At 67.5% G+C, this 111,126-nt stretch carries 108 protein-coding genes, 3 tRNA genes and 1 other RNA gene (2 of these 112 cut by a window edge); 53 read left to right on the forward strand and 59 right to left on the reverse strand.

Annotation, left to right across the window (positions count from 1 at the left end):
- The 3 genes from PWS46_RS11035 to PWS46_RS11045 all read right to left on the reverse strand — a co-directional run.
- Positions 1 to 286, reverse strand: the beginning of a protein-coding gene (locus PWS46_RS11035) for a branched-chain amino acid ABC transporter permease (protein ID WP_434614949.1). It extends 662 nt beyond the left edge of the window; 286 of the gene's 948 nt are visible here — the first part of the coding sequence; the start codon lies at positions 284 to 286; the stop codon falls past the left edge of the window.
- Between the two features lie 14 nt (positions 287 to 300).
- Entirely contained in the window at positions 301 to 1,176 is an 876-nt protein-coding gene (locus PWS46_RS11040; RefSeq protein ID WP_434614952.1) for a branched-chain amino acid ABC transporter permease, read from the reverse strand.
- 189 nt (positions 1,177 to 1,365) lie between these two features.
- Positions 1,366 to 2,532 (reverse strand): ABC transporter substrate-binding protein, encoded by a 1,167-nt coding sequence (locus tag PWS46_RS11045; RefSeq protein ID WP_434614954.1) that lies wholly within the window; start codon positions 2,530 to 2,532, stop codon positions 1,366 to 1,368.
- A gap of 458 nt (positions 2,533 to 2,990) precedes the next feature.
- On the opposite strand from PWS46_RS11045, the gene paaX reads away from it, so the two are divergent.
- From paaX to PWS46_RS11075, 6 genes are all read left to right on the forward strand, one after another.
- Positions 2,991 to 3,935 (forward strand): phenylacetic acid degradation operon negative regulatory protein PaaX, encoded by a 945-nt coding sequence (paaX, locus tag PWS46_RS11050; RefSeq protein ID WP_434614957.1) that lies wholly within the window; start codon positions 2,991 to 2,993, stop codon positions 3,933 to 3,935.
- Between the two features lie 129 nt (positions 3,936 to 4,064).
- A complete protein-coding gene (locus tag PWS46_RS11055) occupies positions 4,065 to 4,550 on the forward strand; it encodes a BLUF domain-containing protein (protein ID WP_434614959.1) in 486 nt (161 codons plus the stop codon).
- 250 nt (positions 4,551 to 4,800) lie between these two features.
- Entirely contained in the window at positions 4,801 to 5,829 is a 1,029-nt protein-coding gene (locus tag PWS46_RS11060; RefSeq protein ID WP_434614961.1) for a hypothetical protein, read from the forward strand.
- A 182-nt stretch (positions 5,830 to 6,011) separates the two neighbouring features.
- Positions 6,012 to 7,070, forward strand: coding sequence for a 2Fe-2S iron-sulfur cluster-binding protein (locus tag PWS46_RS11065; RefSeq protein WP_434614963.1), 1,059 nt, complete (start codon positions 6,012 to 6,014; stop codon positions 7,068 to 7,070).
- 145 nt (positions 7,071 to 7,215) lie between these two features.
- Complete coding sequence (locus PWS46_RS11070; protein WP_434614965.1) at positions 7,216 to 7,497, forward strand: type II toxin-antitoxin system RelE/ParE family toxin; 282 nt, start codon at positions 7,216 to 7,218, stop codon at positions 7,495 to 7,497.
- A gap of 26 nt (positions 7,498 to 7,523) precedes the next feature.
- Positions 7,524 to 7,823 carry a HigA family addiction module antitoxin gene (locus PWS46_RS11075; RefSeq protein WP_434614968.1) on the forward strand — a complete coding sequence of 100 codons (300 nt, stop codon included), beginning with the start codon at positions 7,524 to 7,526 and terminating at the stop codon, positions 7,821 to 7,823.
- Between the two features lie 7 nt (positions 7,824 to 7,830).
- On the opposite strand, the gene PWS46_RS11080 is transcribed toward PWS46_RS11075, so the two are convergent.
- Complete coding sequence (locus PWS46_RS11080) at positions 7,831 to 8,847, reverse strand: fumarylacetoacetate hydrolase family protein (RefSeq protein WP_434614972.1); 1,017 nt, start codon at positions 8,845 to 8,847, stop codon at positions 7,831 to 7,833.
- Between the two features lie 64 nt (positions 8,848 to 8,911).
- The gene (locus PWS46_RS11085) at positions 8,912 to 10,036 is read right to left on the reverse strand and encodes a homogentisate 1,2-dioxygenase (protein ID WP_434614974.1); all 1,125 of its coding nucleotides are present in this window, start codon (positions 10,034 to 10,036) and stop codon (positions 8,912 to 8,914) included.
- Positions 10,037 to 10,193: 157 nt separating this feature from the next.
- Here PWS46_RS11085 and PWS46_RS11090 point away from each other — a divergent pair, with 157 nt between their 5' ends.
- Positions 10,194 to 10,739 (forward strand): MarR family winged helix-turn-helix transcriptional regulator, encoded by a 546-nt coding sequence (locus tag PWS46_RS11090; protein ID WP_434614977.1) that lies wholly within the window; start codon positions 10,194 to 10,196, stop codon positions 10,737 to 10,739.
- Between the two features lie 15 nt (positions 10,740 to 10,754).
- Here PWS46_RS11090 and PWS46_RS11095 read toward each other — a convergent pair whose 3' ends face one another.
- Positions 10,755 to 11,381: a transferase hexapeptide repeat family protein gene (locus PWS46_RS11095; protein WP_434614980.1), complete on the reverse strand. Its 627-nt coding sequence runs from the start codon at positions 11,379 to 11,381 to the stop codon at positions 10,755 to 10,757.
- 277 nt (positions 11,382 to 11,658) lie between these two features.
- Here PWS46_RS11095 and PWS46_RS11100 point away from each other — a divergent pair, with 277 nt between their 5' ends.
- The 3 genes from PWS46_RS11100 to PWS46_RS11110 all read left to right on the forward strand — a co-directional run bounded on the left by PWS46_RS11100 (position 11,659) and on the right by PWS46_RS11110 (position 15,163).
- Entirely contained in the window at positions 11,659 to 13,314 is a 1,656-nt protein-coding gene (locus PWS46_RS11100) for an FAD-dependent oxidoreductase (protein ID WP_434614982.1), read from the forward strand.
- A 26-nt stretch (positions 13,315 to 13,340) separates the two neighbouring features.
- Positions 13,341 to 13,538 carry a DUF2783 domain-containing protein gene (locus PWS46_RS11105; RefSeq protein ID WP_434614985.1) on the forward strand — a complete coding sequence of 66 codons (198 nt, stop codon included), beginning with the start codon at positions 13,341 to 13,343 and terminating at the stop codon, positions 13,536 to 13,538.
- Positions 13,539 to 13,789: 251 nt separating this feature from the next.
- On the forward strand, positions 13,790 to 15,163 hold the full coding sequence (locus tag PWS46_RS11110; protein WP_434614987.1) for a CocE/NonD family hydrolase: 1,374 nt from the start codon (positions 13,790 to 13,792) through the stop codon (positions 15,161 to 15,163).
- Between the two features lie 195 nt (positions 15,164 to 15,358).
- Here PWS46_RS11110 and infC read toward each other — a convergent pair whose 3' ends face one another.
- The 5 genes from infC to PWS46_RS11135 form a co-directional block, all read right to left on the reverse strand.
- Positions 15,359 to 15,886 (reverse strand): translation initiation factor IF-3, encoded by a 528-nt coding sequence (gene infC / locus PWS46_RS11115; RefSeq protein ID WP_085090744.1) that lies wholly within the window; start codon positions 15,884 to 15,886, stop codon positions 15,359 to 15,361.
- A gap of 83 nt (positions 15,887 to 15,969) precedes the next feature.
- Complete coding sequence (gene thrS, locus PWS46_RS11120; RefSeq protein WP_434614990.1) at positions 15,970 to 17,934, reverse strand: threonine--tRNA ligase; 1,965 nt, start codon at positions 17,932 to 17,934, stop codon at positions 15,970 to 15,972.
- 285 nt (positions 17,935 to 18,219) lie between these two features.
- Entirely contained in the window at positions 18,220 to 19,476 is a 1,257-nt protein-coding gene (locus tag PWS46_RS11125; protein WP_434614992.1) for an EAL domain-containing protein, read from the reverse strand.
- 144 nt (positions 19,477 to 19,620) lie between these two features.
- Positions 19,621 to 20,694, reverse strand: a complete 1,074-nt coding sequence (locus tag PWS46_RS11130; protein ID WP_434614995.1) for a quinone-dependent dihydroorotate dehydrogenase — start codon at positions 20,692 to 20,694, stop codon at positions 19,621 to 19,623.
- Entirely contained in the window at positions 20,691 to 21,065 is a 375-nt protein-coding gene (locus PWS46_RS11135; RefSeq protein ID WP_434614997.1) for a DUF952 domain-containing protein, read from the reverse strand. The genes PWS46_RS11130 and PWS46_RS11135 overlap by 4 nt, the downstream gene beginning before the upstream one ends.
- A 332-nt stretch (positions 21,066 to 21,397) precedes the next feature.
- On the opposite strand from PWS46_RS11135, the gene PWS46_RS11140 reads away from it, so the two are divergent.
- Positions 21,398 to 21,616, forward strand: a complete 219-nt coding sequence (locus tag PWS46_RS11140) for a hypothetical protein (RefSeq protein ID WP_434615000.1) — start codon at positions 21,398 to 21,400, stop codon at positions 21,614 to 21,616.
- 45 nt (positions 21,617 to 21,661) lie between these two features.
- Here PWS46_RS11140 and PWS46_RS11145 read toward each other — a convergent pair whose 3' ends face one another.
- From PWS46_RS11145 to PWS46_RS11190, 10 genes are all read right to left on the reverse strand, one after another.
- Complete coding sequence (locus PWS46_RS11145) at positions 21,662 to 21,982, reverse strand: hypothetical protein (protein WP_295832432.1); 321 nt, start codon at positions 21,980 to 21,982, stop codon at positions 21,662 to 21,664.
- 229 nt (positions 21,983 to 22,211) lie between these two features.
- Positions 22,212 to 23,738: a phage terminase large subunit gene (gene terL / locus PWS46_RS11150; RefSeq protein ID WP_434615003.1), complete on the reverse strand. Its 1,527-nt coding sequence runs from the start codon at positions 23,736 to 23,738 to the stop codon at positions 22,212 to 22,214.
- Entirely contained in the window at positions 23,735 to 25,765 is a 2,031-nt protein-coding gene (locus PWS46_RS11155; protein ID WP_434615006.1) for a glycosyl hydrolase family 28-related protein, read from the reverse strand. The genes terL and PWS46_RS11155 overlap by 4 nt, the downstream gene beginning before the upstream one ends.
- Positions 25,766 to 25,990: 225 nt before the next feature.
- Positions 25,991 to 26,797: a hypothetical protein gene (locus tag PWS46_RS11160; RefSeq protein WP_434615009.1), complete on the reverse strand. Its 807-nt coding sequence runs from the start codon at positions 26,795 to 26,797 to the stop codon at positions 25,991 to 25,993.
- Positions 26,797 to 28,692, reverse strand: coding sequence for a hypothetical protein (locus PWS46_RS11165; RefSeq protein WP_434615012.1), 1,896 nt, complete (start codon positions 28,690 to 28,692; stop codon positions 26,797 to 26,799). The genes PWS46_RS11160 and PWS46_RS11165 overlap by 1 nt, the downstream gene beginning before the upstream one ends.
- 13 nt (positions 28,693 to 28,705) lie before the next feature.
- Positions 28,706 to 29,275 (reverse strand): hypothetical protein, encoded by a 570-nt coding sequence (locus PWS46_RS11170; protein WP_434615015.1) that lies wholly within the window; start codon positions 29,273 to 29,275, stop codon positions 28,706 to 28,708.
- 78 nt (positions 29,276 to 29,353) lie between these two features.
- The gene (locus PWS46_RS11175; RefSeq protein ID WP_434615018.1) at positions 29,354 to 29,626 is read right to left on the reverse strand and encodes a hypothetical protein; all 273 of its coding nucleotides are present in this window, start codon (positions 29,624 to 29,626) and stop codon (positions 29,354 to 29,356) included.
- 59 nt (positions 29,627 to 29,685) lie between these two features.
- The gene (locus PWS46_RS11180; RefSeq protein ID WP_434615021.1) at positions 29,686 to 30,504 is read right to left on the reverse strand and encodes a phage capsid protein; all 819 of its coding nucleotides are present in this window, start codon (positions 30,502 to 30,504) and stop codon (positions 29,686 to 29,688) included.
- A gap of 290 nt (positions 30,505 to 30,794) precedes the next feature.
- Positions 30,795 to 31,019: a hypothetical protein gene (locus PWS46_RS11185; protein ID WP_085090275.1), complete on the reverse strand. Its 225-nt coding sequence runs from the start codon at positions 31,017 to 31,019 to the stop codon at positions 30,795 to 30,797.
- Positions 31,016 to 31,462 (reverse strand): Fur family transcriptional regulator, encoded by a 447-nt coding sequence (locus PWS46_RS11190; protein ID WP_149197905.1) that lies wholly within the window; start codon positions 31,460 to 31,462, stop codon positions 31,016 to 31,018. Before PWS46_RS11190 ends, PWS46_RS11185 begins: the two co-directional genes overlap by 4 nt.
- A 141-nt stretch (positions 31,463 to 31,603) precedes the next feature.
- Here PWS46_RS11190 and PWS46_RS11195 point away from each other — a divergent pair, with 141 nt between their 5' ends.
- Together PWS46_RS11195 and PWS46_RS11200 are read left to right on the forward strand one after the other, a co-directional pair.
- Complete coding sequence (locus tag PWS46_RS11195) at positions 31,604 to 32,167, forward strand: superoxide dismutase family protein (RefSeq protein WP_434615024.1); 564 nt, start codon at positions 31,604 to 31,606, stop codon at positions 32,165 to 32,167.
- Positions 32,168 to 32,487: 320 nt separating this feature from the next.
- On the forward strand, positions 32,488 to 33,993 hold the full coding sequence (locus PWS46_RS11200) for a DEAD/DEAH box helicase (RefSeq protein ID WP_434615027.1): 1,506 nt from the start codon (positions 32,488 to 32,490) through the stop codon (positions 33,991 to 33,993).
- A gap of 74 nt (positions 33,994 to 34,067) precedes the next feature.
- Here the strand turns inward: PWS46_RS11200 and gstA are convergent, their stop codons facing one another.
- The 7 genes from gstA to PWS46_RS11235 all read right to left on the reverse strand — a co-directional run bounded on the left by gstA (position 34,068) and on the right by PWS46_RS11235 (position 41,022).
- Positions 34,068 to 34,682: a glutathione transferase GstA gene (gene gstA, locus PWS46_RS11205; RefSeq protein ID WP_434615030.1), complete on the reverse strand. Its 615-nt coding sequence runs from the start codon at positions 34,680 to 34,682 to the stop codon at positions 34,068 to 34,070.
- 95 nt (positions 34,683 to 34,777) lie between these two features.
- Entirely contained in the window at positions 34,778 to 35,602 is an 825-nt protein-coding gene (locus PWS46_RS11210; protein ID WP_434615033.1) for an acyl-ACP desaturase, read from the reverse strand.
- Positions 35,603 to 35,875: 273 nt separating this feature from the next.
- Positions 35,876 to 36,292: a F0F1 ATP synthase subunit epsilon gene (locus PWS46_RS11215; protein ID WP_149197902.1), complete on the reverse strand. Its 417-nt coding sequence runs from the start codon at positions 36,290 to 36,292 to the stop codon at positions 35,876 to 35,878.
- A gap of 145 nt (positions 36,293 to 36,437) precedes the next feature.
- Positions 36,438 to 37,859, reverse strand: a complete 1,422-nt coding sequence (atpD, locus tag PWS46_RS11220; protein WP_252138135.1) for a F0F1 ATP synthase subunit beta — start codon at positions 37,857 to 37,859, stop codon at positions 36,438 to 36,440.
- Positions 37,860 to 37,946: 87 nt separating this feature from the next.
- Positions 37,947 to 38,834, reverse strand: a complete 888-nt coding sequence (locus PWS46_RS11225; protein ID WP_434615037.1) for a F0F1 ATP synthase subunit gamma — start codon at positions 38,832 to 38,834, stop codon at positions 37,947 to 37,949.
- Between the two features lie 89 nt (positions 38,835 to 38,923).
- On the reverse strand, positions 38,924 to 40,453 hold the full coding sequence (gene atpA, locus PWS46_RS11230) for a F0F1 ATP synthase subunit alpha (RefSeq protein WP_434615040.1): 1,530 nt from the start codon (positions 40,451 to 40,453) through the stop codon (positions 38,924 to 38,926).
- Complete coding sequence (locus PWS46_RS11235; RefSeq protein WP_295838745.1) at positions 40,453 to 41,022, reverse strand: F0F1 ATP synthase subunit delta; 570 nt, start codon at positions 41,020 to 41,022, stop codon at positions 40,453 to 40,455. The genes atpA and PWS46_RS11235 overlap by 1 nt, the downstream gene beginning before the upstream one ends.
- Before the next feature lie 385 nt (positions 41,023 to 41,407).
- Here PWS46_RS11235 and PWS46_RS11240 point away from each other — a divergent pair, with 385 nt between their 5' ends.
- Positions 41,408 to 41,791 (forward strand): hypothetical protein, encoded by a 384-nt coding sequence (locus tag PWS46_RS11240; RefSeq protein WP_434615044.1) that lies wholly within the window; start codon positions 41,408 to 41,410, stop codon positions 41,789 to 41,791.
- 111 nt (positions 41,792 to 41,902) lie between these two features.
- On the opposite strand, the gene PWS46_RS11245 is transcribed toward PWS46_RS11240, so the two are convergent.
- The gene (locus PWS46_RS11245) at positions 41,903 to 42,418 is read right to left on the reverse strand and encodes a cache domain-containing protein (RefSeq protein ID WP_434615046.1); all 516 of its coding nucleotides are present in this window, start codon (positions 42,416 to 42,418) and stop codon (positions 41,903 to 41,905) included.
- A gap of 187 nt (positions 42,419 to 42,605) precedes the next feature.
- Positions 42,606 to 44,924, reverse strand: a complete 2,319-nt coding sequence (locus PWS46_RS11250; protein WP_434615049.1) for a primosomal protein N' — start codon at positions 44,922 to 44,924, stop codon at positions 42,606 to 42,608.
- Positions 44,925 to 45,029: 105 nt separating this feature from the next.
- Between PWS46_RS11250 and fsa the strand changes: the two genes are divergently transcribed.
- The 4 genes from fsa (at position 45,030) to PWS46_RS11270 (ending at position 49,864) form a co-directional block, all read left to right on the forward strand.
- Complete coding sequence (gene fsa, locus PWS46_RS11255; protein ID WP_085090287.1) at positions 45,030 to 45,686, forward strand: fructose-6-phosphate aldolase; 657 nt, start codon at positions 45,030 to 45,032, stop codon at positions 45,684 to 45,686.
- Between the two features lie 17 nt (positions 45,687 to 45,703).
- Entirely contained in the window at positions 45,704 to 46,426 is a 723-nt protein-coding gene (locus PWS46_RS11260; RefSeq protein WP_149268122.1) for a DUF484 family protein, read from the forward strand.
- Positions 46,423 to 47,373, forward strand: coding sequence for a tyrosine recombinase XerC (locus tag PWS46_RS11265; RefSeq protein ID WP_434615053.1), 951 nt, complete (start codon positions 46,423 to 46,425; stop codon positions 47,371 to 47,373). The genes PWS46_RS11260 and PWS46_RS11265 overlap by 4 nt, the downstream gene beginning before the upstream one ends.
- A 343-nt stretch (positions 47,374 to 47,716) precedes the next feature.
- The gene (locus PWS46_RS11270; RefSeq protein ID WP_434615056.1) at positions 47,717 to 49,864 is read left to right on the forward strand and encodes a methyl-accepting chemotaxis protein; all 2,148 of its coding nucleotides are present in this window, start codon (positions 47,717 to 47,719) and stop codon (positions 49,862 to 49,864) included.
- Between the two features lie 87 nt (positions 49,865 to 49,951).
- Here the strand turns inward: PWS46_RS11270 and lpdA are convergent, their stop codons facing one another.
- On the reverse strand, positions 49,952 to 51,349 hold the full coding sequence (gene lpdA / locus PWS46_RS11275; RefSeq protein ID WP_434615059.1) for a dihydrolipoyl dehydrogenase: 1,398 nt from the start codon (positions 51,347 to 51,349) through the stop codon (positions 49,952 to 49,954).
- A 159-nt stretch (positions 51,350 to 51,508) separates the two neighbouring features.
- The gene (locus PWS46_RS11280; protein WP_434615062.1) at positions 51,509 to 52,096 is read right to left on the reverse strand and encodes a Uma2 family endonuclease; all 588 of its coding nucleotides are present in this window, start codon (positions 52,094 to 52,096) and stop codon (positions 51,509 to 51,511) included.
- Positions 52,097 to 52,271: 175 nt separating this feature from the next.
- Here PWS46_RS11280 and PWS46_RS11285 point away from each other — a divergent pair, with 175 nt between their 5' ends.
- Complete coding sequence (locus PWS46_RS11285; RefSeq protein ID WP_042443141.1) at positions 52,272 to 52,430, forward strand: entericidin A/B family lipoprotein; 159 nt, start codon at positions 52,272 to 52,274, stop codon at positions 52,428 to 52,430.
- Positions 52,431 to 52,613: 183 nt separating this feature from the next.
- Here the strand turns inward: PWS46_RS11285 and PWS46_RS11290 are convergent, their stop codons facing one another.
- From PWS46_RS11290 to rfaE1, 3 genes are all read right to left on the reverse strand, one after another.
- Positions 52,614 to 52,982 carry a DUF6481 family protein gene (locus PWS46_RS11290; RefSeq protein ID WP_434615066.1) on the reverse strand — a complete coding sequence of 123 codons (369 nt, stop codon included), beginning with the start codon at positions 52,980 to 52,982 and terminating at the stop codon, positions 52,614 to 52,616.
- Positions 52,983 to 53,132: 150 nt separating this feature from the next.
- Entirely contained in the window at positions 53,133 to 53,342 is a 210-nt protein-coding gene (locus PWS46_RS11295) for a cold-shock protein (protein ID WP_109052004.1), read from the reverse strand.
- 197 nt (positions 53,343 to 53,539) lie between these two features.
- Positions 53,540 to 54,985: a D-glycero-beta-D-manno-heptose-7-phosphate kinase gene (rfaE1, locus tag PWS46_RS11300; protein ID WP_434615070.1), complete on the reverse strand. Its 1,446-nt coding sequence runs from the start codon at positions 54,983 to 54,985 to the stop codon at positions 53,540 to 53,542.
- Between the two features lie 130 nt (positions 54,986 to 55,115).
- On the opposite strand from rfaE1, the gene PWS46_RS11305 reads away from it, so the two are divergent.
- The 3 genes from PWS46_RS11305 to PWS46_RS11315 all read left to right on the forward strand — a co-directional run bounded on the left by PWS46_RS11305 (position 55,116) and on the right by PWS46_RS11315 (position 57,792).
- Entirely contained in the window at positions 55,116 to 56,609 is a 1,494-nt protein-coding gene (locus PWS46_RS11305; RefSeq protein WP_434615073.1) for a sensor histidine kinase, read from the forward strand.
- A 119-nt stretch (positions 56,610 to 56,728) separates the two neighbouring features.
- A complete protein-coding gene (locus tag PWS46_RS11310; protein ID WP_085090296.1) occupies positions 56,729 to 56,917 on the forward strand; it encodes a hypothetical protein in 189 nt (62 codons plus the stop codon).
- A gap of 80 nt (positions 56,918 to 56,997) precedes the next feature.
- Positions 56,998 to 57,792: a methyltransferase domain-containing protein gene (locus PWS46_RS11315; protein WP_434615077.1), complete on the forward strand. Its 795-nt coding sequence runs from the start codon at positions 56,998 to 57,000 to the stop codon at positions 57,790 to 57,792.
- Positions 57,793 to 57,835: 43 nt separating this feature from the next.
- Here the strand turns inward: PWS46_RS11315 and PWS46_RS11320 are convergent, their stop codons facing one another.
- Positions 57,836 to 58,459: a ParA family protein gene (locus tag PWS46_RS11320; protein ID WP_085090297.1), complete on the reverse strand. Its 624-nt coding sequence runs from the start codon at positions 58,457 to 58,459 to the stop codon at positions 57,836 to 57,838.
- 11 nt (positions 58,460 to 58,470) lie between these two features.
- Positions 58,471 to 60,075 carry a CHAD domain-containing protein gene (locus tag PWS46_RS11325; RefSeq protein WP_434615080.1) on the reverse strand — a complete coding sequence of 535 codons (1,605 nt, stop codon included), beginning with the start codon at positions 60,073 to 60,075 and terminating at the stop codon, positions 58,471 to 58,473.
- Between the two features lie 299 nt (positions 60,076 to 60,374).
- Between PWS46_RS11325 and PWS46_RS11330 the strand changes: the two genes are divergently transcribed.
- The 7 genes from PWS46_RS11330 (at position 60,375) to PWS46_RS11360 (ending at position 68,101) form a co-directional block, all read left to right on the forward strand.
- Positions 60,375 to 61,568: a phosphoglycerate kinase gene (locus tag PWS46_RS11330; RefSeq protein WP_434615083.1), complete on the forward strand. Its 1,194-nt coding sequence runs from the start codon at positions 60,375 to 60,377 to the stop codon at positions 61,566 to 61,568.
- Between the two features lie 200 nt (positions 61,569 to 61,768).
- A complete protein-coding gene (locus tag PWS46_RS11335; protein WP_434615086.1) occupies positions 61,769 to 62,155 on the forward strand; it encodes a hypothetical protein in 387 nt (128 codons plus the stop codon).
- Positions 62,156 to 62,340: 185 nt separating this feature from the next.
- An RNA gene (gene ffs, locus PWS46_RS11340) (signal recognition particle sRNA small type) lies at positions 62,341 to 62,438 on the forward strand.
- A gap of 104 nt (positions 62,439 to 62,542) precedes the next feature.
- Positions 62,543 to 64,441 carry a DNA polymerase III subunit gamma/tau gene (locus PWS46_RS11345; protein ID WP_434615089.1) on the forward strand — a complete coding sequence of 633 codons (1,899 nt, stop codon included), beginning with the start codon at positions 62,543 to 62,545 and terminating at the stop codon, positions 64,439 to 64,441.
- 3 nt (positions 64,442 to 64,444) lie between these two features.
- The gene (locus PWS46_RS11350) at positions 64,445 to 64,768 is read left to right on the forward strand and encodes a YbaB/EbfC family nucleoid-associated protein (RefSeq protein WP_434615092.1); all 324 of its coding nucleotides are present in this window, start codon (positions 64,445 to 64,447) and stop codon (positions 64,766 to 64,768) included.
- Positions 64,769 to 64,979: 211 nt separating this feature from the next.
- Positions 64,980 to 65,573, forward strand: a complete 594-nt coding sequence (gene recR, locus PWS46_RS11355; RefSeq protein WP_085090302.1) for a recombination mediator RecR — start codon at positions 64,980 to 64,982, stop codon at positions 65,571 to 65,573.
- 362 nt (positions 65,574 to 65,935) lie between these two features.
- Positions 65,936 to 68,101, forward strand: coding sequence for an FAD-dependent oxidoreductase (locus PWS46_RS11360; protein ID WP_434615095.1), 2,166 nt, complete (start codon positions 65,936 to 65,938; stop codon positions 68,099 to 68,101).
- 3 nt (positions 68,102 to 68,104) lie between these two features.
- On the opposite strand, the gene gluQRS is transcribed toward PWS46_RS11360, so the two are convergent.
- On the reverse strand, positions 68,105 to 68,950 hold the full coding sequence (gene gluQRS / locus PWS46_RS11365; RefSeq protein ID WP_434615098.1) for a tRNA glutamyl-Q(34) synthetase GluQRS: 846 nt from the start codon (positions 68,948 to 68,950) through the stop codon (positions 68,105 to 68,107).
- 77 nt (positions 68,951 to 69,027) lie between these two features.
- A complete protein-coding gene (locus tag PWS46_RS11370) occupies positions 69,028 to 69,195 on the reverse strand; it encodes a hypothetical protein (RefSeq protein ID WP_014248815.1) in 168 nt (55 codons plus the stop codon).
- A 418-nt stretch (positions 69,196 to 69,613) separates the two neighbouring features.
- Here PWS46_RS11370 and PWS46_RS11375 point away from each other — a divergent pair, with 418 nt between their 5' ends.
- A complete protein-coding gene (locus tag PWS46_RS11375; protein ID WP_042688610.1) occupies positions 69,614 to 70,177 on the forward strand; it encodes an HNH endonuclease in 564 nt (187 codons plus the stop codon).
- A gap of 57 nt (positions 70,178 to 70,234) precedes the next feature.
- On the opposite strand, the gene PWS46_RS11380 is transcribed toward PWS46_RS11375, so the two are convergent.
- Entirely contained in the window at positions 70,235 to 70,831 is a 597-nt protein-coding gene (locus tag PWS46_RS11380) for a demethoxyubiquinone hydroxylase family protein (protein ID WP_434615103.1), read from the reverse strand.
- A complete protein-coding gene (locus tag PWS46_RS11385) occupies positions 70,828 to 71,364 on the reverse strand; it encodes a disulfide bond formation protein B (protein WP_434619977.1) in 537 nt (178 codons plus the stop codon). The genes PWS46_RS11380 and PWS46_RS11385 overlap by 4 nt, the downstream gene beginning before the upstream one ends.
- A gap of 214 nt (positions 71,365 to 71,578) precedes the next feature.
- Here PWS46_RS11385 and PWS46_RS11390 point away from each other — a divergent pair.
- Positions 71,579 to 71,663 (forward strand) — tRNA-Leu (locus tag PWS46_RS11390).
- Between the two features lie 48 nt (positions 71,664 to 71,711).
- On the opposite strand, the gene PWS46_RS11395 is transcribed toward PWS46_RS11390, so the two are convergent.
- Entirely contained in the window at positions 71,712 to 72,065 is a 354-nt protein-coding gene (locus tag PWS46_RS11395) for a carboxymuconolactone decarboxylase family protein (protein ID WP_149268137.1), read from the reverse strand.
- Positions 72,066 to 72,213: 148 nt separating this feature from the next.
- Here PWS46_RS11395 and PWS46_RS11400 point away from each other — a divergent pair, with 148 nt between their 5' ends.
- The 3 genes from PWS46_RS11400 to PWS46_RS11410 all read left to right on the forward strand — a co-directional run bounded on the left by PWS46_RS11400 (position 72,214) and on the right by PWS46_RS11410 (position 73,076).
- The gene (locus PWS46_RS11400) at positions 72,214 to 72,597 is read left to right on the forward strand and encodes a rhodanese-like domain-containing protein (protein WP_434615106.1); all 384 of its coding nucleotides are present in this window, start codon (positions 72,214 to 72,216) and stop codon (positions 72,595 to 72,597) included.
- 90 nt (positions 72,598 to 72,687) lie between these two features.
- Positions 72,688 to 72,894 carry a hypothetical protein gene (locus PWS46_RS11405; RefSeq protein WP_434615109.1) on the forward strand — a complete coding sequence of 69 codons (207 nt, stop codon included), beginning with the start codon at positions 72,688 to 72,690 and terminating at the stop codon, positions 72,892 to 72,894.
- Positions 72,891 to 73,076 (forward strand): hypothetical protein, encoded by a 186-nt coding sequence (locus PWS46_RS11410; RefSeq protein ID WP_434615112.1) that lies wholly within the window; start codon positions 72,891 to 72,893, stop codon positions 73,074 to 73,076. Before PWS46_RS11405 ends, PWS46_RS11410 begins: the two co-directional genes overlap by 4 nt.
- A gap of 108 nt (positions 73,077 to 73,184) precedes the next feature.
- Here the strand turns inward: PWS46_RS11410 and PWS46_RS11415 are convergent.
- Positions 73,185 to 73,269: transfer RNA gene (locus PWS46_RS11415), tRNA-Leu, on the reverse strand.
- Between the two features lie 255 nt (positions 73,270 to 73,524).
- Here PWS46_RS11415 and PWS46_RS11420 point away from each other — a divergent pair.
- Positions 73,525 to 73,698, forward strand: coding sequence for a hypothetical protein (locus PWS46_RS11420; RefSeq protein WP_434615115.1), 174 nt, complete (start codon positions 73,525 to 73,527; stop codon positions 73,696 to 73,698).
- A 21-nt stretch (positions 73,699 to 73,719) separates the two neighbouring features.
- Here the strand turns inward: PWS46_RS11420 and PWS46_RS11425 are convergent, their stop codons facing one another.
- Positions 73,720 to 73,965, reverse strand: coding sequence for a hypothetical protein (locus PWS46_RS11425; RefSeq protein WP_085090313.1), 246 nt, complete (start codon positions 73,963 to 73,965; stop codon positions 73,720 to 73,722).
- Between the two features lie 105 nt (positions 73,966 to 74,070).
- The gene (locus PWS46_RS11430) at positions 74,071 to 74,856 is read right to left on the reverse strand and encodes a competence/damage-inducible protein A (RefSeq protein WP_434615118.1); all 786 of its coding nucleotides are present in this window, start codon (positions 74,854 to 74,856) and stop codon (positions 74,071 to 74,073) included.
- A gap of 66 nt (positions 74,857 to 74,922) precedes the next feature.
- On the opposite strand from PWS46_RS11430, the gene sfsA reads away from it, so the two are divergent.
- Entirely contained in the window at positions 74,923 to 75,660 is a 738-nt protein-coding gene (gene sfsA / locus PWS46_RS11435; protein WP_434619980.1) for a DNA/RNA nuclease SfsA, read from the forward strand.
- A gap of 56 nt (positions 75,661 to 75,716) precedes the next feature.
- Positions 75,717 to 76,526, forward strand: coding sequence for a type I methionyl aminopeptidase (gene map / locus PWS46_RS11440; protein ID WP_434615121.1), 810 nt, complete (start codon positions 75,717 to 75,719; stop codon positions 76,524 to 76,526).
- A gap of 145 nt (positions 76,527 to 76,671) precedes the next feature.
- Here map and PWS46_RS11445 read toward each other — a convergent pair whose 3' ends face one another.
- From PWS46_RS11445 to PWS46_RS11475, 7 genes are all read right to left on the reverse strand, one after another.
- Complete coding sequence (locus PWS46_RS11445; protein WP_434615124.1) at positions 76,672 to 77,517, reverse strand: HAD hydrolase-like protein; 846 nt, start codon at positions 77,515 to 77,517, stop codon at positions 76,672 to 76,674.
- An 81-nt stretch (positions 77,518 to 77,598) separates the two neighbouring features.
- Complete coding sequence (locus PWS46_RS11450) at positions 77,599 to 78,345, reverse strand: hypothetical protein (protein ID WP_434615127.1); 747 nt, start codon at positions 78,343 to 78,345, stop codon at positions 77,599 to 77,601.
- 138 nt (positions 78,346 to 78,483) lie between these two features.
- Positions 78,484 to 78,558 (reverse strand) — tRNA-Thr (locus PWS46_RS11455).
- 103 nt (positions 78,559 to 78,661) lie between these two features.
- A complete protein-coding gene (recQ, locus tag PWS46_RS11460) occupies positions 78,662 to 80,578 on the reverse strand; it encodes a DNA helicase RecQ (RefSeq protein ID WP_434615130.1) in 1,917 nt (638 codons plus the stop codon).
- A gap of 411 nt (positions 80,579 to 80,989) precedes the next feature.
- Positions 80,990 to 81,433 (reverse strand): (deoxy)nucleoside triphosphate pyrophosphohydrolase, encoded by a 444-nt coding sequence (locus PWS46_RS11465; protein ID WP_063633716.1) that lies wholly within the window; start codon positions 81,431 to 81,433, stop codon positions 80,990 to 80,992.
- A 20-nt stretch (positions 81,434 to 81,453) separates the two neighbouring features.
- A complete protein-coding gene (argJ, locus tag PWS46_RS11470; protein ID WP_434615133.1) occupies positions 81,454 to 82,692 on the reverse strand; it encodes a bifunctional glutamate N-acetyltransferase/amino-acid acetyltransferase ArgJ in 1,239 nt (412 codons plus the stop codon).
- Positions 82,693 to 82,885: 193 nt separating this feature from the next.
- Positions 82,886 to 83,851 (reverse strand): peptidylprolyl isomerase, encoded by a 966-nt coding sequence (locus tag PWS46_RS11475; RefSeq protein ID WP_434615136.1) that lies wholly within the window; start codon positions 83,849 to 83,851, stop codon positions 82,886 to 82,888.
- A gap of 479 nt (positions 83,852 to 84,330) precedes the next feature.
- Here PWS46_RS11475 and secA point away from each other — a divergent pair, with 479 nt between their 5' ends.
- The 3 genes from secA (at position 84,331) to PWS46_RS11490 (ending at position 90,599) form a co-directional block, all read left to right on the forward strand.
- Positions 84,331 to 87,066, forward strand: a complete 2,736-nt coding sequence (gene secA, locus PWS46_RS11480; RefSeq protein WP_434615139.1) for a preprotein translocase subunit SecA — start codon at positions 84,331 to 84,333, stop codon at positions 87,064 to 87,066.
- Positions 87,067 to 87,258: 192 nt separating this feature from the next.
- Positions 87,259 to 87,726: a large conductance mechanosensitive channel protein MscL gene (gene mscL, locus PWS46_RS11485; RefSeq protein ID WP_434615142.1), complete on the forward strand. Its 468-nt coding sequence runs from the start codon at positions 87,259 to 87,261 to the stop codon at positions 87,724 to 87,726.
- A gap of 227 nt (positions 87,727 to 87,953) precedes the next feature.
- Positions 87,954 to 90,599, forward strand: coding sequence for an EAL domain-containing protein (locus PWS46_RS11490; RefSeq protein ID WP_434615145.1), 2,646 nt, complete (start codon positions 87,954 to 87,956; stop codon positions 90,597 to 90,599).
- A gap of 6 nt (positions 90,600 to 90,605) precedes the next feature.
- Here PWS46_RS11490 and PWS46_RS11495 read toward each other — a convergent pair whose 3' ends face one another.
- The 3 genes from PWS46_RS11495 to PWS46_RS11505 are packed head-to-tail and all read right to left on the reverse strand — an operon-like array spanning position 90,606 to position 91,789.
- Positions 90,606 to 91,079, reverse strand: coding sequence for an SRPBCC family protein (locus PWS46_RS11495; protein ID WP_434615148.1), 474 nt, complete (start codon positions 91,077 to 91,079; stop codon positions 90,606 to 90,608).
- Positions 91,076 to 91,414, reverse strand: a complete 339-nt coding sequence (locus PWS46_RS11500; RefSeq protein ID WP_149197864.1) for an ArsR/SmtB family transcription factor — start codon at positions 91,412 to 91,414, stop codon at positions 91,076 to 91,078. Before PWS46_RS11500 ends, PWS46_RS11495 begins: the two co-directional genes overlap by 4 nt.
- 51 nt (positions 91,415 to 91,465) lie before the next feature.
- A complete protein-coding gene (locus tag PWS46_RS11505) occupies positions 91,466 to 91,789 on the reverse strand; it encodes a DMT family transporter (protein WP_434615151.1) in 324 nt (107 codons plus the stop codon).
- Positions 91,790 to 92,006: 217 nt separating this feature from the next.
- Here PWS46_RS11505 and PWS46_RS11510 point away from each other — a divergent pair, with 217 nt between their 5' ends.
- From PWS46_RS11510 to PWS46_RS11520, 3 genes are all read left to right on the forward strand, one after another.
- Entirely contained in the window at positions 92,007 to 93,575 is a 1,569-nt protein-coding gene (locus PWS46_RS11510) for a lysine--tRNA ligase (protein WP_085090328.1), read from the forward strand.
- A 480-nt stretch (positions 93,576 to 94,055) separates the two neighbouring features.
- Entirely contained in the window at positions 94,056 to 94,979 is a 924-nt protein-coding gene (locus PWS46_RS11515; RefSeq protein ID WP_434615154.1) for a hypothetical protein, read from the forward strand.
- A gap of 147 nt (positions 94,980 to 95,126) precedes the next feature.
- Positions 95,127 to 96,335, forward strand: a complete 1,209-nt coding sequence (locus PWS46_RS11520; RefSeq protein ID WP_434615157.1) for a DUF2336 domain-containing protein — start codon at positions 95,127 to 95,129, stop codon at positions 96,333 to 96,335.
- 199 nt (positions 96,336 to 96,534) lie between these two features.
- Here PWS46_RS11520 and PWS46_RS11525 read toward each other — a convergent pair whose 3' ends face one another.
- Positions 96,535 to 97,029: a hypothetical protein gene (locus tag PWS46_RS11525; RefSeq protein ID WP_434615160.1), complete on the reverse strand. Its 495-nt coding sequence runs from the start codon at positions 97,027 to 97,029 to the stop codon at positions 96,535 to 96,537.
- A 270-nt stretch (positions 97,030 to 97,299) separates the two neighbouring features.
- On the opposite strand from PWS46_RS11525, the gene mdh reads away from it, so the two are divergent.
- The 8 genes from mdh (at position 97,300) to frc (ending at position 108,185) form a co-directional block, all read left to right on the forward strand.
- Entirely contained in the window at positions 97,300 to 98,268 is a 969-nt protein-coding gene (mdh, locus tag PWS46_RS11530; protein ID WP_109155085.1) for a malate dehydrogenase, read from the forward strand.
- Positions 98,269 to 98,400: 132 nt separating this feature from the next.
- Positions 98,401 to 99,597 (forward strand): ADP-forming succinate--CoA ligase subunit beta, encoded by a 1,197-nt coding sequence (gene sucC / locus PWS46_RS11535; protein WP_434615164.1) that lies wholly within the window; start codon positions 98,401 to 98,403, stop codon positions 99,595 to 99,597.
- 1 nt (position 99,598) lies between these two features.
- Entirely contained in the window at positions 99,599 to 100,474 is an 876-nt protein-coding gene (sucD, locus tag PWS46_RS11540; protein ID WP_014246680.1) for a succinate--CoA ligase subunit alpha, read from the forward strand.
- 292 nt (positions 100,475 to 100,766) lie between these two features.
- On the forward strand, positions 100,767 to 103,718 hold the full coding sequence (locus tag PWS46_RS11545) for a 2-oxoglutarate dehydrogenase E1 component (protein WP_434615167.1): 2,952 nt from the start codon (positions 100,767 to 100,769) through the stop codon (positions 103,716 to 103,718).
- 41 nt (positions 103,719 to 103,759) lie between these two features.
- Positions 103,760 to 105,004 carry a 2-oxoglutarate dehydrogenase complex dihydrolipoyllysine-residue succinyltransferase gene (gene odhB, locus PWS46_RS11550; RefSeq protein ID WP_434615170.1) on the forward strand — a complete coding sequence of 415 codons (1,245 nt, stop codon included), beginning with the start codon at positions 103,760 to 103,762 and terminating at the stop codon, positions 105,002 to 105,004.
- Between the two features lie 241 nt (positions 105,005 to 105,245).
- Positions 105,246 to 106,001, forward strand: a complete 756-nt coding sequence (locus PWS46_RS11555; RefSeq protein ID WP_434615173.1) for a DUF1194 domain-containing protein — start codon at positions 105,246 to 105,248, stop codon at positions 105,999 to 106,001.
- A gap of 343 nt (positions 106,002 to 106,344) precedes the next feature.
- The gene (locus PWS46_RS11560; RefSeq protein WP_434615176.1) at positions 106,345 to 106,797 is read left to right on the forward strand and encodes a PAS domain-containing protein; all 453 of its coding nucleotides are present in this window, start codon (positions 106,345 to 106,347) and stop codon (positions 106,795 to 106,797) included.
- A 137-nt stretch (positions 106,798 to 106,934) separates the two neighbouring features.
- On the forward strand, positions 106,935 to 108,185 hold the full coding sequence (gene frc, locus PWS46_RS11565) for a formyl-CoA transferase (RefSeq protein WP_434615179.1): 1,251 nt from the start codon (positions 106,935 to 106,937) through the stop codon (positions 108,183 to 108,185).
- 212 nt (positions 108,186 to 108,397) lie between these two features.
- On the opposite strand, the gene PWS46_RS11570 is transcribed toward frc, so the two are convergent.
- Together PWS46_RS11570 and PWS46_RS11575 are read right to left on the reverse strand one after the other, a co-directional pair.
- Complete coding sequence (locus tag PWS46_RS11570; protein ID WP_434615182.1) at positions 108,398 to 108,544, reverse strand: hypothetical protein; 147 nt, start codon at positions 108,542 to 108,544, stop codon at positions 108,398 to 108,400.
- 231 nt (positions 108,545 to 108,775) lie between these two features.
- Entirely contained in the window at positions 108,776 to 109,192 is a 417-nt protein-coding gene (locus tag PWS46_RS11575) for an HRDC domain-containing protein (protein ID WP_434615185.1), read from the reverse strand.
- A 182-nt stretch (positions 109,193 to 109,374) separates the two neighbouring features.
- On the opposite strand from PWS46_RS11575, the gene PWS46_RS11580 reads away from it, so the two are divergent.
- Together PWS46_RS11580 and PWS46_RS11585 are read left to right on the forward strand one after the other, a co-directional pair.
- Positions 109,375 to 110,382: a hypothetical protein gene (locus PWS46_RS11580; RefSeq protein ID WP_434615187.1), complete on the forward strand. Its 1,008-nt coding sequence runs from the start codon at positions 109,375 to 109,377 to the stop codon at positions 110,380 to 110,382.
- A gap of 112 nt (positions 110,383 to 110,494) precedes the next feature.
- On the forward strand, positions 110,495 to 110,707 hold the full coding sequence (locus PWS46_RS11585) for a hypothetical protein (protein WP_434615190.1): 213 nt from the start codon (positions 110,495 to 110,497) through the stop codon (positions 110,705 to 110,707).
- A gap of 56 nt (positions 110,708 to 110,763) precedes the next feature.
- Here PWS46_RS11585 and PWS46_RS11590 read toward each other — a convergent pair whose 3' ends face one another.
- On the reverse strand, positions 110,764 to 111,126 hold the 3' portion of the coding sequence (locus tag PWS46_RS11590; RefSeq protein ID WP_434615193.1) for a ferritin-like domain-containing protein. It continues 111 nt past the right edge of the window; only the last 363 of its 474 coding nucleotides appear in the window; the start codon falls outside the window, past its right edge; its stop codon occupies positions 110,764 to 110,766.

The following is a 111,126-nucleotide window of genomic DNA, read 5'->3' on the forward strand; positions in this document are numbered from 1 at the left end:
CGACCACCACGGCGCCGGTCAGCAGCGCCAGCACCGGCGGCCAGCCATAGACGCCGACCAGCACGCCCGAGGCGTAGGCGCCGATGCCGAAGAAGCCGGCATGGCCCAGGCTGATCTGCCCGGCATAGCCGATCAGCAGGTTCAGCCCGACGCAGACCACGGCGTTGAAGCCGGCCAGGATGGCGATGTCGAGATAGAAGTTGTTGGGCAGGAAGGCCGGCAGGACCGCGATCACCGCGCCCATGACCAGCAGCCCGGTCAGCCGCCCGTGGAGAAGTGCGTTCATCGGCTTGAAGGTCCTTATACGCGTTCGGTGCCGCGCTTGCCGAACAGCCCGTTCGGCATGAAGAGCAGGACGGCGAGGATGATGACGAAGGCGATGGCATCTTTGTAAGCCGACGAGATGTAGCCGGCGCCCAGCGCCTCGGCGACGCCGACGATCACGCCGCCGACCACCGCGCCCGGCCCGTTCCCCAGGCCGCCCAGCACCGCGGCGGTGAAGCCCTTCAGCCCCAGCATGATGCCCATCTCGGTGTAGGAGAAGGTGATGGGGGCGACCACCGCGCCGCCGATTGCACCCAGCGCCGCCGACAGCGCGAAGGAGGCGAGCACCACCCGCTTCACGTCGATGCCGACCAGCTGTGCGGCCAGCCGGTTGTGCGAGGTGGCGAGGATCGCCTTGCCGGTCAAGGTCCGGTTGAAGAACAGGCCGATGGCGACGATCAGCACCGCGGCGGTGCCCACCACCCACAGCGACTGCGGCTGCATCGAGGCGCCCAGGACCTGGATCGGCGTCTCGCCGGAAAAGGCGTCCAGCCGCTTGAAGTCCTTGCCCCAGACCAGTTCGGCGACGCCGCGCAGGAAGATCGAGGCGCCGATGGTGATGATGATCAGGGTGACGGTGGAGGCGTTGCGCGCCCTCTCCACCGCGAATTTCGCCACCAGCACACCGACCAGCATGGCGCCGCCGCAGCCGATCAGGATCGCCAGCGGCAGCGGCACGCCCGACGCGGTCAGGGTGGCCGACGCCATGCCGCCGATCATGATGAATTCGCCCTGGGCGAAGTTGATGACGTGGCTGGCGTTGTAGATGATCGAAAAGCCGAGCCCCGCCAGCGCATAGATCGCGCCGATGGTCAGCCCCGACAGCATGTATTGCAGCAGTTCCGCGAACATCGTTGGGTTCCAAAACTCCCTCTCCCGCCCCGGGAGAGGGAAGGGGCCCATGCGCAGCCTGGGAAGGGTGAGGGTGCGGCAAGGATCAGGAATCCATGTTTGGATCACCCCTCACCCTCCCCGCCTACGGCGGGTCCCCTCCCTCTCCCGGGGCGGGAGAGGGACGCTGCGCCCGTCAGAGAGCTGGGTTCACTTCACCAGCGACCAGTCGCCCTGCTTGACCTCCACCATGTGGAAGGCGTCCAGCGTCAGGCCCATGTGGTCCTTCGGGCTCATGGTCACGGTGCCGCCGGTGCCGACATAGCCCTTGGTCTGCTCGATGGCGTCGCGCAGCTTGGCCTTGTCGGTGCCGCCGGCGCGCTTCACCGCGTCCAGCGCGATCATCAGCCCGTCATAGGCATGGCCGGCGAAGGTCGAGACCTCCGAATTGAAGCTGTCCTCGTAGACCTTGGTGAACTCGGTCACGACCTTCTTCTGCGGATCGCTGTCGGGCAGCTGGGCGGCGACGACCAGACCGGCGGCCGGCAGGCGGACACCCTCGGCGGCGCCGCCGGCCAGACGGATGTATTCCTTCGACGCGACGCCGTGCGACTGGTAGAGCGGCAGCGAGATGCCGAGCTGGCGGTAGTTCTTGGTCACCACCGCCGGACCCTGGCCCAGGCCGAACACCAGAACCGCCTGGGCGGACGCGGTGTTCTTGATCTTGGTCAGCTGCGCGGTGACGTCGGTGTCCTTGGCGCCATAGGTCTCGTCGGCGACCAGTTCGATCCCGCGCTCCTTGGCGACCTCCATGGTCTGCTGGCGGCCGGACTTGCCGAAGCCGGAATCCTCAGACAGCAGGGCCAGCTTGGTCAGGCCGCGCTTCTTCATGTCCTCCATCACCTTTTCCGCGGCCATGCGGTCGGTGTGGGGGGTCTTGAACACCCACTTCTTCACCGGATCGACGATGACCACCGCGCCGGCCAGCGAGATGAAGGGCACGCCGGCCCGCTCCACCAGCGGCACCGCCGCCATGGTCGCCGCGGTCGTGGTGCCGCCGACGATCACGTCGACGCCGTCGCTCTCGATCAGGCGCTTGGTGAAGGAGGCCGCCTTGTCGGCCGCGCCGCCGTCGTCATAGACGGTCAGCTGAACCTGACGGCCGTCGACGCCGCCCGCCTTGTTGATGCGGTCGGCATACAGCTCCAGCACCTTCTTCTCCGGATCGCCGAGGAAGGAGGCCGGGCCGGTGGCCGAGATGATGGCGCCGACCTTGATCGGGTCGGCGGCCTGCGCCGCCCCGGACAGCAGGCCGGACGCCGCCGTCATGGCGGTCATGGCAGTGAAGGCGATGGTGGCAAGCAGGCTTTTGCGCATGATGTCCTCCCGAGTGCTGCCCACCTTGTCACCGGATCGGGCGACGGCCCGGTCCCGATGCGGCGGGATGATTTGCTTCACATAATGTTTCAAACGAAATCTTTTCGAAAGAAAAATTTCGGCAGGCCGAACCTCAATCCAACCACAATCGAAGTACGGATGTTGCCGCCCGCCTCCCCTTCCCTTTGCGATCCCTCCGCCGCGCGGGCCGGGAATCGTCATTTCGTTTTATGACACAAATTTACTTTGCGAGACCAACCTAGTGTATCACATTAATGATTGTCAAACGGAAAGTCCGGATTGCCTCCTATCGGCCGCCGCCCCTGTCTCCACCCCGGCCGCCCGCGCTGTCGTGGCACTGGCCCAACCGGCACCGGGTTTCGTATACAACTCCGTCGTGCCGTCTTTTTCCGCTCCGCCCGCATCACAAGCCGCACCCATAAGGACGCCCCACCCGCATGGCCCGCCCGCGCCGCCCCGAAGACCTTGCCGCCCAGTTGACCGAAGCCATCGCGCCGCGGGCGAAGTCGCTGATCATCACCGTCTATGGCGACGCGGTGCTGCCGCATGGCGGATCGCTGTGGCTGGGCAGCCTGATCGAGCTGATGGGGCTGTTCGGGATGAGCGAGCGGATCGTCCGCACCTCGGTCTTTCGTCTGGGCAAGGACGACTGGCTGACCAACACCCAGATCGGCCGGCGCAGCTTCTACCGCGTCACCGACAGCGGGAAGGAGCGCTTCGCCGCGGCGGAACGGCGGATCTACGCGCCGCTGGCCCGCGAATGGGATCGCGGCTGGGACCTGCTGATGGTGCCGCCCAACGCACTGGACGCCGAGACGCGCGACGCCCTGCGGCGGGAGCTGACCTGGCAGGGCTTCGGCGCCGCGTCGGCCACCGTCTACGCCCATCCCAACTGCGACGAGGCGGCGATGCACCGCTCGCTGGCCGAGTTGGGAGTCGCCGACAGGATCGTCCACATGAAGGCCAGCCTGGACCGGGCGGAAGGGTTCGGCGCGCTGCGCGATCTGGTGCGCGGCTGCTGGGACATCGACCAGCTCGAACACGACTATGCGGCGTTCCTGGATCACTTCCGTCCGGTCTGGGCGGCGATCGACGCCGCCGAGGCGCCGGACCCCGCCGCCTGCTTCGTCCTGCGCACGCTGATGATCCACGACTTCCGCCGCATCCTGCTGCGCGACCCGATGCTGCCGCCCGACCTGCTGCCGGCGGACTGGCCGGGTCAGGAATCGCGGATGCTGACCCGCAACCTCTACCGCCGCCTCGCCGGCCCGTCGGAATCCTTCCTGATGCAGGCGGCGACCACCGCCAACGGGCCGCTGCCCGATGCCCAGCCCGCCTTCCACGGCCGGTTCGGCGGTTTGGAGACCATACCGGTGGGCTGACCAGCGATCTGCGACAATGGGCACCCGCGCGGGCCGGTCCCTTGGCCTAAAGTTCATACATAAAATGCAATCTATCGCGGTAAACTGGGATCGCAGCCGTCCGATCCAACCGTTCCCGGGACACCGCCCATGCTGACCATCGTCTACCGCAGCGAGGCCGTCGACCGGCTGCCCTACAGCGCCCTTGCCGACATCTGCCTGTTCAGCGCCCGCAAGAACCGCGAGTTGGGTGTTACCGGTTTCCTGGTGGAGTTCGAGGGCATCTTCCTGCAGGTGCTGGAAGGCGCGCCGGATGTGGTGGAGACGCTTTTCGCCCACATCGCCGCCGACACGCGCCACACCAAGGTCGAGCTGCTGCTGCGTGAAACCACGGTCGGGCAACCCAATTTCGGCTTCTGGGCGATGAATTTCGGCCCGCTCGACACGCCGACCTTCTGGCAGGCGGTCTTCGGGTCTCCGGTCAGGATCGAGGAGTTCCGCCGCCGCTCGCACGATGCCGATTTCGCGCTGGACGTCCTGGCGCGGGCCTACATGCACGCCTGCATCGTCGCCGACGTCGATCCGGCGGCACGCGAACTCGTGCGCGGCAACATCCCCCTCTTCGAAGCGGCCTGACCCCCGGCGGGGTCCAGCCTTTCGATACCGCATTGTCGGAAAAGGTCAGCTTTACGAACGAATTGATCTGGATCAATTCGGCGCATTCGCATGCATTGTTTATAAGAATCAGGTAGTTAACCCCATTTTCCGGGCCGAATGATGTGATACAGATGTCGTTGATGATTTCGAAATTCTGTGTCATATAAAGACCACAGGGCGCCGATGGTAATGTGAGCGCCCGCGGAATGCCCCCGGAGGAAACGCCCCCATGTCCAAGGACTACACCCCCATCGCCAACACGATGGAGTTGCCCCCCGCCACGCCGCAGCCGAACGTCTATCCGCTGTCCTGGGTGTCGCAGACCAAGAAGCTGGAAGAGGTCTACGCCGCCGCCCAGCGCGAGAACTGGGACCCCGCCAAGCTTCCCTGGGACAGCTTCGACGTGTCGCGCTACAGCTGGGAAGAGCGGGAGGCCATCGCCTATTGGTGGACCATCCTGTCGGTGTTCGACGCCTCGGCCCCGCCGGTCTTCGCCCATGCCCTGATCAAGACCTACGAGGTGCATGAGGAGGACCCCGTCCGCCGCTGCTTCTTCTCCGTCACCCGCGACGAGCAGAACCACGAGCAGATGTGCGGTCTGGCCATCACCAAGCTGCTGGAGGCCACCAGCCCGCTGACCTACGAGCCGAAGACCGATCTCGGCCGCCGGCTGCAGAAGAACGCGCACTGGCTGTACTACAATGGCGGGCGCTATTGGGACGGCTACAAGAAGGCGGTTCCGAAATACTCGCTGGCCGTGCTGTTCAGCTCCTTCCTGATGGGCGAGATCGCGGCGGCGACCATCTTCCACCAGATGGCGGCCGGCTGCAGCGAGCCGGTGTTCAAGGAGGCCTTCCGCAACATCGGCCGCGACGAGGGCCGCCACATGGCGATCTGCATGTCGGTGATGGAGCGCGACTATCCCCATCTGGCGGTGGAGGACCGGTCGATCATCACCAAGCAGATCCGCGCCGGCTACCTGTTCCTGTCCGCCGTCCTGTTCGAGCCGCCGCCCCAGTTCTGGGACCTGCCCGACGACTTCATCGCCACCCAGCGCGAGGCCGAGGCCATCGCCCGCAACGCCGGCTTCCACATCCCGGATTACGAGGCGAAGAAGGAGAACTGGCGCAACGCCATGCTGAACCTGAAGGGCGTGCTGGACCGGTACAACATTCCGTTCCCGGCGATCCCGGAGGTCGGCATCACCGGCGAGGAAGTCCGGGACGTCGACATGGACGAGATCATTCCGGTGTTCTGAGGCGCCGGCCCTATTGCCCCCACCCTAACCCTCCCCCGCTTCGCAGGGGAGGGAACTCCGCCGCCCTTGCACTTAACTCCCTCCCCTGCGTCGGACCGGCCTCTGGCCGGCCGAGAGCGGGGGAGGGTCGGGGTGGGGGCAAGTGTCTTTCCGCAAATCCTCCCCGCCCAAGGATCCCCCCGGTGAGCCGCATCCGCCTCCACCCCTCGGGCCGCACGGTCGAGTGCCGTGACGGCGAGACCGTCCTGTCGGCGCTGGAACAGGCCGGCTACGCCCTACCCAACAACTGCCGCGCCGGCGCCTGCGGCGAATGCAAGGTCAAGGTCCTCAGCGGCCAGTTCGACCAGGGCATGGTGCTGGACATGGCGCTGTCCCAGCCCGAACGGAAGGACGGCTATGGCCTGATGTGCATGGCCAAGCCGATCTCCGACGAGCTGGTGATCGAATACGGCACCGCCGACGCCCAGCCCAAGCTGTTCCCACCGCGCGAGAATGTGCTGTTCATCGTCACCGACCGCATCCCGCGCACGCCGCGCATCGTGGAGCTGCGCCTGCGCCCGCTGGGCCAGCCGCTGCGCTACTGGCCGGGCCAGTATGTGATGCTGGGCGATGCCGCCGCCGGTGCGCCGCCGCGCTGCTATTCCATCGCCAACGCGCCCCGTCCGGACGGCGAGATCGTGCTGCAGGTGACCCGAGTCGACGGCGGTCCGACCAGCGGCTGGATCCACGACACGCTGACCGTCGGCAGCATGGTCAAGCTGTCCGGCCCCTACGGCACCTTCATCGGCGACCCGTCGGTGGACAGCCCGGTTCTGTGCATGGCCGCCGGCTCCGGCCTCGCCCCCATCCTGGCGCTGACCGACGCGGCGCTGCGCCGTGGCTACCGTCCGCCGGTGACGCTGTTGTTCTCCGCCTGCACCCAGGCCGATGTGTATGAGCTGGGGCTGCTCAGCTACTGGCAGGCCAAATACCGCAACTTCAAGGTCAAGGTGACCCTGACGCGCGAGGAGGCCGCCGGCCATCTGAAGGGCCGCATCCCCGTCATCCTGCCCGACCTGTTCCCCGACCTGTCCGGCCACGCCATCTTCACCGCCGGCAGCCCCGCCTTCGTCGAGTCCTGCGTCGCCGCCGCCCGCGCGCTGGGCGCCAGGGACGACCAGATCCACAGCGAAGGCTACGTCTCCCAGCACATCCCCGAAGCCCCGCCACCGGAACGCCTGCTGGCCGGCGCGCTGGGGTGAAGTGAATCACGACGACGATGAAACGCCCGGATCGCACTGGTCCGGGCGTTTATTCATTTTGCGGCCATCATTGCATGGCGGAGCACTTGACGCTGTACGTACAGCGTATCAAAATGAGGCAGCATGAAGTCGATTGGCGGGCACCATGGCGATCCGTTCGTATCGTGACAGAACGACCGCCGATCTTCACGAAGGATTTGTCGTTCCCCGCTGGAAGAACATCGAACGGGCTGCACGGCGCAAACTCGCCATATTGGATGCGGCACCGTCCCTGAATGCTTTGCGGGTGCCGCCTGGCAATCATTTGGAAGAGTTGAAGGGCAACCGCAAAGGTCAGCACTCGATCCGTATCAACGATCAATGGCGATTATGCTTCGTCTGGCGCGACGGCGACGCCCACGACGTTGAAATCTGCGACTACCACTGACCGGCTTTCCCGATGGAGACCGTCCGATGACAGAACAACTCCCCCCCATCACCCCCGGCGAAATCCTTTTGGAAGAATTCATGGTTCCGCACGGGTTGAGCGCAAACCGGCTGGCCCGCGACCTCGACGTCCCGGCCAACCGGATCAGCGAAATCGTGGCCGGCCGCCGGTCGGTATCGGCAGACACGGCCCTGCGGCTCGGCACCTATTTCGGCATCGAGCCGGAGTTCTGGATGAACCTGCAATCGCAATATGATCTGCGTGTCGCCCGCCGGACGGGAGAGGCGGCGATCAAGGAACGTGTGCGCCCACTGAACGCCGCCTGACCTCCCCTCAAGCCCCCTCGTACCGCACCACCTGCTGGTCGATGGCGCCGAACACGCTGGCTCCGTCCTTGTCGAACAGCTCGATCCGCACGCGGTCGCCGAAGCGCATGAAGGGGGTTTTCGGCGCGCCGTGCTCGATGGACTCGATCATCCGCAGCTCGGCGAGGCAGGAATAGCCGACGCCGCCGGCCGCGACCGGCTTGCCGGGGCCGCCGTCCAGCTTGTTCGACACGGTGCCCGAACCGATGATGCTGCCGGCCGCCAGATGGCGGGTCTTGGCGGCGTGCGCGATCAGCGTCGGGAAGTCGAAGGTCATGTCGACCCCGGCATCCGGCTTGCCGAAAGCCTCGCCGTTCAGCGTCGTCACCAGCGGCCGGTGCAGCTTGCCGCCGTCCCAGGCGTCGCCAAGCTCGTCCGGCGTCACCGCGACGGGGGAGAAGCTGGAGGCCGGCTTGGACTGGAAGAAACCGAAGCCCTTGCCCAGCTCCGCCGGGATCAGGTTGCGCAAGGACACGTCGTTGACCAGCATCAGCAGCCGGATGTGGCCGCTCGCCGCCTCGGCCGAAACGCCCATCGGCACGTCGCCGGTGATGACGGCGATCTCCGCCTCGAAGTCGATGCCCCAGGCCTCGGTCGCCGCCGGGATCGGGTCGGTCGGCGCCAGGAAGCTGTCGGAACAGCCCTGATACATCAGCGGATCGGTCCAGAAGCTGGGCGGCATCTCCGCCCCGCGCGCCTTGCGGACCAGTTCCACATGGTTGACATAGGCCGATCCGTCCGCCCACTGGTAAGCGCGCGGCAGCGGCGAGGCCGCTTCGGCCGGGTCGAAGGGCCGGCCGGCCGCCGGATCGGCGTTCAGCGCGCGATAGGCCTCCTCCAGCTTCAGCGCCAGCGCCGTCCAGTCGTCCAGCGCCGCCTGCAGCGTGCGGGCGATCTCCGGCACCGGGGTGGCGCGGGTCAGGTCGCGCGACACCACGACCAGGGTGCCGTCGCGTCCGCCCGCCTTCAAACTTGCCAGCTTCATTCGTCTCTTCCCTTCCTGAAATTTCAGCGTACGGCAGCCTTGACCCTTGTTTCCGGGTGGGCGCTCATTTCGCCTTCCAGCTGTCGGCGTAGCCGCCCCATTCGACGCCTTCCATCGCCTGATAGACGTCCAGCGGATCGCGGGTGTCGATCATCACCGCGACCTCGTCGGTCTCCTTGCGCTCGAACTTCTGCGCCACCTCGTAGGCCTTCGGATGCGGCCCGTGCGGGAAACCCGAGGGGTGGTAGGTGACCATGCCCGGATGGATGTTGTCGCGCGAGAAGAACTGGCCGCGGTGATAGAACAGCACCTCGTCGAAATCCTCGTTGGAGTGATAATAGGGCAGCTTCAGCGCCTCCGGGTCCGATTCGATGGGCCGCGGCACGAAGGTGCAGATGATGAAGCGTCCCGCGATCCAGGTGCTGTGCGCCGAGGGCGGCAGGTGATAGCGGTGGCTCATCAGCGGCCGGATGTCGCGCCAGTTCAGCCGCACCGGGGCCAGGTCGCCATGCCAGCCCACCGCATCCAGCGGGTTGAACGGATAGGTCATGGCGCAGATCTGCCCGCGCTTCCTGACCCGGACCAGCGTCTCGCGCTCGTTCTTCTGCGCCTGGAAGGCATCGTCCAGCGCCGGGACGTCCAGCACCGCCGGATCGAAGATGGCGTGGGTGCCGACCAGCCCCTTGTGCGGCAGCTTGTAGGCGTCGTTGGTGGCCTCCACCATCAGCACCATCACCGCCTCGTCAGTCTCCAGCCGCCAGCAGGTGTTGCGCGGCAGCACGACATAGTCGCCCTCATGCACCTCCAGATGGCCGTAGTCGCAGAAGAGGTGGCCGCCGCCCTGGTGGAAGAACAGCAGGTCGTCGCCGTCGGCGTTGCGGACCAGATGGTCCATCTTGCCCTTGAAGCGCCACAGCCGCACCTGGGTCGCCCCGTTGCCCATCAGGGCCGGCGCCTCCAGCGGGCAGCCGGGCATGGTATCGACATGGTTCAGGTCGAAGGCGCGCGGGCGCAGCGGGCCGTCGAAGCTGGTCCAGCCGGTCGGCGGGTGGGCATGGTGCATCTGGGTCGCCGGGCCGAAGAAGCCCTCGCGCCCCATCTCGCGCTCGTAGGTGCCGGCGGGGAGCCGGACATGGGCCTGACGCGACGCGGTGCCTTCGACCTTCGGAAACGAAATCCAGTTCTTCATGGCGCTTCCCCCTGACTGCCGCTGGCCCCGTCCGCGACGGCAACCGGCAGGCTTGTTCCGTTGCCGCCATTTTAGTTTCGTTTGAAACTGTTGCAAGAGCCAAATTCCGGCGCAGGATGGGATCCTCCGCGATTCCTCCTACAGACGACGACAGCCGATGCCGCCCGCCCGCCGCTCCAGCACCGCATCTTCGAAATCCGCTGCCGCGCCGGCCGACATCCCGGCGCTGCACCTGACGCGCTTCCTGCCCTACCGGCTGTCGGTGCTGGCGAATACCGTCAGCCACACGCTGGCCAAGCTGTACGAGAAGCGGTTCGGCATCACGATCCCGGAATGGCGGATCATCGCCGTGCTGGGCGGCGGCGAGACGATGAGCGCGGGAGAGATCGCGCAGCGCACCGCGATGGACAAGGTGCAGGTCAGCCGCGCCATCAGCCGCATGCTCGACTCGGCGCTGATCCTGCGCGAATCGGGGGACACCGACCGGCGCAAGGCCCTGCTGACCCTGACGCCCAAGGCCCTGGCGATCTATGCGGAGATCGTGCCGATGGCCCTGACCTACGAGGAAGAGGTCACCGACGCCCTGTCGATCGACGAGCGGGCGCAGCTCGACACCCTGCTGTCGAAGCTGCAGGCCCGCGCCGACCAGCTCGCCACCCGCCCGGCGCCGGTGGGCGCGCAGACGGAGCCGGTGGAGGAGTAGAGGGAGGAGGCCCCCTCAGCCTCCCTTCACCTTGTGCAGCGGCTGGCTTGTCCCGGCATCGACGCGACCGCGGCCGGGCTCCTCCGCCTCCAGGGGGGCGCAGGCGACCATGGTGGCGAGCGAGCGGCGGGCGAGGCGCTGGTATTCCTCCGTGCCTTCCGACTTCCACGCGACCTCGTCCGGCCGCAGCTCGCGCATCACCTTGGCCGGCAGGCCGGCGACCAGCGTGCGCGGCGGCACGACGAAGCCGGCCTTGACGAAGGCCATGGCGGCGACGATCGACTCCTCGCCGATCTCCGCCCCGTCCATCACCACCACATTCATCCCGACCAGCGCGTTGCGGCGGACGATGCAGCCGTGCAGCACGGCGCCATGGCCGACATGCCCGTCCTCCTCGACGATGGCGTCATGGCCGGGGAAGGCGTGGATCGTGCAGTTGTCCTGCACGTTGCTGCCCCGCTGCAGCACGATCCGGCCGAAATCGCCGCGCAGGCTGGCGCAGGGGCCGACATAGCACCCAGGCCCCACCACCACGTCGCCGATCAGCACGGCGGAGGGATGGACGAAGGCGGTCGGGTCGATGACCGGGATCACGCCGTCGATGGCGTAGACGGTCGGGCGCGGTAAGGTGGGGTTGGGCATTGTCGGGCGTTCCTCGGTGTCTCTGTCTGGGCTGTCTTTGGCCGGTCTTTTGCCGCGAGGCTACACCGCCGCACGCTGTACGCGATACTGATTTTCCGTCATAGTGAGCATGTCTGTATCGCTTCCCCCGCGGCTCCGCCGATGATGAAGCGAAGGCTTGATTGGTATCAAATGAAACTGTATCGTTGGCAACAATAACAAATCACCGCAAAGCCGGCTGCTCCGCGGCCGGGCCGCCAACGCGTCCTGTCATGGTTTCCGGGGGAGGAAACGCCCAATGCACGCGACTTTCAGCTATCCGAAATACAGCTTTGTCCCGTCGGAGGAACAGCGCACCGGCACCGTCCGGCGCCATCCGGTGGTGGTCATCGGCGCCGGCCCGGTCGGGCTGACCGCCGCGCTCGACTTCGCGCGCAAGGGCGTGCCGGTGGTGGTGCTCGACGCCGAGGACACCGTCAGCGTCGGCAGCCGCGCCGTCTGCTATGCCAAGCGCGCGCTGGAGGTGTGGGACCGGCTGGGCGTCGGCCAGCGCATGATCGACAAGGGCGTCGTGTGGAAGATCGGCAAGGTCTTCAACGGCGACCGCATGGTCTACCAGTTCGACCTGCTGCCGGAGCCGGACCACAAGATCCCCGCCTTCATCAACCTCCAGCAATATTACCTGGAGGATTTCCTGGTCACCGAAGCGCGGAAGCACGACCTGATCGACCTGCGCTGGCTCTCCCGCGTCATCTCCGCCAAGCAGGAGGCCGATCATGTCGTGCTTCAGGTCGAGACCCCCGACGGCGTCCATGCGGTGGAGGCCGATTGGGTCATCGCCTGCGACGGCGCCAAGTCGTCGGTGCGCAAGATGCTGGGGCTGGAATTCCAGGGCGAGGTGTTCAAGGACCGCTTCCTGATCGCCGACGTGGTGATGAAGGCCGATTTCCCGGCGGAACGCTGGTTCTGGTTCGACCCGCCCTTCCACCGCAAGCAGTCGGCCCTGCTGCACATGCAGCCCGACAATGTCTGGCGCCTGGACTTCCAGCTGGGTTGGGACGCCGATCCGGAGGAGGAGAAGAAGCCGGAGCGCGTCATCCCCCGCGTCCAGGCGATGCTGGGCGCCGACACGCCGTTCGAACTGGAATGGGTGTCAGTCTACACCTTCCAGTGCCGCCGGCTGGAGCGCTTCCGCCACGGCCGCATCCTGTTCGCCGGCGATTCGGCCCATCAGGTCTCGCCCTTCGGTGCCCGCGGCGCCAACAGCGGCGTGCCCGACGCCGACAATCTGGTGTGGAAGCTGGCGCTGGTGCTGGACGGCAAGGCGCCGGAGTCGCTGCTGGACAGCTACAGCGACGAACGGGTGGCGGCGGCCAGGGAGAACATCCTGAACTCCACCCGCTCCACCGACTTCATCACACCGAAGAGCGAGATGAGCCGCGTCTTCCGCGACGCCGTGCTGGAACTGGCGGTCGACCAGCCCTTCGCCCGCTCGCTGGTCAATTCCGGCCGGCTGTCCACCCCCACCACCTACACCGACAGCCCGCTGAACACGCCGGACAGCGATACCTTCGCCGGCCGGATGGTGCCCGGAGCACCCGCCACCGACGCGCCGGTGGAACGCGACGGCCATGCCGGCTGGCTGATGGAGGCGCTGGACGGCCGCTTCACCGTGCTCTACGCCGCGGGTGACGGGCCGGTTCCGGCCGAGGTGGCGGAGGCGCTGGACGGCCTCGCCGCCGGGCCGCTGCCGCTGGTCTGGCACGCGGTGACCGAGCGGCGCCGCGGCATCGCCGGCGAACTGGTGGACAGCGCCGGCCGCCTGCGCGAGCGCTACGACCTGACGCCGGGCAGCGTCTATCTGATCCGCCCGGACCAGCACATCGCCGCCCGCTGGCGCCGCTTCGACGCCGCCTCCCTGTCCGCCGCGCTCAACCGCGCCACCGGCCGCTGATCCCCCGATTTTCCGGAGTTGCCCCCATGGCCAAACTGATGACCGAGCAGCGTTTCGCCAGCCCGGACGACGTGTACCAACTGCTGATCGACAGCCACCGCGACCTGACTCCCGACCAGAGCACCCGCCTGAACGCCAAGCTGATCCTGCTGCTCGCCAACCATATCGGCGACGCTGAGGTTCTGGCCGACGCGCTGCGCGTGGCGCGGCAAGGGGTGGAGTAGGACAGCGTTGCCCCCTCCCTGCCCATGCTGACGCATGGGCCCCTTCCCTCCCCCGCCCTCGGCCGGCCAAAGGCCGGTCCGATCGCGGTAGAGGGAGTTGCGCGCAAGAGCGGCAGCAGTCCCCTCTCCCACCGAAGGTGGGGGAGGGTTAGGGAGGGGGCAATCGCAAGCGTGCACCTCCCTCCTGACGCCAAGCCAAAGTTGGCGTACAACAGCGCAGCCCCCCTTCCATCGCGAAGACTGCGCCGACCATGATCCTGCGCCGCCTGCTCCCCTTGCTGTTCATGCTGCTGTGCTGCGGCCCCGCCCTGGCGGAGGGGCTGACGCAGACGGCGCTGTCGATCCCCGCGCGCTTCCCCGACGGCAGCTCCGCCACGCTGGAGGCGATGCTGCTGCGGCCGGACGGCCCCGGCCCCTACCCCATCGTCCTGCTGAGCCACGGCACGCCGCGCAACCCGGCGGACCGGGCGCAGATGACGCCGTTGCGCTACCTGCCGGAAGCCCGTGAATTCGCGCGGCGCGGCTGGGCCGTGGTGGCGGTGATGCGGCGCGGCTATGGCGGATCGGACGGCCCATACAGCGAGACGACCGGCGCCTGCAGCAACCCCGACTACCTGCATTCCGCCCGCCAGAGCGCCGAGGACCTGCGTCAGGCCATCCGCTATGTCACGGCGCAACCCTTCGCCGACGCCAGCCGCATCGTCGCTGTCGGCGTCTCGGCCGGCGGACTTGCCAGCATCGCGCTCAGCGCCGACCCGCCGCCGGGACTGAAGGCCGCCATCAGCTTCGCCGGCGGCCGCGGCTCCGTCGCCGACAACGAGGTCTGCCAGGAGAACCGGCTGGTCGCCGCCTTCGGTACGCTGGGGCGCAGTTCGCGCGTTCCCACCCTGTGGATCTATGCCGAGAACGATCTGTTCTTCGGCCCCGACCTCGCCCGGCGCCTGTGGGAGGCCTATACTCATGAGGGCGGACGGGCGGAGTTCATCGCCGCCCCCGCCAACGGCAAAGACGGACACTCCTTCTTCAGCGCCGCCATCCCGCAATGGACGCCGATGGTCGACCGGTTCCTGGCGAAGAATGGGCTGGTGCTGCGCGACATGCCGATGGCGCTGACGCTGCCGGCGCTTCTCCCGCCGCCGGAGCTGTCCGCCGCCAACCGCGCCAAGTTCCCCGCCTATGTCGAGGCCGGCGGCAACAAGGCCTTCGCCGTGTCGCCCGACGGCGCCTATGGCTGGAAGTCCGGCATGCGCAGCCTGGACGAGGCGCAGAAGGGCGCGCTGGAGAATTGCGCGTCGCACACCCAGAAGGGCTGCCGCATCGCCTATCTCAACGACCGCCCGGCCGGCGCTGGCGCCGATGCCGCCGCCCCGGCGGAGGCGCCGCGCGGCACCCGCGTCAGCCTGGAGCCGCCGAAGGAGTTGTCGGCCTCCGGCCGCGACAAGTTCGGCGCCTATGTCGCGGCTTCCGGGCGCAAGGCCTTCGCGGTGTCTCAGGACGGCGCCTTCGGCTGGAAGGCCGGCATGCCCAGCGAGGATGCCGCCCGCCGCGCCGCGCTCGACAACTGCGCGAAATACACCCGCCACACCTGCTATGTCGTGATCGTCGACGACCGGCCGCTGCGGTGAGGAAGTTGAGGAGCCGGTTGCCCCCTCCCCGACCCTCCCCCGCTTTGCGGGAGAGGGAGTATGTCGAAGCGGCGGAGTTCCCTCTCCCGCGAAGCGGGGGAGGGTTAGGGAGGGGGCAAGGCACTGCCGCATTCAGCAAAGAAAAAAGGCCCGTCCGGCATCCCGGACGGGCCTTTTCCGCAACCTCGCCCCGCATCAGCGCGGAGCCAGCACCATGACCATCTGGCGGCCTTCGAGCTTCGGCATCTGCTCGACCTTCGCCAGCGCCTCCAGCTCGTCGCGGACGCGGACCAGCACATTCATACCCAGATCCTGGTGCGCCATTTCACGGCCGCGGAAGCGCAGGGTCACCTTGACCTTGTCACCTTCCTCGAGGAACCGGCGCGCCGAGCGCATCTTCACGTCATAGTCGTTGTCATCGATGTTCGGCCGGAGCTTGATCTCCTTGACCTCGATGATCTTCTGCTTCTTGCGGGCCTCGTTCGCCTTCTTCTGCGCCTCGTACTTGAACTTGCCATAGTCGAGGATTTTGCAGACAGGCGGTTCCGCCTGGGGAGCGATCTCGACCAGGTCAAGACCGGCATCCTCAGCGGCCAGCAAAGCATCACGCAACGACACCACCCCGATCATCTCGCCGTCTGCACCGACGAGACGAACGGAACGAGCCGAGATCTCCCGGTTAACCCGCGGGCCTTCGCGGGTCGGGGCGGCTTCGGACGGAATCCTGGCTATGGACGCTTCTCCATGGTCTTAAACCACGCGGAAGCCGGCCATCCAGAGGAGGGCCGGCGGCGTCGCGCAGTCGGTTAAAACGGCGAATCGGTCACGGTTTCGCCGGCAGGCGATCTCGCTTCCTCAACCAGTTTATTCACCGCCGCGTCGAGGGCAAGAATTTCCTGATCCTTGCCGCCCAGCACGCGGAGCGCGACCGTCCGTTCGTCCGCTTCCCGCTTTCCGACAACCAGCATCAGCGGCACCTTCTGCAGGCTGTGCTCGCGGACCTTCAGGTTGATCTTCTCGTTGCGGGTGTCGAGTTCGACGCGCAGGCCCTTGCGCTTCAACAGCTTGGCCACTTCCTCGGCATAGCCGTCGGCCTCGCTGGTGATGGTGGCGACGGTGACCTGCACCGGCGACAGCCACAGCGGGAACTTGCCGGCGTAATGCTCGATCAGCATGCCGATGAATCGCTCCATCGACCCCAGGATCGCCCGGTGCAGCATGATCGGCCGATGGCGGGCGCCATCCTCGCCGATGTAGCTGGCATCGAGTCGTTCCGGCAGGTTCGGATCGTACTGCAGCGTGCCGCACTGCCAGGTCCGGCCGATGGCGTCGGTCAGGTGGAATTCCACCTTCGGGCCGTAGAAGGCGCCCTCGCCCGGCAGTTCCTCATACTCCAGCCCGGCGTCGCGCAGCGCCTGGGCCAGCGCCCCTTCGGCGCGGTCCCACAGCTCGTCGGCGCCGGTGCGGACATCCGGACGCAGCGCCAGCTTCACCGAGATCTTGTCGAAGCCCAGGTCCTTGTAGACGCCGAGCTGCAGCTTGAAATACTCGGCCGCCTCGCTCTGAACCTGATCCTCGGTGCAGAAGATGTGGGCGTCGTCCTGGGTGAAGGCGCGGACGCGCATGATGCCGTGCAGCGCGCCCGACGGCTCGTTGCGGTGGCAGGCGCCGAACTCCGCCATGCGGATCGGCAGGTCGCGGTAGGAGCGCAGGCCGTGGCGGAAGATCTGGACATGGCCGGGGCAGTTCATCGGCTTGATGCCCAGCAGCTTCTCGCCGCCGTCGGCCTCCACCTTGAACATGTTGTCGCCATACATGTCCCAGTGGCCCGACGCCTTGAACAGCGAGCTGTCGATCAGCTGCGGCGTCTTGACCTCGACATAGCCGGCGGCCTTCAGCTTGGTGCGGATGTAGGTTTCCAGCGTCTGGTAGAGCGTCCAGCCCTTCGGATGCCAGAAGACCGAGCCGACCGCCTCTTCCTGCACATGGAACAGGTCCAGTTCCTTGCCCAGCTTGCGGTGGTCGCGCTTCTCCGCCTCCTCGATCTGGTGCAGGTAGGCCTTCAGCTCCTTCTCGTCGCGCCAGGCGGTGCCGTAGATGCGCTGGAGCATGGGGTTGCGGCTGTCGCCGCGCCAATAGGCGCCGGCCACCTTCATCAGCTTGAAGCCCTGCCCGACCTTGCCCGTGGTCATGGCGTGCGGCCCGCGGCACAGATCCAGCCAGTCGCCCTGGCGGTAGATCGACACCGGCTCGGCCTGCGGGATCGCCTCGATCAGCTCGGCCTTGTAATGCTCGCCGAGCTTCTTGAAGTAGGCGACCGCCTCGTCGCGGTCCCAGACCTCGCGCACGATCGGGATGTCGGCCCCGACGATCTCGCGCATCTTCGCCTCGATCTTCTCCAGATCCTCGGGCGTGAACGGCTCGTCACGCGCGAAGTCATAGTAGAAGCCGGTGGCGATCGACGGACCGATCGTGACCTGCGTGCCGGGATAGAGCTTCTGCACCGCATCGGCCAGCACATGGGCGGCGTCGTGGCGGATGACCTCGAGAGCGTCGGCGTGGTTGCGCGTGACGATCTCGATCTTGGCGTTGGTGGTAACGGTGGTGGTGAGGTCCTTCACCGTGCCGTCGATCTTGACGGCAAGCGCATCTTTGGCCAGGCGCGAACCGATGGACTGGGCAATCTCAAGCCCCGTCACCGGCCGGTCGAACTCCCGCACGCTGCCGTCGGGCAGCGTGATGGCGATGTTGGACGTCACCGAAGTCACCATTTCACTAGTGTTGGTCTCACCCGCATCGGGTGCCCGGACTTGGCCGGGAACGCGAAATTTCCATCGCCGCGTGGGGGAATGTCAAGCGCGGTGGCGGAAATCAAGGGGAAAGGACCGGTACGGTGAGACTTCCCTGCACCGCAAGATGTTGCTGCGCAGGCCCCCTCCCCAACCCTCCCCCGCGTTCCGCGGGAGAGGGGGCCTTATGCGAATCGGCGGCAGTCCCCTCCACCGCCGGAGGCGGGGGAGGGTTAGGGAGGGGGCAAACCGCTTCGCCTCATTCACTCACTCCGGCTTCCGGCTCAGCCTCGGTTCGCCGAACAGGTAGCCCTGGCCGAAGTCAAAGCCGGTGTCGAGCACCTCGACCAGTTGGTTTTCCGTCTCGATCTTCTCGACGATCAGGTCGATGCCCTCGGCGGCGCAGCGGTGGCGCAGCTCGCGGATGCGCGCGGCATTGGCGGGGTCGAGCACCAGGGCGCGGTCCAGCTTGATGCAGCGGAACTCGTGGCGCAGCAGCCGGTCCAGGTCGATGGCGAGGTCCGTCACCTGATCCATCGAGAAGCGGAAGCCCAGCCGCGCCAGCTGCGACAGGATGCCCATCGTCACCGCCCCGCCGACGCGCAGGTCGTGCTGGCTCAACTCGAACACCAGCTTCGGCACCAGGGCGTGGTTCTGCGCCATCATGTTCAGGAACTGGCGCATGAACTCCGCGTCGGCCAGTGTCGCGGCGGAGATGTTGGCGAAGAAGCCGATGGCGTGCTGGCGCCGCTCCGTCTCGCGGATCAGCTGGACGCAGCGGACCAGCAGCAGGTTGTCGATGGTGGCGATCAGCCCCTCGCGCTCGGCGATGTCCAAATAGCGGTCGGGCATGATCTGCTGCCCGTCGGCGGCCCGCACCCGAGAGAACACCTCGTAGAAGCGGTGCTTGCGCTGGGGCAGGCTGACGATGGGCTGGAGATAGACGTCGATGCGGTCGGCCTTCAGCGCATCGCGCACCGCCTCCAGCACCGCGGCGTCGTCCATCGGCACCGGCGCCGGGGCGGCCTGAGACGTAGCGGACGGTGCGGGACGGCGCTCGGCGCTGGCGGCCGGCGGCCGGGGGGCGCGCCGTTCGGTCAGGCGGGCGACCAGCGACTGCAGAAGCCTCACCTCCTGCATCACCGCGTCGTAACGGGTGCCAGACTCGGGCTGGGTGCCGGGATCGGCGGCGAGCCGCTGCTCCAGCAGATGGGCCAGCTCCTCCACCCGGTCGTTCAGGCGGGCGATGCGGCGGGCGGCCTTGCGTTCTCGCTCCAGCCGCGTCACCACCTCATGGACCAGGGCGCCGGCCAGCACCACCAGCGCGCCGGCCAGCCACGCCACCAGCGGGTCGGCTTCCGGGCGCAGCGCCCACAGCGCCGCACCGGCCGAAACCCCGGCGATCAGATAGGCCAGCGCATAGACGAGGTGCGTCAGCAGGGTCATCGCGGGAACCAGGATGAAGGGAACGGCCGCGGATGAGGCGGCGGTTCCGGGGCGGAGGTCGGCGGTCAGGGCCTTCACGGGTGCGCAGCCTCCGGCAGGAGTATGACACTGAACCGCGCGGGCGTCCCAACCCTGGGACCCACTGTCGGGACACCCGCTTGACGATCCGTTAATGCTACGCCCCTGCTCGCCGCATCCTGCGCGGCCTCACGTGGAGATCCCTCAGCGGTGATCCGCCCCCACCGCCTCGGCGACGGAGCGGAAGCCGTCGCGGCGCAGCAGTTCCGCCAGTTCGCGGCGGATGCGGTGGACCACCGCCGGCCCGGCATAGACCATCGCCGAATAGAGCTGCACCAGCGACGCGCCGGCACGGATCTTGGCATAGGCGTGCTCGCCCGTCGCCACGCCGCCCACCCCGACGATCGGCAGCTTGCCGCCGGTCAGCGCGTAGATCTCGCGCAGGACGGAGGTCGAGGGCTCGAACAGCGGTGCGCCGGACAGGCCGCCGGCCTCGCTGCGCATCGCCGCCGGGATGGTGTCGGGCCGGGCGATGGTGGTGTTGGAGACGATCAGCCCGTCGATGCCGGACTCCAGCGCCACCGCGGCGATGTCGCTCTTGTCCTCCACCGTCAGGTCGGGGGCGATCTTCAGCAGCAGCGGCGGGTTGCGGCTCAGGCCGCAGGATGCCCGCGCCTCCAGCACCCGCTCCAGCAGGGCGCGCAGCGGGTCGCGGCCCTGCAGCGCGCGCAGCCCCGGCGTGTTGGGGGAGGAGACGTTGACGACCAGATAATCGGCCAGCGGCGCCAGACGGCGCACGCCGATCACGTAATCGTCGGCGGCGTCGGCCGTGTCCTTGTTCTTGCCCAGGTTGGCGCCGACGATGCCGGGCGCACGCTTGGCCTTCTCGCGGCGCTGCTCCAGCCGCCCGGCAAAGGCCTCCAGCCCCTCGTTGTTGAAGCCCATGCGGTTGATGACCGCGCGCTGCTCCACCAGCCTGAACAGGCGGGGGCGCGGGTTGCCGGGCTGGGGCCGCGGGGTGACGCTGCCGGGTTCGACGAAGCCGAAGCCCTGGTTCAGCATGGCGTCGACCACCTCGGCATTCTTGTCGAAGCCGGCGGCCAGCCCGACCGGGTTGGTGAAGTCCAGCCCCCAGACGCGGGTGTGCAGAGCCGGTTCGTTCCTGCCGCGGGCCGGCGGGACCAGCCCGCTCTTCAGCATTTTGATGGTCAGGCCATGCGCGGTCTCAGGGTCGAAGCGGAACAGCAGCGGCCCGGCAAGCGGATAGAGGTCGATCACGGAACGAGGTCCTGAAGGGTGAAGGGAAAGCCGGCCGGGAAGACATGGCGCCCGTCCGGCCCCAGCGGCAGCGGATCGACGCGCAGCACGGCATCCACCGGCAGCGGCCCGTAGAGATGCGGGAACAGCTGTCCGCCGCGCGACGGCTCCCAGCGCAGGGCGTCGCCCAGCCGGCCGGCGTCCACCGTCAGCAGCAGCAGGCCGTCCTGGCCGGCGCGGTGCTTGGCGGCGCTCTCCACCACCTGCGCGGCGGTCGAGAAATGGATGAAGCCGTCCTGGACATCCTGGGACGAGCCGGGATAGCGGCCAGCCGGGCGGGCGGCGTCCCACTCGTCCGCGCGGCACATGTGATGGATGATGCGGTCGGTCATGAGGGTGGGACACTAACGCAACACGCGGCCACCGGCCAGAGACCTCGAAGCCGCAGCTTCGCCGCGCCTTTGACGCGCACCGCTCTGCTCACCGCAGCACAACGCAAGATCGACTCCCCGAATGCAATTCCGCACGCTTCGCGCGTTGCATTTTGCAAAGCACACTCGAAACTATTCGGCATTTTGCGGGTATTTTTGAAATTCGACGGCGCCCGTCTCCGCCGGATCGGCCGCTTCGCCCCCTCAACCTCCGCGATTCCCTGACTTCAGGCCGTTCGCAGCGGTTGGCATCGCTTTTGCTGTGACGGTCCCAAGTCAACGGAGGAACCGCCATGAACGCGATTGCCATGACCCTGATTAAGAAGAGCCAGCCCTGCGACGCCGATCTGGGCGCCTCGATCACCGCCATGGGCGCGCTGTGCGAACCGGGTCAGACCGCGGTCCCGCTGAAGCCGAGCGCCACCATGCTGGCCGCCGGCGCGCGGGCCGGCGGCGTGTCGGTCGAGGTCGCCTGGAAGATCTACCAGGCGATGATCCACCACGCCGACTGAGCCGGCCCGCCCGGTCAAGATCCCGGTCCAGATCAAGGCCCCCGGTCAGCGCCGCCCGCCCTCGAACGGCATGAAGCCCGAATCGAGCTTGGTCTCGATCCGCAGCAGATGGTCGGTCAGGCGCTGTTCGACGTCCTTGAGCGTCGCGAAGGAGACATAGGTCTTCGCGACCTCCAGCTTGTATGCGGCAAGGCTCTCGCGCACCTGCGCCTGGGCCTCCTCGGCGCGGGTCCGCAGATCGTCCAGCGCGCTGTCGGCATCCTTGCGCACCCGCGCGATCAGCCAGAACAGCCCGCCCATCGCCGGCAACTCGACGGCGGTGATCCACCAGGCGAGATCCAGTCCTCCGGTCAGGGCATCATGCATCGGGGTCTCCTGTCGTAAGGTGGGGAAGATGGAAAGGGCCGCTCTGTCGAAGGCATGCAATCGAAGCCAAATCCGCACCTGATTGGCCGTCATCCCCGCGAAGGCGGGGATCCAGTCGTCCGATCCAAGCGGCTGTTTCGGCTGGATTCCCGCCTTCGCGGGAATGACCGTCGCGAGTGCGGAGCAACGGCTCCGGTAGATGCGGTCGTGCCGGTCCCGACTGCCACCTTCAAAGCTCCCAATCCGCCTCCACCATCACCGCGCCCGCACCGCGCCAGTCGGCGCGGCGCTCTGCCGGGGCGGTGCTGCGGTCGAAGCGGTAGGGTTCGGCGCCCAGGCAGCCGGCCACCGCGTCCAGCCCGTCGTCGGGACCGCGATAGCGGCCGTCGGGGCGCCAGTCGCGCATCTCGCGGATCAGCGGCGTTTGCCAGACCTGCCGATGGGCCAGCAGGCGTCGGTCGGCCAGCAGCGCGTCGAAGGCTTCCAAGATGCGCCGGACCTTGGGAGTGCGGCTGTTCTGCTCGACCACCCCGGCGGCCAGCCGATCGTTGCGCAGCCGTTTGCGCAGCAGTCCGGGCAGGAAACGGCCAAGGCCGTTGATCTCGATGTGGACCGCCGGCAAATGGTTGTCGGCCAGGAAGCGGGAGACCAGCCGGCATTGCTGGTCGGCCTCCGTCTCCTCCGCCTTGGGATCGACGGCCAGATACAGCACCCGGTGCAGGTAGAAGCGCTCGTTCTCCCCGGCGAAGACCGCGGCGACCACGCTGCCGTCGCCACCCCGGCTCCTGCCGCCCCCCTCCCCCGCCGGCCGGGCGAAGGCCGGGTCCCACCAGCAGGTGGCTGACACCAGCTTCACCCCGTCCAGAGTCAGCACCGCGCGGCCCAGCGCCTCGCGATACTCCAGCTCCGCGTCGTAGCGGCCGAGATTGTCGACATTCAGCACCCCGTCGGTGATGCTGACCGGGCGCAGCAGCATCTGGCTGGTGAATTTGTTGGGGCCGGTGGATTTGCGGATGCGGGCGACATGCGCCTCGCCGAAGCGCTCCTTCCAGGTGTAGCTGCGGCGGCCCTGCTCATCCTCGGTGTAGACCGGCAGGACCAGCCGCTCGAACCCGTCCAGGAAGGGCGGACTGCCGTCGTCGGTCTCCTCGGCATAGAGGCTGTCCTGCGCATGGGGCGTGCCGACATAGAGCTGCGTCCCACCCGGCACCAGCACATACTCCAGCTCCGACAGACGCTCGCGCAATGCTGCGCGCTTCACCGCGGTGTCGGCGTTGCGCGGCACCTCGACATCGTCGCAGATCACCACGTCGGCGCGGCTGCCGGTGATGTTGCCGCCGATGCCCGCCGCCGCCATCGACGGGTCGCGCAGTTCCATCGGCCGTACCACGGTGAAGCGGTCGGCCGCCCATTGGTCGCGCACCGATGTCGGCGGTTTCAGATGGCTGCAATCGGGATGGCGTTCCAGGATGCGCTTGACGTTGCGCACCATCTTCATCGCCAGCTTCAGGTCGGCGGCCAGCACCAGCAGCCGGCGGTTGGGGTCGCGCAGCAGCAGCCAGGCCGCGAACAGCCCGACCAGCGTCGACTTGCCCGAGCCGCGGAAGGCCATCAGCAGCATGCGCCGGTTCGGCCCGGCCATATGCTCCTCCAGCCAGCCGGCCATCCGCGCATGATGGGCGGGCGTCTTCAGCTCCACCATGGCGTTCCAGCCCTGGACGAAGGCGCAGAAGCCGTCCTCGTCCTTCCCCGTCATGGATTCCGCCCCAGGATGTGCCAGCCGGCGCCGTTCGACATCACCGTCACCGCATGACCCTGCGCGGTCAGCGCGATGGCCTCGCTGTCCGGCCCGCCACCGCCGGCCTGGGTGACGGTGACGCGGTTGCCGCCGGTGTCGGACTTCTTGACGGTGACCGTCCGCCCGACCGCATGCGGGGCCGACGGCACCGGCAACCGCACCTCCACCGCCCCGCTCCAGGCGCTGACCAGATAGAGCTGCTGGTTCAGATCCGGCTCGAACAGGCCGGGAGCCTCGTGATAGTGGGCATTGCCGGGCTGGCTGTTGCCGGCGACGATCCACCAGCCGGCGCCGTTCGACACCAGCGTGACGAAATCGTACCGGTTGCCGAGCGACAGCGTCCGCCCGTCCGGTCCCGGCCCGCCGATCTCCGTCACCGTCAGTGGATTGACCGACGCATCGGTGCGCTTGATCGTCACCGCATGGCCGTTGGCGTCCCCGGCCTCGGGTAGCCGCAACTCCACGGCCCCGCCATAGGCGCTGACCAGATAGACCGAACTGCTCAGGTCCAGCGCCACCACCCCGCCCGCGGCCGGCTCCACATACTCGGTGTCATAGCGCAGCGCTTCGACCACCAGTTCGGTGACGCGGCTGCGCTGAAGCCGGTTCTTCTCCGGATAGCCGGCATTGACCGCCGTATATTGCCCGCCCGACCGGTCGAGGATCGCCGGCCCGGCGGCGGCGGAGAACAGGTTGACGACCGCCGTCTCGACCGACCCGGCATCGATTTGCAAGTTCGGCAACGCCCCCAGAGACTCGGCGTAGAAATTCACGATCAGCGTCTTGTCGGTGACGGCGCCGACGCGGAAACAGGCTTCCGCCTCCGGCCACAGATTGGCCTCGCAGTCGAAGAAGGCGTTGTTGAAGCGCCCCTGCTCGACGAAGAATCCGCAGCCGCTCATCGGCGCCGACAGCGAATAGACCCGCACGGCGTGGAAGCGGTTGGCGTTCGGCGTGTCGCCAGCCCCCGTCCGCGTCAGCCACACCCCATGGCGCGACGGCCGCGCCACCAGCACGCGGGCGATGTTGTTCCAATAGCAGGGCAGGTTCGGGTCGATGTAGCCGTCGAAGACCAGCCCCACCTCCGGCTCCCAGATCGTCAGGTCGGTCAGGCTGTTCTGCACGCAAGGCCCGTCGCGCCCGAACAGCCGCACCCCCACCTTTCCCTGTTCCAGCCGCAAGCCCGACAGGGTGGCGTAGCCGTCCGGCAGATGGATCAGGTCGAAGCCGTTGGACGCGCCGCGGATCACCGACGCCTGCCCCACCCCGTACAGCGTCCGCCCATGGCCGAGCGTCAGCGTGTTGGCGATGCGGTAGGTCCCCGGCGGCACGAACACCGCGCGGGCCGAGGTCAGCGCCGCCTGCAGGGCCAGCGTGTCGTCGACCAGCCCGTCGCCCACCGCGCCGAAATCCTTCACCGATACGAGGTCGGCCAGCTTGTCGCGCACCGGCCGGGCGGTGGCCCCGGCCCCCGGCGGCACATAGGTCGCCAGCGCCTCCTCGTCCACCGGCGGGCGGATCGTGGGGTTGCCGGCGCTGTCGAAGGCCAGCAGCTTGCCCAGGCGCAGTTCCCGCTCCGGCAGCAGCGGCGAGGCCGGCAGGTCGCTGTCGCCAAAGCGCAGCATCAGTTCCTGGTCGCCCGCCACCTGCTGGAGCATCGCCGTCAGCCGGTCCAGTTCGCCATTGAGGGCCGAGGCCGGCAGCGGCCCGCTCTCGCCGAAATCGCTGCGCCGTTCGATGGGAAGCCGGCGGCGCAGCAGCACCAGTGTTCCCTCCGCCGGCGCCGTTGCGAAGGTCACCGCCCCGCCGGCGCTGGCACCGGCCCCGCCGACGGCGTAACCGGTGCTCTGCAGCGCGGCGCCCAGGAAGACCTGCAGATCCTCGTCGGTGAAGATCGGGAACGGGTAGGTGAAGACCCGCTGCATGCCGTCGGCGAGATACTGCACGCGCGGGGTCCCGCGCGGGATGAGAAGCGACGTGGACATCGGGAACTCCAAAAGAAAAACGCCCTCTCCCTGGGCGGGCTACGGCATTCCCACGTCTCCAGACGTTGGTAGGTTTCTGCAGGCCCGGAAATTCTGCGTCATCCCCGCGAAGGCGGGGATCCAGGAAACTCCGCAATCAAGCGGCTGAAACGACTGGATTCCCGCCTTCGCGGGAATGACGGCCGAAAGAATGCCGGAGTTGGAGAGAGAGGAGGGAGCCGTTCCTCAAAAGAACTTGCTCATGTATTCCAGCCGCTGACGGTCGGCGAGTTGCGACAACTCCAGCAGGTTGCGGCGCTTGGCCTCGTCCAGGCTCTGCTGGATGGCGGCGCGCTTCAGCTGGTCGGTGGCCTGGGCGTCCTTGCGCTCGGTCTCGCTGGAGTTGGTCAACCCCAGCAGGATCGCCTCGCCGGAGCCGTCCTGCGCGGTCACCCCGCGCGCCCCCAGCCCGGCGCGGGTCTTGCTGACCGCCTGCCGCAATGCCGCCAGCCGCCGCTGTTCGGCGGCATCCGCCGCGGCGGTCAGTTGTGCCAGCTGGGTCTGCGCGTCGGTTTCCTTGGCGCGCACCGCCTCCTCCTGGCTGGCGCGCAGCTGGGCCAGCGTCTGTTCCTGGGACCCGCGGTAATCGTCCATCTCCTTGGCCCGCGCCGCCGCCGCGGCGGCAGCGGCGGCCTCATCCTTCTGGCGCTGCAACTCCTCCTCCCGTTGCCGCAACTCGGCGTCGTGGCTCCACTGGCGGGCCTGCGCCTCCGCCTCCAGTTGGGCCTGTTGCTGGCGGGCGGCGGCGGCGGCCTGGGCATTGCGTTCGGCCGCCGCCGCTTCCTCGCGGTATTTCTGCTCCAGCGCCGCCTGGGCGGCGGCAGCCTGCGCCGCATCCTGCTGGCGCTTGTATTCCAGTTCGGCAGCGGCTTGCTGGGCTGCGGCCTGTTGCGCGGCGGCGCTGGACTGGCCGGCGCCGGCGTTGCGCACGGTGCCGATGACGGAGTTCGCCAACGGCAGCGCCGTGGTCACGAGGGGAGCGATTCCACCCATCAGTCATTCACCTTCAGTTCCATGGTCACGGAAAGCAGCGTGAAAGGCAGCGGCGCATCCTGTTCGATGCGCCAAAGCGGGACATCGGTGTCATGGCGCCAGCCGAGCGCCCGCAGCCGGCGGTCGCCGGAAACGCGCGGCGGCACCCCGCCGGCCGGTTGCGGCCCCAGCCGGTGAAGCGGAAGTTCCTGCAACCCGCGTCCCAGATCGACGCGCAGCGCTGCCGTCTCCTCCAGCCGGAAGGTGACGGCAACCAGCCGGACGATGTCGGCCCCGGTCGCCTGCCCCAGCAGGTTGGGCGGCAGCGGCTCGATCCGGTGGGTGTAGGGCAACCCGATCTCCACCTTGCGCGCCGGCGGATCGAGCGTGACGCTGCCGGCCTGCACCATGGCAGGGTTGCGGATCACCCCGTCTGCGACGATGGCGACCGTCCGCCCCTCCAGATGCGCCAGCCCGCCCCAGACGGCGGTTGCCTCACCCCGTTCGCCGGTGATCGCGGCGTCGAGGTTCAACGCGTCGTCGAACCGCTCCACGGTCCAGACGCCGCGCCGCTCCACCAGCGCATAGACCTCGTCCCCCACCGCGGCGACGGAGCGCACCGCCCCGTCGGTCTCAAGCAGGGTCCAGGCGGTGACCGTCTCCGCCCGGTAGGCGGTCAGCGCCCCCAGCGTGCCGTCCTCCATCGCCACGAACAGCAGCCGGCGGTTCTGGTCGTAGTCCTGGTCGCGCGGGCTGGCCACCAGATGGCGAGCGAGCAACGCCAGATCGTTGGCCTGATAGGCCGCCTCGGTGTCGGTGTAGAGGAACTCGCGGATTTCGCGCCGGTTGCGCGGCACGAACAGCGTCGCCCCCTCCACGTCGCGCGGCGGGATGGCGCGGTCCATCGGCGAGCCGATGCGCGTCTGCCGGTTGACCTGCATGCTCTGCGGGGTCAGCGGGTCGCCGGTCACCATATATTCGGCGCCGGAGGTGAAGACCTGCAGATGCCGGCCGGAGAAGACGGCGCGCACCGCATTGACCTGATCGGACAGGATGCCGAACTCGATGGCCTGATCGTCCAGCCCCTCGCCCAGGTCGAAGTTCCAGATCTGGGCGGAGCGCGACAGCCACAGCCGGTTGGGCAGATCGCGCGATCCGCCGATGACCAGCCGGTCCTGATGAAAGGCCGCCGACACCGGCCAGCCGCGCAATGCCGAAAAGGCCTGCTCCTCCCAACTCGTGGTCGGCTGGGTGTCGGCCAGCGTTTCCTTGACCGTGGCGTTGACCTGGGTAGCCGACACCACGCCGGTCACCAGCAGTTGCTTGCCATTGATGCGGATGCGGGTGCCGTCATGGCGCGGGTCGAACACCGGGGCCGATGCGGTGACGCTGATCGCCCCGCTGGTCCCCGACGGCGTCAGCGTCACCGCCGGATCGCCGAAGCGGTGAAAGGGCGTGCGCACCAGTTCCCCCTCCACCGCGAAGGCCCAGTCCGACAACGTCCATCCGCCGTCGTCGCCGCGCGTCAGCTTGCGCGGCGGCAGGTCGGGATGGCAGACCAGCAACGTGTCGGCGCTCTGCGTCCAGGTGATCTGCGCCAGTTGCGTCAACGTCCAGGGTGCGGCGACCGAGGCCAGCTTGGTCCCGCCCTGGAACACGTCGATCCAGCCGTCGGTGAAGACCAGCAGATAGGTCTGCTCGGCGTTGCGCTCGAACGCCACCAGCCGGCCGTCGCCCCGCGCCAGCGCGGTGAAGGCAAGGCCGGAGCGCCGGGTCACCCCGCCGGTCGGATCGATGAACAGGTTGCGCAGCGCCAGCGCGCCGTTGTCGTAAGCCTTGAGGTCGCCGCGCCCGAGCAGGCGGCGCGAAACCTCGCCGGCGGTGAAGTTGGTCTTGACCTGATGCAGCCGTCCCATCACGCCCTCCCCTTCATGCCCGTGCGTCTATCAGGGTGAAGTCCTCGAATCCGGGCTGGCTGTCCTGCTGGGCGTCGATCTGGCGGGCGCGGCGGAACTCGCTCTCGGCCAGCTGGGCCAGCAGCTCCGCCCGTGTCGAGCTTTCGGTCAGCGGCAGGCAGAACTCGGCGGCGAGCCGGGCGATCAGCACCTGATCGAAGAAGGGCGGGAAATCCTCCTCCGCCGGCCGGCCGATGTAGGACAGGGTGACGGCGCCGGCATCGCACAGCAGCGTCCGGCCAACGATGCGATAGGACAGGCCGCGCCCCCGCCCGTCGCCGCCCGCCCCCAGCGCCCGCAGGAAATCGGACGGCAGTTGGAAGGCGCAGGCGTAATCAGCGACCGGCGGTTCGGCCAGCCGCGGCAGCGTCGCCTGGACACTGGCGAAGCTCCAGGCATTGGCCGACAGCAGCGCGTCGCGCGTCGGTGCATAGAGGGCGGCGGCCACCTCCGCCTCGGCGGAGCCGTCGTCGAAGGACGCGATTGCGGTGGCGCCGAGCTTGATCAGCGCCCGGCCGCACAGGCCGATGGCGGTCAGGGCCATGGGCTGGTCTCCAGTTCCAGGGTTCCGGAAAGGCGCCGCCCTCTGCGGTCGAGGTGCGGCACCTCCCCCGTCGGCGGATCAGTCGCTGTTGGCGCTGCCGAACGGCGTCAGGTTGGCGACGTCCACCGCCCCGTTGGCGCTGGCCGCCACCACCAGCACGCCGGTGGCCGGCGCGGCGCTGCCGACTGCGCAGTTCGCCAGCAGCATGTCGCCCACCCGCAGCAGGTCGGCCGCGCCGTTGAAATAGCCGGCGGTGTCGACGTCGGTCGCCGCATCGGCCGTGGTGTAGTGCCAGAGCGTGAAGCCGTTCGCATAGGCGAGCACGCTCAAATCCTTGGACGCATAGGCCATGGATCGAAGTCTCCGGATTTTGTGGGGGGATGCGGGAGAGGGGGAGGATCAGCCCCCGCTCAGCTCTCCAGGCAGCGCAGGGTCACCACGCCGGTGGTGTCGATCAGCGCGGCGCCCTGGCTCATCATGTTGTTGACGAAATGCGCCGCGCGGTCGCCGTGCCAGGTGATGTCGGTCTTCACGTCGGCGCCCGCCGCATGGCCGACCGCCGTCTTGTGGTACCAGTGGCAGAGCCGGACGCCGCCGTTCAGCGTCAGGCCGGAATGCGGCAGCCACAGCGTGCCGAGCCAGCGCTTGGCCTGGGTGCCGCGCCAGGGCAGCTCGTCAGAACCGACATAATCGGAGCTGGCGAACTCCTCGATGCCCAGCAGCTGGCTCCACTGCTTCCAGCCGACGACGGCGAAGCGCTGGCCGTCGTCCGGCACGTCGGCCTCGCCCATCATCTCGAAGGCGGCCAGGATCTTGGCCTTGGTCAGCCCGTCGGCGGCGCTGCCGGCATAGTTGACGGACTTGTTCAGTTCGGCGATCAGCAGCTCGTCGGTCTTGCGGCCCAGCGCATAGGCGCCGGCATTGGCGATGATCTGGCGCTCGTCGATGTTGGTCTTCAGCTCGTCCAGCCGGTCGACCCAGTCGCCGGCATAGAAATCGTACAGCGCACATTCCACCGGCGTGTGGTCCAGGTTCATCACCGGAACCGCGCCGTGCCGCGACTTGGTGGATGCCGCGCCCTTGCCCACCTTCTGGAAGACGGTGGAGGCGCCCTGCACGTTGTTCTTGCTGCGCACCGTGTTGCGCAGCTTGGAGCCCATGCGCTGATAGGCCTCGTGGACCTCGCGCTCGAACTGCTTGACGAAAGCCTGGGCGATGCTGGTCGACATGTGGATATTTTCCTTTCGCGTTCCTGCGGCTCCCGCTGAGGTGACGGCGGGAGGGATCGTTCCGCCATCCGGTTGTCGGGATGCGTGCGGGACGCAGCGCCGGCCGCGGGCGAAACGCGAAAACGAAAAGGGCCGGCCGGACTTTGGAAGTGTCCGGCCGGCCCTTTTCGGACCGAAGCGAGGGGGAGCTTTGGTGCTGTCGGGCGGCAGGTCCGAGGGGCGGACCTATCGCCTTGACAGGATTGGTTCTAGGATTTTATGCGGAAGTGGTCAAGGACTATCTTCATATCTCAATGCCGAACCGGCCCCGCCACCCAATGGCTGACGATGGTCTCCGCCTGGGCCGGCGGGATCTCCGGATGGTGATAGCGATAGACCGTCACCGCAGCCTCCAGCGCATAGCGTTCCGGCTGGCCGCAGCGGCACAGGCCGGAATAGCAGCGCTGCACGGCGTCGCGGCAGGCGATGGCGTCGGCGATCGGCTGATCGGCCTCAAGGAAACGGGGATCGGTCATGGACGCTCCTCCTCATCCCGGGCGTCGTCACCGGCGTCATCCAGCGGCACGCCATAGATTTCCAGCCGGTGGCCGACAATCTTGTAGCCGAGTTCGTGAGCGATCCGTTCCTTCATCGCCTCCAGCTCCGGGCTGGCGAATTCGATGATCCGGCCGGTGCGGGTGTCGATCAGGTGATGGTGGTGGTCGGCCGTCGCCTCTTCGTAGCGTGCGCGCCCGTCGCCCAGATCGACGCGCTCGATCACCTGCGCGTCCTCCAGCAGCCGCATGGTGCGGTAGACGGTGGCGATGGAGATGCGCGGGTCGATCTGCACGGCGCGGCGATGCACCTCCTCGACGTCGGGATGGTCGTCCGCCTCCGACAACACCTGCGAGATGACCCGGCGCTGCCCGGTCATCTTCAGCCCCTTTTCCATGCACAATGCTTCCAGACGCGACGTCATAACCCCAACCCTGGTCTTTGCTTGCCGAGACCCCATCATACTGAAAACCGTTCGCAATCCCAGAGCGGTTTCGCAACGATACAGAGTCGCGAATCCGCCGGCGGCATCCCGCGCGCCGGCCAAGACGGAGGAACCACCGGAATGTCGTGCACCCCGCCCCGCCATATGGGCTTCGCCCCGGCCCTGCTGCTCGCCGGCCTGTCCCTGGCGGCCGCCCCCGCTCTCGCCCAGCAGTCCGCTTCGGCCGCCGCCGCGCCCGCTCCGGCCGCCCAGGCCGCCATCGCCGATGCCCAGGGCAAGCCGCTGGGCACCGTCACCTTCACCAAGTTCCCGCACGGCATCCTGGTGCATGGCCAGCTGGAAGGGCTGCCGCCGGGCTGGCACGGCATCCACATCCACGAAAACGGCGCCTGCACCCCCGATTTCAAGGCGGCCGGTGGCCATTTCGCCGCCCAGGGCTCCAAGCACGGCCTTGAGGCCGAACACATGCATTACGGCGAGCTTCCCAACATCTGGGCCAACGAGGCCGGCAAGGCCGGGTTCGAGGCGATCACCCACATGGTGACCCTGACCGACGGCGCCGATGGCCTGTTCAAGCAGGGCGGCACCTCGATCATCATCCACGCCCAGCCCGACGATTACCTCAGCCAGCCGGCCGGCAATTCCGGCGACCGCCTCGCCTGCGGCGTCATCAAGAAGCCGTAAGCATCGGCAGACGGCACCGGGGCGCGACCATATGCCGCAAGACCGCGGCGGCGGCCCGCGCCCCCAGCCGGCCCGTCCAGCCTCCGCTTGATCCCTCCGAATCGGCAGGCGCACCCCTGCCGCGCAACGAGTTTGCTTGCCAAATCAAGCCACCGGCCCTATCTGTCCGGGGTCGGACGGCGCCCGGCGCCGCGCAAATCCGCGCAGGCACCTGATCGCCCGCCGCCCGACGGCTCCGCGCCAACCCGCCGCGGAGCGCGCAAGCCCGGCCGCTCCCTCCTGGCGCGGCCCCCATTCTGGTGACCAGGACCATCGCTTCCATGACCGAATTTTCCGGCCTCGGCCTGATCGAGCCTCTTCTGCGCGCCGTCGCGGAGGAGGGATACTCCACGGCCACGCCGATCCAGGCCGGCGCCATCCCGCTTCTGCTGGCCGGCCGCGACGTGCTGGGCCTCGCCCAGACCGGCACCGGCAAGACCGCCGCCTTCACCCTGCCGATCCTGCAGCGGCTGTTCCAGAACAAGAAGCGCGTGGCCGCCAAGTCGCCGCGCGCCCTGATCCTGACCCCGACGCGTGAGCTGGCGCTGCAGATCGGCGACAGCTTCACCACCTACGGCCGCCATCTGCCGATCCGCCGCACCGTCATCCATGGCGGCGTCGGCCAGAGCCCGCAGGTCGCCGCCATCGCCCGCGGGACGGAGGTGCTGATCGCCACCCCCGGCCGCCTGCTCGACCTGATGGCGCAGAACCACGTCAATCTCGGCGGCATCGAGCTGTTCGTGCTGGACGAGGCCGACCGCATGCTCGACATGGGCTTCATCCGCGACGTGCGGAAGGTGGTGGCGGTGCTGCCGAAGGAACGGCAGACCCTGCTGTTCTCCGCGACCATGCCCGATGCGGTGGTGGACCTTGCCAACAGCATCCTGACCGATGCCGAGCGCATCGAGGTGACGCCGCAGTCGACCACGGTGGAGCGCATCAACCAGCGCGTCCTGTTCGTCGAGCGCAGCGACAAGCGCCGCCTGCTGGCCGACCTGCTGGAAGACAGCGCGATGGCCCGGACCATCGTCTTCGCCCGCACCAAGCATGGCGCCGACCGCATCGCCGACCACCTGAAGAAGGCCGGCATCGCCGCCGACGCCATCCATGGCGACAAGTCGCAGTCGGCCCGCGTCCGTGCGCTGGAAAGCTTCCGCGCCGGCGAACTGCGGGCGCTGGTGGCGACCGACATCGCCGCGCGTGGCATCGACATCGACGGCATCAGCCACGTCATCAACTTCGACCTGCCGAACGAGCCGGAAAGCTACGTCCACCGCATCGGCCGGACCGCGCGCGCCGGCACCGACGGCAGCGCCGTGTCCTTCTGCGACCATGAAGAGGTCGGCTATCTGAAGGACATCGAGAAGACGATCCGCCAGCCGATCCCGTCCGACACCACCCACCCCTACCATGCGGTGGATGTGGCGCAGATCCACGCCTCCTCCAAGCCGCCGCCCCGTCCGAAGGCGCCGGGCAGCAACCGCAACCAGAACAACCGCAACCAGCAGCAGGCCCGCCCGGCGAACGCCGCGCCGAAGGCGGCCCCGAAGGCCGCGCAGCAGCCGGGCAAGGCTCCGCAGGCTGCCAAGGCCCCGCAGAAGGCCGGCAAGCCGGCCGGCGCGCCGCGTCCGGACGCCGCCCGCAACGACCAGAACCGCCACGACCGCCGCCCGGCTCCGCATGCCGTGTCTCACGGCAACAGCCAGGGGAGCGGGAAGCAGGCGCCGCGCACCGCCGGCACCCCCGGCGGCAACACCCCGCTGCGCCGCAAGCCCAGCGCCGCCTGATCCTGCAGTTCCCACCATGAAAAAGGCCCCGTCTCTCGCGAGACGGGGCCTTTTTCAGTCAATCCGGCCGACCGTCAGCCCTGGGCTTCGGCAGCATGGGCCGCCTGCACCGCCGGACGGGCGGCCACGCGCTCGGCGAAGGCCACAAGATTCGGCCAGGGCGCCAGGTCGAAGCCGATGCGCGGCAGCCAGCTCAGCACCGTGTAGGCATAAGCGTCGGCGACGGTGAAGACCTCGCCGGTCAGATAGGCCTTGCCCTCCAGCTGCTGGTTCAGCACCGACAACTTGGCGCCCAGCACCTTGGCGGCGAAGCCCTTGTACGTCTCCGACACGACGTCCTTCAGCATCGGGAACAGCGGGACGACGCCCTTGTGCAGCTCCGAGGCGATGAAGTTCAGCAGTTCCTGCACGCGGTAGCGCTCCATCGTGCCGGCCGCCGGGATCAGGCCGCTGTCCGGCGCCTTGTCGGCAACGTACTGGACGATGACCGCGCATTCGGTCAGGATCCCGCCCTCATCGAGCGCCAGGGTCGGCACCTGCCCCTTCGGGTTCACTGCACGGAAATCGCTGCCGTCGGGCAGCGTCTTGGCCGCCAGATCGACCTTGACCAGATCGAAGGGCAGCCCGGCCTCGCGCAGGACGATGTGCGGCGACAGCGAGCAGGCGCCGGGCTTGTAATAGAGCTTCATGTCTCCGAAACCCTCTTTGGGTGGTTCACGCCGCCATGGCTACCCCAAAGAGACCGGCGCCGCCAGCGTCGCGGCGGGGATCGGACCGCCCGCGATCAAACCGCCTGCGCCGCCAGCTTCCTGGCCTGACGGTCGATGAACCACCACGCCCCGCGCGAGGCGACGCTGCACAGCCGCGTGTGCGGCTTCAGCCCGCAGGCCTTGAACACCATGGCGATGGCGCGGTCGACATGCTTGCGGCGATAGCGGCCGAAGGCGCGGCGCTTGTAGGCCGCGTTGTAGAGCTTGTGCTCGTAGGTGGCGTCGGCCGGGGCGTTGGCGGCGTAGTAGGCATAGGCCAGCTCGTCGTCCTCGGACTCGCCGATGCGCGACAGCGCCACCTTCAGCCGCTGCACCTTGTTCAGCCCTTCGCGGTCCAGATACTTTTTGGCGTAGGTGTAGAAGATCTTGTAGTGGCGCAGTTCGTCGGCGGCGATGTTGCGGCAGATCTCCTTCAGCACCGGCTCGTCGGTCGAATCGCCGATGGCGGCGTAGTAGGAGCTGGTGCCGGTCTCCACCATGCAGCGGGCGATCATCTCGCCGGTGCGCGAGCCGCGAACCGAGGCGTCGAGGTCGATCGGCACGCGGTAACCGGCGCGGAAGCGCTCGACCGCCGCCCGGAAGTCGAAGGTCGGATCGACCAGCTCGGCCCAGCGGCCCAGCGCCTCGCCGTGCTGGACCTCCTCGATCGCCCAGCCGTGGGCGGCCTCCTGGAACTCCGGATCGTCCTTGAAGACGTTGCACAGATAGGCTGTGTAGTCGTCGGCGTTGAATTCCACCAGGGCCGCCGCCTTGATCAGCGGGACCAGATCGGGATCGATCTTGCCGGCGTCGAAACGGTCCCAGGGAAGCTCGTCGATTCGCCAATGCGCACGCGCCATGTCCGCTCTACCGCCTCTTTGTGGGCCGCGCTGCCGGTGCGGCCGGTTCATATCGGGAAAGGGTTCGCTGCTGCCGTGTCCCCGCCTTTATGCCGTCGGGTACGGCGGGGTTCACGGTTCAGGCCTTCGAATGTAATCGCTCTTTCTCGCGATGCAACCAAGTCGCAACGCGAACGGGCGGCCTGGATGCCCAAGCCGCCCGTTCGACCGAAGAGATATATGCCGTTGGCTCCGGAAACCCGCACCGACGCGAACCGGGCCGACGGCTGCCGCTCAGTGAGCGGAGGACTGGGTCAGCGCGTCCAGCTTGGCGCGCGCGACGGCCAGCTTGGACTCGGCGGCGGCGCGCTCGGCGTCCGACTTGCTGTCGTCCACGTCTTCGGACAGATCCTTGATCTGCTTCTCGACCGTGGCGCGGTCCAGGTCGGTCAGCGCCACCGCTTCCTCGGCCAGCACGGTGCAGCGGGCCTCGGTGACCTCGGCGAAGCCGCCGGCGACGAAGACGCGGTCGACCACGCGGTCGCCCTCATAGACGTCGATGACACCCGGACGCACGGTCGAGATCATCGGCGAATGACCGGCGAGCACGCCGAAATCGCCTTCCGAACCCGGCACCACGACCATGTCCACGGGCTGCGACTTCAGCAGCTTTTCCGGCGAGACCAGCTCGAATTCGACTTTATCGGCCATGGGTTTCCTGGTGCCTCTTCATAGGAACCCCCTCCCCCGCTGACGGGGGGAGGGGGTGTGCTGATGTCGATTTCCGCCCGGCTTTCTCAGGCCCCGTCACGGGGACGTCGGAGCCGGGTCGGAATGCCGCGATCCCGGATCAGGATCAGGCGGCGGCCAGCTTCTTGGCCTTGGCGATCGCCTCGTCGATGGTGCCGACCATGTAGAAGGCGGCCTCCGGCAGGTGATCGTAGTCGCCGTTCACGATGCCCTTGAAGCCCTTGATGGTGTCTTCCAGGCTGACCAGCACGCCCGGGGTGCCGGTGAACACCTCGGCGACGTGGAACGGCTGCGACAGGAAGCGCTGGATCTTGCGGGCGCGGGCGACGACCAGCTTGTCCTCTTCCGACAGCTCGTCCATGCCCAGGATGGCGATGATGTCCTGCAGCGACTTGTAGGTCTGCAGAACCTTCTGGACCGAACGGGCGACCTGGTAGTGCTCCTCACCGACGACGCGCGGGTCGAGGATGCGGCTGGTCGAGTCGAGCGGGTCCACGGCCGGGAAAATGGCCATTTCGGCGATCGAGCGCGACAGCACCGTGGTGGCGTCCAGGTGGGCGAAGGAGGCGGCCGGGGCCGGGTCGGTCAGATCGTCGGCGGGCACGTAAATGGCCTGCACCGAGGTGATCGAGCCCTTCTTCGTCGAGGTGATGCGCTCCTGCAGGGCGCCCATGTCGGTGCCCAGCGTCGGCTGGTAACCCACCGCCGACGGGATGCGGCCCAGCAGAGCCGACACTTCCGAACCGGCCTGGGTGAAGCGGAAGATGTTGTCCACGAAGAACAGCACGTCCTGGCCTTCCTCGTCGCGGAAGTATTCCGCGAGCGTCAGGCCGCTCAGCGCGACGCGGGCGCGGGCGCCCGGCGGCTCGTTCATCTGGCCGTACACCAGGGCCACCTTGGAGCCCGGACCGTCGAGCTTGATGACGCCCGACTCGATCATCTCGTGGTAGAGGTCGTTGCCCTCACGGGTACGCTCGCCCACGCCGGCGAACACCGACACGCCGCCGTGCGCCTTGGCGACGTTGTTGATCAGCTCCATGATCGTCACGGTCTTGCCGACGCCGGCGCCGCCGAACAGGCCGATCTTGCCGCCCTTGGCGTAGGGGGCCAGCAGGTCGATGACCTTGATGCCGGTGATCAGAACTTCGGCGTCCGTCGACTGGTCGACGAAGTCCGGGGCCTGACGGTGGATCGGCAGCGAGCGGGCGGCATTGACCGCGCCGCGCTCGTCGATCGGCTCGCCGATGACGTTGATGATGCGGCCCAGCGTCTCCGGGCCGACCGGCACGGCGATAGGGGCGCCGGTATCGGTCACCTCGGCGCCACGCACCAGACCGTCGGTGCTGTCCATGGCGATGGTGCGGACCGTGCTTTCGCCCAGGTGCTGCGCCACTTCCAGAACGAGGGTCTTGCCGTCGTTCTGGGTGTGCAGCGCGTTCAGGATCGCCGGCAGGTCGCCGTCGAACTGCACGTCCACGACGGCGCCCGTGACCTGCGTGATCTTGCCGACAGAATTGGTGGTGGCCATGGAGTAAAGCTCCCTAGGAACTCGGTAAGTGTCGGTATGCCGTCGCCGGCGCAAATAGGCTGGACGCTACGTGTCGGATGCGGCCGTTTAGAGGGCCTCGGCACCGGAGATGATCTCGATCAGCTCCTTGGTGATGTAGGCCTGGCGCGTCCGGTTGTAGGTGATCGTCAGCTTGTTGATCATGTCGCCGGCGTTGCGCGTCGCGTTGTCCATCGCGGTCATCCGGGCGCCCTGTTCGGACGCGGCGCTCTCCAGGAGGGCGCGGTAGATCTGGATGGACAGGTTGCGCGGCAGCAGTTCGGCGAGGATCTGCTCCTCGTCCGGCTCGAACTCGTACATCGCCTTGGCCTCGGCGCCGGCGGCCTCGGCGGCCTCGGTGGCGACGGCGAAGGGGATGAGCTGCTGAACCGTGACGACCTGCGAGATCGCCGACTTGAACTTGTTGAAGATGACCGAGCAGACGTCGAACTCGCCGGCGTCGAACATCGACAGCACCTTCGTCGCTACCATGTCGGCATCGCTGAAGCCGAGCCGGCGGCGGCCGACATCCTCGTAGCTCTCGACGATCAGGGAGGCGTATTCGCGCTTCAGCTGGTCGCGGGCCTTGCGGCCGACGGTCAGCAGCTTCACGGTCTTGCCCTCGCCCTGCAGGCGGGTGATCTGGCGCTTGGCCTCGCGGACGATGGAGCCGTTGAAGGCGCCGCACAGACCGCGGTCGGAGCTGATGACGACCAGCAGATGCACCTGATCGGCGCCCGTCCCGGTCATCAGCTTCGGGCCGTTGCCGCTGTCCTGCACGTTGGCGGCCAGCGACGACAGCATGCGGCCCATACGCTCCGCGTAGGGACCGCTGGCTTCCGCCTGCTCCTGGGCGCGGCGCAGCTTGGAAGCCGCGACCATCTTCATGGCCGAGGTGATCTTGCGCGTCGACTGGACGCTCGCGATCCGGTTCTTTAGGTCCTTGAGGTTAGGCATGCCGGCCCTTCAATTCCGCTCGAGGTCATTCCGCGACCGTCTTTACAGGACGATGGGGGGGGCGGTTTCCCGCCCCCGCGCGCGGTCGGTCAGACGAAGACCTTGGCGAAGCCGTCGAGGAAGGCCTTCAGCTTCTCTTCGGTCGCCGAGGTGATCTGCTTGTCGGTGCGGATCGCCGCCAGGATATCGGCGCCCTTGGCGCGGATTTCCGACAGGAACTTGGCCTCGAAGCGGTTCACGTCCTCGACGCGGATGGCGTCCAGGTAGCCCTTCACGCCGGCGAAGATCGAGACGACCTGCTCTTCGACGGGCAGCGGCTGGAACTGGCCCTGCTTCAGCAGCTCGGTCAGACGGGCGCCGCGGGCCAGCAGGCGCTGGGTCGAGGCGTCGAGGTCCGATGCGAACTGGGCGAAGGCGGCCATCTCGCGGTACTGCGCGAGTTCCATCTTGATGGTGCCGGCGACCTGCTTCATCGCCTTGATCTGGGCGGCGGAGCCGACGCGGCTCACCGACAGACCGACGTTGATGGCGGGGCGGATGCCCTTATAGAACAGGCCGGTTTCCAGGAAGATCTGACCGTCGGTGATCGAGATCACGTTGGTCGGGATGTAGGCGGACACGTCGCCGGCCTGGGTCTCGATGACCGGCAGGGCGGTCAGCGAGCCGTTGCCGTGGGCGTCGCCCATCTTGGCGGCGCGCTCCAGCAGGCGGCTGTGGAGGTAGAACACGTCGCCCGGATAGGCTTCGCGGCCCGGCGGACGGCGGAGCAGCAGCGACATCTGGCGGTAGGCGACGGCCTGCTTGGACAGATCGTCGTACACGATCAGGGCGTGCATGCCGTTGTCGCGGAAATACTCGCCCATCGTGCAGCCGGTGTACGGCGCCAGGAACTGCAGCGGAGCCGGCTCCGACGCGGTGGCGGCGACGACGATGGAGTATTCCATGGCGCCGGCGTCTTCCAGGGTCTTGACGATCTGGGCGACGGTGGAGCGCTTCTGGCCGACGGCGACGTAGATGCAGTAGAGCTTCTTGCTCTCGTCGTCGCCCTGGTTGATCGGCTTCTGGTTCAGGAAGGTGTCGATGACGACGGCGGTCTTGCCGGTCTGACGGTCACCGATGATCAGCTCGCGCTGGCCGCGCCCGATCGGAACCAGGCTGTCGACGGCCTTCAGGCCGGTCTGCATCGGCTCGTGCACCGACTTGCGCGGGATGATGCCGGGGGCCTTGACCTCGACGCGCTTGCGCTCGACGTCGACCAGCGGACCCTTGCCGTCGATCGGGTTGCCGAGGCCGTCGACCACGCGGCCCAGCAGGCCACGGCCGACCGGAACGTCGACGATGGTGCCGGTGCGCTTGACGGTGTCGCCTTCCTTGATGCCGCGGTCGTCGCCGAAGATCACGATACCGACATTGTCGGTCTCGAGGTTCAGCGCCATGCCCTGCAGGCCACCCGGGAACTCGACCATTTCGCCGGCGCGGACGTTGTCCAGGCCGTGCACGCGGGCGACGCCGTCACCCACCGACAGGACCTGACCAACCTCGGCGACATCCGCCTCGGTCCCGAAATTCGCGATCTGCTGCTTGAGGATCGCAGAGATTTCTGCGGCGCGGATATCCATCAGACTGATCCCCCTGAGGCCTTCATGGCGAGTTGCAATTTGTTCAGCTTCGTGCGCACCGAGGTATCGACCATGCGCGAGCCGAACTTAACGATCATGCCGCCGATCAGCTCCGGATCGACGGAGGTGTTCACCAACACCTTGGAACCGATGGACGCCTTGAGCGCGTCGATGACGGCATTGCGCTGGGCGTCGCTCAGCGGCTGGGCCGAGGTGACCTGCGCCGTGACCTCGCCGCGGCGCCGGGCCAGTTCGGCCAGGAAGCCGTCGATCATCCCGTCGATCGAGAACAGGCGGCGGTTGGCCGCCACCAGCCCGATGAAGCGCTTGGTCAGATCGGACACGCCGGCGCTGTCCAGGACAGCGGCCATGGCCTTGCCCTGATCGGCGCGGCTGATGACGGGGCTGCGGACGAGGCGACGGAGGTCAGCGCTCTCGGCCAGGATCTGCTTCAGCGTGGCAAGATCGCTCGCGACCGTGTCCAACGCCTGGTTTTCGTCCGCAAGCTCGAACAGCGCGGTGGAGTAACGCGCGGCGAGTTCGGATACGCCTGTTCCTTCGGATGCCACCTGATCCCTCGAATTGAGTTCGGTAGACGGTGAATTCGGCGGCCTTATAGGGTGTCAACCCGAGGCACAAACACCCCGGCCGCGAAAGCGAGCGGTCCAATATCACAGGAATCGCCACCACGCAACGGGGTCTGGACAATTTGGCTGCGGCGTTTTGAGCAACTGCGGAATCATTGGTCGCAACTGCGTTCGCCGAGGACTCGAGTCCCGCTCGACTGGTCATACCGGCTGTGACTTCGTTGTGGCCCTATTCGTGGTTTAATTCAAGGTTAACCAATCTGATCCACGGTCGGCCGGAACCGCGCGGGCGGCCGATCCGACCTTGGTATTGCTGTCGTTTTGCCCCGCCTCAGCCGGTCCCGAGAGACCAGAGGCCCTATCCGCCATGACCATCCTGCCGACGACCGACACCCCTGCGGACAGCGACGCCGGCGCCGGCATCCGGCTGGAGGAGCGTGCGCCGAACGTCATCCAGTTCAGCCGCGCCCGCTTTACCCCGGACGATCTGGACGCCTTCGCCGCCGTGGCCGAACCGAAGATTCGGGACGGCCATTGGGTCGGCGTGCTGCGCGAGTCGGCACGCACCCACGACCGGCTTCTGGTGCTGCTGCCGGAGGTCGACCGCCCGGTCTTCCGCTTCGAACGCGACGCCAAGGGGCGCTACAGCCTGTCCTTCCACGACCGCTCGGGCTGGTACGGCATCGGGGCCGGCGACAACGCCGCCGAATGCCTGTCGATCTGGCGCCCGCGCCGCCCGCGCTCGCCCTGACCTCTTTTTGGATTTGGCCCCTCGGATTTGGTCCCAGGATTTGGCCGCGGTAATTTTCACCATGTAAAAAAGCGACCTGCGGCATCCTGCCGCAGCGGTTTCATAAAAGCCTCAACGATAGACGCCGACCGCCAGCATGTAGGGCTTGCCGTTCAGAACCAGACGGCGGGCATGCATCGTCTTGCGCGTCACCTGCCCGGTCAGCGGATCGATCCATTGATAGGTGACGTCGGTGCGGCCGTCGCGCGCCACCCCGTCCAGCGCCTCGCGGATGAAGGGCTTGCCGTCTACGTCGCGCAGCTCCTTCAGGTTCGACCCGTTCAGCGTCGCGGTCCAGCCATGGGCGACCATCACACCCTTGTCGTCCAGCAGCATCGGGTAGAGGTCGCGGTCGGTGAAAGCGCTATCATGGGCGGCAAAGGCTTCGGCCGCCGCGTCCGGACCGATCCGCTCCAGCAGCTGTTCGGCGCGGTCGATCATCGTCAGCGCTTCGGCATCGGTGCCGCGGGTGCGGGCCGGGGCGCCGGCGGCAAAGGCGATGACCACAAGCAGCAGAAGGACAGGCAGGACGGTCAGCAGCGTTTGCCGCTGAACCCGCAGACGAAGCTTGGAGAGCATGCCGACCATCAGCCTGAACCTGTGCCTGTGACGTTTGGCTCCGGGAAGGAAGTTCGGATTCGGAACCATCCCGGCCGTGGTAATACCATGACCGACACCGCGCAATGGACCAAACGTCACAGGTGCCATGCCTGCTCCCTCCCGCGCGCGAATCGTGTCAATTCGCCGCAGCCTGCCCCGCCCGCCCTAACGCCGGCTAAAGGAAGCTATAGGGGTCGACATCGATCTGCACCCGGATGGCCGGCGGAATCTCGACCCGCTCCAGCCATTCCGCGATCAGCGGCTGCACCTGGGTGCTGCGCGGCGCCTTCAGCAGCAGGCGGCGGCGGTGCCGTCCGCGCAGCAGGGCCAGCGGCGCCGGGGCCGGCCCCAATATGTGGACCGAGTCGCTGCGCGGGGCGGCCCGGCCCAGCGCCATCGCCACCCGCTCCACCAGCGTCGGATCCTCGCCGGAGACGATCAGCGCCGCCAGCCGGCCGAAGGGCGGCATGCCGGCCTCCAGCCGCATCTCGGCCTCCAGCTGATAGAAGCCGTCGCGGTCGCCGGCGGCCAGCGCCTGCATCACCGGATGTTCGGGCATGAAGGTCTGCAGCATCACCCGCCCCGGCCGTTCGCCGCGCCCGGCGCGCCCGGCCACCTGATGCAGCAGCTGATAGGTGCGCTCCGCCGCCCGCAGGTCACCACCGTTCAGCCCCAGATCGGCATCGACCACCCCCACCAGCGTCAGCATCGGGAAATGGTGGCCCTTCGCCATCACCTGGGTACCGATGATGATGTCCAGCTCGTGCCGGCCGATGCTCTCGACCATCTCCTGGATGGCGCGCGGGCCATGCAGGGTGTCGGACGCCATGATGGCGGCGCGCGCCTCGGGGAACAGCTCCGCCACCTCCTCGGCGATGCGCTCCACGCCGGGACCGCAGGCGGCCATGGTGCCCTCCTCCCCGCATTCCGGGCAGGCATGGGGCAAGGGCTGCTGCAAACCGCAATGGTGGCATTGCAGCTTGCGGGCGAGCCGGTGCTCCACCAGCCACGCCGTGCAGTTCGGACATTGCATGCGGTGGCCGCAGGCGCGGCACAGGGTCAGCGGGGCGTAGCCGCGGCGGTTTAGGAACAGCATCGCCTGCTCGCCGCCGGCCAGCGTGTCGGTCAGCGCCTTGCGCAGGCTGGGCGCCAGCCAATGCCGGGCGGGAGGACGGTCGCGCCGCAGGTCGATCAGTTCCACGTCGGGCAGCACGGCGCCGCCATGGCGGGCCGGCAGTTCGATGCGGGCGTAGCGGTGGCTGTCGGCATTGACCTTGGTCTCCAGCGACGGCGTGGCGGAGACCAGCGCGATCGGCAGCCCGCCGAGATGCGCCCGCGCCACCGCCATGTCGCGGGCGTGGTAGATCGCCCCCTCCTCCTGCTTGTAGGCGGAGTCGTGCTCCTCATCGACGATGATGACGCCCAGATCCGGATAGGGCAGGAACAGCGCCGAGCGTGCGCCGACCACCACCGGCACCTCGCCCTTCGCCACCGCGCGCCAGGTGTCGCGGCGCTGGGCGCCGGTCAGCTCCGAATGCCATTCCGCCGGCGGCGCGCCGAAACGCCGGGCGAAGCGGTCGAGCCACTGCGCCGACAGCGCGATCTCCGGCAGCAGCACCAGCGCCTGTTTGCCCTGTTCCAGCGCCGCCGAGATCGCCTCGTAATAGACCTCCGTCTTGCCCGACCCGGTAACGCCGTCGAGCAGCACAGTGGAATAGCTGCCGGACGCGACCCGCGCCCGCAGATCGTCGGCCGCCGCCCGCTGGTCGGGCGACAGGCTGGGTCCGGGCCGGCGCCAGTCCGGCCGGCCGAGCCGTGTCGGCTGCAGCATGACGGGATCCAGCAGCCCGGCCTCGGCCAGCCCGCGCACCACCGTCACGCCGCAGCCGGCCTCCTCCGCCAGCTCCGCCGGGGTGCGCGGCGGGCCCCCGGAGAGGGTATCCTCCAGCAAGGCGAGGATGCGCTTGCGCGGGTCGGTCATCTTGAAGCCCGGCGGCGGCTCCGCCCCCTGCTTGCGCAGATAGGCCAGCATCGGCTTGGGCGGCTCCAGCGCCGACGGCACGCTGACCGCCATGCGCAGGACGAAGCCCGGCGGCGTCATCGTGTAGGCGGCGACCCATTCGACGAAGCGGCGGCCGACCTCGGTCATCGGCGGCACGTCGAACCGGCGCACCACCGGCTTCAGCCGGCCGGACTCCAGCGTCCCGGCGCCGGGACCCCAGACGACGCCGATCACCCGGCGCGGGCCCAGCGGCACCTCGACGAAATCGCCGGGGACGAGATCCATGCCGTCCGGCACGCGGTAGTCGTAGGCCTCGCGCAGCGGCAGCGGCAGCAGGACGGCGACGCGGCGGTCGGACCCGCGAGGCTGCGGCTTTGCCGGGAAATCGCCGGTTTCGGTCGCGGAATCGCCTTCGGGCTGCCCCGTTTCGGGCGTGTCCCCAAGAAGATCCCCCTGAAAGCCCGGGGCGGAACTGGCGGAAGTCGAACGCATCGGCTAGAGTGGCCTCATGTCCCGGGCACCGGGCGGGACGGCGCGTCGGGCAGCTTTCCGGCGCGGCCGGTTCCGGTCAACATCAGCAAGCATGGACCCTTCGTCATGAAGTTCTTCGTCGACACCGCCGACATCGCCGAGATCCGCGATCTGGCCGATACCGGCCTGCTGGACGGTGTTACCACCAACCCCTCCCTGATCGCCAAGTCCGGCCGTCAATTCCTCGACCTCGTGGCCGAGATTTGCGACGTCGTCAACGGTCCGGTCAGCGCCGAGGTGGCGTCCACCGACTTCGAGACCATGCTCGCCGAGGCCCACAAGATCGCCAAGATCTCCCACCGCGTCGCGGTGAAGGTGCCGCTGACCCCGGCCGGCCTGAAGGTCTGCAAGATCATCTCGTCCGAAGGCACGATGGTCAACGTCACGCTGTGCTTCTCCCCCGCCCAGGCGATCCTGGCGGCCAAGGCCGGCGCCAGCTTCGTGTCGCCCTTCGTCGGCCGCCTGGACGACATCGGCCAGGATGGTATGGGCATCATCAAGGACATCTGCGAGATCTATAACAACTACGACGCCTTCAAGACCGAGGTGCTGGTCGCTTCGATCCGCAACCCGATGCACATCGTCAAGGCCGCCCGCCTGGGCGCCCATGTCGTGACCGCGCCGGCGTCGGTGCTGAAGCAGCTGTTCAACCACCCGCTGACCGACAAGGGTCTCTCCCAGTTCGTCGATGACTGGAAGAAGACCGGCCAGTCGATCCTGTAAGGCGGGCCGGAGCGATCATGGCCGACAGGGGCCGCGAACCGGGCCACAGCCCGCACCGGACGTCGACGCTCTCTTCGGAGGATGTGCGCGCCTATCTGCGGACCCACCCGGACTTCCTGGCCCAGAACGCCGATCTGGTCCACCACCTGACTCCGCCGTCGGTCGACCGCGGGCGTGGGGTGGTGGACCTCCAGGCCTTCATGGTCGACCGGCTGCGCGCCGAGGTCCGCACCCTCAAGGACCAGCAGCGCGAGCTGATCGGCACCAGCCGGGCCAACCTGAACAGCCAGAACCGCATCCATGCCGCGGTCCTGTTCCTGCTCGATGCCCAGAGCTTCGAGCAGCTGATCCAGACCATCACCACCGACCTCGCGGTCCTGCTCGACCTCGACGTCGCCTGTCTGGTCATCGAATCCAACGGCAACGACATCCCCCATGTCCACCGCTCCGGCGTGCGGGTGGTGGAGCCGGGCGCCATCGCCGACCGGCTGGGCCGCGCCGACGTGGTGCTGAACACCGACATCCAGGGCGATCCCGAGATCTACGGCCCCGGCGCCGGCCTCGTCCGGTCGGAGGCGCTGATCCGCATCCAGGTTTCCAGCGAGACGCCCGACGGCCTGCTCGCCTTCGGCAGCCGCGAGCCCGACACCTTCCACACCGGCCAGGGCACCGAGCTGGTCGGCTTCCTCGCCCGCGTCATCGAGCGGGTCATCCGCGGCTGGCTGGAGCTGCCGGCGTGACCGAACCGGTATTGGGGTTTTCCGCCAAGCCCGACGTTCAGGACGTGCTGGTCCACTGGCGCCGCTGGATGGAGAGCGAAAAGGCGGTCTCCCGCCACACCCTGTCGGCCTACACCGCCGACGTCGCCGAGTTCCTGCGCTTCCTCACCGAATTCCGCGGCGGCTCGCCGCCCTCGCTGAACGACCTGGGCGACCTGAAGGCGGCGGATTTCCGTGCCTGGATGTCCAGGCTGGCGATGGATGGGCTGGTCGGGGCCAGCCGGGCGCGCAAGCTGGCGGCGGTGCGCAACCTGTTCCGCTGGATGGACCGCAGCGGCCGGCTGCACAATCCCGCCGTCGCCACCCTCGCCACCCCGAAAGTCAAACGCCCCGCCCCGCGCCCGCTGACGGAGATCGACGCCGACCGCCTGCTGGAGGAGGCCGAGCGCGACCGCGACGAACCCTGGATCGGAAAGCGCGACCGCGCCCTCTTCACGCTTCTCTACGGCTGCGGCCTGCGCATTTCCGAAGCGCTGGGTCTGGCGCGCAAGGACGCGCCGCTGACCGACACGCTGCGCGTCACCGGCAAGGGGCGCAAGGACCGCATGATCCCGGTCCTGCCGGCGGTGACGGAGGCGGTGCGCGCCTATATCGAGTCGTGCCCCTTCACGCTGGCGCCCGACGGCCCGCTGTTCGTCGGCACCCGCGGCGGCCGGCTGAACGCCAGCGTTGCCCAGCACCAGATGCAGAAGCTGCGCGCCCTGATGGGCATGCCCGACAGCGCCACCCCGCACGCCCTGCGGCATAGTTTCGCGACCCATCTTTTGGCGGACGGCGGCGACCTGCGCGCCATCCAGGACCTGCTCGGCCACGCCTCGCTCTCCACAACCCAGCGCTACACGGACGTGGAGAACGAGCAGCTGATGAACGTGTACCGCAACGCCCATCCTCGGGCGCGCAAGGGCTGATGCGGACCTGATTCCGCAATCATCGAATGCATATTCGGGTATTCAAGCTGCCTTTTCTCCGGGCCGGTGGAAGAGGCTTTCCCCATGCTGGACGCAAATTGCCGGTAATTCGTTTGCGAACATAATGTCCAAAGCAACTTTCCGCATCTTCAGTCACCACCACAACTTGCCGAAGATATTGCTTCAATCACTGACGGACATCATACTTTCGTCCGAAAGACTAGCGCTCACCCCTTATTAGGCGTTTATAATTCATTAACCGGAAAAATCGAATGCTTCCCCAGCGCGAGACTTAAGCGGGGGACCCATCATGCAAATAAAGTCTATCCAGTCAAAAATTGCGATGCTGTCCGGTCTCTGTCTGGCGGGCACCGTCGCAGTGCTCGTCGGCTTCGCCGTCCTGTCGACGCGCTCCAGCAACGAGTTCGTGACCGACAACGTCGAACGGATCATCGAGAGCAAGACGACGGAATCCCTGCAGAACCTCGCAGCCACCCAGGCCGGCCTGCTGCGGTCGGAGTTCGACACCGCACTGAATGCCGCGCGGACGATGGCCGGCAGCTTCGCCAGCCTCGCCGACGATGGGCTGCCCGGCCACGTCCCGCCGGAAAAGCGGCGCGAGGCCTTCAACGGCGTCCTGCTGTCGGTCCTGAAGAACAACCCGCTGTTCAACGGCACCTATTCGGCCTGGGAGCCGGACGCGCTCGACGGCCGGGACGAGGAGTTCCGCAACCGCCGCGAAACCGGCACCGACGCCACCGGCCGCTTCATCCCCTACTGGAACCGCGACCAGAACGGCCGCATCGCCATGCAGCCGCTGGTCGAGTATGACAGCCGCGACCGTCACCCCAACGGCGTGATGAAGGGCGGCTGGTACATCGGCCCGCAGGAGAACGGCCGCGAAAGCGTGCTCGACCCCCTGCCCTATATCGTGCAGGGCAAGCAGGTGTTCCTGGCGACCCTGTCGGTTCCGGTCGTCATCGGCGGCAAGTTCCGTGGCGTGGCCGGCGCCGACTTCAACCTCGACTTCGTGCAGAAGCTGTCGACCAAGGTCAGCGCCGCGGTGTTCGAAGGCCGCAGCCAGGTGGTCATCATCAGCAACATGGGCCTGATCGTCGCCCACAGCGCGCGGCCCGACCTGATCGGCCAGCCGATCTCCACCTTCGATGCCTCGTGGCAGGCGGACCTTACGAGCGTCCAGGCGGGCAAGCCGCATGTCGACATCGAAGCCTCCACCAACATGCTGCGCAGCTTCGCTCCCATCACGCTCGGCAACACCGAAAAGCCGTGGGCCGTGCTGGTCCAGGTGCCGAAGGACATCGTGCTGGCCGACAGCATGGCTCTCGCCGCCAATCTGGGCGAGCGCGCCAACTCCAGCATCCTGTGGCAGGTCACCGTCGGCGCCCTGGTCGCACTGGGCGCGGTCGCGGTGATGTGGGTGGTCGCCGGCGGCGTCGCCCGGCCGATCCGCGCCAGCGTCGCCTTCGCCGAGGGCATCGCCGCCGGCCGCTTCGACCAGACGCTGGACATCCGGCAGGCTGACGAAGTCGGCGCGCTCGCCGACGCCCTGCGCAAGATGCTGGCCGACCTGAAGCGGATGATCGACCAGCGGGCCGAGGATCAGGCCAAGGCCGACGCCGAACGCCGCAAGGCCATGCTGCAGCTGGCCGACACTCTGGAAGCCCAGGTGATGAATGTGGTGGACGGCGTCGACCGCGCCGCCCAGTCGATGACCGGCACCGCCCAGACCATGACCGCCACCGCGACCCAGACCAGCCAGCAGGCCGGCGTCGTCGCCAACGCCTCGCAGGATGCCAGCAGCAACGTGCAGACCGTCGCCAGCGCCACCGAGGAGCTGTCGGCGTCGATCCAGGAGATCGGCGAGCGCGTCAACCGCTCCGCCCAGATCGCCCGCGAGGCGGTGGGAGCAGCCCAGCAGGCCAATGGCCAAGTACTCAGCCTGACCGAGGCGGCGGAGAAGATCGGCACGGTGGTGCAGCTGATCCAGGACATCGCCAGCCAGACCAACCTGCTGGCCCTGAACGCCACCATCGAGGCCGCCCGCGCCGGAGAGGCGGGCAAGGGCTTCGCCGTGGTGGCGCAGGAGGTCAAGAGCTTGGCCAGCCAGACCGCCCGCGCGACGGAGGAGATCGCCGGCCACGTCACCGGCATGCAGCGGGTGACCAACGAGACCGCCGGCGCCATCAAGGGCATCGGCGGCATCATCGCCCAGATCGACGAGATCTCCACCGCCATCGCCGCCGCGGTGGAGGAACAGGGCTCCGCCACCGCCGAGATCGCCCGAAATGTCCAGCAGGCCGCCAGCGGCACCCAGGAGGTGACGAAGACCATCGCCGACGTCCGCAGCGCCGCCGTCGAAGCCGGCCGGTCCGCCGAGACCGTCCTGTCGGTCTCCGGCCAGCTCGCCGGCGACGCCGGCCGCCTGCGCACTGCGGTGAACGGCTTCCTGTCGACCATCCGCGCGGCGTGACGGGCGGCATGGGCGCCAGAACGAAAAAGGCTCTCCCGCCAGCCGGCGGGAGAGCCTTTCGTCGTTACGTACTTTGCAGGCTGCGGATCAGATGTGCAGCGGACGACCGTCCACCGCCAGCGCCGCTTCCTTGACCGCTTCCGACAGGGTCGGGTGGGCGTGGCAGGTGCGGGCGACGTCTTCGGCGGACGCGCTGAACTCCATGGCCAGAACCAGCTCGCCGATCATCTCCGACACGTTCGGGCCGATCATGTGGACGCCCAGCACCTGATCGGTGGAGGCATCCGACAGGATCTTCACGAAACCGTCGGTGTTGCCGCCGGCACGGGCGCGGCCGTTGGCGGTGAACGGGAACTTGCCCGCCTTGTAGGCGACGCCCGCGGCCTTCAGCTGCTCCTCGGTCTTGCCGACGGCGGCGACTTCCGGCCAAGTGTAGACGACGCCGGGAACCAGGTCGTGGTTGACGTGGCTCTTCTGGCCGGCCAGCTGCTCGGCCAGCGCCACGCCCTCTTCCTCGGCCTTGTGGGCCAGCATCGGGCCGTCCACCACGTCGCCGATGGCGTAGATGCCGGGCACGTTGGTCTGGAAATGGCCGTCGATCTTCACACGGCCGCGCTCCAGCTCGACGCCGACCGCCTCAAGCCCCAGCCCTTCGGTGTAGGGGCGGCGGCCGATGGCGACCAGGACGGTGTCGGCCTCGATGGTCTGCGCCTCGCCGCCGGCGGCGGGCTCGACCGTCAGGGTCACGCCGGTCTCGGTCACCGACGCGCCGGTCACCTTGGTGCTCAGCTTGAAGTCCATGCCCTGCTTGGCGAAGATGCGCTGGGCCTGCTTCGACAGCTCGTTGTCCATCGTCGGCAGCACGCGGTCGAGATACTCGACCACCGTCACCTTGGCGCCCAGCCGGCCCCAGACGGAGCCCAGCTCCAGACCGATGACGCCGCCGCCGATGACGACCAGATGCTTCGGCACCTCCGGCAGCGACAGGGCGCCGGTGGAGGACACCACGCGCTTCTCGTCGATGGCAATGCCCGGCAGCGGGGTCACGTCGGAGCCGGTGGCGATGACGATCGCCTTCGACGCGGTGACGGTGCCGACGCCTTCGACCTCGACGGTGTTGGCGGCGGTGATCTTGCCGGCGCCCTTCAGCCAGGTGACCTTGTTCTTCTTGAACAGGAACTCGATGCCGCCGACGTTGTCCTTAACGACCTTGTCCTTGTGGGCCAGCATGCCCGGCAGGTCCAGTTCGACGCCGCCGACCTTGATGCCGAACTTGGCGAGGCCGTGGGCCGCTTCCTCGAACTTCTCCGAGGCGGCCAGCAGGGCCTTGGACGGGATGCAGCCGACGTTCAGGCAGGTGCCGCCGAGCGTTCCCCGCTTTTCCACGCAGGCGACCTTGAAGCCGAGCTGCGCCGCACGGATCGCGCAGACATACCCGCCGGGACCGCCGCCGACGACGACGACGTCAAAAGTGCTTTCAGCCATGAGAGGCTTTCCTTTCGCCATTCTTGCTCGTTGCCAAAAGCCGTCCCATCCAGCGGGGAGGGCCGCGAGATATTCCGCGGGGCGATTTATGCCCGCGCTCACGCCCCGTGGCAACGGGACACTTCGTCTCTGGACGCAGGGTTGCCTGATGGAAGGAGGTCAGAACCCGAGGTCGCGGTACAGCTCCGCCATCGGCATGTCGAGGCCGGCGGTCTCCAGCACCAGCCGCCCGTCCTCCTCCAGCACCTCGGGCGCGGCCGGCCAGAGATTGTCCGAATCGCGGCGGTGCAGCTCCGCCCGGACGATCCGCGAGTCGAGGAACAGGATCTCCCGCACCGACGGCATGGCGGCATAGGCGTGCAGCTTGGCCCGCTGCGCCTTCTCCTCCGTCGGCGACAGAATCTCCACCAGCAGCACCGGCGCGGTGGTGTAGGGAATTTCCGGATCGAACGGCTCGCAGGTCACGGCAAGGTCGGCGACGCGGTAATTGTGGGTCGGGTCGAAATGCGGACGGACGCCGGCTTCCGGCAAGACGACGCAAGATTGGCCGGTGCGACGGTTCCGGTCTTCCAGCGAATTGCCGATCCGACGTGTCAGTGCACCTTGCAAGGTGCTGTGCGCCCGGCTGGGATGCCCCTGCCCGACGATCTCGCCATCGACCAGCTCATACCGGGCATCGTCCCGGAACTCCATTGCCAGGAATTCCTCGACGGTCGTCAGCGGGGTGAAGCGGCGGGCGAGCGGCATGGCGGTCTCCGGTCCGGGACAGGACGTTCGGCAACAACCCCAATGTAATCCATCCCACGGCGGAAGCGAAGGGCACCACCTTTGCGCAAGCCCCCTCCCCTTTCGAATCCGGAAACCTTTACGGCCCCGCTTGCGTTCCAATCGGCATCACACAGCCACCGCAACGGAGACCACCATGACCACCGTCAAGAAGTTCGCTCTGCTCGCCGTCCTCGGCACCCTGCTGGGCACCACGCTGGCCGCCTGCAACACCGTCGAGGGCGCCGGCCAGGACGTGCAGGCCGGTGGCCGCGCCATCGAACGCGGCGCCGACAACGTCCAGAAGAAGATGTAAGTCCGCAGTCAGCGCGGCCTTGGAAATCCATCCTTCCAAGGCCGACGGCAAAACGCCCACCAACAAAACAGCCATGGAGCCCAATGCGGTTCGGATCGAACGCATGAGGCTCCATGGCTGTTTTGGTTTGACGACCGGAGCGGCACGTCACGTCATGTCGACTAAGGCATCCCGCGATGCGGGTCAGCGGTTCCTGGCCTTGCGCGCCGCATAGCGGGCGTCGCGGGCGGCCTTCGCCTCGGCTGCCGTCGCCACCTGGCGCTTGGCCTGTTCGGCGACCTCCTGGGCGGCCAGCGCCTCGCGGGCGGCCCGTTCGGCCTGCTCGGCCTGCAACGCTTCCTGTTCGGCGGCCTTGCGGGCTTCGCGCGCCGCATTGCGTTCGGCCTCGCGCGCCTCACGGGCCACGCGGACGGCCAACCGGGCCTCTTCGCGCTCCATGAAGACCGGATCGTTCACACCGGGCTGCGCCTTGAACTTGTCCAGCAGTGCCTTCTTCGCGCCGGCGGCTGCGCTCAGACGCTCCGAAAGCCCTGCATCCTTAAAACCGTTCATGTCCATCCATTTCGTGAAATTCGCCATTCCCTCGGGACGATCATCCTTGGGAAGATCAGGGGGCCGGTCGGGCCGGGCATCGTCAACCGAGGGGGCGGGTACAAAAAAAGGCGGCCGGAGCCGCCCTTTTTCTCTTCGAACCTGCTGCGCTCAGAGAGCGCGGAGGTTCTCGGCCGCAACCTTGCCGCGGCGCGGATCGCGGATCGCGTCGAAGGACAGCTTCTGGCCTTCGCCGAGATTGCTGATCCCGGCGCGCTCGACGGCGGAGATGTGGACGAACACGTCGGCCGTGCCGTCTTCCGGCTGAATGAAGCCGAAGCCCTTGGTGGAGTTGAAAAACTTGACGGTTCCGATAGCCATGGGTCAGTTCCCTTCCTGGCGTTGCGCCGCGCGAGTTTGCGCAGGCGCATCAATTTCACTTCAGGGAAGAGACCCAGATCCGCGTGACGGATCGGAATAACAAAGCCCAGAGCAACGTCGACCATCGATAGATGGGGCATGCATCGGCAGCTTACAAGCTATAATCGACGCTCGCCGCCGATGCCCGCCTTTTTGTCTCAGCCTTTCATGCGTTTGATGGTGTTGGTCGTGCTCTGGCCCTGCACCAGTTCGGCCAACACCACTTTCCCGCCATAGCCCTGGACGAAATCCGCCCCCACCACCGTGGCGATGGTGTAGTCCGCGCCCTTGACCAGCACGTCGGGGCGCAGGGCGTGGATCAGCGTTTCCGGCGTGTCTTCGCCAAAGATCACCACCAGATCGACGCAGCCCAGCGACGCCAGCACGGTGGCGCGCGCCGTCTCGTTCTGCACCGGCCGGCTGTCGCCCTTCAGCCGCTTCACCGACGCGTCGCTGTTCAGCCCGACCACCAGCACGTCGCAGGCCGCGCGGGCCTGTTTCAGCAGGGAGATGTGGCCGGGGTGCAGCAGGTCGAAGCAGCCGTTGGTGAAGCCCACCCGCTTGCCGCGCAGCCGCCAGCGCTCCGCCCGCTCCGCCGCGGCGTCGCGGGTCAGCACCTTTTCCTCGCCGTGGCGCCATTCCTGCTCGTGCAGGCCGGACAGCAGCTCGGCCGAGCGCACGACCGCGGTGCCGACCTTGCCCACCACGATGCCGGCCGCCAGATTGGCCAGCCGCGCCGAATCGACCAGATCGATCCCCACCGACAGCGCGGCGGTCAGCGTCGCCACCACCGTGTCGCCGGCGCCCGATACGTCGAACACCTCGCGCGCCTCGGCCGGCAGATGCACCGCCTCCCCGGCCGTCACCACCGACATGCCCTGTTCGCTGCGGGTGGCGACGACGGCGCCGATGCCGCAGGTGGCGATCAGGTGACGCGCGGCGGCGATCACCTCCTCGTCGGTGCGGGCCGGCAGGCCGGTGGCCTCCATCAGCTCCTTGCGGTTGGGCGTGACGATGTCGGCCCCGCGATAGCGGCTGTAATCGCGCCCCTTCGGGTCCACCACCACCATGCGCCCGGCGTCCCGCGCGGCGGCGATCACCGCCACCACCAGCTCGTCGGTCAGGACGCCCTTGCCGTAGTCCGACAGGATGACGCCGCCCACCTCGGGCAGCAGCTCGCGCACGCGCTCCAGCACGCGGTCGGCGACGGTGATCGGCACCACCGTCTCGATGTCGGTGCGCAGAAGCTGCTGCTGGCCGGCGATGAAGCGGGTCTTGACCGTGGTCTGCCGCCCGTCTTCCACCACGATGGCGCCGTCGCTGACGCCCTCGCGCCGCAGCAGGGCCAGCAGGTCGGTGCCGATGCCGTCGCGCCCCACCACCGAGACGAAGCGGCAGTCCGCCTCCAGCGCCACCAGATTGGCGGCGACATTGCCGGCGCCGCCCAGTTTGGGAACCTCGCGGTCCACGCGCAGGACGGGGATCGGCGCCTCCGGCGACACCCGGTCCACCGAACCATAGACGAAACGGTCGAGCATCACGTCGCCAAGGCACAGCACGTTGGCGCGCGACAGGGTGTCGATGTGACGGGCAAGGTCGCTCATGGCGCCTGTCTTACCAATGCCAAAGCGGTAACGCCAGAGGATCGGGGCCTCCGGACTGGTGACGCTCGTTTGTCACCGTCGTACGATGGCGTTCCGGCAACACCCCCCTCCCTCCCCGCTGGTCCTCCCCATGTCCCGTCCCACCGTCGCGACCAGCCTGTCGGCCAAGCTGCTGCTGCTCACTATCCTGTTCGTGCTGCTGGCGGAGGTGCTGATCTACGCCCCCTCCATCGCCCGCTTCCGCATGAGTTATCTGGAGGAGCGGCTGGCCGCCGCCCACATCGCAGCCCTGTCGGTGGAGGCCGCCCCCGACCTGATGGTGACCAAGGAGCTTCAGGCGAAGCTGCTGGCCTACACCGGGACCCACGTCATCGACCTGATCCAGCCGGGTGCGCGGGTCTACATGCTGTCCAGCCCGATGCCGCCGCGGGTCGATGCGGTGTACGACCTGCGCGGCACCGGCATGGGCATGCAGTTCGTCGATGCCGGCAACGCGCTGTGGCTCGCCCTGGAGGGCGCGTTGGAGGGCACTCTGGGGGGCGCTCTGGGGCCGCGGCACGACCGGGTGATCCGGGTGATCGACCGCTCGCCCAACGACCCGGCCCAGCGTGTCGAGGTGACGATGGACGAACGGCCGCTGATCGACGCCATGCTGGACTTTTCCCGCCGCATCCTGGCAGTGTCGGTCGCCATCTCGCTGATCGCGGCCATCCTGGTCTATGTCACGCTGCACGCCCTGCTGGTGCGGCCGATGCGGCGGCTGACCGCCGAAGTGGTCGCCTTCCGCCGCGATCCCGACGGCGCGCCGCCGCTGGTGCCCGGCAGGCGCGCCGACGAGATCGGCGTGGCGGAGCGCGAGCTTGCCGCCATGCAGGGCACGGTGCGCGCGGCGCTGCGCCAGCGCGAGCGACTCGCCACGCTCGGCACCGCGGTGGCGAAGATCAACCACGACCTGCGCGGCATCCTCTCCACCGCCTCCCTCCTGTCGGAGCGGATGACCGAAAGCGCCGATCCGGAAGTGCGACGGGTGACGCCGCGGCTGGTCGCCTCGCTCGACCGGGCGGTGGAACTGTGCAGCCAGACCCTGTCCTTCACCCGCGACGGCGTCCTGCCGCTCAGCCCCGCGCCCACCGACCTGCACCGGCTGGCCGAGGAGGCGGGGGCCGAGGTGCTCGCCACCGCCCGTCCCGACGGCGGCCGGGTGGAGGCGGAGTGGATCAACGACGTCCCCGCCGGCACCCTGGCCCAGGTCGATGCCGCCCAGCTCGGCCGCGCCCTGGTCAATCTCGGCCGCAACGCGGTGCAGGCAGGCGCCGACCGGGTGCGCCTGTCCGCCCACGCCGGGCGCGCGGGCACCCTGACCCTGACCGTCGCCGACAACGGCCCCGGCCTCGCCCCCCGCGCGCGGGAAAACCTGTTCCAGCCCTTCGCCGGATCGGCGCGGGCCGGCGGGATCGGCCTCGGCCTCGCCATCGCGCGCGAGGTGCTGCGCGCCCATGGCGGCGATCTGCGGCTGGTGGAGAGCGGCGCGGAAGGAACGGCCTTCGCCCTTGACATACCGCAATGCAACGCGGACACCGCTGCGGTAGCTGTTGCAGCGCACAAGTCGTTTGTGTCGCATTGATTCCGCGGGCTCCCTCCCGCAGAATTCCTTCAACAGCGAAGCGTTCGCGGGCAGCCCGGCGGGGCGGGAGGCGGGCGTTTCCACCCTGACAACGCCTTGTTCTGAAAGGACTCCGGGACGTGAAAGCCTTCTCCTTCTGGATCAACCCCATCCTCGCCGGCATCATGGCCTTCGTCGGCCTGCTCGCCTCCTCGCGCGCGGCGGACGAAGCCTTCGCGGCCGGCGGTCTGATCGTTTTCCTCGGCTGCGTGCTCTTCATCTTCGCGTCGATCGGCCGCTATTTCGACCGCATGGGCTCCGCCCACTGACCAAGCCGACAGGCGACTGGTAAACGCGAAGGCCGGGTGAAACACCCCGGGGGGCAGGCGCCCAACCAAGCGGGTGCCACATGGCTCTGAACATGGCATGGGACCCCAACGCCTTCGCGACGATTGACGTCCTGCGCCGTCGTCCCGTCATGGACCTGACGGCGGCGCTTCCCTTCTCCCTGACGCCGAACACCATCGTCGATCTCGGCTGCGGTGCCGGTCAGCTGTCACGGTTGCTGGCGATGCGCTGGCCGCTGGCCGACGTGCTGGCGGTCGACCAGTCCCCGTCGATGCTGCGCTGGGCCGCCGACACGCCGTCGCGCGTGCGCTACCAGCAGGCCGACCTGACGGTCTGGCGCCCGCACTGGCCGGCGGATCTCGTCATCTCCGCAGGTGGGCTGCAGCACGTCGCCGGGCATGAGCGGCTGTTCCCCGACCTGCTGCAGGCGCTCGGCCCCGGCGGCGTGCTCGCCGTCGCCCTGCCCCGCCCGCAGGACCAGACCGCCCACCGCCTGCTGCTGGACACGGCTGCCGACGGTCCCTGGTCCGACCGGCTGCACGGCGCCTGGCCCGCCGCCCCGCCAATCGGCGGCCGGAGCTACGGCCCGCAGGATTACTATGACTGGCTCAGCCCCCAGGCCGTCGCCGTCGATCTGTGGGAGACCGAGTATTTCCACGCGCTGGACGGCGACGTCCCGCTTCTGCAATGGCTGCACCAGTCGGCGCTGGTCCCGGTGATGGACCGCCTGACCGGCCCCGAACTCGACCGCTTCCTCGCCGCCTACCGCCGCCGGCTGGAGGTCGCCTATCCCGAGCATTCCAGCGGCAGCGCGCTGATCCCGACCAAATGGCTGTTCATGGTGGTGCGGGTGTGATGGACGCCCGCCCTTACCGGGTGCCCAGTTAAATCCGGTTGCTTCAAACCCCGTCGATGTAGCTCAGCAGCGGCTGCCAGTCGCCGCGATGCTCGGCGGCGCGCTTGCCCGGCATGTCGAACAGGCTGAGACCGCTTTCGGCCGCGTCGGCATAGATCTGGCTGTCGCGCAGCCGGGTCACCACCTGATGGCCGACGCCGCCCAGGAAGCGGTCCAGCCGGTCGGCGGCCTTGGTGCGGGCGCGCATGCGGTTGCCGACCACCGCCACCGTGGTCTTCTTCTTGGCGATCCGCTTCAGCTCGTCCAGCTTGGTGAGGAAGCGCTGTGTCGCCTGCTCGTCGAAGGCGCCGGGCAGCACCGGCAACACGACGATGTCAGCCATCTTCACCAGATCCTCGATCTGCTTGGTCTTCAGCGCGGCGGGTGCGTCGATGACCAGCCGCTTGGTTCCGCGCGGCGTGTCGGTGAAGTCCTTGGCCCAGTCCAGCCCGACCAGCGGCGGCGCCTTCTCCGGCCGGCGCTCCAGCCAGCCGAGCGAGGAGCGCTGACGGTCGACGTCGGCCAGCACGGTGGGCAGGCCCGCCGCGGCGGACGCGGCGGCGAGATGGGTGGCGACGGTCGTCTTGCCGCAGCCGCCCTTGATGTTGGCGACGAGGATTGTGAGCATGGCCGTGGACTCTACACCGCGGCGTCCGGCTTCGACCAGAAATGCTTGGTGTCGATGAAATCATGCCACAGGGCGACCAGCGCCGCCTCGGTGTCGGCCACCCCGCGGGCATGCCAGCCGATGACGATGCCGGCGGCGCGCGGCTCGCCGGGAGCCGAGCGGCTGCCGTCGTCGTGCAGCTCGTGCAGAAGCCGCGTCGCCGTCGCCACGTCGTTCAGATGCCCCAGCGCATCCTGCAGGGCGGCAAGCTGCTGGATGTAGCGGCGCACCGGCTTGTCGTCATACAGGCTGCGGAAGAACTCCACGGCATAGCGCAGCTTCTTCAAGGCGATGCGCAGCCGGTGGCGTTGGGCCACCGGCAGATGGGCGAAACCGTGGCCGGCCCGCTTGGCCTTCTTGTGGCGCTTGTTCAGCAGATGGTCGGCCAGCCCGATCACCGGCTGGAACAGCCGCACCGACTCCTCGCTGACCGGCTGGTCGCGCCAGCCGCGCTTCTCCACCCAGCTGCCGACGCCCAGCAGGAAGGCGGTGTAGCGCTCGGACCGGATCGCCTCGCGCACGCCCTCATAGGCGCGCAGCCGCTTGGCCTCGGCCGCCGCCGCCAGCGCGTCCAGGTCCTCGACCGCCGAGCGGCCATGGCCGTCGGCCTTGTGGAAGGCGTCGCGCACCGGCGCCAGCAGTTCCTCGCCGAACACGTCCCAGTCGCGCGCCGGCCCCAGGCTGCCGGCCAGCCATTTGATCTCGCCGACCAGCCAGAGATACTGCATGGCCGGGATGAAGGGCCGGAACAGCGCGGTGGCCGAGCGCAGCCGGCGCAGCGCGACGCGCATCTGGTGCACGCCCTCCGGATCCTCGCCGGCCAGCGTCACCGCCTCGTTCGCCACCATATGGGCGAGGCAGGCGCGGACGATCCGCGCCACCGCGCCCTCCACCGTGGTCTCCGGGTCCAGCACCAGCTTTTCCGCCTTCAGCGCCTTGTCGGCGGCGCCGTTGGCAAGCGCGTGGCCGCGTTCCGCCTTGGTCCGCATCTCCAGCCGCAGCGGGGCAGACTTGGTCAGTTCCTGCGCCAGTTCGTAGAGCGCGGCGGGCGTGCCGTTCTTCAGCTCCAGTTCGACCTCGCACAGGTCGCGCGACCGGCCGTCGGGCAGTTCGATCCGGCCGCGGTCGAAGGCGACCTCGATCAGCGCGGCATCGTCGCCGTCGCCCAGCGTCACGTCCTGGGTGGTGCGTTCGACGATGGAGGTGAAGACCGGCCGCAGTTCCTTGTCGCTGAGCGCCCCCAGCAGCTCGATGGCGGCGCCGTCGGCGATCAGCGTCAGGTCGGGTGCGGCGGAGGTCACCGCGCATTCCCACTCGCCACGCCCCAGCCCGTCTTCGTCCGGCGCTGACTTGACCGTCTGGACATAGCCGTCGCCGGTCTTGCGCACCCGCAGCGTCACCTTGCGCGCGGCGAGCCGGCGGTCCTCGGTGTCGTAGTAGGTGCTTTCCAGGGTCCGCGTCGCCGCCGGCCCAGCCGTCCGGTCTGCGATGGCGGGAGCGGCGCGAAGCTTGTCGAAATCTTCCGGCTTCGCCGTCAGCTTCAGTTCCGTCTCGCGGTTGATCTCGGCCTCAGCCATCGCCTGCGCTTCAACCCCCGTTTTGCGGCCCATTGGCCTACAGTTGGGTGTTTGCACAGCCTATGGACAGGGTCAAGTTACCGAAATGTTGCAGGATCCTGGGGTTGCAGCATCCACGGGCGGCGCATCTCCATCGCAACCGGCCGTACGGCCAAGGCTTTAGCCATGGTTGCAGGGTCATTATGCCCCATTTCACCCCACCCTTGGGGCGTTGCAAAGCGAGCAGCGCTGTGGTTGGGTTCCCGCAAACTGAAACGGCCGGCCCGACAGGAACCGGCCAAACTTGGGGAAGTGTGACGATGACCGATTTCAACACGATCGACGATCTTGAGGTGAGCGGCAAGACGGTGCTGGTCCGCGCCGACCTGAACGTTCCGATGCAGGACGGCAAGGTGTCCGACACCACCCGCATCGACCGCCTCGCCCCCACCCTGAAGGAGCTGTCCTCCAAGGGCGCCAAGGTCGTGGTCCTGTCGCATTTCGGTCGCCCGAAGAACGGCCCGGACGCCAAGAACTCCCTGCGCAACGTGCTGGACGCGCTCAGCGCCGCCGTCGGCCAGAAGGTGGCCTTCGCCGAGGATTGCGTCGGCGACAAGGCCAAGGAGGCCATCGCCAAGGTGCATGACGGCGCCATCGTCCTGCTGGAGAACACCCGCTTCCACGCCGAAGAGGAAAAGAACGATCCGGCCTTCGCCAAGCAGATGGCCGAGCTGGGCGACATCTACGTCAACGACGCCTTCTCCGCCGCCCACCGCGCCCATGCCTCGACGGAGGGTGTCGCCCGCCTGCTGCCGAACGCCGCCGGCCGCCTGATGGAAGCGGAGCTGAAGGCCCTGACGCTGGCGCTGGAGAAGCCGGAGCGCCCCGTGGCCGCCGTCGTCGGCGGTGCGAAGATCTCCACCAAGCTGGAGCTGCTCGGCAACATGGTCCGCAAGGTGGACCTGCTGGTGCTGGGCGGCGGCATGGCCAACACCTTCCTGTTCGCCCAGGGCACCGACGTCGGCGCCTCGCTGTGCGAGAAGGACATGGCCGACCAGGCCCGCGCCATCATGGCGACCGCCAAGGAAGCCAACTGCGAGATCCTGCTGCCGAAGGACTTCGTCGTCGCCAAGGAGTTCAAGGCCGGCGCCGCCAACCGCGTCGTCGCCTTCGATGCCATCGGCGCTGACGAGATGGCGCTGGACATCGGCCCGGCCACCGTCGAATTCCTGGGCGTGAAGCTGCAGGGCGCCAAGACCGTCGTGTGGAACGGCCCGCTCGGCGCCTTCGAGATCCAGCCCTTCGACGCCGGCACCAACGCGGTGGCCGGTCTGGTCGCCGCCCGCACCGAGGCCGGCGGCTTGCTGTCGGTCGCCGGCGGCGGCGACACCGTCGCAGCGATGGCCCATGCCGGAGTCGAGGACAAGTTCACCTACGTGTCCGCCGCCGGCGGCGCCTTCCTGGAATGGTTGGAAGGCAAGGAACTGCCGGGCGTTGCGGCGCTGAAGAAGTAAGCGGTTCCCGATTACGCGGGTTCGGGAAGGGGGCGCCATAGCGCCCCCTTTTTCGTTGATCCCGGAGCCGGAGGGCAAAAGCCTCTTTGACGGATTTCCCTGACCAGCCAACGGGTTGCTGGACTTTTTTCCTATTTCTTCCCAAAAACTTTCTGTGCGCGGTAATTGGAAGACGTCAAACCTAGCCGGAGACGTCATCCATGAAGACCGCTTTTGCCGCTTTCCTCGCCGCGCTGACCTTCGCCGCCACCGTCAACGCCGCGGAGCCGATCGGAGGCTCCTTCCTCTCCACGGTCGATACCGTGGCGACCAAGACCCTGATCGCCGGTTCGACCAACACCAATGGCCTCAATCTGCGGACCATCACCACCGGCTGCGCGATGAACCTGACGGTCAACGTGGTTCCCCCCGGCACCGGGGCGACCGCCCGACCGATCGTCGCCTGTTCGCCCAGCACCAGCACCATCACGGGTTCGGCGATGCTGCCCAATCCGCTCTATGTGCCGGCGGGCTGGTCGGTCACGCTCAACACCTCGGCCGGCTATCTCTACAGCCTCTACATGACCTACGACCTCGCCGGTCAGTGATCCGGCAGAAACGCTCGGCGGACGGGGGAGGTGCCACGGCACCTCTCCTTTCTCGCTTAGCACCAATTATGGCCGGAGCCATAAATTATAGTCCGAAAAATAATCGGCCATAATCCGCGACGCCGTCCCCACACGCGAATCGTTTCCCCTTGCATCCGCCCGCACAGATCGCCATAACAGCGGCGGGAGGCTGGCGTCGGACGAGTCCCTCGCCAACCCGGTCAGGTCCGGAAGGAAGCAGCCGCAACGAGTTACGGCTCGGGTCGTTCGTCCAGTCTCCCACCCTCATCACAAATTGCCAGCACGAAACAGACGGCGACAGCGCGGCGCCGGGACGCTATCCTGCGGCCCGCAATTCCCCTCCCGTCGTTTCGACAGGCCAGCCGCGTGACCGATACCACCGCCGACATCACCGCCGTCTCCGCCCCCGCCGCGGCTCCCGCCACCGGGCAGGCTTACCGGGTGCTGGCGCGCAAATACCGGCCGAAGACCTTCGACGAGCTGATCGGTCAGGACGCGCTGGTCCGCACCCTGACCAACGCCATCCAGTCCGGCCGCATCGCCCAGGCCTTCATGCTGACCGGCGTGCGCGGCGTCGGCAAGACCACCACTGCCCGCATCATCGCCCGCGCGCTGAACTGCACCGGCCCGGACGGCACCGGCGGGCCGACGGTCACCCCCTGCGGCGTCTGCGACAACTGCCGCGCCATCGCCGAGGACCGCCACGTCGACGTGATGGAGATGGACGCCGCCAGCCACACCGGCGTCGACGACATCCGCGAGATCATCGACGGCGTGCGCTACTCGCCGGTCTCGGCCCGCTACAAGCTCTACATCATCGACGAGGTCCACATGCTGTCGAAGAGCGCGTTCAACGCGCTCCTGAAGACGCTTGAGGAACCGCCGAGCCATGTGAAGTTCGTCTTCGCCACCACCGAGATCCGCAAGGTCCCGGTCACGGTGCTGTCGCGCTGCCAGCGATTCGACCTGCGCCGCGTCGACGCCCAGGTGTTGAAGGAGCATTTCACCCGCGTCACCGCCATGGAAGGCGCCGACATCGAGGGCGATGCCGCCGCCCTGATCGCGCGGGCCGCCGACGGGTCGGTGCGCGACGGGCTGTCGCTGCTCGATCAGGCCATCGCGCTGGCCGCCGGCACCGTCACCGCGCAGCAGGTGCGCGACATGCTGGGTCTGGCTGACCGCACCCGCGTCATCGACCTGTTCGAGGCCGCCGTCTCCGCCAAGCCGGCCGAGGCGATGGACATCCTGGCCGACCTGCACCGCGTCGGCGCCGATCCGGTGGTGATCCTGCAGGACCTGCTGGACCTCGTCCACAACCTGACCCGCCTGAAGGTGGTGCCGGACAGCGCCAACGACCCCTCCCTGCCGGAGGCGGAGCGCACGCGCGGTGCCACCCTGTCGACCAAGCTCGGCATGCCGGCGCTGACCCGCGCGTGGCAGCTGCTGCTGAAGGGGCTGAACGAGGTGCAGGCCGCCCCGGTGCCGCAGCAGGCGCTGGAGATGGTGATCGTCCGCCTGTCCTACGCCGCCGACCTGCCGACTCCGGGCGACCTGATCCGCCAGTTCCAGGCCCAGCAGGCCAATGGCGGCAGTGGAGGCGCGCCGATGGGCCGCGGCCCCGGCGGTGGCGGCGGTCCCGTCGCGGTCGCCAGCCAGTCCACGCACGCCGTCGCCCGCACCATGGGCTCCGCCCAACCGCAAAGCGCCCCGGTGGCGCAGGCGGCCCCCACCCCCGCCGCCACCCCGGCCCCCATTGCGGCCCCCATTGCGGCCGGTGAGGAGCTGTCGCCGATGCCGCCGGATTTCCGGACGCTGGTGCAGCTGTTCTCCGACCGGCGCGAGGGCGCGCTCTACGGCTATCTGATGGAGACGGTCCAGCTGGTCCGCATGGAGCCGGGCCGGCTTGAGCTGAAGCTCCGCCCAGGCGCCCCGCCGACATTGCCGGCCAAGGTCGGGCAGTTCCTGAGCGAATGGACCGGCCATCGCTGGATCGTCGCCCTGTCCGAAGGCCCGGCCCAGCCGACGCTGGCCGAGCAGGACCAAGCCGAAAAGCACCGCGCCTGGGCCGAGGCACAGGCCAACCCGGTGGTGCGCGCCGTGCTGGAGGCTTTCAGCGGCGCAAAGATCATCGACGTCCGCGACCTCGCCGAAGTTGCCGCGGCGGAGAGCGCGGCGGTTGCGGATGACGGCGAGACACCCGATTTCATGGTTCAGCAGCAGGACGATGGGGTCTATTACCCCCTCGACGACGAAGGAGAGTACTGACCGATGAAGAATATCGGCAACATGATGAAGCAGGCCCAGCAGATGCAGGCCAAGATGCAGGAAATGCAGGCGAGCCTGGAGCAGGTCGAAGTGACCGGCCAGAGCGCCGCCGGCATGGTCGTCGTGACCGTCAATGGCAAGAGCGAGATGAAGAAGGTCAAGCTCGACAAGTCCGTCGTCGATCCCGAGGACGTCGAGGTGCTGGAGGACCTGATCGTCGCCGCCTTCAACGACGCGAAGAAGAAGGTCGAGCACCACGTCGCCGAGGAAACCTCGAAGATGATGGGCGGCCTGAAGCTGCCGCCCGGCATGAAGCTGCCGTTCTGATCCCGAAATTATCCGTAAAAATCCCCTCTCCCCCCCGGGGAGAGGGTCAGGGTGAGGGGGATGCGTTCCTTGGATTTTCCAGGCGTTGCGCAGTCCCTCACCCGGCTGCTGGAGCAGCCACCCTCTCCCCGGGGGGGAGAGGGTCCGCCCCCTCACCCGGACGGCTATCGCCGCCCGACCTCTCCCCGGGGGGGAGAGGCGAGTACGCTTGATGATCGGACCTGAAATCGAACGCCTGATCCAGTTGCTGTCCAAGCTGCCGGGACTCGGTCCCCGGTCGGCGCGGCGGGCGGCGCTGCATCTGATGAAGCGGCGGGACAGCCTGCTGGTGCCCCTGTCGGAAGCGATGGCGGCGGCCGGCGAGTCGATCCGCGCCTGCTCCATCTGCGGCAACCTGGACAGCCGCGATCCCTGCACCGTCTGCTCCGACCCCACCCGCGATCGTTCGGTCATCTGCGTGGTGGAGGATGCCGGCGATCTGTGGGCGCTGGAACGCACCCGCGCCTTCCGCGGCACCTACCATGTTCTGGGCGGCCTCTTGTCGGCCCTGCAGGGCGTCGGCCCCGACGACCTCAACATCGCCGGCCTCGCCGAGCGCGCCAAGGACCCGGCGGTGCGCGAGATCATCCTGGCGCTGAACGCCACCGTCGACGGCCAAACCACCGCCCATGTGGTGACCGACCGCCTGACCGACTCCGACGTCTCGGTCTCCCGCCTCGCCCACGGCGTACCGGTGGGTGGCGAACTGGACTATCTCGACGACGGCACGCTGACCGCGGCGCTGAAGGCACGGCGGCCGTTGTAGCGTTGGCTTCGATACCCCCACCCTAACCCTCCCCCGCTGGGCGGGGGAGGGAACAAGTGCTGAAACGGGAGAGTGGCGGCAGTCCCTCCCCCGCCCAGCTCTCGCACAAAGCTTCGCTTTGTGCTGACGCGGCAGGCGGACCGTAGGTCCGCTGAGAGCGGGGGAGGCTAGGTGGGGGTCTAACGCCCCAAACACGTACACCCTCCCGAAAGCGTACGCCCCCGCACTTCACGCATCGCCAAACGCCGTACGCCGCACTTCACGAAGCCACCCCCGCCTCCCACGTACCCGCACTGGCACGTACACCCGCCCGCCGACGATGGTCCTTCGCAACCCACCTCCCCCGCGAAGGCACCCTCCCGATGCGCAAGCCCGTCAAACTCCCCGTCATCCTCCGCATCCTGCTGGGCTTTTCCCCCTGGCTGCTGTTCGGCGCCGTCCTGCCGCTCGCCGGACTGTTGCCGGCCTCTCTCGCCGCATTGACGGCCAGCCTCGCCCTCTGCGTCCTCGACAAGCTGCGCGGATCCTACAAGGCGCCGGAACTGGTCGCCGCCGCCTTCTTCGCCGCCCTGCCGTTCTGCGCGCCGCTCGGCTGGGACTGGCCGGTGCGCAATCTCGGCTTCGCCGTCCATCTGGCGCTGTCCGCCATGGCCTTCGGCAGCATCGCCATCGGCAGCCCCTTCACCCTCCAGTATGCCCGCGACGACTGGCCGCGCGAGTATTGGCACCTGCCTCAGTTCGTCGCCGTCAACCGGCTGATGACCGCGGTCTGGGGCGTGCTGTTCCTGGTCGGCGGCCTCGGCTTCGCCGCCCTGCCCGGCTGGGAGGCGCCGGTCTCCATCGGCGCCAGCGCGCTGGGCATGGTCGCAAACCGGCTGCTGCCGAACTGGCTGGTCACCATGGGCATGCGCCGCCGGCTCAGCGAAGCCGACCCGCACCCCTGGCCCGCACCGGCGATCCTGAACCGCAAGCGCACCGCGCCGAACGACCGCGACGTGGTGGTGGTCGGCTCCGGCATCGGCGGACTGACGGCGGCGGCGCTGCTGGCGCGGGCCGGGGCGCGGGTCACGGTTCTGGAGGCGCATGACCGCCCCGGCGGCTTCTGCACCAGTTGGACGGTCAAGGCGCCCAACCGCGGCGAAGCGGGTGCCGAGCCCTTCCGCTACGTCTTCGATGCCGGCGTCCACGACATCAGCGGCGCCCAGCCCGGCGGCCCGGTCGACCATCTGCTGCGCACGCTCGGCGTCCGGGACCAAGTGGAGTGGCAACCGGTCAGCCGCGGCGTGGTGATGAACGGCAGGTTGCTCCAACTGGCCGATGACGCCGATGGACTGGCAACCCAGATCGCCGCCGACCACCCGCCCAGCGCCGGCGGCGCCGCCGCCTTCCTGGCGGAGATGCGGGCGATCTATGACGAGATGTTTCGCGGCTGCGCCGACCGCGGCCTGCCCAACATCCCCGATTCGGTGGCCGCGATGCGCCGCTACGTCACCGACTGCCCGCATGCTTTCCGCTGGATGGGCCGGCCCTTCAAGGAAATGCTGGACCATTACATCCCCGACCCGGCCGGCCAGCGCCTGCTGACCGTGCTGACCGGCTATCTCAGCGACCGGGCCGAGTTGCTCACCGCCGGCCAGATGGCGCCGATCTTCGGTTATTGGTTCTCCGGCGGCCGATATCCCGCTGGTGGCTCCCAAGCATTGGCCGACGCGCTCGCCCAGTCGATCCGTGCCGACGGCGGCGAGGTCCAGCTGCGCACCCCCGTCACCCGCATCCTGGTCGAGAACGGCCGCGCCGCCGGGGTGGAAACTGCCGATGGCCGCGTCATCCGCGCCCCCGCCGTGATCTCCAACGCCGACGTCCGGCGGACCATGCTGGAACTGGTGGGGGCGGAGCATCTGCCGGCCGCCCACGCCGCCCGTTGCGCGGCGCTGCGTCCCTCGACCTCCGCCTTCATGGTCACGCTGGGGCTGGACATCGTCCCCGACCTGCCGGCGATGACCTTCCTGCCGCCTGACGAGGCCGGCTTCGGCATGGCGATCGCCGTACCTTCCATCCACGACCGCAGCCTCGCCCCCGCCGGCCATGCCGCGGTAACCCTGCTGCGGCTGGCCCCGGCCGATGCCGGTTGGAACCGCGCCGATCCCGCCTACAAGGCGCGCAAGCGGGCGGAGGGCGACGCGATGGTCGCCGCCGCCGCCCGCCTGATCCCCGATCTTGAACGCCACATCACCACCCGGCAGGAGGCCAGCGCCGCCACCTTCGCCCGTTACGCCCACACCAGCGCCGGTAGCATCTACGGCATCGCCCCCGACCAGCAACGGCTGACCCGCCGCAGCCCGATCCCCGGCCTGTGCCTGACCGGCGCCGGAATCTTCCCCGGTCCCGGCGTCGAGGCCTGCGTCATCTCCGGCCGCCTGGCGGCGGAGGCCCTGCTGGGCATAGAGAGCCTGACGCCGGAGGCGCTGCGCGACACCGCCGGGCACGCCGTCCACGCCCACGCCCTGCCGGTGGCGCAGATGGGCTGAGTCCTAACCCGGAAACCCCGCCAGCGCCCTGACCTCGGCCGGGCTGCGGCCCTCGTCGCGGAGCGAGCGCAACGACTGGGCGCGGTCGCGCTTGGCCAGCCGCTCGCCCGCCGCGTTCCGCAGCAGGCCGTGATGGTGATAGTCCGGCGGATCGTAGCCCAGCAGCGCTTGCAGCAGCCGGTGCAGGTGGGTGGCGAAGAACAGATCCTCGCCACGGGTGACCAGCGTCACCCCCTGCAGATGGTCGTCGACAGTGACGCTGAGATGATAGCTGGTCGGCGTGTCCTTGCGCGCCAGCACCACGTCGCCCAGCAGTTCCGGCGTCGCATCCTGCCAACCCTTTGCCCGGTCGTGCCAGCGCAACGGCCCGACCAGCCGTCGCGCGGCCTCCACGTCGAGTCGCAGCGCCCAACCGTCGCCACGGCCGATCCGCTCGGCGCGCTCATCGGCCGAGCGATGCCGGCAGGTGCCGGGATAGAGCGGCCCGTCCGGACCATGAGGCGCCGCACCGGCCCGCGCGATCTCGGCGGCGATGTCCTTGCGGGTGCAGAAGCAGGGATAGAGCACGCCCAGCGACTCGAGCCGGGCCAGCGCAGCGCGGAAATCGTCGAAATGGTCGGACTGGCGCCGGATCGGACCGTCCCAGTCGAGACCGAGCCACGCCAGATCCTCGATCAGGTCGCGCTCGTACTCCGGGCGGCAGCGGTTGGGGTCGATGTCCTCGATCCGCAACAGGAAACGGGCGGCGGCGCTGCGGGCGGCGGTCCAGCCGAACAGCGCGGAATGGGCATGGCCCAGATGCAGGTGCCCGGTGGGGCTGGGGGCGAAGCGGGTGACGAGATCGCTCATCCCCGCTTTATAGCGGATCGCGCGCCGGACAGGGCGCGGGATGTGATGGACCGCCCGGACTTAGATGTAGGGGCCCATCAAATATAAGGATTGTCGCGGATTGGCTCGACCGGGATCTCTTCGCCTTCCAGATACAGCGCCAGACGGCGGCGCAGTTCGCGGTCGAACGCGTCGATGCGGATCTGGCGCTCACGCTCCTCGCGTTCACGGCGCTTCTGGGCGAGGTCGATGATGACGGCGGTCATGGCGGACTTTCCTCGGGGTCGCTTCCGGCCGGCTCGGACCGGCGGGAACTGCTTGGATCAACGAGGTCCACCATGGCGCGATCATGGTTAACGAGGGGTAAGCGGACAAGGGAGGTGGCCGGACTTTCTGTCGATGTCGTTGTCGATGTCACAGCCCCCGCGCGAAGGTCCGGATGGCGGTTTGCCGCCTTTCCGGGCAAGTCCACAGCGCAAAAAAGGTTACACATCGGTGAAGAAATTCGGCCGCACCGGGTCAAGATGTTGAGTCCGGCCCCCTGATCCACTATGTATCTGGTTGTCCCGGATCGCCATCCGGCCGCCGGGGCGGAGCAGAGACGACCCCGCGCACAAGCCGCACCAGTGTCGCGTGCCGGGATCCAGACACGTCAGACAACGGTTTCAGATAAGGGAGTGGCCATTGGCTCCACCACCCGATCACTGTCCGGCTCTGGTGCTGAACGCGGATTTCCGCCCGCTCAGTTACTTCCCCTTGTCGCTATGGTCCTGGCAGGAAGCGGTCAAGGCGGTCTTTCTCGAACGGGTCAACATCGTATCGCACTATGACCGGGTCGTCCGATCCCCAAGTTTCGAAGTCCGGTTGCCCAGCGTCATCTCGCTGAAAGAGTTCATCCCGGCTACGCGCCGCCCGGCCTTCACCCGCTTCAACGTCTTCCTGCGCGACCGCTTCACCTGCCAGTATTGCGGCCGCCCCTTCCCCACCCACGACCTGACCTTCGACCATGTGATTCCGCGCTCCCGCGGCGGTCGGACGACGTGGGAAAACGTCATCACATCCTGTTCGGCCTGCAATCTGGCGAAGGGCGACCGCCTTCCCCACGTCTGCGGCATGATCCCCCTCAGTCCGCCTTTCCAGCCCAGTGCGTATGAGCTGCAAGAGAACGGACGCGCCTTCCCGCCAAACTTCCTCCATGAAAGTTGGCGGGATTTTCTTTATTGGGACTCGGAATTGGACCCGATGTAGTACGGCGCGGATGGGGGGACGCCGTCGCCCCCTGCGCCCGCCTGCTACACCCGCCCGCTACACCCTTTCGGCCACCCAGATCACCGCCCGCGTGCCGGCCTTGATCGCCGCCGACAGGATCGGATAGCCCGCCGCGCGCTCCGCCTCGTTCTGCAGCCCGATGTCGCGGTGCTCGACCTCCTCCGCCTGGAATTTGCGGATGCTGTCGGTCAGCTCCTGCTCCTCCGGGCCGAGATGCTTCAGCTGCGCCTCGTAATGCTCCTCGATCACCTCTTCCACGGCGACGGTGCAGGCCATCGCGGCGCGCTCGCCCAGGATCGCGGTGCCGGCGCCCAGCAGGAAGCCGGTGACGTGCCACAGCGGCTGCAGCAGGGTCGGCCGCACCCGGCGCCGGTTCAGCTGCTTTTCGAAATATTCCAGATGGACCAGTTCCTGCTCCGCCATGTGGCGCAGGGTCTTGCCGTGGCGCCCCTTGCCCATGACGGCGATCTGGCCCTCATAGATGCGCTTGGCGCCGTACTCGCCGGCATGGTCGACGCGGACGATGCGGGCCAGCCGCTCGCGCCGCGGCAGATCGCCGGGCATCGAACCGGGCAGGGATCCGGGCAGCGAGCAGGAACGGGAAACAGCGGAGGCAGACGTCGTTTCACTCACAATGCGGTCCTCGACACCGGGGTGCGGGTGTAGGCGATGCGTGCCGCGACGAAGGCGTAGGCCGCCAGCGCCAGCGAGATCACCACGTTGTAGCCCGCCATTGAGATCCCGAACAGCGACCACGCCACTTCGTCACAGCGGGTGACCGGGGCGGCCATCACCTGGGCGCGCAACGCCTCCAGCGAATTGGCCGGCGCCGACCCGCCGCAGGACGAGGTGCCGGCCCACCAATGCTGCTCCACCCCGACATGATAGGCGGCGATGCCGGCGCCGGCCAGCAGGGCCAGCCCGCTCGCCACCAGCAGCGCGTCGCCCAGCCCCTTCCAGCGGCGGAACAGCCAGGTCACCAGCCCCAGCACCATCACCGCCACATAGGGCCAGCGCTGCATGATGCACAAAACGCAGGGTTGGTAATCCAGCACGAACTGGAAGAACAGGGCCGACAGCAGCACCCCGGCGCTGGCCAGCGCCAACAGCAGGGCGGCCACGCGGGGATCGTCGAAGACGCGGGTCATGAAGGGCTTGGTCGTCATGGCCGACAAGGTAGCGCGTACCGGGCCGTTGGGCCAGCCGTCCGCGATGCCCGCGTCGCCCCTGCGACGGCATGGCAGGGGCACGGCCGCTGCGGGGAATAAGCGGCACCGCGGCGGCGTCCCCACGCCTTGCGATGTCCCGACGGAGTTGCCCGGACGCCCCGTTCTTTTGCCCTTTCCGTTTCCGGACGGTTGCGTTAGAAGAGGCGTCGCTGCGGGCGTGGTGAAATTGGTAGACGCGCCGGACTCAAAATCCGGTTCCGCAAGGAGTGTCGGTTCGAGTCCGACCGCCCGCACCACCCGATCCCCTCACCTGGGATCGCGTATTCAGGTCAACCGACTCCGGATCAGCCGGCCGCCTTTTCGGCGAACTGGTCGAACGCCTCGACCGCCTGGGCGGCATACATCACCGACGGCCCCGCGCCCATATAGACCGCCATCCCCATCGTCTCCATCACTTCGTCTCGGCTCGCCCCCTGCTTCATCGCCGCTTCGGCATGGAATGCAACACAGCCGTCGCAGCGGATCGCCACCGCGATGGCCAGCGCGATCAGTTCCTTGGTCTTGGTGTCGAGCGCATTCGCCTTCAACGCCGCCTGGGCCATTCCGGAAAAGGCCTTCATGACGTCGGGCGCACCGCCGCGCAGTTCGCGGATGGCGCCGGACAGCTCACCGGTCATCTGCGGCCAGTTCTTATGCATGGTCGTCTCCTGTTCCCGAATGGCGTCCGCCGGACCATCTGTGCCCGGGCGGCACCGCCATTCCTTGACCAATAAATTAGGATATACTAATTTATTGGTCAAGGGCCGTCCAAGGCCGCCCCCTCCGCCCTTGCAAGGACCACGAACCATGTCGCTGTGCTCGCTTTTCCGCCGCCTGATTCCCGCCGCTCCCTCTGACGGACAGAGCGGCGCCGGCCGCATCCAGCAGATCGATGCGGCGACCGCGATCCAATGGCACTCCAAGGGCGAGGCGGTGATCGTCGACGTCCGCGAACCGCACGAGCATGCGGCCGGCCATATCCCCGGCGCGATCCTGAACCCGCTGTCGCGGTTCGACCCGTCGCGCGTGCCCACCGACTCGGGCAAGCATCTGGTCTTCCACTGCCAGGGCGGCATGCGCTGCGGCCCGGCTTCCGAACGCATGATGGCCGCCGGCCACACCGGCACCATCAACCGCCTGCGCGGCGGCTTCGCCGCCTGGGCCAATGCCGGCGGAAAGGTGGAACGCTGATCGGGAGGCGGGCCGGTCGAAGCTGCTGGCCTGCGCGCAGCCGGGGACGTATGAGTCCCTGCGCCGCAGGCAACAAGCAGAGACCGCCCCATGAAGCCCGCCGCCCCTTCCTCGATCATGGTCGATGAAGCCGCCCCGCAGACTTTCACCCTGACGGTGATGTTCGACGGCCAGCGCTTCGATTGCGGCAGCTACATCAGCCGTACAGCCGCGATGCAGGCCGGCCGCCTGTTCCTCCAGCGCAAGGAGGGCGAGGCGGCCAATGGCCGGACCAAACGGAAGCCGGGCAAGAAATGACGCCCGACAGGACGCCGAACGACGACCGCCCGCGCATGGCCGCCAATCTCGGCGCCGCCATCGCCATCATGATCGCCCTCGTGCTGGGCTATTGGCTGATGGATGCCCTGATGCGGCAGTCGAAAACCGAAGACTGCCTGCTGGCCCACCGCCGGACCTGCGGCCCGGTCGAGACACGGTGAGCGATCCCCGGTACGGGAGTCGCACGGGTGGGACGCGAGTGGGTCCCGGAGCGTTCCGACCTTCCGGGCCATCCCGCTACAAGCGGATAAATCTGTTTATTTTCAAGATGGTGCGGGCGGCGGGACTCGAACCCGCATACCTTGCGGCGAGGGATTTTAAGTCCCTTGCGTCTACCGGTTTCGCCACGCCCGCGCCCCGGACTCTGCCACCGCAATCCAGCCCGGGCGACCGGATCCGTATGGCAAAGCTCATGTCCACGGAGCGGTCCCACGCTGCCCGCGCAGATTGCATACTTCCATATGCAACGCACCGTTCCGTGGTCATGACTTAGACAATCGCGGGGCTGCGGGTCAAGAGGCCTTCGCAATACCGCAGGCATTCCCATATCGAAGGAAGCGCAACTGGGAGACAGGCCCGGGACAGGGCCGGCATAGGGAGGGAGGCGGCGTGAACGAGACGCAATGGATGTCGCTGGTGGCGCTGCTGATGGTCGCGGTCCTGGTGGTGCCGGCCGCCCTTCGCCGGAACCGCGGAGTCGTGCTGCGCAATGCCGCGCTGTGGCTGGCGCTGATCGTCGCGCTGGTCTGGGCTTACGACCGTTTCGGGCCATTCGGCAACTGACGCCGGGCGTTCGGCAGCGGATTAAGGACGGGTATCCTCGTTCATCGTCATGATGCCGATTCCCATCGACACGCTGCCGAAGGTCAGCATCAGGCCGGCATAGAGCATCACCGTGGCGGTGATGCCGTAGTCGCTGTTGCCGATCAGCGTCGCCAGCTTGGCGACGTCGAACCACAAGAGCCCGGACGCCAGAACCACGGCGCCGACAATGCCGGCGAACAGGTGGCGGAGAAGAAACAGCAGCGCTGCTTTCTCGAAGCTCTTCATGGCGGGACTCCCGCGGCAAAGCTGATTTGGATGACAGCCAGTTAATGTAGGACCGAATCGGTCTGCGACAATCGACCCGCCGACATACCGGCGGTCATAGCCCGACTACCCTTTCGTACCAACCGTGACGGTCGGCGTGCCGCCCAGGCGGCGGACGATCTCCGCCAACTCGTCGGTTGCCGCGGTCACCTCCGCCTCGTCGGTGCCGCGCAGGACCAGGCTGACGCCGAAGAAGCCGGCGCGGAAGTAAGGATAGCTGCCGATCTCCAAGGCCGGATGACGGTCCTGCAGAGCCGACAGTTCGGCGGCGATCACCCCCTCCGCCAATTCGCAGGCCACCGTGCGGGCATGCAGGGCCGGCCCGCCGGCCAGACGCGGCAGGGTGCCGTCCAGCATCGCCCGCATGATGTTGGGCACCCCGGCCATGACGAAGACGTTGCCGATCTGGAAACCCGGCGCCTGGCTGATCGGGTTGTCGATCAGGATGCCGCCGGCCGGGACGTTGGCCATGCGCAGCCGCGCTTCGTTCAGTTGGCCGGCGGCGTAATGGCGCTCCAACCGGGCGACCGCCTCCGGATTGCGCTCCAACGCCACGCCGAAGGCCTTGGCGACGCAGGCGGCGGTGATGTCGTCGTGGGTCGGGCCGATGCCGCCGGTGGTGAAGACATAGGTGTAGCGGGCGCGCAGCGCATTGACCGCGGCGACGACCTCCTCCTCCACGTCCGGCACCACGCGGGCCTCGCGCAGCCGCACGCCGATCTCCGTCAGCTTCTCAGCGATGTGGCCGAGATTTGCGTCCTTGGTGCGGCCCGACAGGATCTCGTTGCCGATCACCAGGACGGCGGCAGTGGGATTTGCAGCGGTCGGGTTGGCGGTGCTTTCGGACGTCATGGCGGCGGGGGTCTCCGTGGAACGCTCTTGTCGAGCGGGAAGGCCAAGGGTAGCGTCGCGGCCAAGATGCGCTTTCCCACCCCCCTTCTTCAAGGCCGCCTGATCCGCCGCTACAAGCGGTTTCTCGCCGACGTCCTGTTGGACGGGGTGGAGGTGACGGCGCATGTCCCCAATTCCGGCAGCATGATCGGGCTGGACCTTCCCGGCTCCGCCGTCTGGCTGTCGCGCTCCGACAACCCGAAACGCAAGCTGGCCTACACTCTGGAACTGGTGGAGGCCGCCGCTCCCTGGGGCGAGGGGCTGGTCGGCGTCAACACCGGCCATCCCAACGCGCTGGTCGCCGCCGCGATATCCGCCGGCACCATCCCCGAACTGGCCGGTTACGACCGGCTGCGGCGCGAGGTGAAATACGGCCGCAACAGCCGAATCGACGTGCTGCTGGAGGACGACCCGGCCAAGCCCGGCGCCCGGCCTGCCGCCTATGTCGAAGTGAAGAACGTCCACCTCCGCCGCCCCGACGGCCCCCATGGTGACGCCGCCGAATTCCCCGACTGCGTCACCGCCCGCGGCGCCAAGCATCTGGAGGAGATGGCGGCGATGGTGGCCCAGGGCTGCCGCGCGGTCATGCTCTACCTTGTCCAGCGCAGCGATTGTTCCCATTTCCGCACGGCGGCCGATCTCGATCCGACGTATCATGATGGTCTGCGCCGCGCATTGGATTCGGGGGTGGAGGCGCTGTGTTGGTCTTGCGCGATCACGCCCGAATCGATTGAATTGGACCGGCCGCTGCCGATCCGGCTTTAGCGCCGCGGCGGGCTCGAACATCCGGCATTTGGTTACCTGGCATAGGGGCTTTCGTCTTGGAACAGGATCACGTCGAATCCAACCGCGTCCGCCTTCATGGTCCGGAGGGATTCGAAGGCATGCGCAAGGCCGGCCGTCTGGCCGCGCTGGCACTGGACTACATCGTCCCCTATGTGCAGCCGGGCGTCACCACCGGCGAGCTGGACCGCCTGCTGGAACAGTTCATCCGCGACCATCGCGGTATCCCCGCCCCGCTGGGCTATCGCGGTTTTCCGCGCGCCAATTGCATCTCGGTCAACCATGTCGTCTGCCACGGCATCCCCGGCGACAAGCGTCTGGTCGACGGCGACATCCTGAACATCGACGTCACCCCGATCGTCGACGGCTGGTACGGCGACAGCAGCCGCATGTATCTGTGCGGCGACGTCGGCGTGAAGGCGCGCAAGCTGGTGGACGTCACCTATGACGCGCTGATGATCGGCATCGCCGCGGTGAAGCCGGGCGCCACGCTGGGCGACATCGGCCACGCCATCCAGACCTTCGCCGAGTCCCACCGTTTCTCGGTGGTGCGCGATTTCTGCGGCCACGGCGTCGGCCGCGTCTTCCACGAGCCGCCGTCGGTCCTGCATTACGGCAAGCCGGGCGAGGGCCTGGTGCTGAAGGAAGGCATGATCTTCACCATCGAGCCGATGATCAACACCGGCCGCCCCGACGTGAAGATCCTGGGCGACGGCTGGACCGCCGTGACCAAGGACAAGTCGCTGTCCGCCCAGTTCGAGCATTCCATCGGCGTGACCGCCGACGGCGCGGAAATCTTCACCCTGTCGCCGGCGGGGTACACGAAGCCGCCTTACGGGGTGGAGTGAGGCTGAGGGGTAGTGTGAGGTGAGTGGCGGGCGCCGTGTCGGGGGATGCGGCGCCCGGTTCGCAATTTAGCTACCCCCAGAACAAAAAGTTCACATTGATACTGCTTTGAAAATTTATATCGCAAGAACTCAAAACATCAGGAATTTATAGGATATATGAAAGAATGTCAGAAAATTCATCAGCAATCGCCATTGGTTTTTCGTTACAAAAGTCTTCTTTCAACTTCATTTCTCTTTCTATATCTTCAACCGACCAATGAGATACCTTCACTAGTTTTTCATACAAGCCGCGATCAAAAGAAGTCCCATATTTTGCCCAGACAGAGAAAACTCCAGCAGAGTTAGCCATGGCCACATCCTTTATTATACTATCTCCTATGTACACTGCCCTGGAGGGTTCAATGCCCTGAGATCTGCATATTTCTATAAGAACATCAGGGCTAGGCTTTCTTTGCCGATGTAACAATTCTTTTATTCTATGGTTTAGAACGCTATAGTAACGATTATTCGGAGGAGTTTTATAGGGCCTCGAAAATTCAGTTCTTTGAAGGCAGTATACATTGTCAAAGTATTTTTCGATGTTGAGCCGTGTGAGACGGTCAATTACCGAATGGAACCTGCTTTCCGTGTGCGCAGCAATTTTTATCCCTTTTTCCTTTATACATGCAAGCGTACGATCTACTCCCTCATAAAGGCAGAGATTTTTCTTCCTAGATCTATTAAAAGCGTAAAACGCAGAGTTTAGTTCAAGTGCGATCGCTTCGTCACTAAGCCCCGCATATCGATTTTTTATTACATTAGTCTCAATTAGAGAAAAAGGATGCTCAACATCTTTATGCTTTTGGTGCACCTTCTGCATGTCAGCGACAAGCTCATTTTCCGGAATTCCAGATACTTTTGACGCTTCTTCAATCATAGCATAGAGTGATGGAACAAAATAAGACACCCAGTCGTAGAGTGTATTATCTAGGTCGCATACAAGAAGCTGCATTGAAGAAGTTCCGTTATCTTGCTGGTGATTCTCAGATACGTTATTATAGGGACACACCCTCTCTTTTTTCCCGCAACAACCTCATGATCCGCTCTTCTCCGTAGACTGCTGTCCATTTTTTGAATCAGTCTGCGTGTTCTGAACCGCTCCAGAAGGTGCCGATTTAACGTTCAGGAAGGTTCCGGTAAGGCATACCCCAAGTATCAGCGTTGCAAAGAATGCTATAGAATAAAATCTTCTGATTTTATCAGCCGCATTTACCCTTTTACTTCCAATATAATGACTGCCATCCCCACACTTCAGCAATGACGCATCAGAGTGCCGACTAAAATGCGATATCGCGCCGGTTAACCCTTTTTCAGTCTTTAGAACATCTTTGCTCAAGTGCATTGTCTCTATTTCTTCACCAAACGCAACCGCACCGCGTAGCATCTTGTGATAAACTTCCAAGTCCAGCTGCTTGATTGCCAGAATGGAAATCGATGAAATCATTACGATAATACCAGAAATATGGGTACTAACAATAAGACCAAAAATCGAAAAAGTGACCGTCGCATCCTCACGCCTATACAACAAAACCACAGCCAAACCAAGAGCAGCAATAACAAGCGAGATGCCAAGCTGGCGCGATTTCCCAGACATATCGTTGAAATGCATCTGTGTATCTATTGTTTTTTCCCAAATTTCCTTACGTATTTTAATTAACTCTATTTCTCTTTCTTGAGAAAGGCTCAGCTCATGCGCCTTCTTTTCCCATGCCAGCTTTTCCAAGTTATGTTCAGAGAATGGTAGCCCGTCAGCGCCCACAGGATGATCGCCGTCTGACACTTACTTTCCCCTCATCTGTATTAATTCACGCTATCTAACGACACACTCCAGCACAGAATAGCTTAGCTTGACACAGAAGCACCATGCTGAAGTAAACGCGAAGGGCTCGGCAATTGCTTGCCGAGCCCTTGAAAAAACTGGTGCCGCAACAGGGATTTGAACCCCGGACCTACTGATTACGAATCAGTTGCTCTACCCCTGAGCTACTGCGGCGTCGTTGTGGCGCGGAACATAGCGAGGTGCTTCGCGGGATGCAAGCGGTGAATTTCGGAAAAATCGACCGCCCGCTCTCAAGCCTGCCATGCACCCGAACGCCTCATCCATGCTGCCGGATCACCTCCAGGAAGGCGTCGGCGTAGCGTTCCAGCTTGCGGCCGCCCACCCCCGGCAGATGGGCGAAGGCGGCGTGGTCGCGGGGGCGCTGGGCCACCATCTCCAGCAACGTGCTGTCGTGGAAGATCACATAGGGCGGCACGCTCTGCGCCTTGGCCAGCGCCGTCCGGCAGTCCTTCAGCGCATGCCACAGCGCGTCGTCGGCCGCCGACAGCGCACCGCGGGCGCCCGAGCGCGACACGCCCTCGCCGCTCAAGCTTCCGCCCCGCGACGTGTGGCGGCGCAGCGCGTCGTGGACGCCGCGGCGGCGTTCCAGCACCGGGTCCTTGCGCAGCTTCACCACCCGCTGCCCCTTGATGACGGCGACGCCGGCGTCGGTCAGGCGGAAGCCGCCATAGCCCTCCAGATCGACGGTCAGCAGGCCGGTCGCCACCAGCTGGCGGTAGACCGACTGCCATTCGACCTTGGTCAGATCCTTGCCGACGGCGAAGGTCTTCAGCTGGTCATGGTTCTGCTGCACCACCTTCTCGGTGGCGTTGCCGACCAGCACGTCGATCAGGTGGCCGGCGCCGTAACGCTGCCCGGTGCGGTAGACTGCCGACAGCGCCTTCTGCGCGGCGATGGTGCCGTCCCAGGTCTCGACCGGGTCGAGGCAGGTGTCGCAGTTGCCGCAGGGCTCCGGCAGCGTCTCGTTGAAATAATTCAGCAGCACCTGACGGCGGCAGTCCGGCGTCTCGCAGAAGCCCAGCAGGGCCTCCAGCTTGCCGCGCTCCACCCGGCGGTGGCTGTCGCCGGCCTCCGACTGTTCCAGCATCTGGCGCAGCATCACCACGTCGGCCATGCCATAGGCCATCCAGGCGTTGGCAGGCAAGCCGTCGCGGCCGGCGCGGCCGGTCTCCTGGTAATAGGCTTCCAGGCTCTTGGGCGGGTCGAGGTGGCAGACGAAGCGGACGTTCGGCTTGTCGATGCCCATGCCGAAGGCGACGGTGGCGACCATCACCAGACCCTCGCTCTTGATGAAGCGGTCCTGGTTGGCCTCGCGCACCTCCGCCGGCAGCCCGGCATGGTAGGGCAGAGCCTCGCGGCCCTGCTGGTTCAGCCAGGCGGCGACATCCTCCACCTTGTTGCGCGACATGCAATAGACGATGCCGGCGTCTTCCGGGTGGTTCTCGCGCAGAAAGGCCAGCATCTGCTGGCGCTCGCTCTTCTTCGGCACCACGCGGTAGGTGATGTTGGGCCGGTCGAAGCTGGACAGGAAGACGCGGGCGTCGGTCAGCCCCAGCTTGTCCTTGATCTCGGCACGGGTCTGCACGTCGGCGGTGGCGGTCAGCGCGATGCGCGGCACCATCGGGTGGCGTTCGTGCAGGATCGACAGCTGCAGATATTCGGGGCGGAAGTCATGCCCCCACTGCGACACGCAATGCGCCTCGTCCAGCGCGAACAGCGCCAGCCGGGTGCGGTCGAGCAGGTCGAGGAAGCGCGGCGTCACCAGCCGTTCCGGTGCGACATAGACGAGGTCGATCTCGCCCTGCACCATCGCCCGCTCCACCTCCCGCGCCTCCGCCGGACCGAGGGAGGAGTTGAGGAAGGCGGCACGGACGCCAAGCTCCTGCAAGGCCGTCACCTGATCGCGCATCAGGGCGATCAGCGGCGAGACCACCACCGTCACCCCGTCGCGCACCAGCGCCGGGATCTGGTAGCACAGCGACTTGCCGCCGCCGGTCGGCATCAGCACCAGCGCGTCGCCGCCGCGCACCACATGGTCGATGATGTCGGCCTGCTGGCCGCGGAAGGAGTCGTAGCCGAACACCGTCCGCAGCGCGTCGAGCGCCGTGGCCGGCCTTTGACCGGGATCGTCATCCGACGCACCCCGGTTGCTGTAGGAAAACAACGAATCCACGCCGATGCGGTTCAGGAAAGTGGTGCCGGAGATCCGGCTTGTCGTCTCAACGTCCCATCATGTCGCACAGATCGCCCCCGGGGCAAAGCCGCAAAGGGTCACGCCCGGGAACAAAGGTCGGACCCGCCCGGGCACCACCACACATTGGTGTGAAACAGTGGCGCCCGCTCATCGTCCGCGTGTAAACTGAAAACGGCGGATGGGTGGTCCATCCGCCGTTTCAGAAGGAGGAAGGTGGCATGAAGAAGATGCCGTTCTTCCTGGTGCTCCAGTGGAGGAGATGGCGGATCGAAATCCGCCTGATCCGTCGCTAAACACCGGGAGCGTGCCGGCGGGTGCGGGAACACCCGCCGGCCACCTCCGAAAAATATACAGCCGCGCGGCCCGATTTTCAACGCGCGGTATCGGCCGCTACAGCAAATCCCGCAGCATCGCCACCAGCGGCACGTCGGCCGGCGGCATCGGGTAATCGCCCATCCGGTTCGGGTAGACCCAGGCGAGTTTCTGCCCCTCCTGCGGCATCACGTCGCCCTCCCACACCCGGCAGACATAGAGCGGCATCAGCAGATGGAAGCTCTCGTAGCTGTGGGACGCGAAGGTGAAGGGGGCGAGGCAGCTTGCCGCCGTGTCGATGCCCAGCTCCTCTTTCAACTCGCGCACCAGCGCGGCCTCGGGCGTCTCCCCGGCATCGACCTTGCCGCCGGGGAACTCCCACAGGCCGGCCAGCGACTTGCCGGGCGGGCGCTGGGCCAGCAGCACGCGCCCGTCGGCATCGACGAGCGCCACCGCGACCACCATCAGCACCGGCAGCGAGCCGCGGGCGGGGGTGGAACTGGGATCGAAACAGGCGGTCATCACTCGGCTCCGGTGGCTGGTCAGCTCCGATAGCTGCCGTTGATGTCGATGTAGCCGTGCGTCAGGTCGCAGGTCCACACCTTCGCCGTCCCCTTGCCCAGGCCGAGGTCGATGTCGATGTCGATCTCCTTGCCCTTCATGTGGTTGGCGACCGGCGTCTCGTCGTAACCCGGAACCTCCATCCCGTCGGCGCAGATCAGGGTGCCGCCGACGGTGATCCTGATCAGGTCGCGGTCGGCGCGCTCGCCGGCACGGCCGATCGCGGCGACGATGCGGCCCCAGTTGGCGTCCTCGCCGGCAACGGCGGTCTTGACCAGCGGCGAGTTCGCCACCGTCATGCCGATCCGCTTGGCGGCGGCGTCGCTGTCGGCGCCGCGCACGGTGATGGCGATGAACTTGGTCGCCCCCTCGCCGTCACGCACCACCTGCAGCGCCAGATCGAGCAGCAGATCCTCCAGCGCCGCGCGGAACTCCGCCAGTTCGGCGGCATCGGCGCTCGACACCGGGGCGTTGCCGGCCTTGCCCGTCGCGAACAGCAGCAGCGTGTCGCTGGTCGAGGTGTCGCCGTCGACCGTGACGGCGTTGAAGGTGCGCTCGGTGAATTCCGACAGCATGTCCTGCAGCGCGGAAGCGGCGATGGCGGCGTCGGTGAAGACGAAGCCCAGCATCGTCGCCATGTCGGGCGCGATCATGCCGGAGCCCTTGGCGAAGCCGGCGATGGTCACCGTGGTGCCGCCGATCCTGGCGGTGCGCACCGACCCCTTCGGGAAGGTGTCGGTGGTCATGATGGCGCGGGCGGCCTTCTCCCACGCGACCGAATCGGCGGCCAGGTTCGGCGCCATCGGCGCCAGGCACTTGCCGATGGCGTCGGCGGCCAGCGGAATGCCGATCACGCCGGTCGACGCGATATAGACCTCGTCGGGAGCACAGCCGGCCAGATCGGCGGCGGCGGTGACGGTCGCCTGCACGGTGGCGTTGCCCGCCTTGCCGGTGAAGGCGTTGGCGTTGCCGGCATTCACCACCACGGCGCGGGCCGACCCCTTGGGCAGGCTGTCGCGGCACCAGATCACCGGGGCCGAGCAGGTCAGCGACCGGGTCAGCACGCCGGCCACAGCGGTGCCGGGATCCAGCACGGCCAGCAGCAGATCGTCGCGGCCCTTGTATCGGATGCCGCTGTTCGCCGTGGCGATGCGCACGCCCGCGATGGGCGGCAGCGTCGGGAAGCTTGCGGGAGCCAAGGGGGAGAGGGTCGTGGCCATGAAGGAAATTCCCGTGGTGGGGGAGTGGTGGTTGGGCGCGTCGTGAGATGGGGAGAGTTGGAGTGCGGGCGTATTGCCCCCACCCTAACCCTCCCCCGCTTCGCAGGGGAGGGAACTGCCGCCGCTCTGCGACTTACCCCCTCCCCCGCCCAGCGGGGGAGGGTCGGGGTGGGGGCAATACGCCCCCGCCCCCTTACTTCTTCGCCGGCTCCGCCGGAGTGGCGGGAGCGGCCGGGGCCGGGGTCGCCGGGGCGGCGGCCGGCTCTTCCTTCGGCATCGGCGAGCCGTCGATCTGGAAGGTCTCGATCTTCGCCTTGCCGCGCAGCTCTTCGACCAGGGCGGTGACGATGTCCTTCGACAGCGCCTGCTCCAGCTGCGGCTTCACTTCCTCAAGCGTCGGCTGCGGCTGGGTCCGCTTGTCCTCGACCTTGATGATGTGCCAGCCGAACTGGGTCTTGACCGGCTCCTTGCTGACCTCGCCCGGCTTCATGGCGAAGGCGGCCTTGGCGAAGGGCTCGACCATCGCGTCCTTGGTGAAGTAGCCGAGGTCGCCGCCCTGGGCAGCCGCGGCGGCGTCCTTGGACTTCTCCTTGGCCAGCTTGGCGAAATCGGCACCCTTCTTCAGCTGGGCGATGATGGCCTTGGCCTCGTCTTCCTTCTCGACCAGGATGTGGGCGGCCTTGACCTCCTCCTGCGCCGGGTTCTCCTTCAGGTAATCCTGATAGGCCTTGTCCAGCGCTTCCGGCGTGATGCGGGCCTTGATCTCCTTCTGGATGAAGGCGCGCTGCACCGCGCGCTCCTCGGCGCGCTTCAGCTCCTCCTTCACCTCGGCCGAATCGGCCAGACCGGCCTTCTGGCCGGCCATCGCGACCAGCTTGCCGCTGATCAGCTGGTCGATCACCGCCGGATAGATCATCTCGATCGGCATCTGCTGCACCTGGGGCGGCAGCTGCGAGACCATGCGGGTGACGTCCGACTTGTGCAGCTCCTCGCCATTGACGCGGGCGACCACCGGATCGGCCGGAGCGGCCGGAGTGGAAGCAGCCGGAGCGGCGGCCGGCGCGGGGGTGGCGGGAGCCGGCGTCTGGGCGTGGGCGGCCAGCGCGATGCCACAGGCGGCAACCGACAGGAGCGCGGTGCGGAACACTCGTTGAACCATGGCGTGTCTGTTTCCTTCCGGCGGATGCTTCACAAATGGGCGGCCGATGGGCCGGCGCCCGTTTCGCATGGTCTGCGGCATCGGAGCCATCCGCCGCTCCGCGCCCGATTCCGCAGGGGATTAAGCATGGCTACGCCGCGCGGGGCAAGGGTCCCCATCGCCCCATGGCCCGGCAATCGCCCTGATAGCTGTGTGCCCCGCCAAGGGGATACCAGTCCCGCCGGGCGCCGGCCAACGGCCGCGGTGCTTTCTGGACGCGAATTCATGAATCGGTCATGCCGGCACAGGGCGGCGGCCGTCATGGATGGTCCATGTCCTCTCCCCCGCCTTCCCGTCCCCTGCCCTCCGGCCCGAACCGGCCGCGCAAATGCCGCAACCGGCGCCCCGCCGGCCCGGTCTCGTTGACAGCGCCTTGCCATAGTCCTATGTGAGACCCGTCGATAGGCTGGCCCACATTCCGCTTTACTCCCGAGGTTTTCATGTTCGGCGCTCTCGCCCGCAAGATTTTCGGCACCGCCAACACGCGCGCGGTCAAGGCGCTGCACAAGACCGTGGCTCAGATCAACGCGCTGGAGCCGTCGGTCGCCGCGCTGTCGGACGACCAGCTGAAGGGTCGCACCGACTGGCTGCGCGAGCGGCTGGCCAAGGGCGAGACGCTGGACGACATCCTGCCGGATGCCTTCGCCACCGTGCGCGAAGCGGCCAAGCGCGTGCTGGGCCAGCGCCATTTCGACGTGCAGCTGATGGGCGGCATGGTGCTGCACAGCGGCAAGATCGCCGAGATGCGCACCGGCGAAGGCAAGACCCTGGTCGCCACGCTGGCCGTCTACCTGAACGCGCTGGAAGGCAAGGGTGTCCACGTCGTCACCGTGAACGACTACCTCGCCTCGCGCGACAGCGGCTGGATGGCGCGGGTCTACGGCTTCCTCGGGCTGTCCACCGGCTGCATCGTCCATGGGCTGGACGACGACGAGCGCCGCGCCGCCTATGCCGCCGACATCACCTACGGCACGAACAACGAGTTCGGCTTCGACTATCTGCGCGACAACATGAAGTTCCGGCTGGAGGAGCTGGTCCAGCGGCCCTTCAACTTCGCCATCGTCGACGAGGTTGACTCGATCCTGATCGACGAGGCGCGCACGCCGCTGATCATCTCCGGCCCCTCCACCGACTCGTCCGAGATGTATGTCCAGGTCGACCGGCTGATTCCGATGCTGGTGCCTGAGGATTACGAGAAGGACGAGAAGCACCGCTCCGTCAGCTTCACCGAAGCCGGCCAGGAGCATATGGAGCAGTTGCTGGCCGAGGCCGGGCTGCTGAAGACCGGCGGCCTCTACGACATCCAGAACGTGGCGCTGGTCCACCATTCGCAGCAGGCGCTGCGCGCCCACATGCTGTTCCAGCGCGACAAGGACTATATCGTCAAGGACGACAAGGTCGTCATCATCGACGAGTTCACCGGCCGCATGATGGACGGCCGCCGCTTCTCCGAAGGCCTGCACCAGGCGCTGGAAGCCAAGGAGAAGGTGACGATCCAGCGCGAGAACCAGACGCTGGCCTCCATCACCTTCCAGAACTACTTCCGCATCTACCCGAAGCTGGCCGGCATGACCGGCACCGCCCTGACCGAAGCGGCGGAGTTCGGCGAGATCTATGGCCTCGAAGTGGTCGACATGCCGACCAACGTCCCGGTCAAGCGCATCGACCATGACGACGAGGTCTATCGCACCGCGGCCGAGAAGTACCATGCGATGACCGACCTGATCGAGGACGCGCGCAAGCGCGGCCAGCCGGTGCTGGTCGGCACCACCTCGATCGAGAAGTCGGAACTGCTGTCGGAGTTGCTGACCAAGCGCGGCATCCCGCACAACGTCCTGAACGCCCGCCACCACGAGCAGGAAGCCTACATCGTCGCGCAGGCCGGCCGCGCCGGCGCGGTGACGGTCGCCACCAACATGGCCGGCCGCGGCACCGACATCCAGCTCGGCGGCAATCTCCAGATGCGGATCGAGGTCGAGCTGGCCGACGTCCCGGAAGGCCCGGAGCGCGAGGCCCGCATCAGGCAGATCGAGGCCGAGATCGCCGAGGCGCGCGAAAAGGTGAAGCAGGCCGGCGGCCTCTACGTCATCGGCACCGAGCGGCACGAGAGCCGCCGCATCGACAACCAGCTGCGCGGCCGTTCCGGCCGCCAGGGCGACCCCGGCACCTCGAAGTTCTTCCTGTCGCTGGAAGACGACCTGATGCGCATCTTCGGGTCGGAGCGGATGGACAGCATGCTCCAGCGCCTCGGCCTGAAGGAGGGCGAGGCGATCATCCATCCCTGGATCAACAAGGCTCTGGAAAAGGCGCAGCAGAAGGTCGAGGCGCACCACTTCGAGGTCCGCAAGAACCTGCTGAAGTTCGACAACGTCATGAACGACCAGCGCAAGGTCGTCTACGAGCAGCGCCACGAGGTGATGGAGAGCGAGGACATCGCGGAGGAAATCCGCGAGATGCGCCACCAGATCATCGCCAACATGGTGTCGGCCGCCATCCCGGCCAACAGCTACTCCGAGCAGTGGGACATCGACGGCCTGCACGAGGCGGTCAACCGCGTGCTGGGCATGGACCTGCCGGTGCATGAGTGGGCCAAGGAAGAGGGCATCGCCGAGCCGGAGATCGAGGAGCGCGTGCGCGAGGCCGCCGACCGCAAATATGCGGACAAGGAGGAGGCCTACGGCGCCGAGACGATGCGGCATGTGGAAAAGAGCATCCTGCTCCAGATCCTGGACCAGGAATGGAAGGACCACCTCCTCCAGCTCGACCACCTGCGCCAGGGCATCAACCTGCGCGCCTATGCCCAGAAGGACCCGCTGAACGAGTACAAGCGCGAGGCGTTCGAGCTGTTCGACTCGATGCTGATGGCCCTGCGCGAGCAGGTCACCACCATCCTGATGCATGTCGAAATCCGCATGGCGCCGTCGCAGGAGGAACTGTTCGCCCGCCAGATGCAGGAGATGCACGAGGGCCGCATGGACCCGGCGCTGGCGATGGCGGGCATGGGGGCCGGTGACGGCGACGCCTTGCCCGACGGCATGGTCCGCGCCTCGTCGCTGGCCGGCACGCCGGAAGACCAGCCGCTGCCGGCCGAGGTGATGGAAAACACCCCGCGCAACGCCGCCTGCCCCTGCGGGTCGGGCAAGAAGTTCAAGCACTGCCACGGCCGCATGGCTTAAGGGTCGGAGTTATCCCCTCTCCCCCCCGGGGAGAGGGTTAGGGTGAGGGGGGAGCACCGCGCGCCTCCCACGAGAATCCAACCGGCGCATCCCCCTCACCCCGGCCCTCTCCCCGGGGGGGAGAGGGGGCTTTATGAAACCAACCCCTCCCCACCCCGTTTCCCTTCCACGACCACGGAAAAACGGGACGCCATGTTCGAAGAATTCAAAAAATTCATCAGCCGCGGCAATGTCGTGGAGCTGGCCGTCGGCATCATCATCGGTGCCGCCTTCACCGGGATCGTCAATTCCCTGGTCAAGGACATCCTGATGCCGCCGATCGGCTGGATCATGGGCGGCATCGACTTTTCGAACTACTTCATCAGCCTGTCGGGCGGCCATTACGACTCGCTCCAGGCCGCCGAGAAGGCGGGTGCGGCGACCGTCAACTACGGCCGCTTCATCAACAGCTGCATCAATTTCCTGATCGTGTCGGGCGCCCTGTTCATGATCGTCCGGCAGGTCAACCGCCTGCATGTCCTGCACAAGGAAGCGCCGAAGACCCCGCCGCGGCAGGAACTGCTGCTGGAGGAAATCCGCGACGCCCTGCGCGCCCAGGCCAAAAATCAGGCCAACAGCCAGACCGTCCCCCGGCCGCCCTCCGCCGACCCGACCCCCTGATCCCACCGCCGGCCCCGGCGCGATTTCGCTCAGTGCGGGAGCTTGTCACAGGGTGGGGAGAACCCCCCGTTGCCGCAGCGCGTCGAACGGGTTACCCTCTTGGATAAGCTGGCGATGGCGGTGGGAGGGCGAAGGCCCCGCACGCCTGCGCTGTCCATGACCTCGGCAAGGGCCATGTCCATGTCCGCCACGCGCTGTCCGCCGCCCGCCCCCACGGGTGCGCCGCCATGATCCGCTCCGCGGCGCGCCGGGCCGTCCTGCGGTTGCTTGCCGTGCTGCTGCTGTCCCTGCTGGCCGGCGACCCGGCGGTGGCGATCAGCGTGACGGCACCGGCTGCCGCGTCGCCGGACGACGGCCCGCGCCCGGCCGAAATTCGGGTCACGCTGGACGACACTTACCCGCCCTACAGTTTCCGCACCCCCGACGGCGCCCATGTCGGCATCGTGAAGGACATATGGACGCTGTGGTCGCAGAAGACCGGCATCCCGGTCCGCATGCTTCCGCTCGATTGGGGCCTCGCCCGCAAGACCATGGACAGCGGCGGCGCCGACGTCATCGAGACGATCTTCCGCAACGACGCCCGCGACCTGATCTACGACTTCTCCAAGCCCTATGCCCGCGTCGACGTGCCGATCTGGTTCAGCGCCGACCTCAGCGGCATCACCGGGGTGGAGTCGCTGCGCGCCTTCACGGTCGGGGTGAAGGACGGCGATTTCTGCATCGAATGGCTGACCGACCAGGGCATCACCGCCTTCCAGCGCTATCCCGGCTTCGAAGCGATGGTGGACGCCGCCGCAAGGCAGGAAACCCGCGTCTTCTGCATGGACGACCCCTCCGCCCGCTATTACATGACCAAGCGCGGCGTGCAGGGACGCTTCCGCTACACCGACCCGCTCTACACCGGCGAACTGCACTGGGCGGTGCGCAAGGGCGACACGGCGCTGTTCCGCCTGATCGCCGACGGCTTCGCCCGCATCACCCCGGAGGAACGCAAGGCGGTCGAGGAACGCTGGCTCGGCCGCAGCCTGACCGGCATCGTCAGCCCCCAGATGATGGACCTGCTGCTGAAGCTGTTGGCCGGACTGGCGGTGCTGGGCTTCGGCGCGCTGGTGTGGGTGCTGCTGCTGCGCCGGCAGGTGGAAAGCAAGACCGAAAGCCTGCGCGCCGCGGTCGCCGCCCTGACCGCCAGCGAGGAGCGCGTCCGCACCATCTTCGACAGCGTCACCGACGCCATCTTCATCCATGACCTCGACGGCGGCGCCATCCTGGAGGTCAACCGCCGCATGCGGGAGATGTACCGGGTCGGCAATTTGTCGCTGTCGGACCTCACCGTCGCGATGATCAGCTCGGGCGTGCCGCCCTACACGCGGCAGGACGCCGCGGCCCGCATCCGCAAGGCGGCCGACGGCGAACCGCAGCTGTTCGAATGGCATGCCCGCCGGCTCGACGGCTCGCTGTTCTGGGTGGAGGTCAGCATGCGGCGCGCCGTCATCGACGGCAATGACCGTCGGCTGCTGGTTCTCGTCCGCGACATCACCGAACGCAAGGCGGCGCAGGAGCGGATGGAGTATCTGTCGCGCCACGACGCGCTGACCCTGCTGCCCAACCGCGTCCTGGTGCAGGACCGCACCGAACAGGCGCTGGCCCGGTCGGAACGCAACGGCCGGCTGGTGGCGCTGGTCGCCTGCGGCCTCGACCGCTTCAAAACCGTGAACGACAGCCTCGGCCACGCCGTCGGCGACGCCCTGCTGCGCGCCGTGGCGGAGCGTCTGAAGGCGGCGGTGCGCGACACCGACACGGTCAGCCGCGGCGGCGGCGACGAGTTCATCCTGCTGCTGTCCGGGCAGCCCGACATCGACGCGGTGGTGGAGGCCGTCGCCAACCTGCACGAGGCGATGGCCGAGCCCTTCCAGGTCGGCGGCCATGAGCTGACCGTCACCCTGTCGTCGGGCGTGGCGCTTGCCCCGGCCGACGGCAAGGACTTTGCCACCCTGCTGAAGAACGCCGACACCGCGCTGCACCACGCCAAGGCGGCCGGCCGCGACACCCACCGCTTCTATGCCGAGGCGATGAACGCCGAGGCGGTGGCCCACCTGTCCACCCGCAGCGGCCTGCGCCGCGCGCTCGACCATGGGGAGTTCCTGATCCATTACCAGCCGCAGGTCAGTCTGGAGAGCGGCGCCGTCACCGGTGCGGAGGCGCTCGTGCGCTGGAACCACCCCGACAAGGGCATGGTCCCGCCCGGCGACTTCATCCCGATCGCCGAGGACAGCGGCCTGATCGTGCCCATCGGCGCCTGGGTCCTGACCGAGGCCTGCCGGCAGGCGGCGGCATGGCATGCCCGCGGCCTGTCGCTGTCGGTGGCGGTCAACCTGTCGGCCCTGCAGCTTCAGCGCAGCGACCTCGTCGCCACGGTGACGCGGGCGCTGGCCGACAGCGGGCTCGACCCGCTGCTGCTGGAGCTGGAGCTGACCGAATCGATGCTGATCCAGAACACCGAATTGGTGATGGACAATCTGCGCCGCATCAAGGCGATGGGCGTGCAGGTGTCGATCGACGATTTCGGGACCGGCTATTCCAACCTGTCCTACATCGGCCGTCTGGCGGTGGACAAGCTGAAGATCGACCGCAGCTTCGTCGCCGATCTCACCAGCAACCATGACAGCGCCAAGATCACCGCCGCCGTCATCCAGATGGCCCACAGCCTGAACCTGACCGCGGTGGCCGAAGGCGTGGAGGATGCCGAAACGCTGGAAGCCCTGCGCGCCCTGCGCTGCGACGTCGCCCAGGGCTATTACCTGGGCCGCCCCGGCCCCGCCGAGGCGGTCGAACGCGCCGCCCGGCAAGTGAACCCGTTCAAGGTCGGGGCTTAGGTCCCTTTACAGCCCCTTCACCAGGGCGACGAGCTGGTCGAGCGCGGCGCTCCAGCCGTGATGGAAGCCCATCTCCTCATGCTGCTGTTTCGCCGCTTCGTCCTTGTGGAGCGCGACGGCGGTATAGAGCGTGCCGCCGGCCGTCGGCTCGATGGTGACGGTCGCGGTCATGAAACCGCCGCCGGTGGGGCGGAAGCCCGGACCCAGCGCATCGGTGAAGACCAGCCGCCGCTCGGGCTCCACAGCCAGGAAGCAACCGGTGCTGTCGTTCCTCTCGCCGTTCGGCCCTTCCATCACCGTGCGGAACTTGCCGCCGGGCCGCAGGTCGATCTCACAGGCGGTGGTCCGCCAGGGCGCCGGCGTGAACCACTTCATCAGCAGTTCCGGCTCGGTCCAGGCCCGCCAGACGAGGCCCGGCGGAACCGCCACCTCGCGCTTCAGTTCGAGGTCGAGCTGCGGGTTGAAAACCACATCGGTCATGGTGTCCCTTCCTCCCGTTTGTTCAGGTCCAGCACCAGGCTGTCCAGTTGGTCGAGCCGCTTCGTCCACAGGCTCCGCTGCGCTTCCAGCCAGCTTTCCGCGGCCGCCAGCGCCTCCGGCTTCAGCGTGCAGGTGCGTACCCGCCCCTGTTTTCGCGTTTCGACCAGCCCGCTGTCCTCCAGCATCTTCAGATGCTGCAGGAAGCTGGGCAGAGCCATGCCGAAGGGTTTCGCAAGGTCGCCGACCGATGCCGGTCCGCGCCCAAGCGCCTGGATCACCGCCCGGCGCGTGGGGTCCGCCAGCGCACGGAACGTCCTGTCGAGTGCTGCATCCATGACGGCACCCTAGCGGGAGAATATACTTAGGTCAATGCCTAACTATCGTGCTCACGCCGTCCCGCTCGCCATGTGCAGGCTGACGACCCCGGCAACGATCAGAAGGATGCCGACCACCTTCATCACCGTCAGCGATTCGCCGAACACGAACACGCCGATGGCGGCGATGGCCGCGGTGCCGGTCGCCGACCAGATCGCATAGGCGATGCCGACCTCCATGGTGCGCAGCGCCTTGGCCAGCAGCAGGAAGGCGACGCCGTAACAGACGACCACCGCCGCCGCCGGACCCAGCCGCGTCATGCCGTCCGACATCTTCATCGCGGAGGTGCCGACGACCTCGAACAGGATCGCCACAATCAGATACAGCCAGCTCATCGCCCAAGGACCCCGCCAACCCCGCCCGCTCCCGCAAGGCCGATCCCGCAAGGCCGATCCCGCGGGGAACGCAGGATGGACCGGGCGAAAGGGCGCCGCAAGCGTCCCCCTCGCACATCCCGCACCGGACACCCGTGGTTGACGCCACGCCCCGCCGGCCCTAGGGTCTTTGCCCTCATTCCCAACTTTATCTATGTGGTTTCGAAAGGGTCCGACGATGACCGGCGAACGGGATCTGGCGTTGCAGGCGAAGGCATGGCCGTTCGAGGAGGCGCGCAAACTGGTCGCGCGCTTCGCGAAAGCGCCGCCCGCCAAAGGCTATGTCCTGTTCGAGACCGGCTATGGTCCGTCGGGCCTGCCGCATCTCGGCACCTTCGGCGAGGTGGCGCGCACCAGCATGGTGCGCCACGCCTTCCAGACCATGAGCGACATTCCGACCAAGCTGTTCTGCTTCTCGGACGACATGGACGGGCTGCGCAAGGTCCCCGACAACATCCCCAACAAGGAGATGGTGGCGGCCAACCTGGGCAAGCCGCTGACCCAGGTGCCCGATCCCTTCGGCACCCATGACAGCTTCGGCGCCCACAACAACGCCCGGCTGCGCGCCTTCCTCGACAGCTTCGGCTTCGAGTACGAGTTCCAGTCGTCCACCGACTGGTACAAGTCAGGCCGCTTCGACGAGGCGCTGCTCGGCATCCTGCGCCATTACGACGAGGTGATGGCGGTGATGCTGCCCACCCTCGGCGCCGAGCGTCAGGCGACCTACAGCCCCTTCCTGCCGGTCTCCCCCTCGACCGGCCGGGTCCTCCAGGTGCCGATGCTGGAGCGCAACGTCGATGCCGGCACCATCGTCTTCGAGGACGAGGACGGGAAGAAGGTCGAACTGCCGGTCACGGGCGGCCATGTGAAGCTGCAGTGGAAGCCCGATTGGGGCATGCGCTGGTTCGGCCTCGGCGTCGATTACGAGATGTACGGCAAGGATCTGATCCCCTCGGCCGACCTCGCCGGCAAGATCTGCAAAATCCTCGGCGGCACCCCGCCGGAGGGCTTCAATTACGAGCTGTTCCTCGACGACAAGGGCCAGAAGATCTCCAAGTCGAAAGGCAACGGCCTGACCATGGAGGAATGGCTGGCCTACGCGCCGCAGGAAAGCCTCGCCCTCTACATGTTCCAGAAGCCGAAGTCGGCCAAGCGCCTGTACTTCGACGTCATCCCGCGCGCCGTCGACGAGTATCTGACCTTCGTCGACAAGGTCCATGGCGAGGAGCCGGCGAAGAAGCTGGAGAACCCGGCCTGGCACATCCACAACGGCAAGCCGCCGGCCGTGCGCTCCGACGTGTCCTTCAACCTGCTGCTCAATCTGGCGGGTGCGGCGAATGCCGAGACCAAGGACACCATGTGGGGCTTCATCCGCCGCTATGCGCCGGACGCCACGCCGGAGAACAGCCCCTTCCTGGACAGCATGGTCGGCTATGCCGTGCGCTACTACCAGGATCAGGTGAAGCCGACCAAGCGGTTCCGCGCCCCCACGGACGCCGAACGCGCGGCCCTGCAGGACCTGCTGGCCAAGCTGGACGGGCTGCCGGCCGACGCCCGTGCCGACACCATCCAGAACGAGGTGTTCGAGGTCGGCAAGACTCACGGCTTCACCGAACTGCGGGCGTGGTTCCAGGCTCTGTACGAGGTGCTGCTGGGCCAGACCACCGGCCCGCGCATGGGCTCCTTCATCCAGCTCTACGGCATCGACGAGACCAAGGCGCTGATCCGCGAGAAGCTGGCGGCCTGACGCCCGCCGGTTTCCAGGGGACTAAGGGAGGCGTCGGAAGGCGCCTCCTTTTTTCGTTTCCGAACCGATCCGAACGCGATTATTTTCGAAATCGATCGTCCGTCTGACCCGCGACCGGCCCCATGCCCGAAAAAAGTGCGGAAAACTGCCTTTCCGCCCACCATATAGGCGAGTCTAAACAAATTCCATACCGCGCTATGCGGATGTCGCACCGCACCAATTCGAAAAGGGTGGTACCGCTAACACGGCCGTCTGCTTAAACTCCGCCTCGTTACTGCATTTTGCAGTGCGTTTCCTCCCTAGACTAAAGGCCGCGCCCGCATGGGCAGCGGCCTTTTTTTTGCGCCGGCGGGTTCCCGCCCCTCCCCTGTGATGGCCGTCACAGCCAAGATGGATAAAATACCTGATAAATTGTTCCGGTAACCGCGGCTGGCCCACAGGACCCGTCCGCCGGGATGTATCGGGAGGGAGGGGCGTGGGATGACCGCCGATCCGCCGCCGTTCGAACGTCACCATCGCACGGCCCAGGCTCTGGTCAGCACCTTTCAGGAGGCGCTGGAGCCGCAATTCACCGCCAAGGGCGTATTGTCGCGCGAGGAATTCACCCGCGCCATGGGGCTGATGATGGCGCACTGGCCGTCGGTGCTGCCGCTCTTCGCGTCGATCTGCCAATCCTGTACCGCAGCCTCCTGCACCGCGTCCGGCTGCGGCGGCTGCACGACGATGGGGGATGCGGCGGGGGACGGGCAACAGCCTCTTCATCACGATGGCCGCCGCCGCGATTTCGTCACCCGCCTGATGGTCTCCGCCCTGCGCACCCGCCTGCCCGACAGCATGGACCCGGTCACCGGCGCCAGCTTTCCCCAGGTTATCCTCCCCGGCCTGCAATCGACGCTGACCGCCCTGTTCTACGAAAAGGAATGGGAGGCGCTGAACGCAAGCGCCGTCGCCCTGTTCAACCGGCTGGGGACCGACCGCGATGCCGAGGTCTGGCGGCGGCTGGCGCATGAGGAAACGCTGGCGGTGCTGGCGGACACGCCCTTCATCCGGGTGATGCTGCGCTTCCGCCAGTTCCACCAGCAGCGCCAGACCTTCATCCGCCGGATGACCGACCATCTGCGCGAACGGCATTTCGTCTTCGCAGAAGAGCATTTCCAGGCGCTGTTCGACGCCCTGTTCGGCCGGCTGCGCGACGGCCTGCGCACCGAACTGGACCGCGCCCGCACCGACATCCATTACGGAGAGGGCACGGCGGAGGCGCTGCTGCGCATCTTCGACCAGTTCGACAAGCACCGGCTGGAGCAGTCGGTGCCGGTTCGCGTGCTGGGCGGCCGGCAGATGCCGCGCCCGATGCTGGCGCAACGCAGCATGCTTGGCGCCACCCCTGCCGCCAAGCGGCGCTGAGCCCCGCGACCGGCCGTGCCGGATGTCACAAGCCGGGCCAGTGCCGAATTAGGACGCCGTTAACCAGGGGGGCGCTTCGATGGACCGCATGATCCCACCACTGCCGCTCCGGCCCCGCCGCGGCACAACCACAAGGCTTCAGGTCCGGTGACAGCCCGGCGCACCCCGTTCCGCCCCTCCCGCCGCCTCCCGCCGGAGACGGACTGCGGCGTCGCGCCCGAACTGATGGACTATCTGTTCGCCGAGTCGGCCGACGCGGCCCCTCCCCCCGCGCCGCCCGGCCGCAACGTCGCCCGTCAGGTCGGCGACGTGCTGGTCGAATCGCGGCTGGCCGGGATGGGCGACGCCGACGTGCGCTCCAATCTGGCCCGCAAGCTGTGCCGGCTGCTGCCCGACCTGCCGCCGGGCGGGGCCGACACCGTCAGCACGGTCGCTGTCCGTGCGCTGGAACAGCTGGCCCGCGACCACATCGTCCGTGTGCGCGAGGCGCTGGCGACGGCGATCAAGGACATCGCCTGCGCCCCGCCCTCGGTGGTGGCGACACTGGCGCGCGATGTCGAACGCTCGGTGGCGGAGCCGGTTCTGCGCTGCTGCGCGGCGCTTAGCGACGAGGATCTGCTGGACATCGTCGCCGCGGCTCCCGCCGGCTGGGCGCTGTCGGCCATCGCCCGGCGCCACAGCATCGGCGCCGCCCTGTCCGACGCCATCGCCGGCAGCGGCCATGCCGAGGCGACCGGCATCCTGCTCGACAACAGCGGCGCGGTGATCGCCGAACCGACGCTGGAATCTCTGGTGGAGCGGTCGGCCCACCATCCCGACTGGCGGGAGAAGCTGGCCCGCCGTCCCGCCCTGCCCCGCCGGCTGGCGCTGCGGCTGGCCGATTTCGTCGATCTGGCGGTGGTGGAGACTTTGCGGCGGCGTCCCGACTTCGACGACTCCACGGTGGCGGAGATCGCCGCAACCACCCGCCGCCGCATCGACTGGGCGGAAGCCCCCGAGTCGGCCGAGTCGCCGGAACGCCGCGCCGTCCGCCTGCACCGGCTGGGCAAGCTGGACGAGACGGCGCTGGGCGACGCGATGTCGTGGAACGAGACCGGCTTCGTGCGGACGGCGCTGACCTTGCGCGCCCGCGTCGCGCCGGAGGTGGTGGACCTGATCCTGGATGCCCACGACCCGCAGGCGGTCACCGCCCTCGTCTGGCGTGCCGGCCTGTCGATGCGCTGCGCCATGCAGATCCAGACCCGCGCCGCCGGCATCCACCCGCGCGCGATGCTGAACGCCCGGCAGGGCAGCGGCTTCCCGCTCTCCCCCGCCGAGATGGCCCGACACCTGGAACGCTACGGCATCGGGCCGTAGGAGAGCTGCGGCTGCCGCACCCGACGATCATCGCCCTCTCCCGCCCCGGGAGAGGGAGGGGACCCGCCGAAGGTGGGGAGGGTGAGGGGTGGCGCAAGAATCCCGAACCGCATGGCTTCTTGCCTCACCCCTCACCCTTCCCATGCTCCGCATGGGCCCCTTCCCTCTCCCGGGACGGGAGAGGGAGCCCCCTCGAACCTTACTGCAGGCCCCCGCGCGGTATCGGCTGGCGCGGCGTGGCGCGGCCGGTGCGCGGCACCGGGGCGTCGGGCGAGACCTCCTTGTAATAGGGGCCGCGGTCGGTCGGGCCTTCCATCGCCTCGGCCGGGGTGACGATCTGCTCACCGGTGCCGGCATCGAAGGCGATCAGCGGCAGCTCGCGCACCTTCAGGCAGGTTTCGCGCTTGGCGGCCAGTTCCGCCGGCTGCGATCCGTCCAGCGTCACCAGCGGCAGCACCCAGTTCGCCCGCTGGTCGGCGGGGATCGAGGTGTAGACGTAATTGGTCAGCGGCCGGCAATAGGCGATGCTGGCTTCCGCCGTGGCATCGACGATGGGGGCGGCGGCGATGGCGGCGCTGTAATCGCCGACCGTCTGGGCCTGGGCGGCACCGGCCGCCGAGACGCCGGCGATGCCGGCGGCAAGCGCCAGCGACATGGTCAGACCGGGAATGAAACGGGCCACGAGCTTGGCCATCTGCGCTCTCCTTCGACCGTCTTTGAACAAGGTAAGGACCGGACGCGAACCACACGTATAAAGCCGAACGGTCCAGTCGTTGGAAAGGATCATCGGGGGTGCGACGCAAAGCTGCAATGCCTCGCTAGCGGTCAGGCTTGCCCTCCGCGACAAAACGCGCTACCTACGCTTCCGAAATCTCGGGGCGCTGGATCCCTAAGACGTTAGAATGACCAACGGTTCTAGTCTCCCGCTGAATGGGGGACGCTCAAACGTTTTAGGGAACGCTCCATGGCTCGCAAGAAGATTGCGCTCGTCGGTGCCGGCCAGATCGGCGGCACGCTGGCTCTGCTCGCTGCTCAGAAGGAACTGGGCGACGTCGTCCTGTTCGACATCGTCCCAGGCACCCCCGCCGGCAAGGCTCTCGATCTCGCCGAGGCCGCCCCGGTCGAGGGCTACAACGTCAGCCTGACCGGCGGCAACGATTATTCGGCCATCGAGGGCGCCGACGTCGTCATCGTCACCGCCGGCATCCCGCGCAAGCCGGGCATGAGCCGCGACGACCTGATCGGCATCAATTCCGGCGTCTGCAAGACCGTCGGCGAGGCCATCGGCAAGCACGCCCCCAACGCCTTCGTCATCGTCATCACCAACCCGCTCGACGTGATGGTGTGGGTGCTGCAGCAGGCGTCCGGCCTGCCGCCGGAGCGCGTGGTCGGCATGGCCGGCGTGCTCGACTCGGCCCGCTTCCGCTACTTCCTGGCCGAAGAGTTCAACGTCTCGGTCGAGGACGTCACCGCCTTCGTGCTGGGCGGCCACGGCGACACGATGGTCCCGCTGGTGCGCTACTCCACCGTCGCCGGCATCCCGCTGCCCGATCTGGTCAAGATGGGCTGGACCACGCAGGAGAAGCTGGACGCCATCGTTCAGCGCACCCGTGACGGCGGTGCCGAGATCGTCAAGCTGCTGGGCAACGGCTCGGCCTTCTACGCCCCGGCCGCCTCCGCCATCCAGATGGCCGAGTCCTACCTGAAGGACCAGAAGCGCGTCCTGCCGGTCGCCGCCCACCTGAGCGGCCAGTATGGCCAGGACGACCTCTACGTCGGCGTCCCGACGATCATCGGCGCCGGCGGCGTCGAGAAGATCATCGAGATCGAGCTGAACGACGAAGAGAAGGCGATGTTCCAGAACTCCGTCGACGCGGTGAAGACGCTGGTCGACGTCGTCAAGAAGCTGGACGCCGAAAAGGCCGCTTCCTAAGGAACGGACCGCGCGGTCTCCGGCGCCGTCCCGGCCCATTTTCCGGGTCCGGGACGGCGCCGGTGGTGCGCCCGTCTTGTCCTTCAGTCGACCCGTTCTCGTCAGCCGAACCAAAAAACAGATGGACGCCCGATGAACATCCATGAGTACCAGGCGAAAAGCCTGCTGAAGAAGTACGGCGTCGCGGTTCCCCGCGGCGGCGTTGCCTACACCCCGCAGGAGGCCGAGACGGTCGCCCGCGAGCTGGGCGGTCCGGTCTGGGTCGTGAAGTCCCAGATCCACGCCGGTGGCCGCGGCGCCGGCCGCTTCAAGGACAACCCCGAGGGCAAGGGCGGCGTCCGCGTCGTCAAGTCGATCGAGGATGTCGGCAAGAACGCCGCCGAGATGCTGAACCACGTGCTGGTCACCAAGCAGACCGGCGCGGAAGGCCGCGAGGTCAAGCGCCTCTACATCGAGGAAGGCGCCGACATCAAGCGCGAGCTGTATCTCGGCATGCTGATCGACCGCGCCACCGGCCGCGTGACGATCATGGCCTCGACCGAAGGCGGTATGGAGATCGAAGAGGTCGCCCATAACACGCCGGAGAAGATCATCAAGGTCGCCGTCGATCCGGCCACCGGCATCCAGGGCTACCACACCCGCAAGGTGGCGTTCGCGCTGGGCCTGGAAGGCAAGCAGGTCGGCGCCGCCGCCAAGTTCATCCAGGCCGCCTACAAGGCGTTCGTGGACCTGGACTGCGCCATCGTCGAGATCAACCCGCTGATCGTCACCGGCGCCGGCGACATCCTGGCGCTCGACGCCAAGATGAACTTCGACGACAACGCGCTGTTCCGTCACAAGGACGTGGAAGAGCTGCGCGACGAGGCCGAAGAGGATCCGGCGGAGATCGAGGCGGCCAAGCACAGCCTCAACTACGTCAAGCTCGACGGCAACATCGGCTGCATGGTGAACGGCGCCGGTCTGGCGATGGCCACCATGGACATCATCAAGCTGTATGGCGGCGAGCCGGCCAACTTCCTCGACGTCGGCGGCGGCGCCACGAAGGAACGCGTCACCGCGGCCTTCAAACTGATCCTGTCCGACAGCAACGTCGAAGGCATCCTGGTCAACATCTTCGGCGGCATCATGCGCTGCGACGTGATCGCCGAGGGCGTGGTCGCCGCGGCGCGCGAAGTGCACCTGCACGTTCCGCTGGTGGTGCGCCTGGAAGGCACCAACGTCGATCTGGGCAAGAAGATCCTGGCCGAATCCGGCCTGCCGATCCTCTCGGCCGACAACCTCGCCGATGCCGCCGAAAAGGTGGTCAAGGCCGTGAAGGAGGCCGCGTAACATGGCTGTTCTCGTCGATAAGAACACGAAGGTGATCTGCCAGGGCTTCACCGGAGCCCAGGGCACCTTCCACTCCGAGCAGGCCATCGCCTACGGCACCAAGATGGTCGGCGGCGTCACGCCCGGTAAGGGCGGCGCCAAGCACCTCGACCTGCCGATCTTCGACACCGTGTCGGAAGCGGTGGAGAAGACCGGTGCCAACGCCTCCGTGATCTACGTGCCGCCGCCCTTCGCCGCGGACGCGATCCTGGAAGCCATCGACGCCGAGATCCCGCTGGTGGTCTGCATCACCGAAGGCATCCCGGTGCTGGACATGGTCCGCGTCAAGCGCGCCCTGGACGGCTCCAAGACCCGCCTGATCGGCCCGAACTGCCCCGGCATCATCACGCCGGACGAGTGCAAGATCGGCATCATGCCGGGCCACATCCACAAGCGCGGCAAGATCGGCATCGTCTCGCGCTCCGGCACGCTGACCTATGAGGCCGTCGCGCAGACAACGGCGGCCGGTCTCGGCCAGACCACCTGCATCGGCATCGGCGGCGATCCGGTCAACGGCACCAACTTCGTCGACAGCCTGGAGCTGTTCGTGAAGGACCCGGAGACCGAGGGCATCATCATGATCGGCGAGATCGGCGGCGACGCCGAAGTCCGCGGCGCCGAGTTCATCAAGGCCTCGGGCACGAAGAAGCCGGTCGTCGGCTTCATCGCCGGCCGCACGGCGCCTCCGGGCCGCCGCATGGGCCATGCCGGCGCGGTGATCTCCGGCGGCAACGACACCGCCGACTTCAAGATCGACTTCATGAAGTCGGTCGGCATCGCCGTCGCCGACAGCCCCGCCAGCCTGGGCTCCACCATGCTGAAGGTGTTCAAGGGCTGATGGCCTGCGGGCGTCGCCTCCGGGTGACGCCCACGGCCCGCTGCCTTTGAAAAGAGGACGACCAGGACGAGGTTGACGGGCGGGACGCTGCGGTGCCCCGCCCGCCGCCTCTTCGGGCGGCCCCCTGGACGGATGGTCCTGGGAACCCATATGCAAGCGTCGGCGGTGCGCCTGGCACCCCACCGGCTGTTTCCGCCGGTTCTTGCACATGGGTATCCATCGACCCACCGCCTCCTTCATCACCCGCGATCATCTCCCACAGGGACCCGGGCGCACGGCCCGAGGTGAAACCATGTCGGCAAATCTGGAACAGACCTCGTTCCTCTTCGGCTCGAACGCCGGTTACGTCGCCGAACTCTACGCCAGCTACCTGTCCAACCCGGCCACCGTCGACCCCAGCTGGAACAGCTTCTTCCAGGATCTGGACGAGGATTCGCGCGCCGTCCTGGACGAGCTGCGCGGCGCGTCCTGGACCGTGTCCGATCTGGAAGACCCCAAGGCCAAGCGCGACCCGGTCGCCGAAAGCTTCATCGTCGGCGCCCCCAACGGCGCCGCGAACGGCGCCGCCGCCGCGATGAACGGCCCCGGCAACGGCGCCATGCTGGCCCACGCCCAGCAGGTCTATGGCGGCATCAGCCCGCAGCAGCTGCGCGCCGCCACGCTGGACAGCATCCGCGCCCTGATGCTGATCCGCGTCTTCCGCGTCCGCGGCCACATGAACGCGCATTTCGACCCGCTGGGCCTGGAAAAGCGCGAGCCGCACCCGGAGCTGGATCCGGCGACCTACGGCTTCGGCCCGGACGACCTCGACCGTCCGATCTTCCTGAACTACTCGCTCGGCCTGGAAACGGCGTCGCTGCGCCAGATCCTGGAAATCCTGCACAAGACCTATTGCGGGACGATCGGCGTCGAGTTCATGCACATCCAGGATCCGGAAGAGAAGGCCTGGATCCAGGAGCGCATCGAGGGCGGCCGCAATCACACCGACTTCACGGTGAACGGCAAGCGCGCCATCCTGGAGCGTCTGACCGCGGCCGAGGGCTTCGAGAAGTTCCTGCAGCTGAAATACACCGGCACCAAGCGCTTCGGCCTTGAGGGCGGCGAGTCGATGATCCCCGCGCTGGAGCAGATCCTGAAGCGCGGCGGTCAGCTCGGCCTCAAGGAGGTCGTCGTCGGCATGGCCCACCGCGGCCGTCTGAACGTGCTGACCAACTTCATGGGCAAGCCCTTCTCCGCCGTCTTCTCGGAGTTCCAGGGCAACCCGTCGAGCCCGCAGGACGTGCAGGGTTCGGGCGACGTGAAGTACCATCTCGGCACCTCGTCGGACCGTGACTTCAACGGCAACATCGTCCACCTGTCGCTGACCGCCAACCCGTCCCACCTGGAATGGGTCAACCCGGTCGTGCTGGGCAAGGTGCGCGCCAAGCAGCAGCAGCGCCGCGACCTTGAGCGCGAGCAGGTGATGGGCGTGCTGATCCACGGCGACGCCGCCTTCGCCGGCCAGGGCATCGTGGCCGAGACGCTGGGCCTGTCGGAGCTGCGCGGCTACCGCACCGGCGGCACCATGCACTTCATCATCAACAACCAGATCGGCTTCACCACCAACCCGACCTATTCGCGGTCGGGCGTGTACTGCTCCGACATGGCCAAGATGGTGCAGGCGCCGATCTTCCACGTGAACGGCGACGATCCCGAAGCCGTCGTCCATGTCAGCCGCATCGCCATCGAGTTCCGCCAGAAGTTCAAGCGGGACGTCGTGATCGACATGGTCTGCTACCGCCGCCATGGTCACAACGAGGGTGACGAGCCGGGCTTCACCCAGCCGCTGATGTACAAGAAGATCCGCGCCCACGCGACCACGCGCGAGCTGTACGCCAAGCAGCTGGTCGAAGAGAACGTGATCACCCAGGCCGAGGGCGACCAGATCACCCAGGACTTCATGAAGAAGCTCGAGGGTGAGTTCGAGGCGTCCAGCACCTACAAGCCGAACAAGGCCGACTGGCTGGAAGGCAAGTGGGCCGGCCTGCAGGCGCAGGGCGCCGACACCGCCCACCGCGGCGAGACCGGCGTGGACATCGACAAGCTGAAGCAGATCGGCTTCAAGCTCTGCGAGTACCCGAAGGACTTCGCGATCAACTCCAAGATCGCGCGCCAGCTGGAAGCCAAGAAGAAGACGCTCGAATCGGGCGAAGGCATCGACTGGGCGACCGCCGAGGCGCTGGCCTACGCCACCCTGGTCGCCGAGGGCACCGGCGTCCGCCTGTCGGGCCAGGATTCCGGCCGCGGCACCTTCTCGCACCGCCATGCGGTGATGTACGACCAGAACACCGAAGAGAAGTACGTCCCGCTCTGCCACGTCAGCCCGGATCAGGCGACCTTCGAGGTCCATGACAGCCCGCTGTCGGAAGCCGCCGTCGTCGGTTACGAATACGGCTATTCGCTGGCCGAGCCGCACAATCTGGTGCTGTGGGAGGCGCAGTTCGGCGATTTCGCCAACACCGCGCAGACCATCATCGACCAGTTCATCTCGTCGGGCGAGTCCAAGTGGCTGCGCATGTCCGGCCTGGTGATGCTGCTGCCGCACGGCTACGAGGGCCAGGGTCCGGAGCACTCCTCCGCCCGTCCGGAACGCTTCCTGCAGATGTGCGCCGAGGACAACTGGCAGATCTGCAACGTCACGACGCCGGCCAACCTGTTCCACGTCTTCCGCCGTCAGATCCGCCGCAGCTTCCGCAAGCCGCTGGTCCTGTTCACGCCGAAGTCGCTGCTGCGCCACAAGCTGTGCATCTCCGACCTGTCGGAGATGGGTCCGGGCAGCACGTTCCACCGCGTGCTGGGCGAGACCGCCAACGATCTGGCCGCCAACGACAAGATCCGCCGCATCGTCGTCTGCTCCGGCAAGGTCTATTACGACCTGCTGCAGGAGCGCATGAGCCGCGGCATCAAGGACGTGGTCATCCTGCGCCTGGAACAGCTCTACCCGTTCCCGAAGGACGCTCTGGCGGCCGAGTTCGCCAAGTATCCGAACGCCGAGCTGGTCTGGTGCCAGGAAGAGCCGGAGAACCAGGGCGCCTGGCATTTCGCCGACCGCCGCCTGGAAGCCGTGCTGAAGGACGTCGGCCACAAGGCCGGCCGCCCGTCCTACGTCGGCCGCCCGGCCACCGCCTCGCCGGCGACCGGCCTGCTGAAGCGCCACAACCAGGAGCAGGCCAAGCTTCTGGACGAAGCCCTGACGGTCCGCTGACCATCACCCAAGCGAACAAGAAGACGAACGAGGAATAAGAAATGGCTACCGACATCAAGGTCCCCACGCTGGGTGAGTCCGTCTCCGAGGCGACGGTCGCCCGCTGGCTGAAGAAGGCCGGCGAGGCCGTCGCCATGGACGAGGCGCTGGTCGAGCTGGAGACCGACAAGGTCACGCTTGAGGTGAACGCGTCCGCCGCCGGCGTGCTGGCCGAGATCGTCGCTCCGGAAGGGGCGAACGTCGAGGTCGGCGCCCTGCTGGGCGTCATCAACGAGGGCGCCGGCGCCGGTGCCGCCCCGGCTGCCGCCGCTCCCGCCGCTGCCCCGGCCGCTCCGGCTCCGGCCGCCGCGCCGGCCCCGGCTCCGGCCGCCGCTCCGGGCAACCTGGCCGCCTCCGGCCCGGCCGCCCGCAAGCTGGCGGACGAGAAGGGCATCGACGGCTCGTCCATCGCCGGGTCGGGCAAGGACGGCCGCGTGACCAAGGGCGATGTGCTCGCCGCCCCGGCTCCGGCCGCCAAGCCGGCCGCTCCGGCCCCGGCGCCGAAGCCGGTGTGGGCCGCCGGCACCCAGGGCGACCGTCCGCGCGCCGCGCAGGAAGAGCGCGTCCGCATGACCCGCCTGCGCCAGCGCATCGCCGAGCGCCTGAAGGAGGCGCAGAACACCGCCGCCATGCTGACCACCTTCAACGAGGTGGACATGTCGGCGGCGATCGCTCTGCGCGCCGAGTACAAGGACTATTTCGAAAAGCGCCACAAGGTGCGGCTCGGCTTCATGTCCTTCTTCGTCAAGGCCGCCGTCCAGGCCCTGAAGGAGATCCCGGCCGTCAACGCCGAGATCGACGGCACCGACATGGTCTACAAGAACTACTATGACATCGGCGTCGCCGTCGGCACGCCGCAGGGTCTGGTGGTTCCGGTCGTCCGCGACGCCGACAAGCTGGACTTCGCCGGCGTCGAGGGCACCATCGCCGCTCTCGGCAAGAAGGGCCGTGACGGCAAGCTGTCGATGGACGAACTCACGGGGGGCACCTTCACCATCTCCAACGGTGGTGTCTACGGCTCGCTGATGTCGACCCCGATCATCAACCCGCCGCAGTCCGCCATCCTCGGCATGCACAAGACGATGGACCGCGCGGTCGTCATCGGCGGCAAGATCGAGGTCCGCCCGATGATGTATCTGGCGCTGTCCTACGACCACCGCATCATCGACGGCAAGGAAGCGGTCACCTTCCTCGTCCGCATCAAGGAGCTGATCGAGGATCCGCGCCGCCTGCTGCTGGACGTCTGATACCGGACCGACAACGCGGATAAGGGATCATGGGAGGCGACGAGCCTCCCATGCCCACCGGTCCGGGAGCCGAACGGTTCCTGGACCCCCTGCAAGGACGCTGTCACGGCGTCCTTTTTTCTGTTCTGCCCCGTTTTCCCGTCGGCCCTGCCGGAAATCGCGCTATCCTTCGTTCGTTCACACATGATGAATGCCGGACCCTGCCGGCCCGGACGGCTCCTCCAGCGGAGAGGGTCTTGCCATGGCGGTTCGCGAGCGGATGAGGCGGCTGTGGAGGCGGTGGGTGCCGGCGCTTGCCGCCATCCTCGTCCTGTATGCTGCGGGCGGGGCCGCGCCGGGCCGCGCGCAGATCGTCGTCGACCTTGAACTGGTGCTGGCGGTCGACGCTTCGGCCAGCATCGTCGACAACACGCTGGATTTCCAACTGGCCGGTCATGCCGCGGCGTTTCGCGACCCCCGCATCATCGCCGCCATCGACAGCGGACCGCACCGCCGCGTCGCCGTGACCCTGGTGTCCTGGTCCGATCCGATGTCCTTCCAGGTGCTGATCCCCTGGACCCTGCTCGATAGCGCCGACAGCGTCCGCGCCTTCGCCGACCGGGTCGAACAGGCGCCACGGCGAGACTTCGCCGGCAGCACCGGCATCGGCGCGGCGATGCTGCGCTCGGCCGCCCTGTTCGGCGACAGCGGCTTCCTGTCGTCCCGCCGGATCATCGATCTGGTCAGCAACGGCACCAGCAACATCGGCATCCGGCCGGAATATGCCCGCGACACCGTCACCGCAGCCGGCATCACCGTCAATGGTCTGGTCATCCTCGACGAGGTCGCCTGGCTCGCCGATTACTTCACCGCCAGCGTCGTCGGCGGTGCCGATTGCTTCGTCCGGGTGGCGGACAGCCGCGCCAGCTTCGCCCGCGCCATTCTCGACAAACTGGTCTGGGAGATCGCTACCCATGATCCTCCGCCGGCATCCGGTCGTCCGGACAGGAGAGGATGAGGAAAGCGGGATCGGTGCGTCCGCCGGCCATCTGGCGATCTTCGTTCAAGGGGGCCCCGCTCGAAAGCCCGGATAGCCCCGTCTCCCGCTCCGCCTGTTTCCGACGCCCCGCGGCCCACCCGGCTGCGGGGCGTTTTCAATTGCCCCTCCCCCCTTCGAAAGGTTGGCGCAAACAACAGTTCGCGAAGCGCTCAAATCCTCTTGCATGGTCGATGGTATCTGGTATACCGTATCGATAATGTCAGTGCGGCCTTGGTTTGGGACATCAAACCCCCAATGGCCACCGCCGCACCGGCTCCCCCGGCGCCCAATCCAAGAGGGGGCGAGCGCCAAGGAGATCGACATGGATCAGACAGCAGCAGCGGGTTCGCCCGCGGTTGTGGATTGCGAACAGCTGGTGGCGGTGATCGGCGATGCCGTCATCGTGTCCGACCCGGCCGGCGCCATCACGCTGTGGAATGCGGCGGCGGAGCGGATGTTCGGCTTCACCGCCGGCGAGGCGATGGGCAAGTCGCTCGACATCATCATTCCCGAACGCCAGCGCCAGCGTCATTGGGACGGCTACGAAAAGACCATGGCCACCGGCGAGACCCGCTACGGCCATGACCTGCTGCGGGTTCCGGCGGTGCACAAGGACGGGCACAGCCTGTCGATCGCCTTCACCGTCGCGCTTTTGCGCGGGACCGACGGTGGGGTGTCCGGGATCGTCGCCGTGGTGCGGGACGAAACCGCCCGCTGGACCGAAGAACGGAAACTGCGCCGCCGCCTCACCGAACTCGAAGCGGCGGCCGGCTGACGGCGCCCTGCGGCAATCAGCGAATTCCGGCCTGCAAGCGAACCCGACGCCCCCGATCTCCGGGCGTGGGCCGGCCGGGCAGAAGTGCAAATCCAAGAGACAAACTGAAACTACGTGAAAAAGGGAGAGTTGCAGTCATGACCAAGCCGCTCGAAGGCATTAAGATCATCGACTTCACCCATGTGCAGGCCGGCCCCGCCTGCACCCAGCTTCTGGCCTGGTACGGCGCGGACGTGATCAAGGTCGAACGTCCGGGTGCCGGCGACGTCACCCGCAGCCAGCTGCGTGACATTCCGGGCGCCGACGCGCTCTATTTCACGATGCTGAACAGCAACAAGCGCTCCCTGACGCTCGACACCAAGACGGCCGAGGGCAAGGAAGTCCTGACCCGTCTGATCAAGGAATCCGACGTTCTGGTGGAGAATTTCGGCCCCGGCGCGCTCGACCGCATGGGCTTCAGCTGGGAAAAGATCAAGGAGCTGAACCCCGGCCTGATCGTCGCCTCGGTCAAGGGCTTCAGCGACGGCCACCATTACCAGGACCTGAAGGTCTATGAGAACGTCGCCCAGTGCGCCGGCGGCGCCGCCTCCACCACCGGCTTCTGGGATGGCCCGCCGACCGTGTCCGCCGCCGCTCTCGGCGACAGCAACACCGGCATGCACCTCGCCATCGGCATCCTGACCGCCCTGATGGCCCGCACCAAGACCGGCAAGGGCCAGAAGGTCGCCGTGTCGATGCAGGACAGCGTGCTGAACCTCTGCCGCGTCAAGCTGCGCGACCAGCAGCGCCTCGACCGCGTCGGCTATCTGGAGGAATACCCGCAGTACCCGCACGGCACCTTCTCCGACGTGGTTCCGCGCGGCGGCAATGCCGGCGGCGGCGGCCAGCCGGGCTGGGTGCTGAAGTGCAAGGGCTGGGAGACCGATCCCAACGCCTACATCTACTTCACCATCCAGGGCCATGCCTGGGCGCCGATCTGTAAGGCTCTCGGCCGCGAGGAGTGGATCGACGATCCGGCCTACAACACCGCCGAAGCCCGCCAGGACAAGATCTTCGACATCTTCGCGATCATCGAGGATTGGCTGAAGGACAAGACCAAGTTCGAGGCCGTCGACATCCTGCGCAAGTACGACATCCCGTGCGCCCCGGTGCTGTCGATGAAGGAGATCGCCAACGACCCGTCGCTGCGCGCCAGCGGCACGGTCGTCGAGGTCGACCACAAGGTGCGCGGCAAGTACCTGACCGTCGGCAGCCCGATCAAGTTCTCCGACATGACGGTCGAGGTCACCGGTTCGCCGCTGCTCGGCGAGCACACCGACGAGGTCCTGGCCCAGCTCGGCTACAACAAGGACCAGATCGCCGCCATGCACGACGCCAAGGTGGTCTGAGGCCAAGGAAGGTGGTCTGAGGCAGGTCGCACTTGCCCCCACCCTAACCCTCCCCCGCTCCGCGGGGGAGGGAACCCCGCCGCACTGCGACAGACTCCCTCCTCCGCCCAGCGGGGGAGGGTCGGGGTGGGGGCAAATCAGCAACCACCCCGCACAAACGACAACGGCGCCCATTCCGGGCGCCGTTTTCTTTTTCCCAAACCCTCAGCCCCCTACACCTTCCCGCCGCGCTCCAGATCGTCCAGGATCTCCCCCGCCCGATCGGTCAGGGTGTGCGCCAGCCGGTCGTAATGACCGTTGCCGGTCATGCGGGCGCGCCGGGCGGCCTCCGCGCCCAATCGGGCCAGTTCCTGGGCCATCTTCCGATAGTCCGGAACCGCGGGCCACGCCGCATCCGCCGCGACACGAGTCCTTGAGTGATCTTTCGAAGCCACAAACCACCTCATCCGTCGATGCCGGTGAAGGGCGCAATCCTGGCACGTCGGCGCCAAGGAACCAACTGACGCTTACGGCAGCGGCGGCGCAGCCTTTGGATGTGTCCGCACCCGACCGAACCGGATAGAACCCACCCGAACGCCGCCGCCACGCGCTCAGTCGATCAGCAGATCCAGCGTCGAGCGGACCACCTGCACGATCTCCCCGCCATAGGGCGAGCTGGCCTGACCGCGGGCGTTGACGATGATCGACAGCTCATGCTCCGTCGTCGGGGCGAAGCGGGCGATCTCCTGCACCAGATCGTCGGGCAGGATGGCGTCGCGCGTCACCCCGGCCTGGGTGGCGGCCTTGTCGCGCCAGCCGTTCAGCGCGGCGGCGATGGCCGCCTCGATCTGCTGCGACTCCTCCTTGCGGCGGAGGTCGGTGAACAGCACCAGCACCCGCCACGCGCCGTCGGCATAGGCGGTCTCGATGCGCTGGACCTCGACCGTCCGCAGGAAGGCGGACAGCTGCACCTGCGCCTCTTCGGCGGCGGCGTCGGGAATGGTGAAGGTGCGGATCTCGGTGCTCATCGCCCAACCTTGCTGAAAGGCTTCCCTGGATGGAGGGAGCCTACACAGAAACGGCGCGTTCGGCAAACCGGGACCCTGCCACGGGGGTGTTCCGGGACCTTGGGGATACCCCCAATTTCCATGGGTCGAATCTCCTCCCCCGCGCGTTGTGAGAGTAGCCGCAGCACGCCTGGAGACGCCCGATGTCCGATCTTGAACCGCAGGAGCCGAAACAGGACCTCTCCCCCGTCCCTCCCCATGCCGATGAGACCATTCCCGCCGCGACACCGCGCCGCGGCAGGAGGCGCTGGTGGATGCTGGGGACCGGGCTGCTGCTGGCACCGCTGGCGCTGTGCGGGTTGGCGGTGCTGGCGGTCCTGTGGGCCGGTTCGATGCTCTACGACCAGCCCTTCGCCTGGTACAACCTGAACCGCATCGACACGATGGCCGACCGGGTGGCGCGCAACCCCGATTCGGTGATGGTGGTGGCGCTCGGCGACACCGCGCTGCGCGACGCCACGCTGGACGAGCGCGGCATGGCGAAGGTCGCCGCCGAGCGTGGCGTGCCCAACCTGGAATTCCTGCGCATCGTCCACCGGCAGGCCCAGTTCGCCGATTTCGAGCCGCTGCTCGACCGGCTGATCGCCGTCAAGCCGACGCTGATCCTGCTCGACCGCAACCTGCTGACCGCCAGCCGTGGCCCGGTCGACGAGCTGGAGCGCTACGGCCACGGCCTGTTGCGGCTCTATCGCGGGCAGGCCTATGTGCAGGATCAGGTGGCGCTGCAATACCGGCGCGGCTGCGGCCCGACGCCGTCGGCCTGGCTGACCGGCGGGTCGCCCGGCGCCGTCGACGGCTCCACCGCCACCGCGCGGCAGGTCCGCGCCTTCATCGACCGCGCCTGGACCGCCGGCATCCGCGTCGCCCTGATCGAGGTGCACAGCCGACCCGCCGCCCCGCGCTCCAGCGGCCTGATCGCCACCGCGTCCGCCGCCGAGCCGTCTTCTGCGCCCACCGGCATCAACCTGCCGCTGTGGAACTACGATGACGAGGACGCCGTCCCCGCCACCGCCTGCGGTCAGGCCAGCGCCGACGGACGCAGCGCCTTCTCCGCCTGGCTGACCGGCGGCATCGCCGGAGCGGTGGCCGGCGCCCAGCCCGACCGCATGCCCGGCCGCGCCGTGGTCACCGAAGCAGCGGCGCTGCCCTGATTGCCGCCCCCAAATGACGCAGTGCAACCGTCCCCGCGCTTTCCAGCTTCCGGTTAAACCACTTTTTGTTTATGGTTTTCCGGTCGGGCGAGTCGCAACAGGAGACGGATGCATGGCTTCCATCATGATCAAGAAGGCCGGCGAAGGGCTGGTCTCGCAGGCTCACCGCAACGCCGACGTCGGCCCGACCAGCGGCAGCTCGGTCGTCTATGAAATCCAGAATGTGCCGGGCGACGTCACCGTCGACGACGTGATCGCCGCCTTCAAGGCCTACAAGCCGGCCGACAAGGTGTACGAGATCGACTGGTCCGCCCTGTCAAAGTAATCAGGGGAGGGGGCCGCCAACGCCCCCTTCCTCATCCGTTCCTTCAGGCCGGGCCCTTACTGCTGCAGCGCCGGATAGCGCTTGGCCCACACCTCCAGCTGGGCGACATGCTCGGCCTCTTCGGCGGCGAACTCCTCGGCCATCATGCGGACTTCCTGATCGCTGGTGGTCTTCGCCACTTCGGCATAGAAGGCCTGCCCGCGCTTCTCGCTCTCCAGCGCCAGCTCCAGCGCGTATTCCACCGTCATCAGATAGTGCGAGCCTTCCATGGAGGCCGCTTCCGGGCTGTCGCCGTCCGGCCACTGGAAGTCTTCCGGCGCAAGGTCGGGGATCTTGCGGAAGCCCGACCGTTCCCGCGCCTCGGCCAGATGCATGCGCGAGAATTTCGCCATCTGGCCGAAGAAGGCCGCGACCTCTTG

Source organism: Azospirillum sp. B2RO_4 (assembly GCF_051124815.1).
In the GTDB taxonomy this organism is placed as follows: Bacteria; Pseudomonadota; Alphaproteobacteria; order Azospirillales; family Azospirillaceae; genus Azospirillum.

What these genes read in the sequence shown, in the direction of transcription:
- PWS46_RS11395 (WP_149268137.1), bottom strand. Translation starts at nt 72,065, where the DNA reads ATGCATAAGAACTGGCCGCAGATGACCGGTGAGCTGTCCGGCGCCATC.
- PWS46_RS11095 (WP_434614980.1), bottom strand. Translation starts at nt 11,381, where the DNA reads ATGCCCAACCCCACCTTACCGCGCCCGACCGTCTACGCCATCGACGGC.
- PWS46_RS11495 (WP_434615148.1), bottom strand. Translation starts at nt 91,079, where the DNA reads ATGACCGATGTGGTTTTCAACCCGCAGCTCGACCTCGAACTGAAGCGC.
- PWS46_RS11360 (WP_434615095.1), top strand. Translation starts at nt 65,936, where the DNA reads ATGCGCAAGCCCGTCAAACTCCCCGTCATCCTCCGCATCCTGCTGGGC.
- PWS46_RS11405 (WP_434615109.1), top strand. Translation starts at nt 72,688, where the DNA reads ATGAAGCCCGCCGCCCCTTCCTCGATCATGGTCGATGAAGCCGCCCCG.
- PWS46_RS11315 (WP_434615077.1), top strand. Translation starts at nt 56,998, where the DNA reads ATGGCTCTGAACATGGCATGGGACCCCAACGCCTTCGCGACGATTGAC.
- PWS46_RS11445 (WP_434615124.1), bottom strand. Translation starts at nt 77,517, where the DNA reads ATGCAGCTTCTTGTATGCGACCTAGATAATACACTCTACGACTGGGTG.
- PWS46_RS11350 (WP_434615092.1), top strand. Translation starts at nt 64,445, where the DNA reads ATGAAGAATATCGGCAACATGATGAAGCAGGCCCAGCAGATGCAGGCC.
- PWS46_RS11070 (WP_434614965.1), top strand. Translation starts at nt 7,216, where the DNA reads ATGGCGATCCGTTCGTATCGTGACAGAACGACCGCCGATCTTCACGAA.
- sfsA (WP_434619980.1), top strand. Translation starts at nt 74,923, where the DNA reads ATGCGCTTTCCCACCCCCCTTCTTCAAGGCCGCCTGATCCGCCGCTAC.
- PWS46_RS11510 (WP_085090328.1), top strand. Translation starts at nt 92,007, where the DNA reads ATGACCGGCGAACGGGATCTGGCGTTGCAGGCGAAGGCATGGCCGTTC.
- paaX (WP_434614957.1), top strand. Translation starts at nt 2,991, where the DNA reads ATGGCCCGCCCGCGCCGCCCCGAAGACCTTGCCGCCCAGTTGACCGAA.
- PWS46_RS11285 (WP_042443141.1), top strand. Translation starts at nt 52,272, where the DNA reads ATGACCACCGTCAAGAAGTTCGCTCTGCTCGCCGTCCTCGGCACCCTG.
- PWS46_RS11305 (WP_434615073.1), top strand. Translation starts at nt 55,116, where the DNA reads ATGTCCCGTCCCACCGTCGCGACCAGCCTGTCGGCCAAGCTGCTGCTG.
- PWS46_RS11145 (WP_295832432.1), bottom strand. Translation starts at nt 21,982, where the DNA reads ATGCATGATGCCCTGACCGGAGGACTGGATCTCGCCTGGTGGATCACC.
- atpD (WP_252138135.1), bottom strand. Translation starts at nt 37,859, where the DNA reads ATGGCCACCACCAATTCTGTCGGCAAGATCACGCAGGTCACGGGCGCC.
- PWS46_RS11525 (WP_434615160.1), bottom strand. Translation starts at nt 97,029, where the DNA reads ATGGCCAAGCTCGTGGCCCGTTTCATTCCCGGTCTGACCATGTCGCTG.
- rfaE1 (WP_434615070.1), bottom strand. Translation starts at nt 54,985, where the DNA reads ATGAGCGACCTTGCCCGTCACATCGACACCCTGTCGCGCGCCAACGTG.
- PWS46_RS11100 (WP_434614982.1), top strand. Translation starts at nt 11,659, where the DNA reads ATGCACGCGACTTTCAGCTATCCGAAATACAGCTTTGTCCCGTCGGAG.
- PWS46_RS11075 (WP_434614968.1), top strand. Translation starts at nt 7,524, where the DNA reads ATGACAGAACAACTCCCCCCCATCACCCCCGGCGAAATCCTTTTGGAA.
- PWS46_RS11240 (WP_434615044.1), top strand. Translation starts at nt 41,408, where the DNA reads ATGACCATCCTGCCGACGACCGACACCCCTGCGGACAGCGACGCCGGC.
- PWS46_RS11170 (WP_434615015.1), bottom strand. Translation starts at nt 29,275, where the DNA reads ATGGCCCTGACCGCCATCGGCCTGTGCGGCCGGGCGCTGATCAAGCTC.
- PWS46_RS11555 (WP_434615173.1), top strand. Translation starts at nt 105,246, where the DNA reads ATGGCGGTTCGCGAGCGGATGAGGCGGCTGTGGAGGCGGTGGGTGCCG.
- PWS46_RS11515 (WP_434615154.1), top strand. Translation starts at nt 94,056, where the DNA reads ATGACCGCCGATCCGCCGCCGTTCGAACGTCACCATCGCACGGCCCAG.
- recR (WP_085090302.1), top strand. Translation starts at nt 64,980, where the DNA reads ATGATCGGACCTGAAATCGAACGCCTGATCCAGTTGCTGTCCAAGCTG.
- PWS46_RS11370 (WP_014248815.1), bottom strand. Translation starts at nt 69,195, where the DNA reads ATGACCGCCGTCATCATCGACCTCGCCCAGAAGCGCCGTGAACGCGAG.
- PWS46_RS11190 (WP_149197905.1), bottom strand. Translation starts at nt 31,462, where the DNA reads ATGACGTCGCGTCTGGAAGCATTGTGCATGGAAAAGGGGCTGAAGATG.
- PWS46_RS11330 (WP_434615083.1), top strand. Translation starts at nt 60,375, where the DNA reads ATGACCGATTTCAACACGATCGACGATCTTGAGGTGAGCGGCAAGACG.
- PWS46_RS11245 (WP_434615046.1), bottom strand. Translation starts at nt 42,418, where the DNA reads ATGGTCGGCATGCTCTCCAAGCTTCGTCTGCGGGTTCAGCGGCAAACG.
- odhB (WP_434615170.1), top strand. Translation starts at nt 103,760, where the DNA reads ATGGCTACCGACATCAAGGTCCCCACGCTGGGTGAGTCCGTCTCCGAG.
- PWS46_RS11135 (WP_434614997.1), bottom strand. Translation starts at nt 21,065, where the DNA reads ATGACCGACCGCATCATCCATCACATGTGCCGCGCGGACGAGTGGGAC.
- PWS46_RS11580 (WP_434615187.1), top strand. Translation starts at nt 109,375, where the DNA reads ATGTCCGATCTTGAACCGCAGGAGCCGAAACAGGACCTCTCCCCCGTC.
- PWS46_RS11180 (WP_434615021.1), bottom strand. Translation starts at nt 30,504, where the DNA reads ATGTCGACCAGCATCGCCCAGGCTTTCGTCAAGCAGTTCGAGCGCGAG.
- PWS46_RS11210 (WP_434615033.1), bottom strand. Translation starts at nt 35,602, where the DNA reads ATGGCGCGTGCGCATTGGCGAATCGACGAGCTTCCCTGGGACCGTTTC.
- gluQRS (WP_434615098.1), bottom strand. Translation starts at nt 68,950, where the DNA reads ATGAGCGATCTCGTCACCCGCTTCGCCCCCAGCCCCACCGGGCACCTG.
- PWS46_RS11570 (WP_434615182.1), bottom strand. Translation starts at nt 108,544, where the DNA reads ATGGCCCAGGAACTGGCCCGATTGGGCGCGGAGGCCGCCCGGCGCGCC.
- PWS46_RS11335 (WP_434615086.1), top strand. Translation starts at nt 61,769, where the DNA reads ATGAAGACCGCTTTTGCCGCTTTCCTCGCCGCGCTGACCTTCGCCGCC.
- gstA (WP_434615030.1), bottom strand. Translation starts at nt 34,682, where the DNA reads ATGAAGCTCTATTACAAGCCCGGCGCCTGCTCGCTGTCGCCGCACATC.
- lpdA (WP_434615059.1), bottom strand. Translation starts at nt 51,349, where the DNA reads ATGGCTGAAAGCACTTTTGACGTCGTCGTCGTCGGCGGCGGTCCCGGC.
- PWS46_RS11045 (WP_434614954.1), bottom strand. Translation starts at nt 2,532, where the DNA reads ATGCGCAAAAGCCTGCTTGCCACCATCGCCTTCACTGCCATGACCGCC.
- argJ (WP_434615133.1), bottom strand. Translation starts at nt 82,692, where the DNA reads ATGGCCACGACCCTCTCCCCCTTGGCTCCCGCAAGCTTCCCGACGCTG.
- PWS46_RS11430 (WP_434615118.1), bottom strand. Translation starts at nt 74,856, where the DNA reads ATGACGTCCGAAAGCACCGCCAACCCGACCGCTGCAAATCCCACTGCC.
- PWS46_RS11200 (WP_434615027.1), top strand. Translation starts at nt 32,488, where the DNA reads ATGACCGAATTTTCCGGCCTCGGCCTGATCGAGCCTCTTCTGCGCGCC.
- PWS46_RS11295 (WP_109052004.1), bottom strand. Translation starts at nt 53,342, where the DNA reads ATGGCTATCGGAACCGTCAAGTTTTTCAACTCCACCAAGGGCTTCGGC.
- PWS46_RS11545 (WP_434615167.1), top strand. Translation starts at nt 100,767, where the DNA reads ATGTCGGCAAATCTGGAACAGACCTCGTTCCTCTTCGGCTCGAACGCC.
- atpA (WP_434615040.1), bottom strand. Translation starts at nt 40,453, where the DNA reads ATGGATATCCGCGCCGCAGAAATCTCTGCGATCCTCAAGCAGCAGATC.
- PWS46_RS11195 (WP_434615024.1), top strand. Translation starts at nt 31,604, where the DNA reads ATGTCGTGCACCCCGCCCCGCCATATGGGCTTCGCCCCGGCCCTGCTG.
- PWS46_RS11040 (WP_434614952.1), bottom strand. Translation starts at nt 1,176, where the DNA reads ATGTTCGCGGAACTGCTGCAATACATGCTGTCGGGGCTGACCATCGGC.
- PWS46_RS11090 (WP_434614977.1), top strand. Translation starts at nt 10,194, where the DNA reads ATGCCGCCCGCCCGCCGCTCCAGCACCGCATCTTCGAAATCCGCTGCC.
- PWS46_RS11320 (WP_085090297.1), bottom strand. Translation starts at nt 58,459, where the DNA reads ATGCTCACAATCCTCGTCGCCAACATCAAGGGCGGCTGCGGCAAGACG.
- secA (WP_434615139.1), top strand. Translation starts at nt 84,331, where the DNA reads ATGTTCGGCGCTCTCGCCCGCAAGATTTTCGGCACCGCCAACACGCGC.
- PWS46_RS11475 (WP_434615136.1), bottom strand. Translation starts at nt 83,851, where the DNA reads ATGGTTCAACGAGTGTTCCGCACCGCGCTCCTGTCGGTTGCCGCCTGT.
- PWS46_RS11060 (WP_434614961.1), top strand. Translation starts at nt 4,801, where the DNA reads ATGTCCAAGGACTACACCCCCATCGCCAACACGATGGAGTTGCCCCCC.
- PWS46_RS11105 (WP_434614985.1), top strand. Translation starts at nt 13,341, where the DNA reads ATGGCCAAACTGATGACCGAGCAGCGTTTCGCCAGCCCGGACGACGTG.
- PWS46_RS11260 (WP_149268122.1), top strand. Translation starts at nt 45,704, where the DNA reads ATGGCCGACAGGGGCCGCGAACCGGGCCACAGCCCGCACCGGACGTCG.
- PWS46_RS11110 (WP_434614987.1), top strand. Translation starts at nt 13,790, where the DNA reads ATGATCCTGCGCCGCCTGCTCCCCTTGCTGTTCATGCTGCTGTGCTGC.
- PWS46_RS11085 (WP_434614974.1), bottom strand. Translation starts at nt 10,036, where the DNA reads ATGAAGAACTGGATTTCGTTTCCGAAGGTCGAAGGCACCGCGTCGCGT.
- PWS46_RS11160 (WP_434615009.1), bottom strand. Translation starts at nt 26,797, where the DNA reads ATGGGTGGAATCGCTCCCCTCGTGACCACGGCGCTGCCGTTGGCGAAC.
- PWS46_RS11410 (WP_434615112.1), top strand. Translation starts at nt 72,891, where the DNA reads ATGACGCCCGACAGGACGCCGAACGACGACCGCCCGCGCATGGCCGCC.
- PWS46_RS11560 (WP_434615176.1), top strand. Translation starts at nt 106,345, where the DNA reads ATGGATCAGACAGCAGCAGCGGGTTCGCCCGCGGTTGTGGATTGCGAA.
- PWS46_RS11055 (WP_434614959.1), top strand. Translation starts at nt 4,065, where the DNA reads ATGCTGACCATCGTCTACCGCAGCGAGGCCGTCGACCGGCTGCCCTAC.
- PWS46_RS11280 (WP_434615062.1), bottom strand. Translation starts at nt 52,096, where the DNA reads ATGCCGCTCGCCCGCCGCTTCACCCCGCTGACGACCGTCGAGGAATTC.
- sucD (WP_014246680.1), top strand. Translation starts at nt 99,599, where the DNA reads ATGGCTGTTCTCGTCGATAAGAACACGAAGGTGATCTGCCAGGGCTTC.
- PWS46_RS11490 (WP_434615145.1), top strand. Translation starts at nt 87,954, where the DNA reads ATGATCCGCTCCGCGGCGCGCCGGGCCGTCCTGCGGTTGCTTGCCGTG.
- PWS46_RS11290 (WP_434615066.1), bottom strand. Translation starts at nt 52,982, where the DNA reads ATGAACGGTTTTAAGGATGCAGGGCTTTCGGAGCGTCTGAGCGCAGCC.
- mdh (WP_109155085.1), top strand. Translation starts at nt 97,300, where the DNA reads ATGGCTCGCAAGAAGATTGCGCTCGTCGGTGCCGGCCAGATCGGCGGC.
- fsa (WP_085090287.1), top strand. Translation starts at nt 45,030, where the DNA reads ATGAAGTTCTTCGTCGACACCGCCGACATCGCCGAGATCCGCGATCTG.
- PWS46_RS11465 (WP_063633716.1), bottom strand. Translation starts at nt 81,433, where the DNA reads ATGACCGCCTGTTTCGATCCCAGTTCCACCCCCGCCCGCGGCTCGCTG.
- PWS46_RS11155 (WP_434615006.1), bottom strand. Translation starts at nt 25,765, where the DNA reads ATGTCCACGTCGCTTCTCATCCCGCGCGGGACCCCGCGCGTGCAGTAT.
- PWS46_RS11325 (WP_434615080.1), bottom strand. Translation starts at nt 60,075, where the DNA reads ATGGCTGAGGCCGAGATCAACCGCGAGACGGAACTGAAGCTGACGGCG.
- PWS46_RS11165 (WP_434615012.1), bottom strand. Translation starts at nt 28,692, where the DNA reads ATGGGACGGCTGCATCAGGTCAAGACCAACTTCACCGCCGGCGAGGTT.
- PWS46_RS11185 (WP_085090275.1), bottom strand. Translation starts at nt 31,019, where the DNA reads ATGACCGATCCCCGTTTCCTTGAGGCCGATCAGCCGATCGCCGACGCC.
- PWS46_RS11500 (WP_149197864.1), bottom strand. Translation starts at nt 91,414, where the DNA reads ATGGATGCAGCACTCGACAGGACGTTCCGTGCGCTGGCGGACCCCACG.
- thrS (WP_434614990.1), bottom strand. Translation starts at nt 17,934, where the DNA reads ATGGTGACTTCGGTGACGTCCAACATCGCCATCACGCTGCCCGACGGC.
- PWS46_RS11505 (WP_434615151.1), bottom strand. Translation starts at nt 91,789, where the DNA reads ATGAGCTGGCTGTATCTGATTGTGGCGATCCTGTTCGAGGTCGTCGGC.
- frc (WP_434615179.1), top strand. Translation starts at nt 106,935, where the DNA reads ATGACCAAGCCGCTCGAAGGCATTAAGATCATCGACTTCACCCATGTG.
- PWS46_RS11140 (WP_434615000.1), top strand. Translation starts at nt 21,398, where the DNA reads ATGAACGCGATTGCCATGACCCTGATTAAGAAGAGCCAGCCCTGCGAC.
- PWS46_RS11400 (WP_434615106.1), top strand. Translation starts at nt 72,214, where the DNA reads ATGTCGCTGTGCTCGCTTTTCCGCCGCCTGATTCCCGCCGCTCCCTCT.
- mscL (WP_434615142.1), top strand. Translation starts at nt 87,259, where the DNA reads ATGTTCGAAGAATTCAAAAAATTCATCAGCCGCGGCAATGTCGTGGAG.
- sucC (WP_434615164.1), top strand. Translation starts at nt 98,401, where the DNA reads ATGAACATCCATGAGTACCAGGCGAAAAGCCTGCTGAAGAAGTACGGC.
- PWS46_RS11385 (WP_434619977.1), bottom strand. Translation starts at nt 71,364, where the DNA reads ATGACGACCAAGCCCTTCATGACCCGCGTCTTCGACGATCCCCGCGTG.
- PWS46_RS11250 (WP_434615049.1), bottom strand. Translation starts at nt 44,924, where the DNA reads ATGCGTTCGACTTCCGCCAGTTCCGCCCCGGGCTTTCAGGGGGATCTT.
- PWS46_RS11225 (WP_434615037.1), bottom strand. Translation starts at nt 38,834, where the DNA reads ATGCCTAACCTCAAGGACCTAAAGAACCGGATCGCGAGCGTCCAGTCG.
- PWS46_RS11080 (WP_434614972.1), bottom strand. Translation starts at nt 8,847, where the DNA reads ATGAAGCTGGCAAGTTTGAAGGCGGGCGGACGCGACGGCACCCTGGTC.
- PWS46_RS11175 (WP_434615018.1), bottom strand. Translation starts at nt 29,626, where the DNA reads ATGGCCTATGCGTCCAAGGATTTGAGCGTGCTCGCCTATGCGAACGGC.
- terL (WP_434615003.1), bottom strand. Translation starts at nt 23,738, where the DNA reads ATGACGGGGAAGGACGAGGACGGCTTCTGCGCCTTCGTCCAGGGCTGG.
- PWS46_RS11575 (WP_434615185.1), bottom strand. Translation starts at nt 109,192, where the DNA reads ATGAGCACCGAGATCCGCACCTTCACCATTCCCGACGCCGCCGCCGAA.
- PWS46_RS11270 (WP_434615056.1), top strand. Translation starts at nt 47,717, where the DNA reads ATGCTGTCCGGTCTCTGTCTGGCGGGCACCGTCGCAGTGCTCGTCGGC.
- PWS46_RS11215 (WP_149197902.1), bottom strand. Translation starts at nt 36,292, where the DNA reads ATGGCCGATAAAGTCGAATTCGAGCTGGTCTCGCCGGAAAAGCTGCTG.
- PWS46_RS11585 (WP_434615190.1), top strand. Translation starts at nt 110,495, where the DNA reads ATGGCTTCCATCATGATCAAGAAGGCCGGCGAAGGGCTGGTCTCGCAG.
- PWS46_RS11425 (WP_085090313.1), bottom strand. Translation starts at nt 73,965, where the DNA reads ATGAAGAGCTTCGAGAAAGCAGCGCTGCTGTTTCTTCTCCGCCACCTG.